The following is a 115343-nucleotide window of genomic DNA, read 5'->3' as shown; positions in this document are numbered from 1 at the left end:
TACGGACTTTGGAGTGGTCCAACCACCGTAACCATCACGCTCAGAAAAATAGACATCACAGTTTATATAGCCCTTCAAATCCTGGCAAACGGTAAAATATATTTCTGAATTATCAGCTGAAATACTTGGCCCACCTTCGTTAAAGCTCGTGTTAAAGGGAGGTGGCATAGCTGCCCCAATTTCAAAGTCTCCATTGGTACCATTTCGCTCTGCCATGCAAAACTCTTCTACCATGCGCACTTTTGCCGCTGGGCCATCCATGCGGTTTACTTTCTTGGTCTTTCTGGTAAAAAACATCTTTTGCTGATCCGGAGAAATACTTGCCAAATACTCGTCCTCCTGGGTTGAGATTCGCTGCACCACGGTTGGGTTAAAAGCCACCGGATTGCTCAATAGTTCATCCATAAGCTGTGCTTCTTTAAGAGCGCTTTTCACTTCTTTATCATAACCTCTATCTCGCTCAGGATCTGATAAAAATGATTCAAACATTTCAATAGCTTCTGGCCGTTTTCCATTTTCCATTAAGATTACACCCACAAAGTATTTTACTTCAGCCTTATAGTTTGGGCACACTTCCAAAAGCTTTAACCATAAAGGTTCTGCTTTATCAATCTGACGTTGTTTGATATAAAAATCACCAAGTAAATACAATGCATCTGCATATTCAGGATCTAAAGAAACCGCCTTTTTTAAATAGCGCTCGGTCTCTCGGTAATTTTTTGCTTTCCAGTTTTTCAATGCCTTTGGCAATTGACTAGCAGCAATTTCCTCTACCTCTTGATCACACTCCCCCAACTCGGGCTGTGCATAGGTGCTGTAACCTATAAGTATTGAAATTGTAAAAACGAGTAGGTTTTTCATTGTTATGTTTAAATATCTTTTCAGTATTAACGAGAAGAAGATATGCTATTTACAAGTTACTTCAGTTCTATTCAATCATCTAAAGAACAATCAACAACGCCAGGAATTTGACCGTCAAAGTTTGCCTTTATGTAACTGCTATCTTTAATGTTATTAATTTCAAAACCATATTTCTGAATGACGATGTCATTAACTAGAGTTAAAGCATAAGTATCCACAAAACCACGTTCTCTATAAAAAGGCAGTATTGATGTTGACCAAGAACGAAATCTATTTGCGTCAATATCACGCAAGGCTTCTTCACTAATATTGTTTAAAATACGGGAGGCAACTTCTTTGTAATACATCTCTTTCTCCAAATCCCTATCCTCTTTTCCAAGTTTAAAAATCATGTTAACTCCCTCGGAGTTTAACACTTTAGAGTCTGCCTTTGCCACCATATGTCGATTCCCGTATTTCACTCCAACAAGTCTTAGAAAGGCCTCAAGGCAGTTCTGAGATTGATTTATACCATCACTTACTTCCGACTTCAACAAATAATCGAGACCGTTAGAGTCCATCAAATCCCACAACTCCAAGGCCTTATTTGCTGCATCAAAATTTCCTAACTCAACCACATCTCTAATAGTTTCAATGAGATCAAATAAAACGGGATGATGATTTTTTCGGAATTGAGAACTGTCTATGTAATTCACATCAGCGCCTCGTTTAACAAGCAACTTTGCAACCGAAAAATTATAGAATCGAATTGAAAGCATCAGAGAAGAAAATCCATCGATACCTTTTGATAACCCTGACACCACTTCGTTGGCTAATTCAGGGTAATTATCAAGAGAACTTGAAATCTCATTCAAATGGTCAAATTCTTCATTCTTTATCATACCGAAGAATTCCCGCTTTTTTGCGATTGTCAACTTTCCGTTTGGCCTTTCAACTTTTGGTTGTTCAATTGAACCAGAAGATTTTGCTGTTTCAACTTTCTTAAATATAGTTTTCCAAAAATTCATACTTCTCCAAGAATCAATACCACTTCTTCCGAAATCGCTATAACATCAATTACCTCCCTCAATCTTGGCTTCCTCCCTCGCGTTTTTCACTAATTCTTCTTTTTGCTTCTTGGCTTCATTCAGCAATGAATTAGCTTGCTTGTTAGCTTCATCCTCTACTTTTTTAGCAGCTTCATTGGCTTTCTTCTCTATTTCATCGCCAGCCTTATCTGCTGCTAATTTTTTAAGAGGATTACCTTTTCCTTCATCACGGGCTTTTTGAGCGTTCTTCTTTCCTTCAGCTCTTATATTATCAGCTTGCTTCTTAGCTATAGCTTTAAGTTTATCCCCAGCCTCTTGCGCTTTAGCTATTAATTCATCACCTTTTTTCTCAGCCTCGTCAATCAACTTTTGCGCTTCAGCATTAGCTTTATCAATAGCTTCTTTTTTCACTTCTTCTACCTTTTCTTTGGCTTGATCCTTCAGGTTATCAATTACATTCCCGGCAAGGTTGCCCAAATCGGTAGTTACTTTTGGATCTTGCACCGTACCGCCAATTAGCACTTTCAGATCTAGCTTGCCGCCAGAAGTTGCTCCAAATTGCTCAAGTAAAGCATTGGCCTTTATCCCCGAAGTTGGAATTTTCATATCCATGGTATAATCCAGTGTTTGATCCAAACCATTGCTACCACTCACCTTTGCAGTAACGTCACCAGCTTTAATATCAAAAGGATCAACGCTTACACGGCCATCCTGAATCTTGTAGCTGAGGTTTACATTTCCCAAATCCAAAGTAGATAGCTTATCATTCTTTAGCATGTCCGCAAGCTTTTTCATGGCTTCAGGCGAAGTAGTCATATTATTAGCTACCAACTTACCAGCAGCAGTCACAGTTGCTAAATCCGGGCTCATATCAGGGTTTAGCTTTGATGCAAAATTCAGCTCTGTACCATAAGTTCCCGTTGTATTTTCCATAATAGGCGCCATTTTTTGAACGGTAATGAATTTTTCAAAACTTTCCTTAAAGCTGAAGTTTTTGATATTCATTTTAAAGTCTACCTCTGGAGCTGCAGGTTTACTATCGTAAACACCATCCAGCTGCATCCCTCCGCCCAGCATTTCCATATTCACGTTTGTCATCGAAGCTGCGCCTTCCTTCAAGGCAATTGTTCCATTCACACGCTCTATTTCCAGATTGTCATAAATCACCTTTTGCAAGCTTGCCGTAAGCGTAGCATCCACATTTTGCGGCAAGCGAATAACTTCCAAAGCACTTTCAGCATCGGTAGTTTCAGTGGTTGTTTCCTCTGCTCCTTCTTCACTTGGGCCAGAAAGCTCATTCAAATCCAATAGGTTAGAAGTAATATTGAAATTGGCTTTCAAGGTTTGATCTTCCAAAGCGTAGCCCAAAAGGTTGTCAATACGACCATTGGCCGCTATATCAGACTTCCCTATTTTAGAATCAAAGGCTTTGAGATCTACATATTGCGGACTAAAGGCCATTTCCATTTTGCTCAATGCCACATCATAAGGAAGGCTATCACTTCTCAGAGTCATTCCTTCAATCAAAAGATTTCCCTCGGCTTTTACGTTTTCGTAGCGCTCATTATCAATGTCCGACATACGCGTAGCCAAATCCAAATCAGCTTTTACACGGCCACTATAATCAAAACCTGAAGCAGGAACCACTTTGGCAACATTAGCCAGGTCAAAATCCGTTTTTACAAACATGGCAATTTGCGGATCTGACATTGGTGTTTTTAAGTTCAAACTTGCGTTAATAGGACTTCCGGCTACCACAGCACTGGCGGTAGGCACGTCTATCACCATGCCGTCAAGATCAGATGTTTTGTTGAAGATGTGCGCTTTTACATTTATACCATCCACCCCTGCCGGCAAATCAGGATAACGGAAAGTTGCATTGTTGATGTTGAAAACCAAATCAAAAGTTGGGTAGGTTTCAGGGTCATCGCTGTATTTTCCTTTGGCCATTCCTTTTAGGTTAAAATCACCCGTTGTTTTTACACTGGCAAAATCTTCGGCATACACCGCAGGAATTAGCGAAAGCACACTTTTGAAATTATTATCAGGAGCTTCAAACGAAAGATCCATATCAATATCGTCTTCCGGCATCAATACCCAACCGTCAAATTTTAAAGCTAGGTCATTAAGGGCAACCTTGTTTTCCTGAAAAGTAATTTTGAAAGCCTCCTGATCAAACGCCACATTAATGTCAGCATCCACCTTTGTTTTGCTCAAATAAGCAACACCTTCATAATCAAAGGTCAAAGCATCAATAGTGGTTTTGGTAGTAAGATTTACCACTACTTCCGTAAAATCACCAGAGCCTGTATGGTTTAGGTTTTTGATATGAACAGCCATCGCACCAGGGCGATCATCATAAATAAGGTTGAAGTTTTCCAACTCATACCCTTTCAGATTCAGCTTAAAGCTGGAAGACTCTTCAGTAGTTTCTTCTACTTCCTCCTCTTCTTCTTCGCTGGCTTTCACAATATCATAGTTTGCAGCACCACTGGTATCTACCACCACATGCACCGTAGCGTCTTTTATCTGAATACCTTCAATTTCGTACGTGTTTCCAGAAATCACACTGTATAGATTCAGATCTACATTAAAGCTTCCGATCTCTGCCAAACGTGTTCCTTCAAAAATCCCTTTACCATCCACTGTGGTTTCTTCCAGCGTAAGCGCAAAATTGGGGAAGGATCGAAATAGACTGATGTTAATGTCTTTGAAATCTACGGTAGCCGTGAGATTCTTGTTCATCTCCTCCTTGGCCCTCGCTATTATTTCATCTTTAAAAACAATAGGAAGGATAATGGCCGCAGCCACCACCAGTAAAATCAGGGTTCCGAGTACTTGAAATAGTCTTTTCATTTTGTATGGAAAATTTTATTTGTCCTTAATTACGGCTCAAAGGTTCTTTCGGTTTCGCGTGCTTTATCATAATGCAACAATCCTTCACCTTTGGCGATTACGGATGAAACAGTTGCATCACCTGTAACGTTCACAACGGTGCGACACATATCCAAAATTCTATCAACAGGCAAAATAATTCCGATCCAGGCTGGATTTAAACCAACACTTTGGAGCACGATAATCAGCATAACCAATCCAGCACTGGGCACAGCAGCCGAACCGATAGAAGCCAAGCTTGCGGTAAGCACTATGGTAAGTTGCTGCGCAAACGTCAAATCAATCATGTGGAGCTGTGCTAAGAAAACCACGGCCACCGCTTGATACAAGCTCGTTCCGTCCATATTTACTGTAGCTCCAATAGGCAATACAAAACCAGTTACCTTTTTATCCACACCAAGATTATCCTCTACACATTCCATCGTTACCGGCAAAGTAGCCGCGCTCGAAGAAGTAGAAAAAGCCAAAGTTTGCGCAGGACTTATACTTTTAAAGAATCCTGTATAAGAAATCACACGTACAAACAGTTTTAAAATCAAAGGATAAATGGCAAAGATCATTAGCATCAAACCAAGGAATACAGTTAAAGAATACCAGCTTAGTCCTTTAAAAATCTCTAAAACCTTACCTACATCATCACCAGCCATTTTACTCACAACCCCAGCCAATAAAGCAAATACGAAGAATGGTGCAGCTTGCATCACAATGTCAACCATCTTCAGGAATATCTCCATGGTGCCATCTACAAACGCCTTTACAGGATTTGATTTTTCATTGGGAATCAAAAGGAGGCTTATCCCAAAAAATATGGCGAAGAATATTACTTTAAGCATAGAGCCATTGTCTCCCAAACTGCTAAAAATATTTTGAGGAACTAAGTCAACAAGTGGCTGTAAAGGCCCTGCCTCTTTGGCTTGATTGGCGGTAGCCATTTTTTCTTCTACTGTAGCATCTTTCAAGTCAGCTTTTGAAAGTTCCGTTATTTCCAAGGCTCTATCCCTATAAGTTGGGTCTTGCAAGTAATTTACACCATCCTTCACCTCTATTCCTTCCGAAGCCGCCCAAAGCTCATAACTGATTCTATTGTCAATTCGGCTCTGCTCATCAACCAGTTTTCCTGGATTAATCACATTTACCAACAGCAAACCCAATCCCACGGCCAAAAGAGTTGTAGCAAAATAAAAGCCCAAGGTTTTTGCCCCCATGCGCCCCAAACTTTTAGGGTCACCCAAACCGGCAACTCCGCTGATAATGGAGAAAAGCACCAGTGGTACCGCGATTAATTTTAGAAGATTGATAAAAATGGTTCCGAATGGCGCAATCCAATCAATGGTAAATTGACTCCACCCCATCTGGCTTGAAACTATGGCCCAAATCACCCCTAATACCAATCCAATAATAATCTTCCAGTGTAGTGCTAACTTCATCTATACTTTGCTTTGTTCGCGTTTTTATTTGTTCAATTTTGCCAATAGGTAATGATCCGCCAATACCAGTGCAGCCATGGCTTCCACAATGGGTACAGCTCGCGGAACCACGCATGGATCGTGTCTTCCCTTGCCTTTTACGATTACCTCTTCGCCTTTTTCGTTTACAGATTGCTGATCGCGCATGATTGTGGCCACAGGCTTAAAAGCAACCTTAAAATAAATATCCTCGCCATTGCTAATTCCGCCCTGTATACCGCCCGAAAAGTTGCTTGCAGTGCCTCCTTCGGCTTCAAAATTATCGTTGTGCTCGCTGCCCTTCATTCGGCTTCCAGCAAAACCGCTTCCGTACTCAAAACCTTTAACAGCATTGATGCTTAGCATGGCTTTGCCCAAATCAGCATGAAGTCTGTCAAATACAGGCTCACCCCAACCGACCGGAACACCTTTGATAACGCAGCTTACCACGCCACCTATCGTATCTCCCTCCTTGCGCGTTTTATCTATCAACTCTATCATTTCGGCCGCTTTCGCGGAATGTGGACATCGCACGATATTCGAATCCGTCTCCGAAAGATTAAGCTTTGAGTAGTCATCCTCAATTGAAATTTCCCCCACCGCACAAACATAGGCCTGAATAGTCACACCTTTTAACAATTGACGCGCAATAGCTCCACCAACCACGCGGCTAGCCGTTTCACGAGCGGAGGAACGTCCACCACCTCGGTAATCGCGAAGCCCATACTTCTGTTGATAGGTATAATCAGCATGTGAAGGGCGAAACACATCTTTTATGTGATCGTAATCCTTGCTTTTGGCATTGCTGTTTGGAATGGTAAAACCAATTGGAGCACCCGTGGTCTTTCCTTCAAAGATTCCAGAAAGCAACTTCACCTCGTCCGATTCCTTTCTTTGCGTTGTTATTTTAGACTGCCCCGGCTTTCTTCTATCTAGTTGATTTTGAATTTCTTCAATATCCAAATCTAAACCAGAAGGACAACCATCAATAATACCTCCAATGGCCTCTCCATGAGACTCGCCAAAGGTGGTTAATGTGAATACTTTTCCGAAGGTATTTCCTGCCATAAAAGCAAAGAAAGGAAAAGTTTAATGTAAGTGAATACGCCTGTTGAGAAATAAGGAAAATTAGACACGTTTATGCCTTTCGGGAGTTTGTAAGTCTGAAAGATTTGTGTTTTAAAAGATAAAACTTAAAACCTCAAAAATTCCTCCGCCTGCATTTTCAATACGCCTAAGGTTTCAGTATCGACTACTTCTCCATTATTAATTAAAGTGTTCAACTTGGAGATTGGAATTTTTAGTGAAAACACTTCCACTCGTAAATAATGTAATACATCGGTAAGGTGATCCATCCCACGAAGGTTACCAGCCCTGCCACTGGCCACTCCCACCAGAGCTGCTTTCTTACCTTTCCACGTATGTGGAGGAACAGCATCTAAAAACACCTTTAATATACCTGGATAACTACCATTGTACTCTGGGGCAATAAAAACTAACTTATCTGATCCTGCCACAAATTTTTCGACCACATCATCTAATCCATGTGAGGGTTCACCAAAAGTATTGGTCACCATAAAATTTTCTGGAAGGTCATCCATCTTTAATACACAAACCTCCTCCCCTAAATTTTTAAGGATTTCAACGTATTTGTTAACTACTGCCAAAGTTTGGTTTTGCGGACGGTGTGTGCCACAGATTACGCTTATCATATTCTTGTTAAAAAATTAATCTGAAAAGAATTTGTAAGAGCCGCCAAGCCCCTTTATTATTGTAATTTGGAGCGCGAAAGCTAAGGAAAATCCAATAGCCACTTACCCTTTGATAATGATGTTTTTACGGGTAGGCCTTTGAGGTTTTTTGATAGAATTTTAAACAATAACGAAGACGAAAATGGGAAAAACGGTAGCAGTAGCCAATCAAAAAGGTGGTGTTGGAAAAACCACCACAGCTGTAAATCTTGCGGCAAGTTTAGGCGTTTTAGAAAAGAAAGTTCTACTTATTGATGCCGACCCACAAGCTAACTCCACTTCTGGTTTGGGCTTTGACCCAGATAATATTAGCCTTGGAACGTATCAGGTTTTGGAACATGAAAACAAAGTTTCAGAGGTTATTTTAAAAACAAAGTCGCCAAACGTAGATTTGATGCCTGCGCAAATTGACCTTGTTGCGGTAGAAATTGAATTGGTAGACAAAGACAGACGTGAGCAGATGCTTAAGCGTGCCTTGCTTGAAGTAAAAGATCAGTACGATTATATAATTATTGACTGCGCCCCTTCTCTGGGTCTTATCACTTTGAATGCACTTACTGCAGCTGATTCCGTGATTATACCTATCCAATGCGAGTATTTTGCTTTGGAAGGTTTGGGTAAATTGCTGAATACCATTAAGAGCGTTCAAAATATCCACAACCCTGATTTAGATATTGAAGGACTTCTTTTGACCATGTACGATTCTCGCTTGAGACTTTCCAATCAAGTGGTTGAAGAAGTAAAAACACACTTCCAGAAAATGGTATTCAACACAATTATTCAAAGAAATGTGCGCTTAAGTGAAGCCCCTAGTTATGGCGAAAGCATTATCATGTATGATGCTTCCAGTAATGGCGCGGAGAATTACTTAAATTTGGCGCGCGAATTTTTGGAAAAGAACGAAGCAATAGAAGAAACAGCCTAGTTAAATAGGTTTTCACTGGCACTCTGTTTTCTGATTATTTCCACTTTATAAAACATTTTTATCCTAATGATGGCGGCACCTAAGAGAAAAGCAATGGGACGTGGCCTTTCGGCCTTATTGAAAGACACTGGAGAGGTAAACTCTGCGGCAGATGTGAATGCAGACAAGATTGTGGGCGCAATTGCGGAAATTGAAATTGAAAAAATTCACCCTAATCCTGATCAACCACGTACACAGTTTAGCAAAGAAGCCCTTGAAGAACTGGCTATTTCCATTCGCGAATTAGGAATTATTCAGCCTATTACGGTTCGTAAAAATGGCAACGACAGCTTCACCATTATCAGTGGTGAGCGTAGGTACCGTGCTTCTAAAATTGCAGGTTTAGAAACTTTGCCGGCATACATTCGCCTGGCTGATGACCAAACCATGCTGGAAATGGCTTTGGTAGAAAACATTCAGCGCGAGGAGCTTGACAGTATAGAGATTGCCCTGAGCTATCAACGTCTGATTGATGAGTGCAGCCTTACACAAGAAGCCATGAGCGACCGTGTGGGTAAAAAACGAAGTACCGTTACCAACTACCTTCGTCTTTTAAAATTACAGCCCATCGTGCAAGCTGGTCTTCGTGACAAAATGATAAGCATGGGCCATGCTCGTGCAATTGTGAGCGTTGAAAATGAGGAAGATCAGATGAAAATCTATGAAACCATCATTGCCAAAGATCTTAGCGTTCGTCAAGTGGAAGATGCCGTACGTAAATTGCGTCAGGCTGAAAATGAAACTTCTGGCACAAAAACTGCTACTCCCACCCTGCCTGAAAAATATGTAGAAGTTCAGGAAAACTTATCTGAAAAACTAGAATCGGATGTGAGCCTATCGCGCAGCAAGCGTGGTAAAGGCAAGATTGTAATTCCTTTTAAAAATGATAAGGACTTTGAAAGAATTTTGAGTTTGCTCAATAGTTGAAAACATCGGGAAAATCACATACTATCTTAGGCACACTTTGCCTTACATTATTTTTGCTGTCGGCTAATTTTGCTTCAGCACAGGTAGACAGCACCGCCTCGGATAGTCTTTCCCTTGAAGATATTGCCCCCGAATCTTACACACCCCAAGCCGAAAGAATTTACACCGACTCCATAGTAGGTGGCGAAAAATCAGTTGAGCAAGGAGACCACTCCCCTAGTAAGGCGGCTATGCTGTCTTCTACTTTCCCAGGAATGGGACAGGTGTACAATAAAAAGTATTGGAAAGTACCGATAGTATATGCTGCGATGGGAGCCGCTATTTACGCCATCATTTGGAATCAGGATCAGTACAAAATATACGAAGACGCTTTTTATAGCAGATTGGATAATGACTTAAGCAATGATCAATTTGCCGGTGTATATGACGAGCGGCAATTAATTGAACTACAAAATTTTTACCGTCAGCAGCGGGATCTATCCATCATTTTGGGAGCTGTGGCTTATGGGCTAAATGTGCTGGATGCTTATGTAGATGCTCACCTTTTTTATTATGATGTGAGCGATGACCTTAGCCTGCGCTGGGAACCTACCATAATGAATAACCAAAACTATGGCACACTAGGCTTTGGTTTTGGAGTAACCCTCAGTTTTAAATGAAAGTAGCACTTATAGGATACGGAAAGATGGGCAAAACCATCGAAAGAATATTGCTGGAGCGCAATCACGAAGTGGTAGCCACCTTTGGCCGCGAAGGCATTGATGAAGCTAAACTTAAACAAGCTGATGTAGCCATTGAGTTTACACGCCCTGAGGCCGTATTTGATAATCTTGCCGTATGTTTCAAAAACCAGGTTCCGGTAATAACTGGTACTACTGGCTGGCTAGCCAAATATGACGAAGCCGTAAAACTGTGTGAGGAAAATCAATCAGGATTTTTGTTTGCTTCCAACTTTAGTTTGGGCGTTAACATTTTTTTTGAAATAAATAAGCAATTAGCACGTATTATGAATGCCTACGGCAATTATGACGTGCAAATGCAAGAAATTCATCACACTCAAAAACTAGATGCTCCAAGCGGAACAGCAATCACTTTGGCTGAGCAGGTAATAGAAAACCTAAACAGAAAGGAAGGCTGGACTTTGGATGAGTCTCACGGAAAGGAACAAATACATATTGATGCTTTACGTGAAGAACATGTTCCGGGAACCCATAGCATTACTTATACTTCTGATATTGATGATATCGAAATAACCCACACTGCCAAAAGCCGCGATGGCTTTGCTTTGGGTGCCGTACTTGCTGCCGAATTTATGAGTGGCAAAACCGGTGTATACCAAATGAAAGACGTACTAAACTTATAAAACCTCACTTCGGATATGAACTTGCTTATCCTCTTCCTTGCCATTGAAATCTTTAGTGGCATTGTTACATTTAACTTTTACAAACAAGCTGGCCGCCAATCGTGGGAAGCTTTTGTGCCGATTTATCGCACCGTAATAATGCTCAAAATAATTGAGCGCCCTTGGTGGTGGACTATCCTCTGCTACCTACCTGTGGTGGGAAATGTGATGGCCGTTGTGGTTATTTTTGAAATCCTTCATGTTTTCAATTTCCGTAAGCTATACCACACCATTCTGGCAGTTATCACTTTCGGACTTTATTTAGGATACCTAAATTTTACACAAAAACTGGAATATGTAGGTCGCGATATTCAGGATATGCGCAGGTATGTAAGTGAGCTTGTAGCCTCTTTGATTTTTGCCATAGTTGCCGCCACCGTTATCCGTGCCTATACTTTTGAAGCTTTCACCATCCCCACTCCTTCTATGGAGAAATCACTGATGGTGGGTGATTTTCTTTTTGTGAGTAAGATTCATTACGGGTCACGCCCTCCTCTTACTCCGCTTTCATTGCCTTTGGTACACAATAAGGTTCCCTTTACCACCTTAGATTCTTACTTTGACTGGCCTCAACTTCCTTACTGGAGATTTCCAAAGCTTACGGAGGTAGAGCGTTACGATCCTGTGGTTTTTAATTACCCTGCTGAAGACATTCGCCCTATTAATATGGAAGGCAAGGTTCGCCCTATTGATAAACGTGAGCACTATGTAAAGCGCTGCGTTGCCATTCCTGGTGATACTTTAAGAATTATAGATGGATTTGTAAATACCAATGGTGAATCTGAATCAATGCCTGATCGTGCCAATCCACAGTTCAGCTATTTTGTGCAAACCAATGGTGTAGATTTTAATCCTAAGATTTTAAAGGAGCGTTTTGATATCAATTATGTTACTCCTCGTCAGCAGCAAGCTACTGGCGAATATGGTGCTGTAACACGAATTGATAACAACAGTCTGTACATCATCAATATTCCTAACGAAGCACTGGAAGGATTCAAGCAATTACCAAATATTGTTAGCGTTACGCAAATTGTGGGAAAACAAAGCATGAATGAATACCCTGCTGACACCCCGCCAATGCTGACAAGGTTGTACGAACAGTACAACACCTTTGGTCCTAATCAAGATATTTTCCCAAATCCTAAAAACGGAGATAGCTTGGTGTATAATTGGTCGCGTGACAATTATGGACCGCTATATATGCCCAAAGAAGGTGATAAGATTGAGCTGAATTATGACACCTACTTGAAATATTCAAGAGCCATTACAGCGTATGAAGGAAATACTTTGGAGCGCAAGGGTGATCAGTTTATCCTTAATGGAGAAGTGGCCACCGAGTACACCTTTAAGCAGGGTTATTATTGGATGATGGGTGATAACCGTCATGCTTCTGATGATAGCCGCTACTGGGGATTTGTACCTGAAGACCACATTGTAGGTAAGCCTGTATTCATTTGGATGAGCTACGACAAGTTTGCCGAAGGAATCAAGAAGATTCGTTTTGACCGTGTGTTTACTACAGTAAATGGAGAAGGCAAAAGATTTTCGTACTTCATACCATTCTTAATAGTGGTGGCGGGTATTTATGGTTTTAACACGTATCGCAAACGCAAAAAAGCCAAAGCCTAATGACCGCGCATTTTAGCACGGCCTACCTCCCTCCCATATCGTATTTCAAAGCGCTGTTGCAATTTGATAGCATAGAGCTGGAAGCCTATGAAAGTTGGCAAAAGCAGAGCTACCGTAACAGGACTTACATTTATGGTCCACATGGCGCCATGATGCTCAATATTCCTATTAAGAATAATGAGCACAAGGCTTTGATGGGAACGGTGGAGATTAGCTATGAAACGGCTTGGCAAAACACACATTGGCAAGCCATTAAAACCGCTTACGGCTCTGCTCCCTTTTTTGAAGTTCTTGGGCCTGACCTGGAAGCGTTTTATAAAAGGCCAACCAACCGATTGATGGATTGGAATACTCAGCTCCTGAATCTCATCCTGGATTGGCTTCAAATTTCACCAAAAATTACATTCAGCGAAAGCTGGCAAACTGAAGTACAGAAAGACTTTAGGGAAGCTTTTCATCCCAAAAGAAAAGATGATAATATCTTTGCTCCTTACTCTCAGGTTTTTAGTGATGAACATGGGTTTATCGAAAACCTTTCGGTGCTGGATTTATTATTTAACGAAGGCCCAGCCGCCTTTGACTACTTACAAACCTGAATTTGTATTTTCGCCATACTCTAAGCAGATCTATGAAAAAATCGTTCGCCTTTTTGCTCCTCGCACTACTCACTTTTACTACTCAAGCACAATTGGATTGTAGCCGTCAATTAGACTGCCGCATTATCGCAAAATCAGGTATGCGCCTGCGTGCAACGCCTTCGCTTAAAGCAAAAGTAGTAACCAGCGTCCCTTATGACAGCATGGTGGTAGCTTGCCAGGAAACTTTTGGTGAGATGACCTATGAGGAAATGACAGGCTTTTGGCGTAAGGTGGAATTCCGCGGAAAATCGGGGTTTATGTTTGACGGCTTTTTGGAAATAATTGCTGTAAGAAACCCTACCTGGAATGCAGAACCTGACACCACTGTGATGGAAGAACCTAAGGAAGAAGAAAAACCTTTGGCTACCACCACTAAGTCTTCCAAGTACAGTTTGATGACCGAAACCTACAATTACTGTGGTGATGCCAATAAAATTGATGCTGGCCTGATTTGGTACGGCTTTTACCCTCCTGATGCAAGCAAGGGGCAAAACTACGTGAGCGTAAAAGAAGTGGAAGTAAATGTGGTGCTTAGCAAAACCAAGGTGGGCAAAGGTTTGGAGTTTGACGTAGAAACAAATGATGAAAACCGCAGCATCTTTTTGATAGGTTTAAATAGAAAGCTTGAGGCAGAAGGGATGCACATAAAAGATAACAGCGAACAGCTGAGATATGGCGGTCGTAAAGTTTTCCCCGGGCAAGAATTAGTGCTTGGCCAAAATGAAAAACCTATTAAACTATCGGCTACTGGAAATGTAGAAAGTAGCGGCCCCTGCCCTGAATTGACCAATTACAAACTTAGCCTTAAAGGCGAAAAATACTTTTTGCCCGTAGAGCAAAATATTACAGAAGAACTAGTACACAACGGACAATGCGGAATGCCCGAAATATACTGGTATGGCGATTTTACAGGAGATGGCGTTCCAGAGATCATTTTTGTTTCTGTGTATAAAGAGAAAAATCATTTTACCCTTTTCATCAGCGATCCTCATCAGGATAATGCGATAGTGCGCAAAGAAGCGGAATGGGTAATTGATAAATGTTATTGAAGAGGTTAAATGTTGAAAGTTATAGGTTATATGTTTGGTGCACGGAAACGGCACACTTTACACTTAGTCCTTTTAACTTTTAACCTATAACCTACAACAACCTATTTATAAAACTTACAATGGCACAAGACCTGGAATTCAACAAGAACGAAGACAAACTGAAACTAATGGTTTCAGATATAAAGCAAAAACTTGAGAAAATTCACCTTGGTGGTGGCGAAAAGCGAATCGAGAAGCACAAGGCAAAAGGTAAAATGACCGCGCGTGAGCGCGTGGCTTATTTGCTGGATAAAAACCGTCCACAGATTGAGATTGGTGCTTTTGCCGGATATGATATGTATGCCGAGCATGGCGGCTGCCCCGGTGGTGGCGTAGTGGTAGTGATGGGTTATGTAAAAGGACGCATTTGCCTGGTGGTAGCCAATGATGCCACAGTAAAAGCGGGAGCCTGGTTCCCCATTACAGGTAAGAAAAACCTACGTGCTCAGGAGATCGCGATGGAAAACAAAATTCCTATTATTTATCTGGTAGATAGCGCTGGTGTGTATTTGCCAATGCAGGATGAAATCTTCCCGGATAAGGAACATTTCGGACGTATTTTCCGCAATAATGCCATTATGAGCTCTATGGGTATTACCCAGATTTCGGCCATTATGGGAAGCTGCGTGGCCGGTGGTGCCTACCTCCCTATTATGAGTGATGAAGCACTTATCGTAAATAAAACAGGAAGCATTTTCCTTGCTGGTTCGTACCTGGTAAAAGCCGCTATTGGCGAAAATATTGACAATGAAACTTTGGGTGGAGCTACTACCCATTGTGAAATTTCGGGTGTGACGGATTATAAAAGCGAGGATGACCCTGATGCTTTGAGAACCATCCAAACTATAATGGATAAGATTGGTGAATCTAACAAAGCAGGATTTAGCCGTACTGAGCCTGCCAAACCCGCCAAAGACGAAAAAGAAATTTACGGACTGCTACCGGTAGACCGCACCAAGCAGTATGATATGAAAGCAATCATAGAGCGCTTGGTAGACAATAGCGAATTTGAAGAATACAAGGAAGGTTACGGAAAAACCATAGTTACCGGATACGCCCGCATTGACGGCTGGGCTGTAGGTATAGTGGCCAACAACCGCGAAATGATAAAAACCAAAACTGGCGAAATGCAGTTTGGCGGTGTGATTTACTCTGACAGTGCCGACAAGGCTTCACGCTTTATTGCCAACTGTAACCAAAAGAAAATCCCACTGGTATTCCTTCAGGATGTATCAGGATTTATGGTAGGATCGCGCAGCGAGCATGGTGGTATCATTAAAGATGGCGCCAAGATGGTGAGTACCATGGCAAACTCGGTGGTACCTAAGTTTACCATCATTATTGGAAACAGCTACGGTGCCGGAAACTACGCCATGTGTGGAAAAGCCTATGACCCACGCCTTATTGTGGCCTGGCCTACTGCTAACCTTGCAGTAATGGGTGGAGCGCAAGCCGCCAAAGTATTGCTACAAATAGAAACCGCCAGCCTAAAAGCCAAAGGCGAAGAAATTACTCCTGAGGTAGAAAAGGAACTTTTAGACCGCATTACGGCTAGCTACGAAAAGCAAACTAAGCCGGAGTACGCTGCTGCACGACTTTGGACCGATGCCATTATCGATCCACTGCAAACCCGCACCTGGATTAGTATGGGAATTGAAGCCGCGAATCAGGCTCCTATTGAAAAGGCTTATAACCCTGGGGTGATACAGGCGTAATGACGATGTATTTCAACTTTTAACAAAAAAACTTGGGCAAAATGGATAATCAACTAAAGTCACTTTCTAAGTTATTCACTGAACGATTACTAAGAATCCCGGACTATCAGAGGGGATATGCTTGGACAAATAAACAACTAAAAGATTTTTGGGCCGATATTGTTCAACTAGAAAACGGTCAAAACCATTACGTTGGTGTTCTCACTTTTGAAGATGTGCCACCCATCGATTATAAGACATGGGATGATGACGAATGGATTATTTCATCCAAAAACTTTGAACCTTTTTATGTTGTCGATGGCCAACAGCGATTAACTACCTCATTAATACTAATTCAGTCCATTCTTGAAAGTATCGACCAAAATGCAACTTTAGGATATTTGACATTATCAGAAATTAAGAAAAGATACATATTCGATAGCCAGCCAGATGGCATATCAGGATCCTACATTTTTGGTTACCATAAGGATAATCCAAGCTATGAGTTTCTAAAAACAAAAATCTTCAACAATAATTAAGAGAGAGCATATCATAGAGAAGAAACCATTTACACACATAATCTAGAAAATGCAAAAGAATATTTTAAAGAACAGCTGGCTAAGCTCACTCATGATCAAATAGAAGAGATCTTTACTAAGATAACTCAGCATTTTCTGTTTAACATCTATGCAATATCAAGTGATATAGATGTGCACGTAGCTTTTGAAGTGATGAATAACAGAGGAAAAGTCCTCTCCATTCTGGAATTACTAAAAAATAGGCTAATTTTCCTAACAACCAAGTACAATATTGAAGAATACGAAAGAGTCGACCTAAGAAGAAAGATAAATGATTGCTGGAAATCTGTTTACCATCATCTTGGCAAAAACAAGCAAAAACCACTTGATGATGATAAATTTTTATATAATCATTTCTTAATCAGCTTTTCATCTGAAATTATTTCAAATGACGAGGCTATACCTACAGAATATAATTCACACTTTAGAAAAATTCATCGCGCTTACAGAAATGATTTCAGTAGCTATTTGCTTGATGAGAAGTTTACCCTAAAGAACATTGATAAACCAAATTTCAATCAGCACATTTCCAATGAATCCTCGTCTGGGAATGGAGCAAAGTCACTTTCAGTAAAGGATATTTATAATTATGCTAATAGTTTGCAGCGATCAGTTGAATCTTGGTATTACCTTTTCAACCCTATCGAGAATAAATATATTCTTGAGGAAGAGCGAATGTGGTTAGATAGACTCGAAAGAATAGGTTTTTCTGATTATGCTCCTCTACTAATGCTAATTTATCAAAAGGAATCTGATGCGAAAAAAAGACTTGGCCTTCTTAGGGTGATTGAGCGCGAAAAGTTTGTTTTGTCATTATTAGGCTTCTACTTCAGATACGCCATTTTTGGCCCTCAAGAATCAAGTGCATTAATTTTGGCTACCGAATATTCAAATGAAACCAAATCCGTTGAAGAGGTAACGGAAATACTTAACCATCGTATTCAAAAACTACTTCAAAATGAGATCTCATTTGAAAACTTGGTTAGCGAATTTAAGAATGGTTTTTACAGTTGGTCTGGGATACGTTATTTTCTTTTTGAGTATGAGCAACATTTGAAAAGTGGATCTAAAACAAATACGTCAAAAATAAACTGGGTAGAATTTACACAAGAAAAGACTGACTACATTAGTGTCGAACACATCTATCCACAGAATAGCAGAAAAAAATGTTGGCAGACAGATTACAGTACATACACTAGTGCCCAAAAAAATAAACTTAAAAATTCCCTGGGTAATCTACTACCCCTATCTAAACCGAAAAATTCAAGTCTTCAAGATAAATGCTTTATTGACAAGAGAGATAACGCTGAAACGACTGTTAGTTATAGATTTGGTTCATACTCAGAAATAGAAGTTTCAAAAGAAGATTCTTGGACACCTATCCATATTCTTGAAAGAGGTCTGTCTCTTTTAGAATTCATGGAAAAAAGATGGAGAATAAAGCTTGGCGATCGCGCAGGTAAAGTTCGACTTCTTAACCTTGGATTTCTGGAAAATAATGAATGATAAACATCCCAGTTTGCGCGAGTGTCCCGCTCGTGCCCTTACTTACCTTCTCAACCTAAGTTCGAAACTATTCAACACTTTCCTCCCTATATAATTCCGGCATGCGTATATCGTATTGATGTGTGATTATGCGAACGAAGATTATAAATAGCACTGCTGCAAAAGCTGTGATTTGATTTGAAATTCCAAGGGCTGCTAATCCAAAATAAACAAAGCCTCCAGCTATACTGGCACTCGCATATATTTCCTTTCGCGTAAGGAGCATCGGCTTTTCTCCGCTCAATATATCACGAAGCACACCTCCAAAAGTTGCCGATATGGCTCCCAGTGCTATGCACATAAACATGTTGAGCTCCAGAATCTGTCCTTTTTCTATTCCGGCAATTGTAAAAAGCCCAAGGCCAATAGCGTCAAAAATATAAACGAACAAATTGAGCCGATGGATAATCTTAAAGAGAATAATAGCTGCTATGGCACCTGCTGTAACGGTATAAATAAGTTGATTATCCCTAATCCAGGAAACTGCATTGGTTCCTATTAGCAAATCTCGAAGAGTGCCTCCACCAACAGCTGTTACAAAGGCTAAAACGAAAATTCCGAAAACGTCAAATCGTTTTTTAATGGCCAGAGTGGCGCCACTCATAGCAAAGGCAAAGATTCCGATAGTATCAAGAATTTCAAATAAGGTAGACTCCATTAAAACATACTTTAGAGAGGCTTAATGGCATGAGCTACATTTTGTTTATAGATTGAAAAATTTGGTAATGACCGTTAACGAAAAATGGCACAAGCTGATTTCTGGTACCTCAGGTTGACAGATGACCGTATAAAACTTCATAAGTCTCCTCTTTTACATGTGAAATACTCAAATAATTAATAACTTGATTTTTCTTAACCAATCAAACCAATTCTTATGAAATCTCATATTTTAAGAGCCGACTGGAAGTTCATTGCATTTGTTTTAATAGTTTCCCTCTTATTCTTTTCATCATGTGTTTCGAAAAAAGAATTCCGTGCTTATCAAACCGATATTGATGACCGACTTGCAGTTTTAAACCGCGACACTGATAACGATGGTGTACCTGATTTTTATGATAAAGATTCTGAGACCCCAGAAGGTGTAGCAGTCGATGGAAGCGGGAAAGCTCTAGATGTTGATGGTGATGGCATACCGGACTTTATGGACGAGGATCCTTTTACTTCTCGAAGCGCAACAGTAGATGCAAATGGTAGAGCAATAGACTCTGACGCTGACGGTGTTCCTGATTACATGGATCATGAGCCAAATACTCCTAAAGGAACCAAAGTAAACTTTAAAGGAGTTTCAATTCCATCAAAAACAGGTGGAGAATCGCAAAATACTCAGCTAGAGAAAAATAAAATTATTTATAAAACTATTTATACTAGTGATACTGGCACTGTGCTAGCCATAAAACCAGAGGTAACAACACTCATCCATTTAGATGAGAAACTTAAAGTAGGGCATCCTTCTATATTAACCATTTCACTCAATCAACTTATGAATGATTCAGAAATTAGAAATGAATTGGTAAGGGAAATAAACAAACAAAGAGTAAAAAAGAACTTAGATTCTTTATCAGCAAAGCAAATTACTGAAGGAAATATACCGTTGGGCGATTATTTTACCACAGAGCTTCATTTAGAAGACTCAAGTTTCACAAAATCATTAATTATTGGAACTAATTTTCAATCATTTAATGAATTAGGTAACAATGAACTGAAATGGTCTTGGAAATTAATTCCTCAGGAAAAATCTTCAGGAACCAGTCAAGAGATTTTAGTTATAGTGAAAAGTTTGGATTCTAATAAAGAATTAATCAAGGCTTATCAAGAACCTCTTTCTTTTGAGATAGTACCACGTAAAACATGGTTTGAAGACTTAGTTTCACTTACTCGCAACCCTCAATGGCAAATTACAGCTGTTTTATTTCCCGTTATTGGTTTTTTTGCAGGAATCTGGAAAGAAAAACGCACAACAGGTTAAAGATTAGAATATACTATGTTCAATTTTATCAAACTTTTCTAACAAATACCTTACTCCTATACTACATCTGAGTATAAGTGGTTCTTCCATTTACTTTACTGGCTTTCAACACCTGATTACGATTTCCTGTTTTCTTATAGCTAATGTGTACCCAGCCCGGATTTTGGTCATCGCCAAATTCATAAATAAGTTGGTCGAATTGGAGGTTGGCACGCACGTAATCAAACACCTGACGGTTGGTAATGGTACCGCGTCCATCCATGTCAATATCCAGAGCTTCACCCTTGCAATGGCTACTCGTGCGTGAGCCACCAATGCGCGTATTGAGATCTTCACACCTAAAGCCTGAGCTTATAAAAATTGGGGTATTAAAATGCTCACGAATGGGCTGAAAAATGTTTTCCGCTACACGCTTCAGATTTTCTAATTGCTGGGCGTTTGGTGTATTGTCTATACTGTGGCGAACTGCTGTTTGGCTTTTGGTTACTTCAAGCAAGCTCAAGTTGGTACTTAGGTTCATAAGATTTGGTTTTTATTAATGATACAACTAGTTAAGATGCTATGAAGATAGCTATTTTCCCAACTCGTTTTTAAGCATTTACAGCATCACACCCCTTTTATAAGAGATCGGTAGTTTTTCTAATTTTGTAAAAAACTAACAGTGCTAAAAAAACTACTCTCATTTTGTTTAATAGTCGTACTTGGTTCATACTCTATAGGACAAACCTCATTTTCTAACGCTATTACAATTGACACAATAGGATCTTCACCTGAAGTCACTCGAATTGGTGATTTGAATAATGACGGGCTAAATGATATTGTGGTTGGTACCCAGTCCTATTTTGATCCACAAAATGACTATCGAGTTTTTATCTACTATCAGGATAGTTCTGCATGGTTTCAACAATCACCAATTAAGTTTAAGTACAGCCCTAAAAAGCGCATAATGGCTTTACGAATAGGTGATGTAAATAACGATAAGCTAAATGACCTGATTATAGGTTTTGGAGACTCTATTGGCATTTTTTATCAAAATTCATCTGGATCATTAAATTCTATGATAAGATATTATAGCGGAAAAACTGTTGATGGTTTAGGCCTAGGAGATTTCAATGATGATGGAAGAACCGATATTGCTGTTGGTCATTGGGGTGAAAACTTTATAAGATTATTTATCCGCACCGCTACCGGATATAATACTCATACTTATCCAAGCCCAAACAGCGGGAGGGATGACCTGGAGATTGGGGACGTAAATAATGACGGTTTGGACGATGTGGTATTTATGACTGGCCAAGGACAAACGGGAGTGCATGTCTTTACTCAAAAAAAATCTGGCCTACTTAATGCATATTCGTCCTACAATCTGTCGGGGAAATTTCCAAGGGGCGTTGCTATTGGAGATTTTAATGGCGATGGCAGAAAAGATGTTGCAGCCTCTCTTTCAGGAAACAGACCACACGCTGAAATGGCTATATGGTTACAAAATGCAAGCGGCACCTTGCCTCAAACGCCCCAATTTATTGATGCCTATGACTTACCTCATTCTACAGAAATGGCAGATTTTAACTGTGATGGTACTGATGAATTACTGGTGCTTAACCATGCTTGGGGAAAACTATCACTGTATGACTATGATAGTATAAACAATTCAATTCCTTACCACTTAATTGTCTCACCTTATGTACAAGTTACCAATCCATATGCTTTAAGTCTCGGGGATATTAATGATGATGGATTGATTGATATCGCTTTGCCTGGTGAGGCTTCCGGAAAGTTAATGGTTCACCTTAATGAATCTAAACCCATTCCTTCAAAGTCTGACAGTACTTATAGCTACGTGAATAGCTATAATGTATTCTCAAAAACTTATACTAAAACAACCACGCAAATAGTAGTTGACACAGATACACTAATTAATGAATATATAAAGGTAACCACCACCACTTTAGAAATAAATCAGACATATCAATCGGATAGTATAACTACTGATTCGATTAATATTTATTTCTCTCCCTGGTGCGGAGGATATTATTTAGATACGCTTATTAATAGTTGCACAATCAACAATTTGCAACTTCTAAAATCAGATACTTCGGTATTGTCAATTTCGTCAAACACATTCAATCCTATTTCTGATATACAACTTTTCCCTAATCCAAGCTCTGGCAACCTCACTCTAAAGCTACCCTCCCCTTTAGATACTGCAAACGTGCAACTCATCGCACATAGCTCTGATGGCTCTTTAATGAGAGACGAATTTATTATTGAGTTGGGAGTCACTCGAAATTTGGACATCAGTGAATTCGCCAGTGGTGTTTATTTAGTAAAGTTGAAAATAGGCTCCTATAATTACTTCACAAGGATTGTAAAGGAGTAATCACCACTCAAGCGAGTCATAGTTTATTATTTAGCATTCCTATTTCTTATCTTCCAATCAAATTCTAAACTCATGACAAGAGAAGAAATCAGTGAAAAGCTAGTTCAAACCAATAAGGATTTTACAACCTACATTACCTCTCTAAGCGAAGAAGATTACAACTACTCTTACAATGACAAATGGACTGCTGGACAGCAAATGGAGCACATCTATAAAAGCATTGTACCACTAAATAAGGCGTTGATGCTGCCCAAAGCAATTATGAAGTTAAACTTTGGCAAAGCCAATCGCCCCAGCCGATCGTATGATGATTTGATAATTCGGTATAAAGAAAAACTAGGGCTTGGTGGCAAGGCGCCATCTCAATTTGCGCCCGAAGGAATTTCCTTTGACAAAAGACAGAAGCTTGCAGATAATCTTATGAAGGCTACAGGAACGCTAATCAAACGACTAAAAAAATTCACGGAAGAAGATTTGGATGTGCTCATTCTACCTCACCCATTGCTGGGCAAGCTTACCTTACGGGAAATGACTTATTTTACTGATTATCACACGCGGCATCATCATTTACATACAATAGAAAACCTGAAACACACTCTCCAAAAAAAATTAACGTTTATCATTAATTTTTTAATGTTATCTGAAAATTTTGATTTATTTTCGTTTCAACAAATCAAGCTTGAAAATGAAATACATCAAGAACATAATATGGATTGTGGTAATCCTTGGTTTTTCAATTATTTACTCACGCTATGTTCCAGCCGATTCTAAGCCAGCTTTTATAGTAACGGCTGTAATTGCGAGCTTCTTCATCTTTCATTTTGTAATTCGAAAAAACCCTAGGTTTAAATCCTATTTTCTAAGCCCTTTCAATTTCCTTTCTGCAAAGTATGCTTCCAAAACTTCTTATGACATCCCTATAGATCTGATGTTTGAAAAAACTTTGGAGGTACTTGATACCACCAAATTCAAACTGGTTCATGCTGATAAAGAACGATTCGAAATTTTTGCCATCAGCCCTATCAGCTGGAAATCCTGGGGAGAAAATTTATACATCGACTTTACAGAAGAAAATGGCGAAACCATTATGAACTTCCATTCAGTAGCTGTAATGCAGGTGCAAACCTGGGATAAGAATCAAAAAAATTCCGAACACTTGATTAACTCCATTGAAGACTCACTTACCATATAAGCTGGATGGCAATCATTGTAAATTTGGACGTGGTGCTGGCTCAGCGGAAGATGAAGGTAAAAGACCTTGCTGAAGAGATCGGCCTGTCTGTGGTAAACCTTTCAATACTTAAGCAAAGTAAGGCTAAAGCTGTACGCTTTACCACGCTCGAAGCCATTTGCAAAGCTTTGGATTGCCAACCTGGCGATATACTAGAATATGTACCTGATCAAATTGAAGAATAAATAACCCCAAAATTCCCTTTAAAAAATGCAAACACTAAAACTTAAAATGAAACACCTTTTACTTTGTTTCCTTATAGCTACTACTTGCCCGCTATTTTCACAAGGATTAATCAAACAGGCTTTGAGCAAACCACATCATGCTTCTGCTAATGATACATTGGTAGGCTGTGGTAGCTTTGAACTAATGAAACATGCTGACAGAGTTAAGCCTGGTTTTCTAAAAGCAGCAAACCAATATTTGGCCAACATTACAAATGAAAATGCCAATCGTAAAAAAACGAGCAGTGGCGTAATGCAAATTCCAGTAGTGTTTCATATTCTATATAATGATACATCAGCAAACCTTGCAGACTCTGTAATTCAAGATCAACTAAGAGTGCTGAATGAAAGCTTTAGACGCCAAAATACGGACACTGTAAATACCAGAGCTGACTTTAAACCGCTCGTAGCCGATAGTGAAATAGAGTTTGTTTTAGCCACTAATGATCCTGCCGGTAATCCTACAAATGGCATTACCAGAACTTATTCCCCAACAAAATACTTTGGTGGTGTTTTGCCTTATGATCAAACGCAAATGCAGGAAATTCAAGATTGGCTAAATGATAGTTTGTACTATAATTATTTCAGAATAACGCAAGATAGCCTCGGTGGAAGAAGTGCCTGGAACTCCCTTAACTATGTAAATATTTGGGTGGGAGATTTAAGAATATTCGAACCAAAGTTCAATGATTTCGAGGAACTTGTATTTTTCGGACTCGCTACCCCTCCTGCCAATCATCCCAATTGGCCAACTGAAATTTATACGGAGTTAGGTGGGTTTCAGGAAGGCATCCTTTTGCACTATCCGGTTATTGGATCTAATAATCCAAATTTATTTCCTACACCCTACCAGAGTTATGATGCCTTGGTAAGAAGTGGAAAAATACTGGTTCATGAAATGGGTCATTATTTAGGCTTGCGCCACATTTGGGGAGATGGCGATTGCACTATGGACGACTTTATACATGACACTCCAAGAAGTGATAGATCAAGTTCTTTTAATTGTAACCATGTAGCCAATAATTGTGTGGATACCATATTAGGAATGGATCTGCCTGATATGGTTGAAAATTATATGGACTATTCAAGTGGTAATTGTCAAAACTCATTTACCCAAGGACAGATAGATGTAATGCGCACCGTAATTGAAACCAATCGCCCTTATCTTATTAGTACCAGATCCTTTGTAGTTGATGCCAACCCCGCAATTAGCTACTATCCAAACCCTACCTCGGGCCAGATAACGATACACTTTAATGAGACCAACAGCGATGCTACAATACGGGTATTTAGTATTGATGGGAGTTTGATTAAAACTCATGAAGTAACAAACAGTACTGAAACCAAAATAGCCCTTGGACAACAAAATGGACTCTATGTAATTCAAGTACACAGCGGGAATGGAATTTCTACTTTTAGAGTATTGAAACAATAGAAATCTAACTAGGTAAAAACATTAGAATAGCGCAGATAAACGGTCTGCGCTATTTTTTTTGCACAAAAGTTCCATTTATATACTAAACCGCTTACATTTATCCCTACTCCACTCACACATACATGAAACAACTTTTTGCATTCCTTACATTTTTATCAATTGTTACGTCACCTTTTTTTGCTCTGGCTCAATACTCCAATCTAAGCCTACAGCAAATATTGGATAGTGCAAGTGAAATGAATGAAGTGGACCACCGACAAGAAGTAGAAGAACTCCTCAATGAAGCTGAAGATCGCTTATCGGAAAGCACTCCCAATAGACAGTTATTATCATTTTATATTACTTCCGGTATCTATTTTTTTGATGGTAGCTTCATTCCTAAGTCCAGAGAATATTTTGATAAAGCTTTAGAGATTGCGGAAGAAATACAGGACTCCAGTAAAATAGGCCTTGTTTACAGTCATATTGCCAATACAGAAGTAAAAAGTGGCGTTGCAGCTGAAGCAATTAAGTATTATGAAAAAGCTCTCAGTTATTATATCAATAGGGATGACAAAATTTACTATTCCATTTTGCTTAACATGGCTAATGCATATAGCAGAGTTAATTTGCATCAAAAAGCACTTTCTAACTTACTTACTGCAAAGAAATACTTCACTGAAAATAAAGACTATACCAAACTCGCTATCGTAGAAAACAATATTGGGGAGATATATAGGATTAACATTAATGATTACGATGAGGCGCGAACCCACTACAAACGTGCCCTTGTAGCGAATAAAAAGGTGAATAACAGTTTTGGATTGGCTCAAAACTACCACAACCTTTCGATTGCGTTTTCTGCGGAAAACATTCGTGATAGCGCTCTCTTCTATGCAAAAAAATCGGTTGCCCTAAAACAACAATTTGGAACTAATGGGGAAATGGCCTCTGCAAATTATTTACTTGCCACTACCTACAAGCAATCTGAAGTATATGATGAAGCCATCAAGTACCATAACATCTCTTTAAAACAATGCAGAGAGAATCAGTTAACGCAAGGTATTTTTCACAACTTAATGGATTTAGGTGAAATCTATTTCAAAATTGGTAGTTTCAAAAAAAGCGAAGAAATGTTGATAGAATGCTTAGAAATGGCTGAAGAGTCTGGGCAACTATCTATGTTTGAAAGTGTTTATACAGGCCTATATGAGGTAAACAAGGCCCAAGGAAATTTTGAAAATGCATTGAAGTATTTTGAAAAAATGCAAGCCATTTTAGACAGTATAAAAATAAACCAAGAAGAACAACACTTTGCAGAACTGCGAACACAATATGAAGCTGATTTGGCTGAAGCGGAAAACATGGTTCTAAAAGAAAAGGAGGTTGCACAATCGCAAAAATTGAAGTCACAACAAATCCTTCTATACATTTCATCTATCTCTATTATTCTATTACTTCTGGCCGGGGCATGGCTTATTAAAACTTTAGGGCAACGAAATAGAGCCTTTGTCCGAGAGAAAGAATCCAGCGATGCTTTATCTCAACAATACATAAAATTAAAAGAGCGAGAGAGCGAACTAGCAGAATCTAATGACCTTAAAAATAAGATTCTATCAGTATTGGGTCATGATTTACGCACTCCATTAGCCGGAATATCTAGTTTATTAAGTACCATGTCCGCGGTAGAAATAACTCGGGAAGAGCTACAGGATTTATTCGGGCATTTAAAAAAGGAAGTAGATATTAGTCTCACTACCCTTCATGAAATCTTGGCATGGGCCAGGCTCCAAATGAATGAGATCAGTAAGCTTATTCAAAAGCTCGATACAAAAGAATTGCTCAATGAAGTGGTTAACATTTATGAGCCAAACATCAGAGCCAAACAGCTAAAGTTAGAATTGAATGTTTCTCCCAATACAGAACTTTGGGCCGATTACAATCAGATGCGAAGCATTTGTGGAAACCTACTTTCAAATGCTATAAAATTCACACCTGAAAAAGGCTTTCTGAAAATTGATGTAAGGGACAATTCTGAATTTACCGAAATTACCTTTTGTGATAGCGGATTGGGTATTCCTGAAAATGTACTGCACAACTTAAACAATAGAGACGGGCTAATCTCAAATCAAGGTACTTCAGGGGAAAGCGGTACCGGTATAGGTCTTCGAATTGTTACCGATTTTGTGGATGCTCATAATGGAGTTCTCCATTTTAAAAACAATCCAGAAATGGGAACTTCCGTGTCCGTTCAAATTCCAAAGCCAGACAAAAGAATAAAGTAAGACAGATTCGGATAAACTTTAACAGGCCATCTGCTAAACTAACTGCATAGTAACCACAAAAAGGAAAAAGCGATAAACCACAACTGATAGAGCGAAAAACACAATCAGTAAAGCTGCTTTTATCAGATTAACAAAAAATCCTTGCTGATATAATCTTTTTTGCATTGCATAGCTATAAACTGCCAAAATCAGCAATATGGTAAGAGTAATTGGTCCCATATTAGGATTCAGATTCCAAGAACTTTGTGGAGAAATTATAAGGTAAATCCAAATTAAAAGACTCCCCACTAAGGGTAAAATGATGAGCATAGATAGGATAGCGAAGCTTACAAAGTGAGTAGCCGTAATCAGGTGAACGTAAAAAAGCTCACCGCGTCTAAAATTTACTAAGGCCACTCCTACGGCAAATATTAAGATAAAAATGACCAGAAAGAGCTTACTAACTTGACCTGCCATTTGGTTATAAGTACTGACAAAATTTTCTGGAGCAATACTTTCTTTAGACAGATAATCGTCTACAACTCCACTTGCCCATTCGCTATAGAACTGGCCTTCAGTTTGAGATCTCAATGAGCTATTAAGCGCATCTACCGGCTGATAAATAAAGTACACCAAGTTGATAAAGAAAAACAAAGCTATAGGAGCTGTATAAAGCTTTCTCCTTCCGGCAAAAAATTCAACGGTAAGCTTACCTGGCCTAAAGAGTAGTGCCAAAACCGAACGTAAGAATTTGATATCGGTAAATGTTACTGCATTCCAAACGGAGCCAAAGAAATGACGGAGTGTCATTTCATCACGTTCCAACTTCTTTTCGCCACAGTTAGCGCAGTATCTACCACGAAGAGGTTCTTTGCAGCTTGGGCAAACTGTATCTCCTAATGTATTTATGGTTTTTGCTTTCAGTAAAAAGGATTTACATCAATATTACGGAATTTGAGAACAGATACCTCAATGCCCTATTCATCCCGTATAAATAACGCGGCCTAAATAAGTAACTTTGCAAAAAATTGAAAAATATGGGAAATACGCGCATTTCGGAAATGGCAGAAAACCTACAAGGTTCTGAAATAATAAAACTTGCCGGTGAGATAAAAGAGAAAATGGCTCAGGGCGAAAAAATTTACAACTTTACCATTGGTGATTTTGATCCAAAAGTATTTCCCATACCTACAGAATTGACCGAGGCTATTATAAATGCATACGAAAATGGAGAAACCAATTACCCTGCTGCAAATGGTATAGCAGAACTCCGTGCAGCTGTTGCTAAGTTTGTAAAGGATCGTTTAAACCTAGACTATTCCGCTGATGAATTTCTCATTGCTGGAGGTGCTCGCCCGCTAATTTATGCAGCATACCAAGCTTTGGTAAATCCAGGAGAAAAAGTAGTTTTCCCAGTGCCTTCTTGGAATAACAATCACTACAGTCACCTTTCTGCTGCTGAAAAAGTAATGATAGAAACTGCAGCCGAAAACAACTTTATGCCCACTGCTGAGGAGCTTATACCCCACCTTTCTGAAGCAGGGTTGGTTGCATTATGCTCCCCACTTAATCCTACCGGAACTGTATTTACAGCTGGCGGACTAAAGGCAATTTGTGAGGCCATTGTGGCTGAAAATAATAGACGTGGACCAAATGAAAAACCTGTATACCTTCTTTACGACCAAATATATTGGGTACTTACTCATGGAGATACTACACATGTAAACCCGGTAGAAGTTTGCCCGGAAGTAAAACCATACACTCTTTTTATTGATGGCCTTTCTAAAGCATTTGCAGCCACCGGAGTTCGTGTAGGTTGGGCTTTTGGTCCTAAAAAAATAATCAATGCCATGAAATCTATTTTAGGCCATATAGGTGCTTGGTCTCCAAAAGCGGAGCAGGTTGCAACCGCTACATACCTTAACCTGAATGGAGAGGTGGAAAATTACCTTACAGGTTTCAAGTCTGACTTGAATGACCGCTTGCTTGCCTTTTATGATGGTATTCAAAATCTTAAAGACAAGGGGTATAATGTAGATGCTATTCACCCGCAAGCCGCTATTTACCTTACGGTGAAATTTGACATACAAGGCCAAACTACTACTGATGGTCACGTATTGGAAACTGTAGAAGATGTTTGCGCTTATTTACTTAATGAAGCCAAACTTGCTGTAGTGCCATTTTATGCTTTTGGTGCAAGCCAAACTTCTCCATGGTTTAGGCTCTCTGTTGGTACATCTACTTTAGATTCAATTGCTGCCTGCTTTACCCAACTAGAGCACGCACTTGAAAAGTTAACTTAAACACACCAATTATTACCGCTAAGGCAGGTTTTGTTTTATTATTTATAAAACGAAGCTAGCTATACCTATTAGCACTACCTTCGCGCCCGCTAAAAATCATGCTTTCAGCAAATGAAAAATCCTGATTTTTAAATAATAACAGAAATCAAAGTTGCCATGAAACGTATCAAAGAATACAAGAAGTTGTTCAATGTGGAGGGAGAACCAACCCTTAAAGAACTAAAGACTAGCTACAGAAATTTGGTAAAAGAATGGCACCCTGACAAATTTCAGGAAGGGGATGAAAAAGCAGCTGAAGCTGAACTTATAAGCCGCAAAATAATTGATGGCTATCATTTTTTGGTAAGCATGGCTCAAGAAACCATTGAGGCTAATCTACCGGAATATACTGCTACCATCAACGAATCAGGTATTGCAGACTATGACCACAAAGGCCTTTTATTGACCGTAACATTTATGGATGGCAACACCTATGAGTACTTTGGTGTAAACAGAGGTTTGTTCCTCAAATTCAATAACTCTGACAAACAGATGCGCTTTGGTAAGAGAAATATTTTTCAATCATTCCCTTACCGCAAGGCAAAGAAAGAAGCACAGGAAGCTCAAGCCTAGTCACCGATAAATTGCTGGGACTATTTTTTAGAATAGCTCTCAGCAATAAACTACCTTTCAAGCTGTAAAAATATTACCATGGAAATTAAGCCACACGTAGGATTTAAGGATATCAAATTTGGTCTATCAAAATCTCAGATTATTGATGTTTTGGGGGAACCTGATAGTGAAGATACTTCCAACTTTGAAGATGGCTCAAGCGATATTGCCATGGTGTACAACGAGCTTGGGGTTACCCTCGTATTTTCTTCTGAAGATGACTTTAAGCTGAGCTCCGTTACTTTTTATACTTCTGACGCAACCCTTATGGGAGAGCCATTTATTGGAAAAAGTGAAGAGTTCCTTTTGGAAACTGCTAAAGAAAAAGGAATTGACGATTTGTTTTTAGATGATGACTTTGAGGAGCTAGAAGCCAAAGATTACGCCTCCGAAAAGTTGGGCTTGGCATTTTGGGTTCAGCAAGGAGTTTTGGACTCAATCACCATTTTTCCAGAATATGACGCGCAAGGAGAAGAAATCATTTGGCCTTCCTAAGTAGCTTTAATCAATTCTGCTAAAAAAAGGCTTGTTGCAATTATTTACAACTATAGATCTATAGCACTTATTTAAGAGTGTATTAGAATCTTCTAAATTCTTCAAAGCGCAAACAGTTGGTTTTTAGCAAGAATGGCCTTTATCAACCCAAGCTTGTTTTTTTCCGTACTTAGCCATTGATATCTTGGTTCAATCCATATCCATCAAACAGACTATAATATTATATTTCTGTTGAGGATGAATATTGGATTTGAGTCAATTTGGCTTTATAAAACCAGCTATGACAAAACCCGAAATGCATCCCAGAGAAAGGGAAAGACTTGCAGAACTCTACTCATATTCAATACTCGACACAGCTCCTGAAAAGGAATATGATAACCTAACTGCGCTTGCATCTCAAATATGCAATGCTCCGGTTTCCATGATTGCCCTTATTGATAAGGATAGACAATGGTATAAGTCAAACAATAATGATGACTCTACGGGCTCCCCACGAGAAATAGCATTTTGTGCTCACACAATAAATGCTGTGGATGATGTGCTTATAGTAGAAGATATGCGCCTTGACTCCCGTTTTGCCCAAAACCCATTTGTGGCAAACAATCCTCATGCGGTATTTTATGCCGGTGCAAAGCTTATTGGTAGAAATGGACTTCCTGTGGGCTCTATTTGTGTAATTGACTTAGAACCTCGCAAACTCACCATAGCCCAAATAGATGCACTAAAGGTGCTCGCCAATCAAACAATGCAATTATTGGAGCTAAAAAGAAGGAACCAGGAACTGGAAGAGCTACAACAAGAACTACGCAATAAAAACGAGGAAATTCAAAGCTTTGCAAGCTTGGCCGCACATGACCTTAAAACGCCCCTTAGTCAAATTTCAGGAGTAGCTGATCTGTTTTCAGATCTCTATTCGGCTAAACTGGATGATGAGGGATTATCGCTTTTAAAAATCATGCAAGACTCGGCTTCTTCTCTTAATAATCTAGTAGACGGGCTTTTAGAATACAGCTTAAGTGATAAGTTAGCTCAAGAAGAAAAAGAGATATTTGATTTACCCTCATTTATTGAGACCATTCGCAAGCCCTTTTGCTACAATAAAAAATGCGAAATCAGCATAAATACAAGCCTTCAGGATGTTTCTATAAATAAATCGGCTTTGCAGCGAATATTCGTAAATCTCATTTCTAACGCACACAAGTACAATGACAAGGCCGTTGCAAAGATTGATATCACCGCCAGCGAAAATGAAACCCATTATTTATTTTCAGTTTCTGATAATGGCCCCGGCATAGGTAAGGAAGACCATAAACGTCTTTTTAAAATGTTTGAAGTACTTAACCAGGAAGATGCAAATAGCCAAAAAGGACACGGAATAGGATTATCTGTAATAAAGCGCTTAATCGAAAAAATGGAAGGCACTATAGAAGTTGAATCTGAAATAAATCAGGGAGCAACTTTCAAGTTTTCTATTATGAAGCAACATATTTATGCAGAATGCTAAATTTGCCGCCTTTCTATTTTATCACATAATTTTCTACTACTCATGAACATCGACTTAGGAAAACTATTACTCAGGCTGGGATTTGGAGGGCTTATGATTCCTCATGGCGTTTCTAAACTTCAAAACCTATTAAGTGGCAGCCCGCAGTTTGCCAACGTTTTTGGAATAGGTGAAATCCCGAGCCTAATTTTGGCTATCCTATCCGAACTCGTTTGTCCTATCCTCGTTATTTTAGGAATCAAAACCAGGTTGGTTTCAATACCTGTAGTAATTACAATGGCGGTTGCTGCTTTTGTAATCCACGGTGGAGACCCTTGGGGTAAAAAGGAGATGGCTCTACTTTATTTAATTGGCTATACTGCAATTGCCTTAGTTGGCTCCGGAAGTTTTGCCGTAAATAAAAACTCATAAAATGAAGTGGCCAGTTCTCTTATACTCGGTGCTGGCCGTCTTTATACTTTCTTGCGCTTCACCTAAAACTGAAAACTGGTGGAATAAACCACAAAACGAGTGGCCACAAATTTTACTTTCGAATTCTATTGAATTTAAAAACCGACCATCAGTTTCTGGGGCAAGCGCATTCTTACTTTATCATAATAATGATACCGTAGTTTGCACTGCACGTCACGTGGTAGAAAAACCAATAGGCATCGTACCATCGGTTCCTCAAGATTCTGTGAATATTCTATTAAAGGATTGGAAACTGTTTCCACGAGCCACTCCTGATTTTGACTCAATTAAAATCACCAAACTCAGAAACACTTCGCCCTCACCTCTCGACTTTTTAGTGCTTGAAGCAAAAACAAAGAGCGCTAGTATTACCGCCCTTAAGCCTGCATTGGACAGTGTCCATGAAAGTGATGTCATCTATATATTGGGGTGTGAGCGCAGCGATACTACTTGTAAGCAAAATGTATACAAGTCCAAAGTACGATGGATTGTAGATAGTCAAATTATAGTGGAACCAGAATCTAAATTCAAGGCAGCCGGGTTTAGCGGAACTCCTGCGATAAATGAAAATGGAGAAGCTATTGGTATTGCCACTGCCGTATATAATGAGGAAGGCGAGTTTTATCTATATCTAGAATCTATTCATCAAATCCTACCCTACCTTAAGTAATATTGGCTCTACTTAAGTCATCTAAATTCGATGATTTCTTAAGAAAAATAAACCCATTCAAACAAGGCACAGTTAGCTACTTGTGGGAGATTTCTTATCAGTTAAGCTGAAAAGTTTAAACGCTAATTCCTGTAATGTGTTCACCTTCATACAGTAGGCATTTTTTATAGGGTAAATAAGGCTTTGAGCGGTTTTAGGCTTGCAAAACAAAATTGGCTATTCTACCTTTAATCATGCAATATTAGGTATGAGTACAGAAACACAAGAGCAATTAGAAAACCGGGAAATCACCAATCGATACAGAGCCCTTTTGCGGGCAATGCAAGATAGAGCTGATAATGACGATCGTAAACTTATTCGCAAAGCATTTAAGCTGGCGCAAGATGCGCATGCTGATGTAAGACGTAAGTCTGGTGAACCCTATATCTTTCATCCACTTGAAGTGGCCCAGATTGTGGCCAAAGAAATTGGGCTTGGTCCGGTATCAGTTGCAGCCGCACTTATTCATGATGTAGTAGAAGATAGCGACTATACACTAGAAGATATTGACTGCCTTTTTGGAGAGGAAATAGCCCGCATCATTGATGGCCTCACTAAAATTTCAGGAGTGTTTGACCAAGACATTTCTATGCAAGCGGAAAACTTCCGCAAAATGCTCCTTACCATTTCTGATGACATTCGTGTAATTATTATCAAGCTTGCTGACAGGCTTCATAATATGCGAACCATGGAATCTATGCCTGCACACAAGCAAGTAAAGATTGCCTCAGAAACGCTTTACCTATATGCTCCCCTTGCCCACCGTTTAGGTCTTTATAACATAAAGACTGAGCTTGAAGATTTGAGTCTTCGCTACACAGAACCTGAAGTTTATCGCGACATTGTTCTAAAACTAAAAAGTAGCAAGGCCGATGAAATAAAATACCTTAAACGCTTTACCACCAAAATTAGGGAAGAGCTTAAAAAGGAAAATTTCAACTTTACTATAAAAGAAAGAACAAAGTCAATTTATAGTATTCGCAAAAAGATGATTAATCAAGGGATTAGCTTTGATGAAATCTACGACAAGTTTGCAATAAGAATAATATTGGACTCACCTCCAGAGACCGAAAAGGCTGATGCATGGAGGGTTTATTCAGTAGTAACGGACTTTTATCGCCCCAATCCTGAGCGACTGCGCGACTGGATTTCAGCACCAAAATCCAATGGCTATGAATCACTGCACACCACCGTAATGGGACCTGAAGGTCACTGGGTAGAAGTACAAATTCGTAGTGAACGAATGGATGAAGTTGCGGAAAAAGGATATGCTGCCCACTGGAAATATAAGGAAGATGCAAGTGGTGCTAACAAGCTCGACATTTGGATCAACCAAATCCGTGAAATGCTGGAAAACAATGACGGCTCTGCATTAGAGTTTGTTAATGATTTTAAGCTCAATCTTTTTGGTGAAGAGATTTACGTGTTTACGCCAAAAGGTGATCTTCGAATTTTGCCAGCCGGTGCCTCTCCCCTTGATTTTTCATTTGGTATACACACCGATGTTGGCCTAAAAACACTTGGGGCAAAAGTGAATGGACGCTTGGTACCTCTTAATTATAAGCTTCGAAGTGGTGATCAAATTGAAATATTGACTTCACTAAAGCAAAAACCGAAAGAAGATTGGCTGAATTATGTTGTTTCGGCAAAAGCCAAGTCAAACATAAAATCGGCACTGAAAAGTGAGAAGAAAGAACAAGCTGATGAAGGGAAAGCGATACTTCAGCGAAAGCTAAATTATGTAAAGGTAAAGCCGAGTGAAAACCTCATAAATGAGATGGTAAAGTACTTTGGGCTAAAAAATCCATCCGAACTATACTATCGTGTAAGCATTGGTATTATTGGCAATGCTCAAATTAAAGAGTTTATGCGAGATCAATCGCAGGGCTTTTATTCTTACCTTAAAAATCGCATACTTGGTAAGGCTAAAAAGGACACCTCAAAAGCGGTTCAAAAAGAAAAGACTGAGAAGAAAATTCTTGTTTTTGGAAATGAAGAAACTGAACTCGACTATAAGTTAGGTAAGTGCTGTAGTCCCATTCCTGGTGATGATGTGTTTGGCTACATAACTTCTAATGAAGGAATTAAAGTTCACCGCCATACATGTCCAAATGCTATTTACTTGCAATCCAATCATGCTGGGAGATTAATCAAAGCCAAATGGATTAGCACAGAGCAGTCTGAATATACCACTGTTTTAGTAATCCGAGGAATTGATACTGTAGGTTTGGTAAATAAGGTTACTCAGATTATTTCCAATGATTTGAATGTAAATATCCGAAGTATAAACATTGCTGGAGATGAGGGTGTGTTTGAAGGATTAATCACTGTGGTGGTGAAAGATAAAATCCACCTGAGCAAGGTTATTGAAAAGCTAAAATTAATAGAAGGAGTAAGCTCAGTTGACAGGAGGTAAACAGTACAAATATTTGTACCTTCGCCACTTTTCGTAAATACAGCATGAACGATAACGGATTTGAAATAGTAAAGCAGACTTTTACCGAGTATCTGGAGCATAATAAGCAGCGTAAAACGCCTGAGCGTTACGCTATTCTGCAAGAGATATACGAGCATGACGAGCACTTCGACATTGAGTCTCTTTACATATTGATGAAGAATAAAAACTACCGTGTAAGTCGCGCTACATTGTACAACACAATAGAGCTTTTGCTAGATTGTAAATTGGTGCGCAGACATCAGTTTGGGCAAAACCAGTCGTACTACGAAAAATCATTTTACAATAAACAGCACGACCACATCATTCTTACCGATACCGGTGAAGTTTTAGAGTTTTGTGATCCGCGCATTCAACAGATAAAAGATACAGTAGCCGAAGTTTTTGGAATAGATATAAATACGCATTCGCTGTATTTGTACGGTACACGCTCTAAAAAAGCTGAGGACAAGTCTTAAAAATATTATAATCAACATTTTTTAAAAAACCGCTATACAAATGGCAGTAGATGTATTATTGGGTTTACAATGGGGAGATGAAGGCAAGGGTAAGATTGTAGACGTTCTTACTCGCAATTACGATATAATTGCTCGCTTTCAGGGAGGACCCAATGCAGGACACACCCTAGAATTTGAAGGTCACAAGCACGTATTGCACACTATTCCTTCAGGTGTTTTTCACCCTGAAAGTTCAAATGTAATTGGAAACGGTGTTGTGATTGACCCTGTGATTTTCAAAAAAGAAATTGACAATCTGAAGGTTCACAATGTTGATGTAAATAAAGTATTGAAGATTTCGCGCAAAGCGCACCTTATTCTTCCTTCGCACCGCCTTTTGGATGCCGCTTCTGAAGCTGCAAAAGGAAAAAACAAGATTGGCTCTACCCTAAAAGGTATCGGTCCAACTTACATGGACAAAACCGGAAGAAACGGTCTTCGTGTAGGCGATATCGAGCAAGATGATTTTAAGGAAAGGTATGATGCTCTTGTCGCTAAGCATGAGCAAATCCTTATGCATTATACCGATTTTGAGTATGACTTAAAATCTATAGAAGACGAGTGGTTTGCAGCGATAGATTTCCTTCGTAGCCTTACACTTATCGATTCTGAGCATTTTATGCACAAGTCACTTAGAGAAGGTAAAACCATCTTGGCCGAAGGTGCACAAGGTTCACTTTTGGACATTGACTTTGGAAGCTATCCATTTGTAACTTCTTCTACCACTACTTGCGCAGGGAGCTGCACAGGCCTCGGTATTGCCCCAAATAAGATTAGAAAGGTATTCGGTATTTTCAAAGCTTACTGCACCCGTGTAGGTAGTGGCCCCTTCCCTACTGAGCTATTTGATGAAACAGGCAAAGAGCTTAGAGCAAAAGGAAACGAGTTTGGTGCAACTACTGGTCGTGAAAGAAGATGCGGCTGGCTTGACCTTCCTGCATTGAAATACGCAATTGATGTAAACGGGGTGACTAATCTGATTATGATGAAATCAGATGTGTTGAGCGGTTTCCCAACCATCAAGGTATGTACTGCTTACCGTTACAAGGGCACAGAAATTGATTACTTGCCGTACCGCACTGATGAAAACCTCGTTGAACCCATTTATACAGAACTACCTGGCTGGAATGAAGACATCACCAAGTTGGAGAATTTTGATGATGCTCCACAAAACCTTAAAGATTATGTGGCATACCTTCAGGAAGAACTTGGCGTTCCTATTACCATTGTTTCAGTGGGACCAGATAGAAAACAAACCATCGTATTGGAAGAAACTGCAGCCAGCGTTTAACGCACTGGTTGTAGTTTTCTTTATTCTTGGATTAAGCTCCCCTGCCCTCGCTCAAGAGAAAAAAGGTAAACGCATTAACATCAAAAATGCGGATAAGGGTATTTACCAAAAAGGCTTAGGAAAAAACCGCCTGCTCGGAAATGTAATTTTTGAGCATGAAGGTGCATTGATGTATTGCGATAGTGCTTGGTTGTTTTCAGAAAGCAATGAGATAAAGTCTTTTGAAAATGTATACATCAACCAAGGTGATACGATAGAACTGTGGGGTGATTATCTTGAATATTCTGGTAACACCAAAGTAGCTACCGTTACCGGTGAAGAAGTTCGTCTTAAAGACAAAAAGATGAAGCTCATCACTGATAGGCTAAAGTATGACCGTGCTAATAATCAAGCATATTACTACACTGGTGGCGAGATTACCAGTGATGAAAATATCCTTACCAGTACACAAGGTTATTACAATTCCAAGAGCAAGCTTTTTCAATTTAAAGACAGCGTAGTACTCAATAATCCTGATTATGTGATTGAGTCGGACACTATGCATTACAACAGTAATTCGCGCAAAGCATTCTTTATTGGTCCCACCACCATCACCAGTGATAGCAGCTTTATTTATTGCGAAAATGGACGTTATAACACAGTAACCGACATCGCTCAGTTTGAGAAAAACGCCTATCTGTACAATGACAATAAATACCTTACGGGTGATAGCCTTTACTACGAAAAGCAAAATGAGTTTGGTGAAGCATTCGAAAATGTATTGGTGCACGACACCATTGATGACTACACGATCACAGGAGGTTATGCACAGTATTTAGGACGCACCGATAGCACCTTTGTAACCTATGAGCCAATCTACAGCGTAAAGCAGGAAAAGGACACTTTGCATATTCATGGTGATACACTCTTTTCCACTAAAGTGATTGGCGACAGCCTGGAAGAATTTCGCCTTATAAAGGCTTACCATAAGGTAAAGTTTTTCAAATCCGATATTCAAGGAAAGTGCGACTCCCTAACTTACGCCACGCTAGATTCTACAATTAGGATGTATGTGGATCCTCTAATATGGAGTGATAGCAGCCAAATTTCAGGTGACACTATTTATCTCACTTTAAAAAACGACAAGCTTGACAGTCTCAAAGTCTACTCCAATGCTTTTATCATTAATCAAATTGATGATGTAAAGTATAATCAAATTAAGGGTAGAAAGATGTTTGGGAAATTTTCCAACAACAAAATACACCGCGTATTTGTTAATGGAAACGGGCAAACCTTGTATTTCCCCAAGGATAAAAACGAAGGGTTTATTGGTATGAATAAGGCCGTCTGTAGCAATATCATTATCAAGTTTAAAGATAATGATGTGAGCGCCATTACGTTTCTTACTAAGCCCGAGGCTAAGTTACACCCCATGCGGGAAGCCACCGGAGCAGAAAGTAAACTTGAGGGCTTTAGGCCGCGCTATGATGAGCGCCCAAATAGCAAAGCTGAAATTTTAATATGGTAAACATTCTTCTATTAGCATTTTCAACCCTATTTCTACCCCAGGTAGAAACACCTGCTAATGAGAAGTATTATGACTTGACTGCTGAAGAGTTTTTTGCTTTGGCAGAAACTCAACAAACCATAGATCCCCAAAAATTAGACAAGGAATTACTGGAAGCTGCAGTGTTTTTTGCTTCAAATGAAGCAAGAGATGATAAACGAAAATCTATATTCTCTCACTCTCCTATACTCCAGCAAAGCTCAAGATTTCATTCAGATTATCTTTTGAATTTAGGCACGCTGAACCATCTCAACAACAAAGACAAAAAGTATAAAACGCCCATGATGCGTATTGATGCTTTTGGTGGAAATTTTAACGCTTCTGCTGAAAACCTCGCAAGGTTGGCTGTAATTGATTTTGGTAAAGATCAATCCTATCTTATTGATAAAGGAGGCGTATTTCTGGATAAAAACAACAAGCCCATTCCCATGCACACTTATGCTTCGTTGGCACGAAAAGTGGTAGATGGATGGATGCATAGCAAAGGGCATCGACAAAACCTGATGGGCGATTACAACTATTTGGGTTGTGGTGTGTCATCCATTGTAAAAATAACTGACGGTGTACCTGAGATATACTTTACACAAAATTTTGGCAAAAAATAAGCTTATGAAAAAGCTCCTACTTCTCTTCATTTTCACCTTCTCGCTTTTCGCGAAAGCACAGGACGTAAAGGTTCGTTTTTATGATGTCCGCACTTTGGACGATTATCAAAAAGTGTTGCTTCAAACCATTCAGGATGAAAAAATGATGTTCATCGTGTTTTATCAGGATGGTGATGCCTTTTATCAAATGCAGAAAGACAACATTTATGCCAATGCAGAATTAGCCGCAGCTTACGCCAAAACTAACCCTATGGCGGTTTCTATTACCAGCGAAATGGGCTCCAGATTGGCTGAGTCCATTGGTGTAGATAGCTTCCCGTCTTTTTATTATTTCAATAATGAAGAAGTGCTGCTTGTAGTAAAGGAAGGATATCAATCGGTTTCAAATCTTATTGAAGCTCTTAAAAAAGCACAAAGCATTAATACAAACTACAGCAAGCTTACTGATAAATATGGTGATGGAACCTTAACTCAAGCTGAGTGGCGTACACTTTTAGAGACCTATGCTCTCAATAATGATTTTATACAAACACAAAGTTTGGCATTGGAGTTTTTTAATAGCCAATCCAAAGCAGAACTACTAAAGCCTGAAAATGCGGAACTACTTGTAAAATATGGCATTGATCTGGAAAGCGCGTATCCAGAACTTATTATTAAAAACAAAGCAAGCCTTCCTTCCAGCTTTGATTACAAAGCTTTTTACAGCAGCACCTATGACTATAATTTTGACCGTGCTGAAGTAAATAAAGACACTGTTTTACTCGAAAAAATAGTCTCTGTTTTAATTCCAAACCGTCCTAAGGATGAGGCCGATACCAAGGAACTGGTATTTGAAACCAGAAAGGTATTTTCATCTGAGACACGCCTTTTTAATGTTTGGGAAAAAGCGGCAATAGAACGAGCGGCTTCTCTTGGTGATGATAGCACAAAAGCTGAGTTCATATTTGAAGAAGCTTTTGAAATTGCTGACAACTTTAACACTGAGGATGCCCAAGAAACTGCTCGTAAACTTGCCAAAGAATCTTACACCTTGCGCGAAGACTACCGCTACAAAATGCTGGAAGGCTACATGGCTTACCTGATGAAAGATTACGCGGAAGCCTTGGAACTGGTGAAATTGGCAGAAACGAAAACAGACAATGCCAATAATATTCGCAAAGCGAACAGCTTGCAAAAAATGATTACCAAAGAGTTGGAGAAGGAAAACAAGTCTGAGTAAATCTACTCACCCAAAAAAACAAAAGCCGCGAAGCTTCCTTTTTGTTGAGTATCATTTTGGCGTGGCAATGATTTGCTATTTCTCAAAAGTCCTATCCACCACTTGCCCCCGCTTTATCACCAAATTTATCTTTTGAGTATTCTCAATATCTTCCAAAGGATTGGCATCCAATAAAACCACATTGGCCAAATTCCCTTCTTTGATAATTCCAAAGTCAGGTTTATCCAAAAACATAAGAGCAGCATCTGATGTAGCTGCTCGTAAAACTTCAGCTTCGGTGTAGCCGTATTTTACCAAAGTTTGCATTTCCTGATGTAAACTACTTCCTGGGTAAGCCCCATAGTTTGGACTATCCGTTCCCACCAAAAAGGGGATTTTATACTTCTGTAGCAAATCAAAATTTTGCTCATAATCACCAATATAATGATGAATAGCTTTGGCCAAACCAAACATCACAGGTGCTTCTTTCATCTCAGAGGCATTGTCTCCAGTTACAGGGCCAAGAATTGGCTCTGGGGTAGTCAATGTATCAAAAGGTTTTGGCTTGTATTTTTGAGTATACATAGCGTCAATATTTTCAAAACCAGAAATAGTAAAAATCATTTTCACTCCTTTCTCCTTTAAAAACTTCACATCTGCATCACTAAGTTTATCGCGATACACCGCGTGGGCTAGGACGTCTGCCCCAGCTCTGGCAGCAGCCAAGGCATTTTCTACCGAACCTATATGAACCAGTACTTTTAGCCCTTGATTATGAGCCTCCTCCATTAAAGGTTTCATAAGCTCTTCAGCCATAAAGGGCGAACCAGGAGGAAGTTCATCACAAATCAATTTTATGTAATCTACGTTCTGTTCCACCAAACCTTCAATGATTTTCTTAGCATCTTCCGGTTTCTTAATAATATTGAGATTGCTTGTAATAAAACTTCTTGCCGGCCAAGGGTTCAACTCTTTAAGCGCTGGTATGGGATGGCTACCTTTTACGGTAACGGGAGCTGCGGTAAAGTAAATGTCTGGGCCATAAATGGTGTTATCCCTTACTCCTTCCTGTAGTGGTTTGGTAATTTCGGCTGCGCCTCCCAAATCATAAATTGTAGTAATACCTGAAAAAAGCCAAGCGTGCAAATTGTGAACCGGACTGGGGCCAATTTTTGCCCAAGGCGAACTTCCACCAGACATTACATGTACATGTGTATCAATAAAGCCCGGAAGCAAAGTTTTTCCCGTGCCGTCTATCACTTTATAATTTCCGGTCTCTAAACTTGAGCTAGGCTGCATTTTAGCAATGCGCTCACCGTCTATAAAAACATCATAACCTCGTAGGAGCTCCTCTCCCTCGCCTGTAAATACATCTACATTTCTAATTACCAACAAAGTGTCCTCCCGGATATCATCAATTAATTCAGGATAGTCAATAGTGATTGTGGTTCGGCAGCTGAGCATAAAAACCAATGCCAAGCACCATAGGAGCATCTTGGAACAGAGAAGAGCAAAAGGAGTTTTCATAAGGGTATTAACCAATGAGTTGCTAATTGTTCAAAATTAGCAATTCCAATATAGGCTTTGCCTTCCTTTAGTACTTCAAAAATTGAGAGATTTGCAAACTTATAAATCGAAAGTCTTGCCTGAAAAGCTCCCAAACAAAAAAGCCGAAAAAACTGCTTATCTCAGTATTGCAGGAAATGCAGCTTTAGCTTTGGTAAAGGGTATTACCGGTTATTTTGGCAATTCTTATGCGCTTATTGCGGATGCAATTGAATCCTCTGCCGATGTGTTTTCATCCATCATGGTTTTGTTTGGAATAAAGTATGCTAACCGCCCACCGGATGAAAACCACCCTTATGGACATGGCCGTGCTGAACCGCTTATTACATTTTTAGTAGTCGGATTTTTGGTAGCATCTGCAACCATCATTGCTTATGAAAGTATCGAAAACATAAGAACACCACATTTGGCACCAGAGCCATACACGCTGATTGTGCTTGCTGTGGTTATTATTCTCAAAGAAGTCTTTTATAGAATTGTAAATAATCAAAGTAAAAAGTCGCACAGCTCTTCTCTCAAAGCTGATGCCTGGCACCACCGTAGCGATGCCATCACTTCTCTTATGGCTTTTATAGGAATTAGCATTGCGCTTATTTTTGGCCCCGGCTATGAAACTGCTGATGATTGGGCTGCTTTGCTGGCTTCCGGAATTATTCTATTCAATGCCTACCTCATTCTTCGTCCCGCTTTGGGCGAAATAATGGACGAACAACTTTATGATGATTTGGTAGAAAAAATCAGGACTTTATCTGCTACTGTGGAGGGAGTGCGAAATACTGAAAAATGTTTTGTTCGCAAAACCGGAATGACCTACCATGTAGATCTTCACGCCATTGTAGATGCTCAAATTACGGTTGCTGAAGGGCATCACATATCTCATCTCTTAAAAGATAAATTGATGCATGAGTTGCCGGAACTTGCCGATGTACTAGTGCACATTGAGCCTGATGATTACAATTTAGAAGTCTGAGCCAAACCCTACCACATTATTTTCGTATTACTAATACGACCTTGCATTTCATTGCTTGGCCTTAAATGATACTTTTGAATAATCTAATTTCCTGTAATGCGCCTGTACTGGTTTATAATCTTACAACTCACATTTCTATTAGGCTTCGCCAATAATAGCTCCAAGCCCACCCTACTCATATTTTCAGGCAGTGATTGGTGCATTCCCTGCATTAATTTTGAAAAAAATGTGCTTAGCAAAGAGGCTTTTATAGTTTATGGAAAGGAAAATCTAGAAATCGTAAAAGCGGATTTCCCTCAACATAAAAAACAAGACAAGGAGCTGGTTTCTAAAAATGAAGAGCTGGCGGATAAATACAATCCTAACGGAGTTTTCCCTTTAGCTCTGCTCCTTGATGAAAATGGAAAAATCATTTCTCACATTAAAACCCATATTACTTCCCCTCAAGAATTGATAAAGCAAATTGAAGCAGCTTTGCCAAAAGTTACCCTTAAAGAATACAGCAAGAAAGTATTGTTAATGGGTAGTAGCTTTGAATTTACGATAGTGTGTGAAGATGAAAACAGAGCAGAGTACTTGCTGAATGCATCCATTGATGAAGTAAAGAGAATTGAAGCCCTTATTTCGGAATGGGACTCTACGTCTGTTGTTTCTGAAATAAACAGACAAAGCGGTATTTCGCCAGTAGCCGTAAGCGAAGAAGTGTACCAGCTTTTTGACCGAAGTCGCACTCTGAGTGAACTTACGCATGGCGCCTTTGACATTTCCTTTAGAGGAATCCATCTTTATGATTTTGACAAAAAAGAGCATTCTACTTTCCCCGATAGCGTTTCCATTGCTGAAGCGATAAAAAGTGTAAACTATAAAAATATTAGCCTCAGACCTCAAGGCAAAATTATGCTTACGCAAAAGGGAATGGCTGTTGGTTTTGGTGCTTCCGGAAAAGGCTATGCAGCTGACAAAGTGAAGCAAATGCTGCAACAAGAAGGCATAAGTGCTGGTGTGATAAATGCCAGCGGAGACCTTTGTACTTGGGGAAGCCGTCCAAATGGAGAGCCCTGGCGTGTTGGCATCACCGACCCAGATAATTCTACAAAAGTGCTTTACTGGTTACCTATTGAAAATTCAGCTGTAGCCACATCCGGGAGCTATGAAAAGTACTTTACCTACAAAGGAAAAAGATACGCACACATCATTAATCCACACACGGGTTTTCCGGTAACGGATAAAAAAAGTGTATCCGTTTTTAGCCAAAGTGCAGAACTTTCAGATGCCATGGCTACTGCGCTTTTTGTAATGCCTATAAATAAAGGCCTTCAACTTTTAGAAAGCCTTCCTCAAGTGACGGCCATTATTATTGATTCCGAAGGGAAAGTACATCACTCCAAAAAGCTTGAACTCATTGAATAAACTTGCACCTATACTGCTTATCATCCTTACGCTTCTAAGTGCAGCTTGCACAAGCGTAAAGCCCTACCAGCGCTCCTATCTAAATGATGCGAGTATGCAATCAGGAAATTTAGAAATAGAGACTTTTGAGCAAGGTGTTTTCAATTATAGAGAGGGCGCAATGGGCAGTGGCACCAAAAAAGGAAAAGGCGGCTGTGGGTGTAACTAGACAAATAATCTTTTTGGCAATTTTGGTTATAAGCACTTTGGGGGCTTCAGCCCAAATGGATGCCGACACAGCAAAAACTCCGCGACAATCTAAGTTAGACGCTTTGTTTTCATTTTATGGACAAGATGGAAAACATTCGGCAGTGACCGGTGGCAAAGGCAACGAAAACCTACAGGTGTATAGTGTAAAAATTAGCGGCACCCATAAAATCGATTCGGTAAATACTTTTTATCTAAGTGCTGGAGTGGACATTATCAGCTCAGCATCAACGGATAGTATTGACTTTATAGTTTCATCAGCTTCGCGGGTTGATCAGCATACAAGTTTAAATATCGGCTATTCTCGGCAGCTGAATAAGCAATTGAGCGTAGGTGCTATTTTTTCGCTTTCGCTGGAATCTGATTATTTTTCAAGAGGTGGTGAAGTTTGGTTTGATTATCTCCGAAAAGACCAGAGAGCAGCAGCTAGCCTAAACCTTAGCGCCTATTTTGACGACCTACGTTGGGGGCGTTTGCAGCCTCCCTATATTATCGAAGCTCGAAACCTTATTTACCCGGGTGAGCTTAGAGATAGCGCGTGGTTCGACATTCACCACCGGAATTCTTATAATATATCAGGAAGCTACCGCTACGATTTGAATAAGAGAATGAGTCTGAGTATTTTCCCTTCGTACAGTTATCAAGAGGGGCTTTTATCTACTCCTTTTCATAGAATGTACTTTGCAGACAAAGTGTTACCAGAAGTGGAAAACCTACCAAGGACAAAGCACATGGGTGTTTTAGGTATTCAACTCAATTCCTTTATTGGTGGGAAATTCATTCTTCGCTCCTATGCTCAGTATTACATGGATGATTTTGGCTTGACCAGCACCTCAATAAAACTAGAAACACCCTTAAAACTGAAACCAAAGCTTTCTATTGCTCCTTCTATCAGGTATGCAAATCAAACCGCAAGTGATTATTTTAAACCTTATCGTGAACACCAATCTAGCGAAGAATACTACACTTCTGATCATGACCTTTCCTCTTTTTGGTCCATCAATCCAGGGCTTAGTTTTAACTTTTGGTTTGGAAAACCCGAAACAAACAAATGGCAGGTTCAAAAACTATCGCTTCGATACTCTTACTATCAAAGAGAAGACGGATTGAAGGCCCATATCATTTCCACTTACTTTGGGCTTGATAGGGTAAAATCCAGAAAGTAAGAATTGTAGTATTTAACTACAAACCACTTATCAGAAAAAATCATATCTTTATCTACTCATTTTCAGTAAAGTCAATAGAACAGTTGTTTTTTTTGAGATAATTTTTAAAAGGGAGCCCAGCAATGGGTTAGCAGCTAAATTCCTTCCACGAGGGAAAATACAAATGGGTTCCCTTTTTCTCCCCATCCCCCTCCATATTTATAAAAATCCTACATTGGCCTTTATTAGCTCAAGCCTCACAGTATGGATACTTCAATAGATAACGCGCAGTTAAATTTTAATAACGACAATCTCTGGGTGTTGAACATTATTCTTGCAGTAGTAATGTTTGGAGTTGCTCTCGGTCTTAAAATATCTGATTTTCAGAATGTCCTAAAAGCCCCCAAACCTGTCATCCTAGGTCTCATTTCTCAGTTCATCTTATTACCCGTGCTTACGTTTGCACTCATCTACATCATGAAACCGCATGCAAGCATAGCTTTAGGCATGATCATGATCGCTGCTTGTCCAGGAGGAAACATCAGCAACTTTATGACACAAATTGCTGGCGGCAACTCAGCTCTATCGGTAACGCTTACATCCTTTGCCACAGTTCTATCCATTTTTTTCACTCCTTTTAATCTTCAGTTATGGGGTAGTTTGTACCCTCCTACCAATGAAATCCTTAAAGAAGTGAGTATTAGTCCGATTGATGTATTTCAAACTATAGTTCTTATTCTTGGGTTTCCTTTAGTTATCGGAATGTTGGTAAGGGCTCTGATTCCTAGAATATCTGAGATTCTGAGTAAAATACTGAAGCCTTTGTCTATTCTTATTTTTATAGCTCTTGTTGCCGTGGCTTTTTTGAATAATATGGATTTATTCAATAAGTACATTGATCAGGTTATTTTCTTGGTATTTCTTCATAATGCTATCGCCATTTTAAGCGGATATCACCTTGGAAAGATCTTTGGACTGAGTCGGGAAGACAGAAGGACTTTAGGGGTAGAAACCGGAATTCAAAACTCTGGACTTGGTTTATTACTGATTTTCAGCTTTTTCAATGGCTTGGGTGGAATGGCCATTGTTGCTGGCTGGTGGGGAATCTGGCATATCGTTTCAGGACTAAGTCTTGCCTATATTTGGAACCGCAAAAAAGTAAAAGTTCCGATCAAGGCATGAGGAGAAAGATTTGGTATTTCTATATGTGGTTTTATTTAAAAATCACAGCTCAATTTTTTTATCGAAAATTTACGGTAGTTGGAAAGGAAAATGTTCCGCGTAAGCGGGCTGTTATTTTTGTTCCAAATCATGTAAACACCTTTATGGATGCAGTGATTGTGGCTACCGCACAAACAAGAATGTCACATCACATGGCGCGGGCTGATGTCTTTAAAAACCCGAAGCTCATTTGGCTAATGGCCACGGTAAACCTCCGTCCGATTTACCGTATTAGGGATGGAAAAGATGCCGTTGGGAAAAATGAGCAGGTATTTACCCAGTTACAAGATTTCATGAAACAGGGCGAGTGTGTAACCATCCATCCCGAAGGAACACACAGCCTCGATTTTAGACTTCGTAATTTTAAAAAAGGGTTTACACGTTTGGCTTTTGGCTACCTCGACCGCTTCCCTGATAAAGAAATAGATATTGTACCAGTGGGGATTAACTATGATAACCCAACAGAGTTTGGTAGCAAAGTTAGTATACACTACGGAAAACCTATAGATGTACGCCCATATTATAAAATGGCCGATCAAAACAAGGCTGCACAGGAGCTCACAAAAGATTCACATCAAGCCCTACTTCCATTAGTAACCAACATCGATGATGAAGAAAATTATGATGAAATCCTAAAAAAGCTAATTGCTACAGGTGCAGATTTAAGCAATCCTGAAGAATGTAATCCAATTATTCAAGAAATTGAAAACGGAGAAAACCCTAAACTTATTCGTAAGATTAAGGGCCCTGGTATTATCAATAAAATCATCTTCCCTTTTGCATTAATCAACAATTGGGCAGCGGTTCTCATTTGGAAAAAGATAAAACCCACATTCAAAGACCCTGCTTGGCATGGGCCTATTAAGTATGCATTAGGCCTTACCGTGGCTCCCCTTATGTATATTCTTCAAACCATACTTGTAACCCTATTTGCTGGCTGGATATGGGGACTTATCTACCTCTTTTTATCCATGGTCACCGTTCATTCTTTGAGAATCGGGCAAAGTGCTACTCGGCTTTCTTTTCATTCCTAAACTTTTCCTTGAATTCAGGGTCTGTGGACGTTTTATAAGCAATATAGGCGGCTACAATACTAAAGGATAATATTCCGAAGAAAACTGCATAAAGTAGATAAACACCAAGGGACTTAAAAAATACCGCAACACGCCCTCCCTTAAATAAAGAGAGGTATACGTAGGTGAAGTAGATTATGGTAATTAAAAGACTCGAAGAACTAAGCCATGCATAAGCTTCTTTATTGATAAAGTAAATTGGCATTATAAGTAACCCTAAAAACACGGTTACCCCAAATGCATAGCTAACTATAATAAGATGCTCAGCATAGTTATAGTCCTTACTTTTGAAAAACAACCATGATGCTAAAGCCAATACAGGCATACTTGAAGCAATCATCAAGTGATTATAACTATTAATAATAGTCATCATTTCTTTCACGGGATCAGAAAGAGGATGGCCAGATATTTTGGTGGCATATTCACCTTGCAGGTAATCATTGATGCCTAGAGCAGCCATCAACAATACTGATATAGTGAGCATCAAAAAGAGAAAACGAAACGGATGAAAATATTTAACTGTAATACCTGAAGTGTACTCTCTAAGCACCTCGCCAGGACACACCAACAAGCCATATATAGTTGGCCAAAGTCCTCTGTCAAAATTAAAAACCACCCCCATTACATTCGAAATTCCTTCCTTTATTGTAAAACGCTCGGTAATTAACTTTTGCCCGCATGCCGGACAAAACACACCAGCGTATTCAGTAGTACAATTTTTACAGGATTGGGTGGTAGCAAGTTCTTGAGACATAGCAGCGGCCTTGGTTCGCTACTAATTTATACTATTGAGCCATACGGTTCAAAGTTTCTTTGCGATTCAGCTTTCCACTTTCGGTAATTACAAATTTAGGCACGGTAAAGATTTGCTTTGGAATTTCATATTTTCCTAAAGCTTGAAAGTGGTTTTTGAATGTTTCAAATTCCATTGACTCATCACTTTCTACCACCATTACCAGGCTTTCGCCAAATTTGGTATCCTGGATTCCCGTCAAAAAGTAAGGGTAACCGATGTCCCCAATTTTCCTTTCGATACTCTCAGGGTGCAGCTTCACTCCTGCTGAGTTTACCACATTATCGTGGCGGCCAAGCCAAACAAAAGTGTCAGCGTTTTTTAATTCTACCAGGTCATTAGTTGCCAAATCTTTCACACCAAGTGCCGGAGCATTTATCACCAAACAACCGCGCTCATCAAAGTGAATTTCAATTCCCGGAAGAGTTTTAAAAGTCTCATTATCGCTACCGTTCACCCTTCGCATGGCAATGTGAGAAATGGTTTCCGTCATTCCATACGTATGGTAAATCTCGTTCGGTAAATTTCTCAGCTGGTCTTCTAAGTCTGAACTTATTGGCCCTCCACCAATAATGAGTTTTTTTATTCGATGTAAATCGTCAATAGAAGCTGCTACTTGATAAGGTACCATAGCAACAAAATCAAAATTACCCACAAGATTTTCCAATGGTTTCGCTGATGGCTCTACTATGGTAAGATTCAAATCACCAAGCTCCGCGCGTACCATCATCATGATTCCCCCTATATGAGCTGGAGACATACAGAGCAAGGCTTTGTTACCTTTTTGCAATCCTAAAAAATCCAAAGTCATTTGGGCGGAAGCCCGCATGTGGCTCTTCTCTATTTTTATGATTTTAGGCACACCTGTAGAGCCGGAAGTTTGCACTTCCATAAAATTATTTTGGTCTTTAAACTCTCTTAAAATCCGCTCTACGCCTATTGACTTCATATTATTTCAAAAATATTTTCATCTGTACCCAACCCTTTTCAATGTCTCAACGTTAATATAGTACAGTTCCCAATTTTTTTTAGTTGAATAAGCCTCGATGGCTAATTCTATTTCCCGGAAAGGTTTCGCGCAAGTGGAACCTTTCTTTATTTAGCCAAAGCCGAGATATCCCAGGACTGTTCAGGATTATAACCTATACCTCCACCTTTCACGTAAAGTGGACTTTCAAAATTATTGGTGTACAAACTTCCTGTACCCAAACCAGAAGGAACTTTATTTTCTTGAGTAAAATTCCACTGGGCAATGGCACTCAAGCCGATGTTACTTTCCAGCGCGCTTGTTGCCCACCAGCCCATGTACATTTCTTTTGCCAGCGCTATCCATTCTTCGCTTCCGCGAAAACCGCCAACAAAACTGGGCTTTAAAATAATATGTTGTGGACGGATGGTTCGCAAAAGTTCGCGCTTCTTAGCCTGAGTAAAAACCCCTATAAGTTCTTCATCCAAAGCGATAGCAATTGGTGGAACTTCGCATAGTGCGGCCAACTCCTGCCACTGTCCTTTTTTTATAGGTTGCTCAATGGAGTGAATTTTCAAATCCGCCAATCGGTTTAGCACATCCATAGCTTCGCTTGGGAAAAATGCACCATTGGCATCCACACGAAGCTCGAGCTCATCCGCACCAAATTCCGAACGGATAGACTTTAAAATGGCCAACTCATCCTCAAAGTTGATGGCGCCAATTTTCATCTTCAAAACTGCAAAACCGTCCTTTAGCTTTTGCGCAACTTGCTCTTTCATAAAATCCACATCGCCCATCCAAATCAGTCCATTAATGGGCTGCATGGCTTTTCCTTGAGTAAAATCTGAAGGAAAAAGAATGTGATTTTCACTTTTCAAATCCAGCAAAGCCATCTCTAAACCTGCCTGTATGGAAGGATATTCTATCACCTCAGCATACAATTCTGCCTCAGCTAAATGTATATTTTCCATCAACCAATTAAGCTTAGGCTCATAATCTGGCCGGTCATCTGCGCTCAGCCCTTTCAAAATTCCACACTCACCAATTCCTTGTTTTCCATCTTTCTCCAAAAAGATGAAGTATGAATCTTTAGTTCGCAATATTCCACGGCTAGTGCCGCTGGCTTGCTTAAAGTTGAGTGTATATTTCTTCCAGGTGGCTTTCATGACTTCTTAAATATATAGCAGCAAAACTAAGGCTTTGATTCATTCCATCTCCAAGGTTTTACTACCTTCGACCCTACCCGATTAGCCCTATCTGCGTTTATTAAAAAATATACGTCATGATAGGTGATTTCTTTATTTGGTGTGCCGGAAGCGATACTTCAATCCTCAAGCGCTGCCCTCGTTCCGAACGCATAAAACACATGGGATTTGGCACTTTAGTACTCATTCCTGCCATACTAGCATTCGTAAGTATGACTTACGCCCTCAGCACTGTGGGGCAGTTGCAAGAGCATTTTTGGTTAGCGCTCCTTGGCGGAATAGTGTGGGCGCTCATCATTTTTAGCTTTGACCGATACATTGTTTCTACTCATCGTAGAAAGCTTGAAAACAAAGATGAGTTCAAAAGTCCAGCTTTTTACCTCCGCTTTTTCTTCGCCCTTATTTTGGGGATTGTAATCTCCCACCCTATTGTTCTCCTCTACTTTGATGGAAGCATTACTGACACTATAAAACAGAATAAAGTAGAACACCAAAAGACGATTCAGACTGAATATGACAGACGAATTCAAAAAATTGAAAACCAGCTTGCCGTGCTAGACAGTAATTATTCCGCTAAGGAAAAAGCCCGCGACATACAGGCACGTCTTGTTGCTCGCGAAATTGATGGTGAAGTTTTAAAAAATGCCAAGGGCGAAATTGTGACTACTGGCATTTACGGCAAAGGTCCCTCAGCCGAAAATAAGATTCTACACCTTAAACAGCTGGATGCTGAATTAGCTTTGCTTCGTGCTAATGATAGTGTAGTTAAAAGTTCACTTTACGCTGAAATCACACAACTAAAAGATGAAGCTGACAGCAGTATTTCGGCTTACAATGTGTCTTTTGATTACTTAAGACGGGAGCTTGCACTTGAGCAAATGAAGGAGGAACACGCTATCGTTGGTATGACACAAGCCTTTTTAATGCTCTTATTTATACTTGTAGATACACTGCCCGTAAACTTCAAAACCTTCTCTCCTTTTGGAATGTATGACAAAATTCTTTTGGAAGACAGTAAGATAGTTCGTGAACTAAATAGTTATGATAGAGCAACTCTTTTGCAGAAAGCTTATCAGAAGCTCAATGCTGATTTTGCAGGAGAGAATCAGATTTGAGCTTTTGATAAGCTATGTAAATCCATCCAACTCTAATGATAATCACTATATTTTATGGAAGTAATAATAATTAACCTTTCCTCAAGCCGCATGGCTCTTCCTTTTTCATTGATAAAAAGGAAGCAAAAATCTAGAGCATTTTAAGGAACTTTTGCTTGCTCCGCTGCACAAACCGCTGTTACATCTTCGCTTCATGCTTATTCCTCATTCTTCGGAATGCAATTACGCTTGCTGTTCAGCTAGTTCTGAAAAATGCTCGGACAATTCAGCAGGTTTGTATTTGAGATCGGCCTATTATCAATTTCCCACAAAAGCAAGGTGAAACTTGCCCCAGAGAAGTGCCGAAGTGAAGCAAAGTGAAACGGCCAGGGCTTCGAAGGGTAAGTAAGCCATAGCTTTTCAGAAATTTATAAGAAGCCTTGACTTTTTTGGTTCTTTTTGGGTCAAGCCAAAAATGAACAATAAACACATTGATAATCTAATCGCACATTTGAAACTACATAACAAAAGCACTTACCCCCTCCTTGTCACGTCATCTTGTCTTAATCAATGTTTAAACATTGTTTTGGCATTACTATTGTTTATACGCTCTCATCAAAATAAAAACACGCTATGAACGTAATAGAAGCACTAAACTGGCGCTATGCTGCCAAACAAATGAATGGTAATAAAGTACCGCAGGATAAACTAGATAATATACTTGAAGCAATTCGCCTTTCTGCCTCTTCGATAGGTCTGCAACCATACACCATTTTGAACATTGAAAACCCTGAACTCCGTGAGAAGCTACAAGTAGCGGCCAATAATCAGCCACAGATTACCCAAAGCTCAAACCTATTGGTATTTGCCGCCTGGACAGAAGTTACAGAAGAAAAAGTGGATAAGTACATGAGTGATATTGCGGTAACTCGAGGTATTAAAGTGAATGACCTGGCAGGTTTTAAACAAATGGCCATGGGTGTAGCAAACATGCCTGGTGATCACTCCGTATGGACCGCCAAACAAGCCTACATAGCTCTGGGTACCGCCCTAATAGCAGCCGCTGAACAAGAAGTAGACGCTACCCCAATGGAAGGCTTTAATGGAGAAATGATAGACGAAATTCTTGGCTTGAAAGCTCAAGGCTTAAAGAGCGTTGTCCTTTTGCCATTAGGCTATAGAGATGAAGAAAAAGATATGCTGAGTAAAGCTAAAAAAGTACGCAGAAGTCGCAAGGAACTTGTACTGGATTTAGTTTAAGCCAAAAAGTTTAAACTCTACTCATAAAGGCTGTCCTTATTTCGGGGCAGTCTTTCCTGTTTATATTTGAAACCTAAAATTTGATTTATGAAGATTTCGCTGGAGCGTAAAAATGACCACCTACTATTTGAAGGAAAAAGTGAAACTGGAAATACAGTAACCATTGACGGTGCACCGGCTAATGGTGGCGATGATGCTGGTATGAGCCCTATGGAATTATTGCTCACCGCTGTGGCGGCTTGCGCTAGTTTTGACATAAGTCTAATTCTAAAAAAACAAAGACAGGAGGTAAAATCACTAAAAGTAGATGCCAGCGGAACACGGCCTGAAGAAGGTCAGGTAAAACCTTTTAAAACTATTCATCTACATTTTAAATTGACAGGAACACCTGATGAAAGTAAAGTTGCGAGGGCTGTGGAACTGGCGGTAGAAAAGTATTGCTCAGTAGCTTCTTCGCTCGACCCACAAATAAAAGTGACCCACAACTTCAGTATTGAAAATTAAAGCACCTGCCCTATCCCAAAAGTCAAGGCGAAGAGAAGTGTTGTAATGGCCAGCCTTTTCAAAAGTGGGTCAAAGTCTTCCGCATCAAATGAGCGCATCACACTAAACAAATTGGCTACCAAAAACGGAATACTTATAAAGTAAAGATTGCTCCAAAAGCTATTGTCCATAAGGGCATTGTATAGAAATACACAATCGAAAGCCAAAATGATTAAAACTCCATGATAAATTTTGGCACCTTTCAAACCCATCATCACCACCAAAGTGCGCTTTCCAGCAGCTCTGTCGTTCTCAATGTCGCGCATGTTGTTCAGGTTAAGAACCCCTACTGCTAATAAACCCACAGAAGTTGCCGGAAGAAAAACTTCCCAGTTTAGCATATTGGTTTGAAGAAAATAAGAACCTACCACCCCTACAATTCCAAAAAAGATAAGTACTGAAATATCTCCTAAACCGCTGTAGCCATAAGCTCTTCGACCAACGGTATATGTAATAGCAGCCACAATTGCCAATAATCCAAGAACCACAAATCCTATGGTGACAATCATTGGTAAACCTTGTGTAGCAACAATGCTCAACCAAGTGCCAAAAACAAAAGAAAGAATGGAAAATAACCAGACAGCTTTTTTCATAGAAGCCGCTGAAATCTCGCCACTTGCTACTGCTCTTTTTTCGCCCACTCTATCGGCATCTGTTCCTTTTACTCCATCGCCATAATCATTGGCATAATTACTAAGTACCTGATAGCAAAGTGTGGTAAGCAAGCAAAGCACAAATACAGTAATACTGTACGATCCCATAGAAGCTGCCAGGCAAGTGCCCAAAATAATACTCGAAAAAGCAAGTGGTAAAGTACGCAGGCGCGCTGCTGCAATCCAGGGTTTGATATCCATCAAAAAAAGTTCAAATAAATAATATATTTGGTGGCAAAACTAGCATATAAATGCACTCCAAGGCCACCCTCGACAAGACCGCGAAGATAGTAACCGTATTTGTACTTCTACTCATGGTGGTAATACTATACCCTATCCTAAAAGGCAACAAGGAAATAGCAAGCATCATTTCGGGATTCTTTGATTTACTCTTGTTTTTTGTGATTGCCTTTTGCTATTTATACTCCACCAAAGGATACAATATCTACAACGGAAATCTTATCGTAGAGCGCCCCATTGGTAAAAAAATTCTTCCGCTGGAAAATCTACTCGGTATTTATGATTACAAGAAAATTGAAAACGGTTTCACCATCCGCACCTTTGGCAATGGTGGGATATTTGGGTATTTCGGATATTTCAACAACGACAAGATTGGACGTTTCAAAATGTACTCTACCAAAGGAAAAGACTTTTATATCCTCGACTTTGGGAAAGAAAAAATAGGTATCAGCCCCGACCAACCAGAATTTATTGAAGCCTTGAAAGGATACGTCTCAAAACCAGATGCTCCACAATCCTAGGATTGTCTCTACTTTTGCGGAAGCATGAACAAAACAATTGAACTTAGAACCGTAGCCGTAACGCGCTACATCACTCCTTTGCGAGAAGGTGGTTCGCTGCCAGCACTTGCTGAGGCGGATGATGATTTTAAGTATGTCTTAAAATTTCGTGGAGCGGGTCATGGTGTGAAAGCTCTTATTGCCGAACTCCTTGGTGGAGAAATTGCTCGAACCCTCGGCTTGAGAGTTCCTGAACTGGTGTTTGCCACTTTAGATGAAGCCTTTGGCCGTAGTGAAGGTGACGAAGAAATTCAGGATTTGCTAAAATTCAGCCAAGGCTTAAACCTTGCTCTACACTTCCTTTCCGGAGCCATTACCTATGACCCCGTTGTCACGGAAATTGATGCTGAGTTGGCTTCAAAAATTGTGTGGTTAGATGCCTTTACCACCAATATTGATCGCACTTTTAAAAATACTAACATGCTGATGTGGCACAAAGAACTTTGGTTGATTGACCATGGTGCCACCTTCTATTTTCACCATTCATGGGATAATTGGGAAAAGCATGCGCTGAGCCCCTTTTCCCTAATTAAAAGTCATGTATTACTACCCCAAGCCAGTAAACTTGCTGAAGTGGATGAAAAGCTAAAAGCTTTACTGCCGGACGAAAAACTACGTGAAATTGTAAACTTGATTCCAGAAGATTGGCTCCATTGGGATGATGTTGATCTAAACCCTGAAGAAATCAAAGAAGTATATTTCCAATTTTTGAGCCGCAGAAAAGCCCATTCACAAACCTTTATAAAAGAAGCTGAAGATGTCCGAAAGTTACTTTTATGAATATGCGGTAATCCGCTTGGTACCACGCGTAGAGCGTGAGGAGTTTTTGAATGTAGGCATAATTATGTTTTGCAAACGCCCATGTTTTTTAAAAGCTAAACACCATATAAACACAGCCAAGCTTTCACAATTTGAGCATGAGCTAGAATTGGCTGATATAGAAAGGAACCTCGAAGCTTTTCACAAAATATGCATTGGTGGCAAACCAGGTGGGCCAATGGCTCAGGAAGATCATGTTTCGCGATTTCGCTGGCTTACTGCTGAGCGCAGTTCTTCTATTCAAACTTCAAGGCCACATCATGGTTTTTCTACTGATTTGGAAAAAACTTTGGAAAGGCTGTTTGAAGAGTTGGTGATGTAATAGACTAGAGTCTGGCATGAAAATATCACGAACCTATATTCTGATCTATTCGATTTTAATTTTTTCAACATTAGCATTTGCTGTCTTTGTTCTGATGCTTCAGTTATCAGATTCTAACTTCCCTTATTGGATGTCCGCAGTTAGTCTCTCCTTTGTAGTGGTTTCGATTGGGTCATTTGTTAGGAATTTTAGAACTATAAAAATTGAGCAGGATAATATTATCTTAAAGCGACTTTATAGAGCTGACAGAAAGTTTCACTTCTCTGAAATTGAAAATATAAAAGAAGGAACCTTTAGATATAGAGGATCAAGTCCAACATCAAATTTATATGAGGGTTATTTTCTTACGATAAAAACAAAGAGTCAAAAAATCCGAACAACATCCCTCAACGAACCAGAATACAAGCAACTAAGGAAAAACTTAAAAGCACGTTTGCAGAAAAAAGTAAAGCTTGATGAAAAATATCGAGGTGATAACTTGAACCAGTTCCTCCTAATAATTATTTGTCTTCCTGGAATTTATCTCTTATTTAAGATATTAGGATACCTGTCTGGCTTGTAAATATGCAATGGACACTTAGCTAAAGTCCATAAATGTCGCTTCCATTACAAACTGAATCTTTCTATATCCTAATCTTTGAGTCTTGATTGAAGAGGTTTAACCCAGTAGAAACTTCTATCGAGAACATTGGTGAGCCGATAGAGGTTAGCTGATTACAAAAACCAATAAATTATGGCGTTAAGTAATTTTCAGCGAAAGCTAAACGATGAAAGCACTTATGACTTTTCGGGTCTAAAAGCTTTATTCATCAATTGTACACTTAAGAAATCACCAGAAATATCACATACAGATGGGCTGATGCAAATGAGCAAAACCATTATGGAAGCCAATGGCATCAAAACTGAATTAATCAGAGCAGCAGATCAGGACATCGCTTTTGGGGTATACCCCGATATGACTGAGCACGGATATGACACCGATGCATGGCCCTCCATTCAAAAAAAGGTGATGGATGCGGATATTTTAGTTATTGGAACTCCCATTTGGCTTGGTGAAAAATCGTCTATCGCTTCTATGGTAATCGAGCGTTTGTATGGATATTCCTCGGAATTAAATGATGATGGTCAGTATGCCTACTATGGCAAAATTGGAGGTTGCCTTATTACCGGGAATGAAGACGGCATAAAACATTGCTCAATGAATTTGCTGTACTCGCTTCAGCACTTGGGCTACACTATACCCCCACAAGCTGATGCCGGCTGGATTGGCGAAGCTGGGCCTGGCCCCTCTTACCTTGATAAAAATTCGGGCGGTCCTGAAAATGATTTTACAAATCGAAACACCACCTTTATGACTTGGAATTTGATGCACCTTGCTAAAATGATGGAACGTTCAAAAGGAATTCCGGCTTACGGAAATCAAAGGTCTAAATGGGAGGCTGGTACCGATACAGATCACCCCAATCCTGAGTATAGAACCTAAAACAGTAATTAATAATTCACTATAAATAAATGATGAAGTACATGAATTCTACAAAAAAAGTATTCGCCCTTTTAGCGTTTACATTCCTATTTTCTGCCAGTAGCCTGCTAGCTCAAAATGATTATAAAACAGTAGACGAAGTAGAGGGTTTGGCCGTAGGCACTAAAGTGAAAAACTTTAAAGCCGTAGATCAAAATGGAAAAACCTTCGACCTCAATAAGAGCTTAAAAAAAGGACCTGTGGTAGTGGTATTCTATCGCGGTCAATGGTGTCCTATTTGTAATAGAAACTTGAGCAACCTACAGGATAGCCTTCAACTAATAAGTGATGCGGGAGCTACAATGGTAGCTATCTCACCAGAAAAACCAGAAGACCTAAAAGTAACTGCAGAAAAGAGCGGAGCTAAATTTGAATTGCTACACGATGAAGGCGAAAAGATAAGCACCGATTTTGATGTGTTATACATGCCAAGTAAACCTGATGCAAAACCAATACCCGTGCCGGCAACCTACGTGATTGACACTGACGGCACCATTATTTGGAGGCATTTTGATCGCAATTATAAAAACAGAGCTACTTCAAAACAAATTTTAGAAGCCCTGAAATAGCCTTAAAATCATCAGTCCTTAAAGGGTAAATCTGTTGATTGATATTAAAATACTGGAATTGGAGTTTCAAAAAAAAGTCTACTCTGATTCCAGTATTCCTTTTACCATTCCTATCCACGCGGCCTGTTCCACTACATTTCGTAGTTCCAGCACTTCATTGGCCGAAAGCCACAAACGTGAATAATGATCTTTAATGGGAACGCTGAATTTCTTTTGAGAAGGGCTTAGCGAGAGCCGTGCATTTTTAGATTCTTCGGCTAGTTTTTCACGAAGTTGAGCAAACTCCTTTTCATCAAAAATATGATGACCAGTGCCAAACGCCAATTGTGTGATGCCACAATCCGGGCAGCGCATTACCACTGCATTCGACTCTCGATATAAAACTATGGGTTCACACATACACTTCTTTTTGTGGTGCCTCCAGCTGACTTAGGATAAACCTAAATCAGCAGAGGACTTATAGCAATTTTATAATGTCTCAAAAATTGCTTTATCACAATGGTAAATACTCAAAGCTAACACCACCTTTCCTGCCTTGTTCATCATAAAAACCGGTAAAGTGAAGGCGATAGTTTTGCTCTTCTGCATCTTTAATAAAGTAGTGCTTGGAAGGGATTGCTGAATATGCCCCAGCATCCAAATCATAATATTTCCAATCGTGACCTACCACATCAGATCGAGTAGAATAACGTGATTCTTCAATGTCTTCGTATGATAAATCTGAATAATTCCAGGTACTGTCCAAATAGCTTTCCTCGTGAAAATACCCAACCGACTTATAGGGATTGAGCAACGCTCCGGTAACCGAATAATCCAGCGTATCAACTCCATCAAATAGTCGCTCCATATATTTGGTAAAAAGGATGTCCCATTCCTCTTTTGGTGGCTCTAACTCTAAAATATCACTAGGATTTGAAAAGGAAATATACACATGTGTATAATCAGAATTTACGGGTATTAGCAACTCCTGAAGATCGGAATGATCCAGATTGGAAATCTTAACAGTGTAGGCTTGCCCATTAAAACTAACAGCCTGAAATAACTTATAACCACGAGATTGATTAGTCATAGTTTTACCCATATCCACAATATAAACCTGCTCATCTGAGGTAGTTCCGTTCCAGTCCTTCATCATTCTACCCTTACGGTAAAAGGTCTTTGCCCGCTCGTAGTCAAAAGCAAAATTTGCTGGGTCATAGCTTGCGCTAAAATCTGTACTACCAGTAGCTGCCACCCGTTGCAACATAGATGGATTGATAAATAGATTTGGGTTTGAAGCATCACAACCCAAAGCCAAATCCCAAACATCACGCTTATTTTCACCTTTATTCTCACCAGAGCTTAAGTCAAAATAAATTTGCATTTGATAATCTACTCCCCCCTCAGAAACCATGTTTACCTGCCCAGGAACATCTGATCGGTACTCACCTGGTAAGAGATCTTCTTCCTTTTCACATGAAGAAAATACGAGTATAGCCAAAAAGGCAAAAGCTAAATTTCTAATTAAAAGCTCCATTGTAATCTTGTAAAATATGTTCTACCATAACTCAAGGGAATAGATCCGCCCCCAGTAGTGTGTGCACCGCCTGACACTGTATTATTGGCATTGATTTGAGTTACATCAAAAAGATTTTTTGAACCTACAGTCAATATTAGTTTTTCTTTCAAAAAGCTTTTTTGAATGGTAAACTCAGCCATGGTGTAATTATCATAAGTGGTAGTAATCAAATCACCATCAATGTTCAATGCCAGATCGCTGCGCTTGCCGGTATAGTTCATAAACAAAGCTGGGCGCAGGCCTATCTTCTTAAAGTTGTAGTTAATATTGAACCTTAGCTGCGGGTAAAAATTAAAACCTTCATTTCCTGTGGCCGTGGCTACATCATTAAAAGCCAGGTAGTTTTTCATACCAATAAAGGTAGCTCCTGTTTCAATTTGGAAATTATACAACGTGGTTTTGATTGTAACTGTCCCTCCTGTTGTTTGTGTGCGTGCAATATTTTCATTTCGGTATAAACCACGATTATCAGTGCTATCTGGTGTGATAACCGAAACCAAGCGAATTTCATTTCTGATATCATTAAAAAACCCGCTCACACTTGCCTCCACATTGGCATTAGAATAAGACCTTGAATAATTAAGACTCAATTGATAGTTATTGGAAGTTTCAGCTTGTAGACCTTCATTCCCAAGTATATTGTGATTTTCATCTACAAACAAGAAATACATTTCCTTCAAAGAAGGTGCTCTAAAACCCTGTCCAAAAGAAGCGCGTAAAATGTACTTTTCACTAATTTGATAGCGCAATGCTAACGATGAAATAAGTGGAGCATCAAAACGGCTGTTATAGGCATATCGCAAACCAGGCTGTATGTTTATCGACTTTATCGGTTTGTATTCCGCTGTAGCAAAAAGGGCCAAATCGGTAATATCCTTAAAGTCTCCTTCTATTCGCTGACCAATATTTTCTTCATAGCTAAAATCATAACCCAACTGATAATTTAGCTTGTTTGGAATCCAATCATGCTGATAAAACATTCTTGAACTGAGCATCGCAAATGTAGTTGTGTCCTGTGCATCCGTTCCTGGGAAAATGGACTCATCTCCTGTATTTAGATTTTTTATTGTGGTTTCCTTTTGACGCTGGTAATAATTATATGCCACAAAAGCCTTCACTTTCATGTCTTCACGCGGGTAATAATCAGCATACAAGGCATTGTTTACACGGATGGTTCTGTAAGTATCATCCAAAGCCTGAGGATAGTACCATGCCCCGCCCGTATCTACAGGTACTACATTATCACTCATACTTCCCACTGCGCCACGGTTTACAATATTTTCATCAAAAAAATCAAACCTGTAACGTGCCATTACTTTGTTGAAACGTCTTTGGAGTGAGGCATTAGCAAAATATTGCTCTTTGGGGTTCCACTGAAAATCACGGCTTTCTTCGTTTGGCGAATAGCCGTCAAAGTAATTTCTTCCTAAACCAATGTTTCCCTGAAACTTCCCCAATGGAATACCAACTGATCCATCAAAGTTATACCGCCCAACGGTTTCATAATATCCGTTTAGGTTTACATCAACTTCGTTGGTAGCTTTTCTTTTAGTGATAAGATTGATGGTTCCAGCAACCGCATCAGTTCCGTATTGCACGGCCATTGGCCCCTCTACCACTTCTACCCTTTCTATATCATTCAGGTTGATTTGGTTGAGATCAATATTTCCGTCAAGGCGGCCAATGATCGGCACACCATCTACAAGTATTTTTATTTTGCTTCCGCTAAGGCCTTGCAAGCTAAGCTGCGAACCAAGCACGGCATCTTCGCTCACGCGAAAGTTAAGATCATTTGAAAGTAATTCGCCCAAGTTTACAGCTCCTTGCTGATCTATTCGCTGAGCATCAATAACCCTGATATTTCTAACCGATTGACTTGCCATTACCGGGCGGGCGTGCCCCGTTACCACTACCTCATCCAGGCCAGTTTGCAATGGCGACAAATAGATGGTGTTGGATTTTCCAGCACTAATATTTTTTGAAATGGGCAGGTATGAAATGTGAGTGATTCTCACTTCACCGGAACCGGCTGCTTTGAAAGTAATCTTACCCTTGGCATCTGTTACTGCATAAGTAGAATCTGATGCACTTATAAAACTTACATGAGCACCTTCTACAGGGTTGTCGGTGTGCTCATCATTCACCTGAAGTGAAAGCTGTGCAAAAGACACAGCTGAGAAAAGAAATAGGTATAGTAGTGAAAAGTACTTCATAATGTAGTGAAAGCTAAGCGGAATTAAATCCGCTTAGCTTCAGTTTCCCTATGATTATTAAACCTCAATAATGAAAAAACTATGGCCTTACAGCCACACGTGAGCTAGCTACAAAGCCTTCTCCTGATAATTGTACTGTGTAGATACCAGCGCTTAAGTAAGCAGTAGAAATTCTGCTTTCGCTAATACCTTGAGTTGTATTTATATTTTGTGACTGAACCACACGACCTGCAGCATCAATAATGTTTACCATCACGCTATTTGGCATGTCAGCCTGAAGAGCAACATTTATAAAGTCACTTGCTGGATTTGGATAAACTGAAAGTACATTTACAGTACGCTCTTCTTCCAAACCTACTGTATTCCAGAATGTAATATCACTAGATGGATAAACGTAAAGTTCAACACCACGGCTATCGTTAATTCTTACCGGAATATTGCTAAAGCTAGACTGTGCATAAAGAGCGATATCCCAATCGTGATCAGTATTTGTCTTTACTTCTGCCATGTTTTCTAAAGAATAGTAAACCTGAGCATCGTTTCCAGAACCAAGGATTACAGAATCTGCAACACCATTTACCTCAAATACCATTTTACCAGTAGCCGAACCACCGTATCCAGTAAATTGTAGGTCATTGATGTTCCCCATTTGATCTTTCACAACATACCCTAGGGTGTCATAAACGATGCCTGCAAAAGCATCTTTCCATTCATACCCAATGGTAGAAATGTTTTCGCTAAGCGGGAAAGCAACGGTATCGGCTGCTGAGAATGAACCGTTAGTCATAAATTCTACTTCCGAAACCTTTACACCATCATTGTGTAAAACACCCGCAACAGGATAAGCTCCAAAGCCAGGGAAGAATGTAAGAAACTTAGTAAATACAATATCCCAATCTGCTGTAGCTGGCTCCAAATCCTTCTCTACTTCATTGTCTAAACTATAAAAGAAATAGTTTTTGGTAGAGTAACTGCTTCGATCCAAAGTCTTGGTTACTTTATTTGAAAAATCAAGATTACTATATGTGATTGTATAAACACCACCAGAAATCTGATCAATAGAAATGGCTTTAAAATCACCAGCCATTGTTTTGATGATATAGATACTATCACCTCCAATAATGTGAGTACTCATATCATAGTTTCCCCAACCAAAATCAGTAGCATCGTTAGGATCACGATTTGCATCAAATGCACCTTGCAACCAAGTTTCGTAAGAGTTGTTTAGACTATTCCAACTACCTATTCCAGTAGTATCAAATTGTGATTTGGCTCCAAAAGCCGTTGCCAATAAGGCACAGAGTATAGTTATTTTTTTCATTTGTATAAAAAATTATTAGGTTAAAAAAGATTAAGGTTTGGTGAATTGACTGGTTTTAATTATTCAGCTGTTGCCGTATCCCAAGGGGTAGCAACACTAGAAAGATGTATGTCTATTTGCTCACGGATTTGCTTTTGTGCTTTCTTAGAGTTGTATTTCTTCTCAGCTATAAGCTCATCACCCAATCTGAACAAACGCTCATAAAGAACTTTGTTATCTGCTTTTTGAGCAATATTGATATAGTCGTTTTCTTCCATCACATCATCCCAAACGGCACGCACATCAACCCAGTACTCGCGGTTTGTTTCCCACCAGCTTACAGCTGCGGCACAGCGACTATCATCTACTTTGGTATACTTGTTTCTACCTTTCTCCCATACTAATATGCTGTCCTTAGCTTCTGTGCGAATGATCTTTGCATCATCCAAATCATGAAGGTGACCATAGTCGGTAATTTGATGACGGTTGGTGCGCATCAATACATTGTAGTCAGAACGGGTTGTATATTCTCTTCTTGGAAGTGGAGCAAAAGTTTCTGACTCCCAGTAGCTTTTTCCATCTACATCAATCCAAGTAGCGTAGCCTTGGTAACGCGGGCTATCATCCACCTGATATACTTTTTGAGTCCAGGTTCCTTTTGCTTTATCAGCAGAAATTTCCTCCTTCTTCCACTCTAGATTTCTGTTATATACAAAAAGCTCAGTGTTTTCATAATACCAATCCTGGCGCCAGTGCTTAATGATCATCGAATCATTTATCACCAAAAGATGCTGAAGCATTACCATATCTTCAGTTTCCTCATCTGCTAAAACCCACTCCAAAGCATGTGCAGTGTAGCGATCGCGAAACTCATAATCCTTTGCATCAGAAAACGTTTCGGCATAGTCAAACTCTACCTCGTAGCAGCCGCACATTTCTTTGATATTGTTCTTATCGTTCTCCTTTTTGTTTTGACCAAATGCCATTCCTAAGGAAAGCGCCAACGAAAGTGTAAGTAATTTTTTCACCTTATTCTTATTTAGATTGGTTTAAAATAGATTCTAAGAATGGCGCAAATGTATATGTCAGAATTTACTCAAACAAGCTTATTTAGATTAATTTAAAATAAAGTTTATTTGTGATTGGTTTACAAAGCCTTAACATGGAATTTGTAATGAGAAGTGCTGATAGAAAACAGCTGAAAATGGAGTATTCTAAGAATAAAAAGAATACTTAAGACTTGCTAGAAGATCGAGAATTTCGCCTCTGTTTTTTTCGGACATACACCAATTTAAAGCGTCCCTTTGGGCTTTCGCGTTCTTCAATTTCAAATTCTTTAATAGACTTGATGAGCGGAGTTAGTTTTTGAAAACCATAGTTTCGGGAGTCAAAGTTTGGTTGCTTTTTTTGAAGAAGATTACCTACGTCTCCCAAAAATGCCCAACCATCATCATCTCCCAAATCTGAAATAGTGCTGGCAATTAGTTTAATATCCTTAGCGGTAATTTTATCTACCTCGGTTTTCTGCTCTGGCTTACTCTCCTCTGATTCTGAAGATGTGTTTTTCAAAATCTCTATATAAATAAACCTATCGCAGGCCACAATAAAAGGATTCGGAGTTTTCTTCTCCCCTATCCCAAATACCGTCATTCCCGCTTCACGCAAACGTGTTGCTAATCGCGTAAAGTCGCTGTCGCTAGAAACTAAGCAAAACCCATCTACCTTCTGAGAATAAAGGATATCCATGGCATCAATTATCATGGCAGAGTCAGTTGCATTTTTACCTTGAGTATAGCCGTATTGCTGAATAGGCGTTATGGCATTTTCCAGCAACACATTTTTCCATTTGCTCAAATGTGGCTTTGTCCAATCGCCATAGATACGCTTGATGGTGGGGTTGCCATATTTTGCAATCTCTTCCATCATCTCTCGCACATAAGCGGATGGGATATTGTCACCATCAATAAGTACTGCCAGCTTCAAGTCCATAGGTTTGTTTTGATAAATACAGGAAATTTTACCTGAAATTATTGACCAAGGTAGGCATAGAAATGCGGTTTTTTTTCGTTCACCTATAAGTTTGTCAACTTATCTTTTCTCTGTGCTTTACGATACTTTATAAAAAACACAACGTTGAACAGTAAACTAAGAAAGAGAACCGAATACATGATGATTTTTGGCACTTCTATTATTTGTTTGCCAGTTATGTTGCTTTCGGAAGCAATCGCGTCATTTTCTTTACCCATTTCAGCTTGGGCAACTTCCCCCTTAGGCTCCAAGCTAAGGTCTAGTTTAGTAGGCACAAATATATAAGCAAAATCGCCTTGCCCCTGCTGTCCGCTGGCATTACCGCCAAAGGTGTAAAAATCACCCTTCTTGTCAATTGCTAATGATTGGAAACACCCACCACCTATTTCCTCTATTCCTTTAAAACCTGGAATCTTTTTGGGGTAAGTGTAGCTGATTGTGTCCTTCGTTCCGAGCATTCCATAACGATTGTTCCCCCACCCCCACACTTGGCCAGTTTCATCAATTGCTAAGGAATGCCAGCTTCCACAAGCAATTTTCACCATTGGTGGCAATGAGTCAATTTTCACTATTGAATTAAAATGATCGGATGTTGATTCTCGTACTTGTGTGGAAGGATCAGACCCCCACATGAACAACTCACCATTTTCATTTATAGCTACAGAGTGATGCCAACCAACGGCTATGGATTTTATGTTTTGCAAACCTTCTACTTTCTCCGCATAATGTTGAATAACATTGTGAAAGTGTCCCAACTCGCCAAAGTCATTTGAACCCCATGAATATACCTCTCCATTTTTATCTAAAGCCAAAGTGTGATATCCAACACTAACAATTTTAACTATCCCTTGCAAGGTGGTTTTATCTTTCTTTACAACACTTCTCGGGTATTGGCTATGTTCACGGGTACCATCTCCTAATTCTCCATAAAAATTGTGCCCCCAAGTCCATACTGTCCCATCCTCTTTCAAGGCAACTGTATGCCAATGACCACCCTCGACACTTATAAAATCTCTATGATTCACTACCAACTGTGGAGTGTTAAAATCGATGGGAATTGCTGAGCCCAGCTGACCATAATTATTTCGCCCCCAAGCCCACACTCTACCTTGCTCATCAATAGCCAAAGAATGATCATATCCTCTGGCAATAATTTTGATTTTTGGCAAACGCTCTACGTGATAAGGGGTATTGTGATCTTCATAGGTACTATCTCCAATTTGACCATAATTGTTTCTTCCCATGGTAAACACCTTCCCGTCTTTGTCAAGTACAATAGCATGGCCGTTTCCGGCATCAACCATTTGAGCAGCGGTACAAAATGAAAGAGAAGTGAGTAGTATAAAGAGAAGTTTTCTGATCAGCATAGTTTAGTAGTTTTCGCCTAGCATAATTACTAAAAAGTATCTATTTCATCAATACGGCAACTCCAAACTGCCTTCTTACCTTCTCTCCTGTTTTCGAAATAGCATTATCTTCCTTATGCTGAATTTCTTCAATCTTAAAACTTGATTGAGCAACGAGAACCTTAATGTCTTCATCAGAATAAAGCTGAAAACCATGTTTCACAAAAGGAAGGTTTTTCATGAAATCCTTTTGGCCATAAGCTATCGCAAAGCGTCCTCCCGGCTTTAGCACTCTATATACTTCATTAAGTAATTCTGCTGGTTTCTCCCAAAAGTAGATGGTATTTACCGTAAGAGTAGCATCAAAAGTTTTATCCTTAAAGGGAAGATTTGTTCCGTCATACAGGGTAAAGAAGGCTATTCTAAGCTCTATAAACTTGGCGTTAATGCGCTCGGCTTCCGCCTTCATGGTTTCGGAAATGTCTACACCAAAATAGTTGAGATATTCCGCTTGATCTAAGATGGTTTTTAAATGATCTGCATTGCCCGGACCGAGTTCCAACACACTTTGCCCAAACTTAAGCTGCAAAGCCTCAATGGCAGCTTTGATCATTTCAATGTTGCCCTCACTCATCAACTGCCCTACTTTAATCCCATCTTCTCCAGTAGGGTTGCTCAATTGCTTTGCTAGTGATTTAAGGTCTTCTTCCGAAAATTTATCAGACATAAAGTATTTTGAATATGATCTGCTTCAAAAATAAAAAACGGGTAAGTATGACCTTACAAACCTACCCGTTTTTTTACTCTCCTAATTTTAATCTTCCAAATACCCGAATTTACCCATGTTAAAGTCATTGATGGCTTGCATCAATTCTTCACGTGTGTTCATTACAAATGGCCCTTGGGCAGCAATCGGCTCATTGATGGGCTCTCCACCAAGTATTAGCACCACGGCATCTTCAAGCGCTTCAATGGTGAAATCTTCGCCTTCATTTTCAAATAACACAAAATGATCCGTAGGTACTTGCTCCTCGCCATTTACAGTAATACTGCCTTCAATTACCAGCAATCCTGTGTTATAGCTTGCAGGGAATGAAAAGTCTGCTTTACCGCCCTTTTTAATTCTGGCATTGAGCATATTTAGTGGCGTAAAAGTGGAGGCTGCACCGCGCTCATCTTTATATTCTCCGGCAATTAGCTCTACTACTCCACCGCCATTGGGCAAGTTGTATTTAGCTATTTCTGCATTTGTAATTCCCTGGTATTTTGGTGTGCTCATTTTGTCCTTAGCGGGAAGGTTTACCCAAAGCTGCACCATCTGAAAATCGCCACCTTTTTTGGCAAACTCCTTTTCGTGATACTCTTTGTGCAAAACACCAGAAGCGGCAGTCATCCACTGCACATCTCCTTCGCCAATTACACCGCCACCACCAGCACTATCGTGATGCGCTACTTTTCCCTTATAGGCAATAGTTACGGTTTCAAAACCACGGTGGGGATGTACGCCCACACCTCTTGGTGTATCTGTAGCGGGGAAATGAAATCTGGAATTATAATCCATCATTATAAATGGATCCATACGCTTCATGTCCAAATGATAAGCGCTCGGGATAAAATTATGTACTCTGAATCCATCGCCCACGTAGTGAGGCTCTCTTGGTGGAATTACCACCTCTATCTTTTTTGTATTCATCATCTTATCTTTTAATACTTCAAATGTAGCTCAGGTATAAACGCTGTGCATTGATGTATGATAAGAAAGACGACTAGCCTTTAAAATTCCTTTTGGCAAGATCGCGCCTTACACGGCTTAAGCTTTCTGGGGTTATCCCCAAATAGGAAGCTACCATCCATTGGGGTACCCGGAGCATCAGGTCAGGATATAGTTTTATGAAATCAAGATAACGGGTTTCAGCATTTGCACCAATCAGCAAGCTTATTCTGTTTTGCAAATGGCGCACATGGTTTTGAAGTATTCGTTCATTATTTACTCTAAACTCAGCGCTGATCGCTGATATTTTTTGAATAAAATCGGAGTCTATTAAAACTGCCTTGGTGTCTTCTATTGCGTCAATAAAATAGGCTGATGGCTCATTAAAATACACACTACCACGATCACTCATCATCCAATTTTCGGGTGCGAACTGTACAATGCTTTCTTTTCCATCTTCATTAACAGAATACATACGAAGTAAACCTTTATCAACAAAAAAGGTATGCTGACAGATTTCTCCACTTTTTAGTACATAATCACCCTTCTTCACTTCTCGACTTGGCAAATCAGCCGTCAGTTTTTCTAATTCAGAAGCAGGTAACTCGGTGAGTGATTGGAAGTATTTGTAAAAATTTGAATTCAAGTGATCGCCTATTTCTTTTGAAGTTCGCCAATTTCCTTGAAAATTCGCCACACGCGAAATTTGAGTATAGTAATTGCGACAAGCATACCCGAAAGCATGGCCCCTGCTACACCCACCAAAGTAATATCCTGCCCTGTGAGTCGAAGACCTTTTATTTTGGTTTCAGGTCTTAAAAAAGAAAGGTCAAAACGATCAGGGGTATGATCCAAACCATAAATCTCTCCTTTTTTATAATTGGAAAAATGTTTGGTAGAAAGAGGTGATGAAACCTCAGTAACAGCTACATGTCCTTTGATTTGTGGATATAGGTTGTATAGCCTCTCCAGCATTCCGTCCTTGAATTCCTCCTTCAACTTTTTGTACTCATCATCCCTTTTCATCCAAGGTTGATCCTCATATTTTGCAAACCATTCATAATTGGCTTTAGAAATTGCCTGAATAGTGGCTGTTCCCGCATTCGTTTCTTCCCATTTAGGATCTTTGGCTGACGGAAAAGATATGTAAGCAAACTTATCCGGTGCATCTTTCAAAGTCATATTGTCAAAAGTCGCATCAATATTTTCATTTGCATACCACCACAAGTTATGCTTTGGCAGATTAAGCTCTTCGCTGGATTTGTCCAAGCCTACATACAAGCAAATATGTCCGGTAGCCGGTTTTACAGTCTCAAGGTTAAAATCACAGGTTTTGCTTGCTCCATTTTTCAAAAGGTGATTGAAAGTATTATTTACTCCCACTCCGCTTATCACACTTTTACAGGGAATAAAAGTTTCCCCCACCATTACACCTTTCACACGGCTTCCCTTAGTCACAATTTCTGAAACATCAGCATTTATATATACTTCGCTTCCTAGCTCGTGTAAGGTGTCAATAGTTTTCAATGCGATTTGCTCCGATCCGCCTTTTGGGTAATAACCGCCCTCCATAAAGTGACCGATTACCAAAGCATGCGCACCAAAGCTGCTGTGCCTTGGTGATAAACCATAATTACCACATTGGCCACAAAGCACTGCTATCAGCCTCTTGTTCGTAGTGATTTTACTCAGTACTTCCAGGGTAGTTTGCTGAGAATACTTTTTATAAAACTTGCGAATAAACCAACCCAAAGACTTGCTCAAAAATGGTTTGAAGCTCTTTTCAAAAAAGAAAGCACTTCCCCATTTATTTGATTTTTTGAGTAACTCCAAATAGTCGTCAATTGCCTTTTCCTCATTTGGAAAATAGCCAATCATTTGCTTCCTAAAATTCTCTTTACCGGCTTTAAACTCATACACGTCATCGCCAATCTGAACCACATCATACACTTCACCCATGGGTTCCCATTCCAGCTTTTTGTTGCTTAGCAAGTCAAACATGCCGCGCATAGAACCGCCTTCTTCCAAATTGCCAACATAGTGAACGCCTACATCCCAATTAAAACCTTGCTTTCTTTTGAAACTATGAGTGAAACCACCAGGAACATAATGGCGCTCGAGAACCACTACTTTCTGTCCACATTTGGCTAACCAGGTAGCAGCGGTAAGACCGCCAATGCCAGAGCCTATAACAATGTGGTCAACGTCTGAAAAATCAATATCTGGAGAAAACCGCTGAAAGCGTTTGTGCTGCATAGCTAAGTGTGGTTGTGCCCAAATATAGAATTATATGAGGTACGCTTGGATTTAAAACCTAGTCTTACGTCAAGGTAATTTGTTGTGTAGAGTATATACTGGAACAAAACCTTCTATAATTTTAATTTTCGGTCCTACACCAAATCTATACTTAGCATATATTTTCACAAAATTAGAATCAGCAGAATACTCCATTACTTTTACTTTCACGAAGCTCTTAATATAGGATAAATTGTCTCCACCAATTATCTGTGAAGATCTTCCTAAATAGAAGTCGGTAACTTCTTTTGCGCGTGCCAGATTATCAGAAACCATGACGGTTACATATTCATGACTCCGCACAGTGTCAAAATGATAAATGTATTTTTCATCCAAAGATTCTACTTCCAAAGCACCCGAATCCTTTAAAATTACTGTTACCAACAAACCAACACCTGTTCCTGCAATCACGAACAGAATGAAAAATCTCCAAAATTTAAAACTCCTCCAAATGGTCATTCTAGTAAAGAATTTTCTTTTTTTAATATCCTTGATGAAGAACAATATTGACTTCATCTACAAACATTTTCTCCTTTCAAGAGAAACATCAAACTACAAACCTTGTCCCTACATCCACCCTCTATCTTCCACTTCAATCTTATAAAGCAGAAAATCGTAAAGCTCCACAGCTTCCTCAAAAGGCAGGTGTTTAAAACCTTCCACTCCGGCTGCTGTGTAAAAAGTTACCGAAGCCAGATTTCTTTGTTTTTGAAAAATGCTTTGGGTGAGCTTCACATTTTGCAATTTGTAAAGTGGCAGGGCTACTCTTGAGGGAAACACCCATCCTTTCTTCAGAATCAACATTTCGGAACTAACCAACATAGATACGCTGAAGAAATACTTCTTGATAAAAAACAAAGAAATAGGTAAGTACAGCAAAGCTCCCAAACTAAAAATCCAACCAAACCATCCCAAGCCTGTGATTAATATGGAAGGGATTATTCCAAAATAAATAGTGTGCTGCAAACGCAATAACTGATTGGGCAAATAGTGAGTATAAGTACCTGTAAGAGCTTGAGGGTAAAAAGTATCGAGCACCACTTCCAACTGTTCATCTCGGCAACCAGGCACACGTACTACACCTTTTGTGCCTCTAGCATCCTCAGGGCTGGCTTGCTTTACAGCTAAAGTTCTTAAGCCAATAAGCTTACGCAAAGGGTTGCTCTTCCACTTTAGGTATTGAATTTTATTGTTTGGAATTTGATACTCTGCCCGTTTTAGCAAACCCGAAACCAACTGCACTCCTTTAGCATCTACAAAAAACTCAAGATTGAAGTATTTCAGCAAGCTTTGAATCATTGACATCAAAACCGAAATAAATAGAAAAGCCAGAACGGCAATAGGCAATAAAATAAGCCACGAAGCCATAAAAGTATTGGCTTGCTCTTCTAAAAATGGCTCAAAAGGTTTGAGTAAATATTCTTCAAATTGCCATACATAACCGTTGATTACCGCAAAAACCAATAACCCTGTTCGCAAATGATTCTCCGTAAGACCTACCAGCAAAAGATCTTTGATGGGTAGTGTAACCAAAGGGCGTTTTGTACTAAGGTCTAAGGTTTTGTTTGTTTCACGTTCGTCCTCACTAGTTTCCGTTTCAAGCTCTCCTTTCTCCTGCTTAGTTTCCTCTTTCTTTTCTATTAAAAAGTTCTGCAGTTCGCGAGCATAGCTTTTGGGTAAAGCCGAAATTTCTAGCTCTTTTTCAGTACTTCCTGCCGTGTCCACTTTTACGGCCATCACGCCAAGCACCTGCTGAATAATATTTTGATTGAGGTTTACGGTTTGGATTCTGTCAAAGGGAATAGTAATGCGGTCGCGGCTCAGCAAGCCCTTTTCCATGATGAATTTATCATCCACCACATAAAAATAAAACCTGCGGTACTGTAGATAAGAAATGATGAGAAACAGCCCGGCAATGATGAACCCAACTTCTTTGAGACCTAATCCCCAAAAGGAAATTTCGGTACCAAATTGCACCAAAATCACAGAGATGAAGATGTTGGCAGCAACTCTAAGATTTTTAAAAAAAATAACCGCCACACCAACAAGGGATTGTCTTTGCGGCTCATTCAGGTTTAGGTTATTCATACTCCGCGCTCAGCTTGGTAATAAAATCACGAAGTCGCTGTGCACGCTCTTTGGTAAGTCCGCTAATGCTAAGGTCGCTACCGCTACCCCCTGCCGTGTATACTTTTACCGATGCCAAATTGAATAACCTACCCAATGGCCCCTGGCTAATCTCGCAATGCTGAATTCTGTTGAAAGGAACGCTGGTCATGTGAAACCAAATAAGGCCACTTTTATAACTCACATCTTTTTGGCGAATGGCATATCCCTTTATTTTGAAGCCTATTATTTCGAAGATAAACACCAGCGCAAATAAAGCCGCCCAAGGTGTATAGTACATCCAAGCTGCTACATCGGTAGTAAAAAGTAAAACGGTGAGCACACCAGCTGCCATAAGAAAGAACAAAGCCCAAGCGGTAAGGCGCATGTATAGGTAATCCGATTCTAGTGATTCAAAATCCACCGCTTCCATTTGCGGAAGCTCATCGGGGTTTATGTCAAGATTTTCGAGTAGCATATTTTTACTTAAATCCATTTCTTAAAAATGCCCAGTAGTTTTTCAGCACCTCGGGACTTTCAATGCGTGGCGTTTGTATTTCCAGAACCTTTATGCCTCCTTCCGGGGCAAAAAAGCTTGACAGAACTTGTTGCAGTTTTCCTTCATCAGATACACTTGTAAAGCTTAGCCCGAATGTGGTAGCCACGCCCTGCAACTTCACATTGTGAATAGTCTCCTGAAAACGCTCAAAGTCTTCATTTTTATCCGGCCCTTCAATAATACGGAAGATATTTCCACCATTATTGTTCAGAACAATCACTCGTAAATTATCCGGTAACTCATCATTCCAAAAAGCATTGGAATCATAAAGAAAGGCAACATCACCGGTAATCAGAGTAACCATTTTATCGGTAGTTATGGCATGGCCAATAGCTGTAGACGTGCAACCGTCAATTCCACTAGTACCACGATTGGCATAATGCAAGATGGACTCTTCATGGTCAAAAAGCTGTGAATAGCGAATAGAGGTACTATTGGCACAGTGCAAAATAGAATCTTTAGGTAAGTGCTTCAATATTTCGCGAAAAGCAGCCATGTCCGAAAACTGCGCTTTATTCACAAACTCGGCATGCTTGGCCATTCTCTTCTGGTCTTTTGCCAAAAAATCATCCCGATAATCACTCGATTTTGGCTTTGTAAAACCCATCAAATCTTTAAAAAACAAAGCAGGATGTACCTGAACGTGATCCGTCAAGGCTCCATAAGTATCTTGAAATTCCGTGGCTTCATTCACATACCAATGATGTTTTGGCTTGAAAGTGCGTAAGAATTTCTTCACCATTTTGCTCACTACCTCTCCACCTATGCTTATCAGAAGGTCAGGGCAAAGCGCTTCTTTTTCTTCCTCACTAATTGTATTAATCAACCTGTCAATAGAGTGAATATTACACGCACAGTGCAGGTTGCTCAGCGATTCAGAAAATATAAGGAAAGGACTTTTTTGGTTTAGGGAAGTTAGAATTTCTTCCAGCTCACTATCAGGAAGCATTTGTCCTGCTAGCACCCAAATTTTAGGAGCTTCATTCCAAATGGAGGAAAGCTGCTCGACCTTGGTGTTGGAAAGCGTTCTATTCCCCAAAGTTTCATCAATATACTGAGCTTCCACCTGCTCCTCAGTTGTTCCATAAAGGGGTTCGTCAAAAGGAACATTGATATGAACGGGGCCATGCTTAGTAGCCAGCAAAGCTTCATTTATACTTCTTTGATTGAAGTTTTTGGCCAGCTCATCAGCCGGCTCACGGATAAGATCAAAGTCTTTAACAATATGGGTTGTAAACACATTGGGCTGACGAATCGCCTGGCCAATTCCTTGGTCTATCAACTCAATCGGTCTATCTGCAGTGATTACAACTAATGGGAGCTTTTGATAAAAAGCCTCTACCACTGCTGGATAAAAATTAACCGCTGCTGAGCCTGAACTACAAATCACGGCAACAGGTTCGCGTTTTTCTAATGTAAGTCCCATGGCCGTGAATGCCGCCACGCGCTCATCGGGCACCGAAATACAGCGATAATCGGAATCGTTTGTAAAAGTGATAATCAAAGGAGCATTACGGCTACCTGGCGCTATCACCACCGTTTTACAATTATGCTGCTTTAAAAGTTGCCCTAGATACTGGGCATTGAGCTTATCTGAAGTTTTAATATCTTCTGGAGTTTAGTTCTTCAATAAGTAGCAAAAGTAAGCGGATAAATGGATTTTCATCAAAAGAGGAAATTCACCGCTGTGCTTCTCTTTTAAAACAAAAATAACGCTGAGTGACCTTTGATAAAAAACACCCCTGAATGCTCAACGTTTGCCTGAGTATAGTGCAGCACCTCTGTGAAACTCTCTGAACTCTGTGGTTCATAACTATACGCAATACCCAAATTACCACTGAGTGAAATGAGTCACACTGAGAAAGACACAAAATCAGCATTCCTCCTCTGTGGAACTCTCTATACTCAGTGGTTCATAACCCCGCGCTGTTATTAATTACCTCTGGGTACACTGAGTCACACCGAGCAAAGCACAATATTTCAACATCACACCTCTGTGAAACTCTTTATACTCAGTGGTTCATAACTATCCGTAATACACTCTAAACCTTGGAGCGCAGAGCTCCGATAAAAAACACTTGAGATTAGTTTTATAACTTTTCAACAACCAAAACTCAACAATAATGCACTATATACACTCAAACCTTACTGGTGAAATAATTAGATGCGCAATGGAAGTGCACACCAATTTGGGACCTGGTTTACTTGAAAATGCTTACGAAGAATGCCTTTATTATGAATTACTTCAAACCGGACTGTTGGTTGACAAGCAGTTTGCCCTTCCTTTAGATTATAAAGATGTGAGACTTGACTGTGGATATAGAATCGACCTATATGTAGAAAAGAAGGTGATTGTTGAAGTAAAATCTATAAGTGCACTTCAAAACATACATATGGCTCAAATAATGACTTATCTGAAATTGACTGAATGTAAAGTAGGCTTACTTCTAAATTTCAATGTGAAATCTATGAAAGCTGGGATAAGGAGAATTGTTCTCTAGAATAGGCGCAAAGGATTCGGATTTATTGCTCTGTACTTCACGAAACTCTGAGTACTCTGTGAGGCATAATATTACCACTGAAGCACACTGGGCAAGGTGCATTATCAGGATTTTTCCTCTGTCTAACTCTGTATACTCCGTGGTTCATAAATTCATACTGTGATTAATTACCACTGAATACAATGAGTCACACTGAGCAAAACGCCATATTTCAGCATCACTACTCTGTGGAACTCTCTACTCCGTGTTTCATAACTCCGCGCTGTAATTAATTACCTCTGGGTACACTGAGCCACACTGTGCAAAACACAATATTTCAGCATCGCTACTCTGTGGAACTCTCTATACTCCGTAGTTCATAAGTTCATATTGTGATTAGTAACTCTGGGGCCCTATTGGATAATAGTTCTACTTCAAAACCTGCAATAAGGTCTGCATCTTATTCTCCGTCTCCTCCCACTCCGCCTCAGGGTTTGAATCTCTGGTAATACCACCTCCAGCATATAAAACTACAGAATCATGAAAGACTTGCATGCAGCGGAGGTTTACAAAATAATGCGCGTCAGTTCTTTGGTTTAGTCCAAAGTAACCAGCGTAAAAACTACGCTTGTACGGCTCATTTTTCTTTATAAATTCTAATGCTTCCTTTTTAGGGAAACCAGCAACGGCCGGAGTTGGATGAAGCTTTTTAATCAAAGAAGAAAGATTGAAGCTTCCCTGCACTGTGGCTTCGATTGCTGTTTTTAGATGGACTACGTTTCCAGCTTCCGCTATAATTGGGCCTTCGGCCTTCACTCCTTCCACTCCCTTTTCAGAATTCAGAATTTCAGTGATATAATCTGTGACCAGCTCCTGCTCTATTTTTTCCTTTCCAGTAAATTTATCCTCTTCACCTTTTTTTTGTGTTCCGGCAAGGCTCATAGTTTTTAGCACATCCCCTTTTTTACTGAGCAAGGTTTCCGGGGTAGCGCCCATCCACGTTCCTACTTCCGGATGCGTAAAAAGATACACACAGGCTGTGGGATAAGCTTCTACTAATTTTTTAAAAACAAGAACAGGCTCAATTATCTTGTCAAATCTTTGAGGACGTGACATCACAATTTTACCCAGATCATTTTTACGAATATGAGCCACTGTATTTTCCACCAGCTTTACATATTCTTCATGAGTGGGAATATTAAAGTGTTGCCCACCAAGGTTTTCAGAAAGAAAGCTTTCGTCATTGGTTTGATTCATTTTTAGGTTCACCTCTTCATGCCCTTCAAAGGATGAAAAGCGAAAGGCAAAACCACCGCCCGAATCTGAAGTGTATACTTTATAATCTGAGTTACCCGGTAAACTGATAAAGAGCTTTTGCATCATTACTTTTTATGCGGCACAATCATGTTGGTAAGTTTACAATGCGAAATAATTCGCTCCTCTTCATCGCGAATTACGATTTCCCAAAGGTGAGTACTTCGCCCTTTATGAATGATATTAGCGGTGCCCGTAATCACACCATCGCGCTTGGAGCGCAAATGATTGCAACTAATTTCGATTCCTAAAACAGCATATTCTTTTGGGTCGGCATAGAGTAAACTAGAAGCACTACCCAAACTTTCGGCTAAAGCCGCAGAAGCACCGCCATGCAAAAGCCCCATCGGCTGATGTACACGCGAGTTTACTGGCATCGTCATCTTTACCATCCCCGCTTCCTTGTCCACATCTACAAACTTCATTTCTAAAGTTTCCATCAGCGTATTTTTGCAAAATTTATTGAACTCGTTTAGTATTTCTTCCTTGGTCATTTTCTAAATTTTGAAGCGGTAAATGTAAGCAGTGTATACTTTCTAAAGCCAAAGTATTAAATCCTTTATCCACCAATAAAACATTTTAACTTAGCCCTATTAATTTAATGTAGAATCTATGTGCCGAATTATTCCACTTTTGGTTTTTGTGATTTTCACATCTTGTAATCAAGCAGAAGAGCAAGCAAGTAGCCCAACTCTAGACTGGAGTAATAGAGAAGTTTCGGTAAATAGTTTGGATAGCCTGATGCCGCATAGCTCCTACCTTTCTGTTTACTCTCAAATTTATAGCTACTCCCCCGAAACTACTTTTCCACTAACCGCCACCGTCAGCATCCACAACACTTCACTTTCGGATTCTATATTCATCACCAAAGCCGATTACTACAACACACACGGTGAACTGATTCGAAATTACATCAACAAACCAATTTTTGTGAAGCCGCTGGAATCACTTCAAATTGTAATAAATGAAACCGATGGATCAGGTGGTACCGGTGCCAATTTTGTTTTTGATTGGCTTACCCAGAATGAGGGCAATGAACCATTTTTTGAAGCTGTAATGATTTCAACTTCCGGGCAGCAAGGCATGAGCTTTACAACCAAAGGGGTTAGAACAAAATAGATCACTAATAGTATCTTGCAGGATATTTCAACCCCAGGATGACCAGCAATATTATGGCCGTCCTGCCTTTTGTAAACATGAAATACGAAGCGGAGGATAAGTACTTCAGTGATGGTAGTACTGATGAAGTCATAAACGCCCTTGTCAAGATTGATGGGCTGAAAGTTCTGTTGTTCTCCAATTTACAAGCTTCTGAATAAGCTGATACAATTGAAGAATTTATTAAATAAGTGGAATATAAGATCGAGATTTTTCTGGATAGTAGTCTTTTTCATTTTTAGCCAATGCTTGTCGTATGAAAATGCCTTAGCTAATGTTCTGAAAGATCCTAACCTGATATACCAGGAAAGGAATGATGCCATAATCATCTCATCAAAGCCTAAACAAGATTCTGAGGAAACCAAACAAAAAATTCTAACGCAAACCATTCGCGGACAGGTAATAGATGAGGAGAGCAAATTACCACTGATTGGAGTGACAGTAATGATTGAAGACTCCTCTCCTCCTATTGGTGCCACCACCAATATTGATGGAAATTTCCGGATTGAAAAAGTGCCGGTTGGACGTGTAAACCTGCAACTTTCATATATCGGTTATGAGCAAAAAATAATTCCAAATATTGTGGTGAATTCGGCCAAGGTAGTGGTACTAAACCTTACCCTGCATGAGTATACTACCAAAATGGACGAGGTGACCGTGGTAGCACAAATGGACAAAGGAAGTCCTATCAATGACATGGCATTGGTTGACGCCAGATCAATCTCTCCTGAGGAATCAAACAGATATGCAGGACCTTTTAACGATCCTACCCGAATCCTATCCAACTATGCGGGTATAGCCACAACTCAAGATGGTAGCAACGATATTATAGTTCGTGGTAATTCACCGAAATACGTGCAATGGAGATTGGAAGGTGTACAAATCACTAACCCAAATCACTTCGCCAATCAAAGTGGGATCGGTACGGGAGGCATCAGTGCACTCAACAACAACATGCTGGCTACTTCAGATTTTTACACCTCCGCATTCCCAGCTGAGTATGGTGATGTATTGTCTGGCGTGTACGATATCAAATTAAGATCTGGAAACAATGAACGCTTTGAAGGGGTATTTGGCGTGGGAATTATGGGGACAGATATTACCCTGGAAGGCCCGCTCAAAAAGGGCTATGCTGGTTCTTACCTAATCAACTACCGTTACTCTACTATCACCTTGTTGAGCACCCTCGGATTGTTGGACCGAAGTGGCGCTACAAATTTTCAAGATGGTGCATTCAAAATCATGCTGCCTTCCGATAAGCTAGGTACCTTCTCAATCTTTGGTTTAGGTGGTTTTAGTGGGTTTGACTTGGAGAATATATCAGGCATAGATGCTGTGTTGTCGCCTGGCTTTAGCGGTCAATTGAGCTCCCTGTCAAAAGACCATTCTACGAGAAGTTATCTTTTTAATACCGGCATCAATCACTCGATTTACTTATCAAAAAAAAGCTATCTCAATACTTCTGTAATATACTCCACTGATGGCATAAATGATAATGTGCAAGCCAGATACAATCCTCCTGCACAAGCTGAGGACTCACCTTACCAATATTTTGAGGGAGACGTGAACAAATCAACCTACCGGGGAGCAATGACCTTTAATTACAAATTCAACAATCGGCATAAGCTACAGGCAGGATTTAAATATGCATATTTCAGCTATGACTACTTTCAGCAGCTGCAGAAAGATACTTTATCCACCCCGAGATTACTCGCTGATTTTGATGAGCAAATGAGCACCCTTCGGAATTTCATCAGCTGGAAATTTCAGGCATTCAGCAACGTCACATTTATTACTGGCATTCATCAGATGAATGACTTCTACAATCAAAACCGAACATTAGAACCACGATTTGCCATGGATTGGAGGCTAACCCCCAACATTGATCTGACTCTGGGATACGGAAAACACAGCACTATGGAAAGTGCTCATAACTATTTTGCCAAAGTACCAAATGACAATGGTACACTCACAGAACCCAACCGCAATCTGGGACTACTAAAAGCCGACCATTATACGCTTGCGATAGAGAAACGATTTAGGCCCGATTTAAAAGCAAAATTGGGAATCTACTACCAGTGGCTGTATGATTTACCGGTAGCCAAAGACTCTAGCTACTATGCCACAATAAATGAAAGAATAGATTATGAATACGTACATCTTGTCAATGAGGGGGAAGGCAAGAATTATGGAGTTGAGCTTACCATCGAGAAATTCTTTAACAACAGCTATTACTTTTTGGTCAATATGTCGCTCTTTCAATCGAAGTACAAAACCCTGGAAAACAAATGGCGAAATACACAATATAACAGCGAGTATATCGCCAACATATTAGCTGGAAAGGAATTTCTTAATCTTGGAAGAAAGGACAATCAAGCGCTCACGATTAATCTAAAAGTTTTTGTGGGCGGAGGAAGAAAAATAATCCCGCTTAGAAGAGATGATCAAGGCCAACTGAATGTAGATCCGGCCAATGATCAATACTGGGACTATGATAAAGCCTATGAATCGTCTCTTGACGACCTGCATCAGATAGATTTTTCTATGAGCTACAAGTGGAATAGACCAAAAACTACGCACGAATTCTACCTCAACATCTACGATATCACTGAGGCAAAAGGAAGAATATCGGAGTATTACGATGACAGCGAACCTGGTAACATCAGCTATATCACACAGGTCGGACTTTTCCCTAATCTCATGTATAAGGTCTATTTCTGAGATTACCCAGCGGTGAAATACCGAAGACCTATTCAAATCATATCAGACTAAATCAACTTTACCCTTGCGCCCCTGGCATATGAGAGCGGCTTTAATTTTAAATCGGTATTCAGTGCCTCCTTCTAATAAAACGAAGGAATGACTCCGCAATCTTGGGTGAAATCTAATCCAAAGTTAGATCTGTTGATCAGAAATTAAATCGTACTCATAAGTCCAGAATTACATTTCAGGACGATTCACCTTCCTTTCCACGTCACCTTTGCACTGTCAATACGATAAAGCAGAGTAAATAATCATTGGGTTATGCTTCCATTCTACTTTACTAAATAATCAAACGATAACAAGGAAGGCTTTGTGCAATCGAAATTCTAAAAAAACAATTATGAAAAAAGCATTATTCATCTTGACGTTGTGCGGACTAACTATGATCGGCAAATCTCAAAACGCAAGTGTAGAAAAGTCAACATTCGGAATTCAAACCGGAGTTTTAGGGCTTTGGGCATACAATGAAGCAAGGTTATCAAATAGCATAGCGCTAAGAACAGAGCTTGGTTTTGATTTAGGTATTTGGGAAACCACTTACTATGATGATTATAATTCTCCGTTTATCCTCACACCGGTTATAGTTATTGAGCCTAGGTTTTATCACAACCTCAAAAAACGTTTACAAAAGTCAAAAAGAATTGATGGCAATAGTGGCAATTTTATTGCCTTAAAAACCAGTTATCATCCAGAATGGGCTCTTTTCAATACTGATGATGCTCCGGTGGTAAGTGATTTCGCCATCATACCTACGTATGGAATTAGAAGAAATATAGGGGAGCATTTCAACTTTGAAGCCGGTATTGGCGCAGGATATAGCTACACATTTGCTGAGCGTGCAGGATATTCAAAAGACGAAAGTGGAATAGAATTAAACATGCACTTGCGAATAGGGTATAAATTTTAGCCTAACCAAAAACGGACCTTGAACCGATCGGTTCCTAAACGTTGAAGCCCGACTTCTATTCATTTTTTGGGTTTGAATATGAAATTCCGAACCTGCACTTAAGATTACGAACCTGTGTGCAGAATCGAGCGCGCACCTTTGCCTCAGTTAGTCCAAACTTGATTTTTATAGCTAAAAATCAACCTAAGAATGGGAAAGCATTAAAATGGAGAAATCAGTGAAATCATTATTCAAATCGGCCCAAGGCAAGCAGGAAGTCTTAAGCCTGTACGACCAAAAACTGGAAGAGCTCAATATTGACTTTGAGTACATACAAGTTGAAACGAGTTTTGGAATAACAAACATCATAGCTACGGGAGATACATCTCTCCCACCCATAATTTTCATTCATGGTTCTAACGGTTGTGCACCTATTGCATTAGAAACGTATCCTAACTTGAGCAAGCGCTTTAGAGTTTACGCGGTGGATGTAATTGCCCAACCCAACAAGAGTGCGGAAACCAGACCGAGTATGAAAGATGACGCCTATGGCAAATGGATGAATGAGGTAATTGATCAACTCAACATTACAGGTGTAACGCTTGCCGGGTTTTCGTTTGGTGGATTGGTTATTTTAAAAACGCTGGAAAATGATGAAAGCAAAATCAAGGAAGTGTTTCTGTCAGCCCCAGCTTACATTGTAAATGGAAATCCGCTAAAGGCCTTATTTAAAATATTCATCCCCATGAGGAGGTATATGAGGTCGGGTAAGCCCAAATTCGTGGAGGCTTTTTTGAGAGAGCTCTTTACCAATAGAGATGAATTTGGCATCAAATACCTTTCAAAAGTATTCATGCACTTTAAGATGGATTTTACGCCTGTTCCCATTATTGATAAAGAAAAAGCAAAGCTCATCAAGACCCCTATAACGTTGATTGCGGCAAAGCACGATGTTATGTTTCCGGGCGAGAAAATGATTAAGCGGGCAACACAGATATTTCCATCCTTAAAAGAAAGTGTGCTGCTCAAAAATTCCAAACACGTGCAATCGTCCCAAGACAATCGATTTATTGAAAACTTGATATTGGAAGCATAGGTGCGCTTCCGTCTTAAGCAAAAGACGATCAAAGGGAGTGAAAGGACAAAGAGCAGATACTTGGTAAATTGAAGGAATAATTAGAACAAAATAAAGTCGGTAAAATGAATACATCAATCAAATTTGGGAGCATACATCTTATTGTTTTGAGTCTGCTCATTCACTTAGGTGCGGTGGCACAAAAAGAAAGCACCTATTTGCAACAACTGGGCTTGAAGGATAGTCTTTATTCAAAAACACTTAGTGAAACACGAACCATCTATGTTCAACTGCCAAGTGGTTACAACCCTGAAAACCAACGAGAATACCCTGTGGTTTATCTATTGGATGGCGAAGTATTGCTGCCTGCACTTAGTTCCGTTTACGAGAACTACTACGGTGGCTTTATGCCCGAGATGATTCTCATTGGTATTTCCAACGACCATGATCGTACCAAGAATCTGACACCAACCACCATCACCACCAAGTATGGAATGCCTTTTAAGGAAGAGAATGGTGAAGCCGCCACGTTTGCCCAATTTTTAAAAGAAGAACTTATTCCTTTTGTGGAGAATAAATATCGGGCTACCTCGTACAGAACATTAGTGGGCCATTCGTATGGCGGTCTCTTTGTTTGTCATGAGCTTATCAATGATCCAAAGCTCTTTGCCAACTATTTGGCCATTGATCCAAGCTTGGATTGGGATGATCAACAACTACTGAAGCAGGCACAGAAGCCCCTTCAAGTTGAGCTCGAAGGTAAGGCGCTTTTTATTTCAATGAGTGGACAATTGCATATGCAAGATCCAACTATTACCATCGACAATCTGATGCAGGACACTTCTGATTTCACCCTTTTCTCGCGCTCCATTGTGCAGTTTTCAAACTTGCTGAAGGAGAAAGGCAAAGGGCTGAAATCCTATTGGAAGTTTTATCCGAACGATATCCATGGTACGGTTCCACTGCCTTCCATGCTAGATGGAATGCTGGCCCTTTTTCACTGGTATCAAATGGAGCAAACAGATAAGTTCAATTCGCCAGCCACGCCCAAAGACGAGTTGTATGCAATTGTAAAATACCGCGCTAAAAAGCTCGAAACGCACTTCGGCTATCCCGTTCCGCCTTATCCAGAAGACCTGATGAATATGAGCGGATATATGAACCTGGACATGGGCCAACCAGATAAGGCCAAGATGTTCTTTGAACTTGCCACTGAGTACTATCCAACCAGTGGCAATGCTTTCGACTCCCTAGCTGATTATTACGAAAGCCAGAAAGATTATACCAATGCTTTAAAGGCCGTTTCTAAGGCGTATGCTTTAAGTGGTAGCAACTATCACAAGGAAAGAATGGAAGCGTTTGGAAAAAAGAAATGAGAACATGGGCTTTGGTAATCCAAGAGGTCAGTGATGACTTGCAAATACACATTGACAGAGGCCACAAAAGAGAAACCTTGAAGCAGAGACAGACTTAATGCATTCAGAAAATATTAGATAAATCAAAACGACCATGAAAGAAAAAAAGGCAAATAAAATAGCCATAGGAATCGCTCTTGGAACAGCCATTGGCGCTGCTATAGGTGTTGCTATGAATAACCCTGCCATCGGTATTTCTCTGGGGATATCCATTGGTGCAGGAATTGGATATGCATTTCAACAGAAAGAATCTAACTAATGTCTGTCTATAAAGTCCGATAGCTGCGTTACGCTCATTTTGAAAAACAGTCATTTACATCAGTAAACTTCTTGATTTTCAAAACTTCGCAAGCCTTGCCCTCAAACTTTATAGCTCAGACACTTGACTCTATAAATAGACACTAAGCCAGACAACTCAATTACAATATTCTAGTCACTAATCTAATAACCGCCAAAAAAAATAATATGAACAAGTGTATCTATGTATTAACAGGGCTTCTCTTTTGCCTAAGCCTAAAAGCTCAAAGCCAAACTGAATTTAGAGTTTATCTAAAAGATAAGGGCTCCAGCCTGGAATTACTCGAATCTCCTGAAAGATTCTTATCAACTGCTGCGCTTAGCCGGAGAGCTTTACAAAATATACCTATAAATAATCGCGATTTACCTATTGCCAAAGAATACAAACAAACTCTGAATGAATTGGGGGCTATACCCATGGCCCATTCCAAATGGTTGAATTATGTCTATGTCAGTCACCCGCAACCAGCATTAATAGCCTCCTTACCTTTTGTGGAGCGAATTGAGTTTTCCAAAAGACATCAAAGTTTCTTGTGTGGTGTGAATTCTGGCGATACCCTTGATTATGGATTTGCGAATGGCCAAATTGAAATGTTGAATGGCGATTTACTTCATCAGGAAGGTTACACAGGAACAGGCATTACCATTGCTGTAATTGATGCCGGGTATGAAGGCTTTATCCAAAGTTCAGCCTTTGATAGCCTGCGAACTTCTCAAAGACTTTTAGGTACTTTCAACTATATTTCTAATGATTCAAATGTTTTTTCTGGCTGGGGCAGCCATGGTACAAGTGTGCTATCTATAATGGCTGCAAATCTGGCTGATACCATGATAGGAACCGCTCCTGATGCGAACTATTGGCTGTTCACCACCGAGAACATCCATCAGGAAACTCCCCTTGAAATGGATCATTGGGTAATGGCAGCTGAATTTGCTGATAGTGTTGGAGCACAGGTTATCAACACTTCACTTTCATACCAATTATTTGATGATCCACAAGATAATTACAGTTACAGCGACATGGATGGCAATACTACCGTAATTACCAGAGCAGCAGATATAGCTGCTTCAAAAGGTATTTTGATAGTTGCTGGCGCAGGAAATGAAGGAGGCACATCTCAGCCACATATTGCAGCTCCTGCCGATGGTGATTCGGTGCTTACCGTTGGTGCTGTGAACTGGCAAGGAGACTATGCTTCGCTCTCAAGCATCGGCCCAAGTTTTGACAATCGTGTAAAACCCGATGTAATGGCACAAGGCTCGCCCACAACTTTAATTGACGGTACCGGGAATTTCAACGCTGATTTTGGCACCTCATATGCGGCTCCCCTAGTAGCCGGCTTAGCAGCTTGTTTAATTGAAGCTTATCCATCAAAGCACAGTGAAGAAATAGCCAATTATATTCGAGAATCGGCACATCTTTATGCCACTCCAAACGATTCCATGGGATACGGTATTCCTGATTTTCAACTGGCGCTTAGTCTTTACGCTCCTGAATATTTAGTAAAAGAAACGGAGTATAAGCTCTACCCAAATCCAGTGCAAGATCACATCATTATAGATGCTACGACTCAGAAAAACTGGGCAGCAGAACTTCGCATACTTGACTTAAGCGGTAGGTGCATAGTTCAAAAGGACATTCAAGCTTATGATGCCTATCGCCTCAATCTAAACCTTAAGAAGGGTAGTTATATCATACAACTTACCGGAGATATCAACGGTATTTATAAATTTCAAAGTCAGTAACAGCGAGAGCTATCTATTTTAAAAACTGACAGCAACAAGACGTTATGGTGCAGGATAAGGCATTGTATTAATCGAATAATTTTCGCCAAGCCCTTTAAAATGAATAAACCAATCAAACGCATGATCAGAATAGCTTTACTGGCAGCAACCGTGGTTTCCCTGTATTTTGTTCCTTGGATTTTGGTAAAAGTCTGGATACTTCCATTGCCTGATACGGTTCAAGAACAAGTGGATGAGGCTATCGATCATGGGTTTGATGGAATTGTTGTTTATATAGATGAAGGTGGTAAACCTCCGGCTTTTTATGCTGGTGGCTGGCATGATCGTGAAAACAAAATACCGGCAAATCCTCATGCTTTATTCAAAATTGCCAGTATCAGTAAGTTGTATGATGCTGTGGCTGTAACCAAATTGGTAAGTGACGGACGACTTTTTCTCGACAAAACCTTAGCCGATTACTTACCTGAACTTAAAGGAAGAATTGAAAACGCAGACAAAATTACCTTACGCATGATGATTCAGCATAGAAGTGGGATTCCTAATTTTACGGATGCTCCAGATTTTTGGTCATCCCCCACCCAGACCTATGAAGAAAGTCTTGCACTGATTTTGGACAAGCCAGCCAACTTTGAACCCGGCAAAAAGTATGAATACTGCAACACAAATTATTTGTTGATCAATAAGATAATGGATAATGAACTAGGGTATGACAACTTCAAATTCATTCAGGAAGAAATTCTTACCCCACTAAACCTTGTACACACATTTGGTTCGCTTAAGGACGTAAATATGGACGATGTGATGAGTGGCTACCATGTTGGGCATCCATATGATTTAAAGGAAGATGATCATGGCATGTTAACCACTGCCGAAGACGTGGGCATTTTTCTACGTGCCTTAAATGACGGATCATTGTTTGAACCAGGAGAACAGGAGATTTACTCCTCCATTTATAAATATGAGCATGCAGGCTGGGTTCCGGGATACCAAAGTTTTGCAAAATACCATGACAACCTTGATGCTGTGATTGTTGAATTCTACAGTACCACCGATCCTAAACTGTACAATTGGAACTTGTCTGAAATCATAAATAAAAGAATTGTCAAGATTCTGAAAAGACAAAAAAGGCAATAACGCGGCACTACGATTAACTAAAATGATGAAACCAAGTCTTTCGTACTATTTTACTCTACTAGTAATTAAATTAAAGGGAGTTAAAAGAAATTTTAGCAGCGACCCTATAGATTATTTGAAAATTAGAAAAGAAGACATTCACCAGCCCAGCGGCAATTTTTTCAAAAAACATGTACTTCGCACTTTTAAAATTTCAGAGACCATAATATCAGAAGTAGGGTTAAACGAAAACTCCGAAAACCTTTTGATTTTTATACACGGGGGAGCCTTCATTTCTGGTCCTACTAACCTGCATTGGGGTTGTGTAAAAGAAATTGCAAAAAACTCAAATTGTAAAATTTGGATGTGTGATTATCCAAAGTCACCAGAGAATCAAATAAACCTAATTTCTGAAAATATTGACTCTATATATTCGTCAGCATTAAAGAGCTACCAAGGAAATCAAATTTCTATAATTGGAGATTCTGTTGGTGGTACCTTGGCAACCGCCCTCATTCAACGATTGATTTTGAAAAATGGAGAATTACCCCAGAAATTGATTCTGATTACTCCTGTAATGGATTCAAGTATGACTAATCCAGAAATTGAAACTTTTGATAAGTTGGACCCAATGCTTTCAAAAAAGGGAGTGCTAAGTGCAAAAAAAATGTGCGCTGGAAATAAGGATTTAAAAGACCCTATGATATCTCCTTTATACGGGAACTTCGAAGGATTTCCAGGTACGCTTTTGTTTATTGCTCAAAACGACATCATGTACCCTGACGGTAAACTAGCTGAAATAAAGATGAAGAAAAGCAATGTAGACATTGAAATAATTGAAGGAGAAAATATGCCTCACATATGGCCATTACTACCTGTGATGAAAGAAGCGAAAACCGCTTTGAACAAAATAATCCGAACAATAAATACAAATCACCTCAATAACTAAACTGCATAAAAAACCAGTTTAGCCAAACCGATGAAAGACTTTCTGAATAAAATACATACAATAGACCAAGCAATTCTTGACAAGTACATTTCGTATTGGACAGAATACACTGCTCCCAAAAAGACTATAATGACGGCTCCAGGCGAAACGGAGCGCTACATGTATTTTGTGCTCGATGGGGTTCAAAAATCCTATTACCTAAACGAAGACAAGCAACACGTCATTGCTTTTACTTATCCCCCATCATTTAGTGGAATTCCAGAATCATTTCTAACTCAAACACCCTCAAAGTATTTTCTGGAAACAATCACCGAAAGTTCATTCCTTCGGCTTCCTTTCAAGAAGCATCAGCAATTGATGCAGGAACATCGGGAACTAGAGACTTTGTTTAGAAAGGCAACTGAACTCTTTCTAATAGGCATTGTAGAACGACACTATGAATTAATGGCTTTTGATATAAATCAGCGCTTTACATCTTTTGCGCAAAGAAGTCCTCACCTGTTCAATTTAGTTGCCCACAAAGATTTAGCTTCCTATTTGCGTATTGATTCCACAAACTTCAGCAAGCTGTTCAACGCGATTAAGATTTAGAATCTTGGTTTATACCAAAAATAAAATGTGATGCCTGCCTGACCTTTGTTTCAAATTAAAAACAATGAAACAGGTACTAAACATTTTAATCTTATTCATCATGAGTTCAACAGCATTTTCCCAATCGTGGGTTGACACTTCGCTTTATCCTTTTGAAAATAAATTTCTGCGATTGGAAGCAGGCAACATGCATTATGTAGATGAAGGCAAGGGTGACCTTATTCTTTTTATTCATGGCACGCCTACATGGTCATTCTTATACCGAGATTTTATAATGGATCTTTCAAAAGATCATCGTTGCATTGCCATAGACCATCTTGGGTTTGGATTGTCTGAAAAACCAGACTCCGTATCGGGAACACCTGAATGGCACGCTCAAAACCTTAGTGAGTTTATCAAAAAATTGGATCTGCAAGATATTACACTGGTGGTACATGATTTTGGCGGCCCCATAGGATTAGCAGCCGGAATTGAAAATTCTGAGAGAATCAAAAGGGTTGTATTATTTAACTCTTGGTTATGGGCAACAAACGAGGGGAAGCAAGCTCAAAAAATAGACAAAGCACTAAACAGTGGTCTAGGTAAATTTCTCTACCTAAATATGAATTTCTCTACCAAGGTATTATTGAAAAAAGGATTTGCCAACAAGAAAAATCTATCGAAAGAAGTACATGAGCAGTATATAAAACCATTTCCGGATAAAGGCTCTAGAATTCCTTTATTGAACCTTGGAAAGGCCTTAGTTGGTTCTTCAGACTGGTATCAAGGTCAATGGGAAAAACTTGACCCATTAGCCGAAAAAGAATGGTTGATACTTTGGGGAACTAAAGACGAATTTATCACTATGGAGAATCTACGTAAATGGCAAGAAAGACTACCAAATCACAAAACCAAGGAATTTGAGTGTGGTCATTTTGTTCAGGAAGAAAAAACTGAAGAGTCAATAAACGCAATTGATACTTTTATAAAAAAGTAAAACCCGAACTCCACGGCAACACCTAATTTTTAATCTACAGTTTTTAGTTTTAAAAATGAGCAAACTATCTTGCAGGTTTAAACTGCCGCCATGCCTGCCACTACCATAGCCGTACTGCCTTTTGTAAATATGAGCTCCAATCCTGAAAATGAATATTTCAGTGATGGTATTACAGAAGAAATCATCAATGCTCTAGCTAAAATCGAAAGCCTACAGGTAACTTCCCGTACCTCATCTTTCTTTTTTAAAGGTAAAGCAGCACCTATAAAAGAAGTTGCAGAAACACTTGATGTGTCCGTGATTCTTGAAGGTAGCGTACGCTCGGCAGGCAAAATGGTTCGCATTACTGCCCAGCTTATTCAGGCTGAAGATGATTTTCATTTTTGGTCAGAAACCTGGGATCGAAAACTGGAAAATATTTTTGAGATACAGGATGAAATAAGCTTACTCATAGCAGAAAAATTAAGGGAACAGTACGGACACTTTGAAATAGCCGAACACCTTGTAGAGAAACAAACGGAGAGCATCGATGCTTATGAATACTCCCTCAAGGCCAAGTTTCTTTTAAATAAATGGAACCCAGACGATGTAAAAAAAGCTATAGAACTATGGAGCAAAGCATTGGCTATAGACCCCAATCATATTCCTTCTTTAACGGGAATTGCAGATGCGTATGGCTTTTTGGGAGTTACTCAAAATATGCCGTATGAAGAGGCTTGGACCAAAACTTCGGAATATACCAACAAAGCTTTAGAGCTTGACCCGGGTAACGCCCCGGCACATTACCAGCTTGCCAATATTTCATTCTTTGTAAAAGCAGACTTTCAGGAAGCCTACAAATACGCTCAACGATCGGTTGCACTACAGCCCAATTATCCTGAGGCGCAGCAGTTTTTGGCCTTTTTATACCTTATTTCAGGAGATAAAAAGCAAGCTTGGGAACACCTTGAACGGGCATTGGAAATTGATCCATTGAATGAGGAAACCATTTTCTACAAGGCCTATTACCATCATACTGCAGGAGAGTTTGAAGAGGCATTAGATATTCTGAACCAGCGCCTTGAGAAAAATCCTCAAAACTTACCTGCACTCATTACTAAGTGTTATAGCCTGCTAAATATTAATCGTCAGGATGAGGCTTTAGCCTTCCTTGATCAAGCCCCCGAAGGACTTGTTCCTCCTGGAGATGCCTTGGGAATTCCCTGTCTTGCGCACATTATCTCTAAGGATAAAACTCAAAGTGACTTATGTTTTGAAGAACTTTTGAAGCAAGCTGAAAACCCAATGGCTTTTCAGCAGCACGCTTACCTGATACAGGCTTACGCCTTAAAAGAAGAATATGACAATGCTTTTGAATGGTTAGAAAAAGCCATCGCCATGAAATCACCCATACTTTTATTAAGTTTTTCAGGCTCCCTCAACAGTAATCTTCGTAAAGATGAGCGCTATCCAGTGTTTCATTCCAAACTGTATGGGCAGTTGCCAAAAGCCAAGCCAGAGAAGGAAAAAACTGCTTTGTTGGATGACAAAACCGCCACCAATTATTCAAATTCACTTCTTACCTACATGGTTGAAGAACAGCCCTATCTTTCCCCAGATCTCTCGCTCCGCTCTTTAGCAGAAAGAATTGAAATTCACCCCAACCAACTTTCATGGCTACTAAATGACAGACTGGGTAAAAATTTCAATCAGTTTATAAATCACTATCGCGTAGAGCATTTCAAGAGTTTAGCAATCGATGAAGCCAATTCTCATATTTCCTTAATTGGCTTAGCTTATGAAAGTGGCTTTAATTCCAAAACGGTTTTTAACACCTATTTTAAAAAGGAAGTGGAAATGACGCCCAAGGAGTGGTTGAAGGCTCAATAGAAGCCGTAGGCTATTTCACAAATAAATAATATCCACCCCCGGTCTGCGACCACCCCCGCCAGCGGGGGACACGCCTATCCAAGGGCATTTTCACATAAAGAAGTAAACTCGTTACCAAAAGCCAAAATTTCTCACTTGCCAAAAAGATAGCGGCTGCCTGTGCCGCGCTGGCGGGGGTGCCTGAAAGGTGGGGGTGGATAACTTCGCGCCTTGGCGACTTTGCGTGCAAACACTTTCCTGTCCACATTTATAATCCCGAACCTCCTCCTGTAGATCCCGAACTCCCACACTACCATATCACGCTTCATTTGCATCGTAATTCAATTGTAAACCAAAAAATCAATTACGATGACAACAAATACAATGAAAGCGATAGTAGCTACGGGATACGGATCTCCATCGGTTTTTCAATTACAAAATGTAAATCAACCTACCTTAAAACCTAATGAGGTATTGGTGAAAATCAAAAACACAACCGTAACACAGGCTGATGCCATGATGCGCACTGGCAAACCCTATATCGGGCGGTTGATGCTTGGCTTATTCAAACCTAAACACCAAATTTGGGGAACTAGCTTCTCAGGGATAGTTGAGGCGGTAGGATCTGAAGTTTCAACCTTTAAACCAAGCCAGAGAGTATTTGGCGAAAACATTGAATCTTTTGGTGCTTATGCCGAATATATTACTGTACCCGCAGATGGAACAGTAATGCCACTGCCTGATAACATCAGTTTTGAAGATGCTGCCGGTATGGGCGATGGTCCGGTTACTTCATTGAACTTTTTACGCAACGTAAGTGGAGGCATCAAGCCTGGTCAAAAAGTGCTTATCAATGGAGCTTCCGGAGCTTTGGGAACTGCTGCTGTGCAGTTGGCCAAACAATTTGGGGCAGAGGTAACAGGTGTTTGCAGTACCCGAAACATAGGTCTGGTTAAATCTCTTGGGGCCGACCATGTGGTTGATTACACCAAACATGATTTTACGCAAAACGGTAAAACCTATGATGTGATTTACGACACCGTGGGCAAAAGAAGTTTTAAAGATTGTAAACGCGTGCTTGCCGAAAATGGCCAATATCTTTCGCCTGTTCTCGATCTTGGGCTTTTGTTTCAAATGATGTGGACCTCAGCTTTCTCTTCCAAAAAAGCAAAATTTGCAGCTACAGGTATGCTCAAATCTCCAGAAATCAAAGAGATGTTGGCTGAACTCATTGACATCATTCGCCAAGGCCGCTTAAAAACTATAATCGACCGTCAGTACCCTTTAGAAAAAGTTTCGGAAGCACATACTTACGTAAGTGCTGGTCACAAAAAAGGCAACGTGGTAATCGCTGTTCGCTAGTGTCTGTCCATAAAGTACGATAGCTTCGTTATGTTTGTTTTGAAAACATCCATTTACGACAGTAAACTCCTTGGTTTTCAAAACTTCACAAGCCTTGCTCTCGCTCTTTCTTGCTCAGCCACTTCATTTTTTAAATACAACTTCTTTTTAAATATCTCAATTATGAAATCACTTAAAACCACTGCCCGACTTACCGGGCTAGGATATCTAATCATTTTTATCTCTGGCTTTTTCGCCAATTTCTACACCCTCGAAAGCATGGTGGTAGATGGACATGCACTATTAACTTCTATAAATATTATTAATCAGTTTTCACAGTTTCAAATGGGCCTGATTGCCTTTTCTATAATGGTTATTGTAGACATCATACTCGCCTTTCCTTTGTATAGATTGCTAAAAAATGAGAGTGAACGACTGGCTACCACATCGTCTATCCTTAGGTTAATCAACGGAGCCATTTTCGCAATAGCACTATTTAGCCTGTTTGAGATAGCAAGCCTTGCTGCAAATTCTCCACAAGATTTAGCAGGAGATGTCGAAAGGTTGCTCGCTCAGTTCAACATGGTATGGAATATTGGACTCTTGTTTTTTGGAGCTCATCTTCTACTGCTTGGATTACTGATCTTCCGTTCCGCTAGTTTTCCTCAGATAATTGGGGTGTTACTGCAAATTGCTGGCATAGCCTATCTAATGGATAGTGGCGCACAGTTATTTCTTTCAAATTATAAGGATTACCAAAGCTTGTTCGAAATGCTAGTTATAAGCGGAGGTGTAATTGGAGAGTTTTCACTGACACTTTTTCTTCTTATCAAGGGACTAAGGTTTAAAAAGTCATCAACTCCTCAATTGGCAATATAATTATGAAAGCAACTAACACATCCTTAAGCAGATTTGCCATCATAGCAGGTGCCTCACTCCTGCTAATGGCGATAACCGCAGGTTTTTCATTCGGGTATGCACATTCAAAAATTGTACTGCTGGATGATGCCAACACCACTTTACAGAATCTCATAATTTCAAAAGGACTTTTCCAGGCAGAGATTCTTGGATGGTGTCTAATCTTAGTTCTTGATGTAATCGTGGCTTGGGCTTTATATTACTTTTTTAAAAGTGTAAACAAATCAATTTCTGCACTCACAGCATGGATAAGAATTATCTACTCCATCATTCTTGGAATGGCCATAGGACAGCTGATGACCATCTGTAAGCTACTTGAAGAAACCAGTGAAGGCACTGCTCAAATAGTGATGGAACATATTCAAAGCTTTGAAAACATCTGGACTCTAGGACTGATTGTATTCGGTTTTCACCTGATCGGCCTTGGCTATCTGGCTCTAAAATCTAAGCTTCGATTTTGGGGAGTTCTTTTAATCGTTGCCGGGTTTAGTTATTCCCTCGTATGCACACTCAAGCAATTCCAAAGCTTAGAGAGCTTGGCTGCCAATTTGGAAATGATTCTAAGCATCCCTATGACGGTTGGCGAATTAGGGTTTGCTGTTTGGCTACTGGTACGCGGTAAAAAACGTACAGCAGCATCTTAAACCAATCAACGGATTGTATTGCCCCTTTAAAACGAACCCTTCTATCTATGTAGAGGGGTTCGTCATTTTTACCATTACCCATCCATTCGCAATGTAGTTTGGCAATAGGTATTAATATGTAATTCCATACCTCCTAAACCGAATCCCGAACCTGTAGGCTTCTGCTTCAAGCTTCTTTTGCTCCAACGATTTAACTGGGGTAAAGCTCATCATGGAATAATCCTTTTCGAACCAATCAAACTGCTTTTGAAACCAGCAGACGGATTTCTCCCAAATGACTTTTGCCTCACCAAAAAACGAATAGCATGAAGAATCAATTCAACCAAACCAAAACATTCAAAAAGTATTTCCCAATGATACTTGGTTTATACTTTGGCGGCCTGCTTTTCACTAGTTGTGGAGTACAAAGTGAAATTTACTGGACAGAAGGAAGCTCTGTTGACACAAGTATCAGCCCACTACAAATACCGCTTTACAAACTCAACAAGCTCATTTTAATAAAAGGAGAAGTGCGTGGAGAAAGTGGCTATTTCATTTTTGATACCGGAGCGCCAGGATTGGTGCTTAATGAAGCTCACTTTGAGGATTATCAACTCGACCCAACTCGGAAAGTAACAGGCGTAAACGGTCAGCTTCATGATGCACATATTCTGTATGTACGCAATTTGAAACTGGGCAAAGTAGCTTTTAAGCAGCAGACTGCTGATGTGATTGACCTCAGTCACATTGAAAAAAAGAGAAACGTGAAAATCCTTGGCCTTTTAGGTGTGGATTTATTCAGAGGGGTTGAGTTGGAAATCGATTTGCACAAGCATATTCTTAAAATCTATAAAACCGATAAAGAGGGAAACAGGCTTTACGCCAATACTCCGAAATACAAATCAAATCAAATCTCCATGCCTTTTAAATACAGCGGAGCATTCATTGAGCTACAGGCTGAAATCAATAATAAATCGTACCGAATAGCTTTTGACACGGGCTCGGAAACGCTGCTGCTAGACAAAAATCTAGTGAATCGTGACAAGATTTATACAAGCCTGATTTCTAGCCAAAGCCTTTTGAGCACGGATGGCTCCAAATCCGGAATCGAAATCCGCCAGTTGGAAAACATCAAAATTGGTTTAAACCTTAAAAAGGTAACCACACTCACCACCGACTTCAAAAAGTTGAGATCGCATGGTATTAATGTAGACGGCCTGATTGGCTACGATTTAATGGCATCTGGTATTGTTACTATCAACTTTAAAAACAGAATCCTTCAAATCCAACCTTACGCTAAAGCATAATTAACAAGCGGGTTTGTCCCTATTTATAATCCCGAACCTATTACGTGAAATGCAGGACTTCTTAGCCTCAACCCACCAATAGCTTTGCCCCAGCAAATGAGACAAAAGCAAAAACTCTCATCATCAACACCAAAAACCAATACAATGAAAAAAGTATTTACTCTTATTCTTAGCCTGCTGATTTCTTTAGCTCAAGCCGAAGAAAAAGCTACACTGAGCGGACACGTTAGAGATGCCGTAACTGGTGAAACCTTGATAGGTGCCACCGTGTATGCACCTGAAGTGAAAATTGGTGCCACCACCGATTTAAACGGGTTTTATTCTTTGAGTTTACCTAAAGGTAAATATCAGCTTCAAGTAAGTTTTATTGGTTACGAAACCAAAACAATAGAGATTCAGACTTCAGGAAACAGCACTCTGGATGTAAAACTAACCTCCTCTTCTACTACGCTTACGGAGGTTACCGTAACTGATCAGGCAAAGGCCGCCAATGTGGAGGACATGAAAATGAGTAGCGAAGTACTTAGCATAAAAACCATTAAGGAAATACCCGCTTTTATGGGTGAGGTGGATGTACTTAAAGCGATTCAAGCGTTGCCGGGTGTGCAATCTGGTGGCGAAGGAACCACTGGTTATTTTGTTCGCGGTGGTTCAGCTGACCAAAATTTGGTGCTGCTGGATGGCGCCACAGTTTACAGCCCAAGTCACTTAATGGGCTTCTTTTCGGTTTTTAATGCCGATGTAATAAAAGAAGCAGAGCTCTATAAGGGAGGCGTTCCTGCACAATACGGTGGAAGATCTGCCTCCCTTCTTGACATAACCCAAAGAAATGGCGACAATGAAAAGTTACATGGAAATGGAGGCTTAGGGCTTATAGCCAGCCGACTTAGTTTGGAAGGCCCTATTCAAAAAGGAAAAAGCTCTTTTCTGGTAGCTGGCCGCAGAACTTACGCAGATGTATTCACTAGAATGAGTAAAAGAGAAGATCTGAAAAACAGCGTAATGTATTTTTATGACCTCAATGGGAGACTGAATTTCAGACTTGGTGAAAAGGACGTTGTTACACTGTCAGGTTATTACGGTGATGATGTTCTTAAAAATAAGGAACAGTTAAGTTGGAATTGGGGAAACCGAACCGCTACTGCAAACTGGAAACACTCCTTTTCTGATAAGTTGATTGCTGATATCTCCGCTCTTTACAGCGATTTCAACTATACTTTGGCAGTAAACTCTACAGGAAGTTCAGATTTGGAATGGAAAGCCAGAATCAATGATGAAACACTAAAAGCTGATTTCACCTATCTGGCCAATTCAAGATACTCCTTCAAAATAGGTGGGGCTTCTATCTATCACACTATTCACCCGGGCAACATCAGCATTACCGGCAGTGATGTAGAAACATCTTTTGACCTGGAAACACAGCGAGCACTTGAATCATCTGCCTACCTGAGCTCTACCATAAAAGTGAATGATGAGTTTACCATTGATGCCGGCCTGCGCTATTCTATGTTTCAAAATATTGGTGGCACGGTAAATCGCTATCAGAATAGTACCAATGAGCCACTATCAAGCACAGAATATGATGCTGGGGAGTTTCACGGAACTCAAGGCGGTTTTGAATCAAGACTGAGCATGCGCCATATGTTGGGCACTTCAAGCTCTATCAAAATGTCGTACAACCGAATGATGCAGTATTTGCAGCTGGCTTCAAATTCTACCACGGGAACACCACTTGACATTTACTTTCCTGCTTCGGAAAACATCAAGCCTCAAATTGCGGATCAGATTGCTCTAGGGTACTTCAAAAACTTTAACGACAACAGCTACGAGTTTTCGGCAGAGGTGTACTATAAATACATGCAAAATCAAATTGATTTTAAAGACAATGCAAATTTGATTCTCAACGAGCACCTTGAAAATGAAGTCCTTTCTGGTGATGGACAAGCCTATGGATTAGAATTGATGCTAAAGAAAACTCAGGGGAAATTTACAGGTTGGATTAGCTACACACTTTCACACACCGAGCGCACTATTGAAGGTATTAACGATGGCAAAGCTTACTTGCCAACTCAGGATCGCCCGCACGCTATCAATATTGTTTCGTCTTATCAGGTAAAACCCAGACTACAATTTGGTGCAGCCTGGACCTATTCCAGTGGAGCGCCAATAAGTCTGCCCACTTCTTCCTATGAATTTGACGGTGTAGTGGTTCCAGTATATGATGAAAAGAATGGATATCGCCTTCCCGACTCTCACCGCCTCGATGTTTCCTTCACACTAGATGGAAAGAAAAAGCCGGGCCGCAAGTGGGAATACAGTTGGAATTTCTCCATCTACAACCTATACGCTCGTCAAAACCCATTCAGCATTCAGGTGCGCCAAAATGCGGACAACCCAAGACAAACCGAAGCAGTACAAACCTCATTGGTAGGAACTATGGTTCCTGCTATCACCCTAAACTTTAAATTTTAACACCATGAAAAATTTATCCATATTATTAATATCCGCCTTTGTTATTCTATTATCATCCTGTACCAAGGTGGTAGATTTAAAACTAAATGAGCCTGAAAGTAAAGTTGCCGTAGATGGCCTGATTTCAAACCGTGCTGGGGAAAGTTTCATAAAACTTGCTTACACTAAAGGCTACTTGTCTTCAGATGAACCTGAAACCATAATTGATGCGCAAGTAAGCGTAAGAGATAACCGTGGTAATCTCATCCTTTTCACTGCTTCAGGTAATGACGGGCTGTACCTGCCTCCTACCGATTTTGTAGGCGAAGTTGGTAAAACCTACACGCTGGATGTGCAATATGAAGGAGGAAGTCTTTCAGCTGAGTCTACCATGAATGATACCGTTTCGGGAAACAATGTGAACGTGATAAAAGCTGATGTAACAGACCCATATCTTGACGCTGGTTATCATTTGTTGGCTACTATTAAAAAATACCAGGAAGAGGACAACTATTACAAAGCTGAGATTTTTATAAATGGTGTAAAACAGATGACCACAGCCTCTGATATTATAGCTTTCGATGATCTTATGTTTGAGGCCGGTGAAGAGCTGGAAGCTCGCCTTTACACCTGGGCGGAAACTTTGGAAGACGATGAAAAACCACAAATGGGTGATGTGGTTACACTACAACTCATCAGCATTAGTGAAGAAACCTATAAGTATTTAATAGCACTTTCGGAAACACCTATGCAGGGTGGTCTTTTTGGAAAAACACCAGCCAATGTTCCATCAAATATTGAAGGTGGCTTGGGATGGTTTCAGGCAAGTTCATACAACATTTCGGGAGAAGTAGTTGTACAGGAGTAACAATAAAGCTTGGTCTTTGAGAATAATGCGAAGTTGACCGGAGGGGTCGGCTTCGCGTCTTTTTTATAGATTGGAGATTTTATAATACCTTGTTTGCAGTAGCTCTCTATACAAAACTTCTAACTTTGCGGCATGTCCTTAAAAAATCCATATAGCCAAAATCAACTACGTGATTATTCCTCCTTGTTTTCCCGAAGTCATGTGGAGTCTTGGTTACGAAACGATTTCAGCTCAATTCATCATAAGGTGGATCGCTATGATAAAGACTGGAGGGGTTCAACGCAGGCAACTTATTTGGATTACCTGAAGTACGTTTACAAAGTAATGGAGACTCATTATCAAAATGAATATATCTTTAAAAATTCGATACTCAATGAATGGCTGATAAAAGAGGTCGGCCAAACAAACTCCAAGGTGTTTAGCGAGTATCGTGTAGGAAATGCAATAGCCGATTTGGTCATGTTCAACGGTTCCTCCCGAGCATTTGAGATTAAAACAGAGTACGATTCTGCCAATCGGCTAAAGTTGCAACTGAAAAATTATCAAAAGGCTTTTAATGAGATTTACTTAATAATTCCTAAATCAAAGTTGAACCTCTATAAAAGTTATTCTGTCGATGTAGGCTTAATTACTTTCAATTCTGGGGGTGAAAATAAATTTGAGAAAATCACTTCTGCTCCCCCTAACCCCGAAGTAGATCCAGCAGTTATCATGCATATCCTTCATACGCATGAGTATAAATCCATCGTGAAAAAGTTTTACGGAATTTTACCTAAAATGACTAGTTTCAATCAATTTAACAAATGTTCCGAGTTGATTCATAAAATCCCAAACGATAAACTTAACCTTCTTTTCATCGGTGAGATGAAAAAAAGACAATTAGAAAACACCCTATCCACTCGCTACTATAAAGAATTCAACCAATTGAGCTTGGCATTAAGAATGAAGAAATCTGAAAAGAAAGAGATGATGCTTAAACTCAAGTCGCCACTAAATACTTAACCAATGTACTATCCGCTGCTGAGAGCAAGACAATTTGAACTCATTGCATTACGAGAACTAGCAATGGAAGGAAGAACTCAAGATACTGTTTTGCCAATTCTTGAACCCGTAAAAAAAAGTCACAACAACTTTGATTTGGCTTATAAGGTCTTTAGGGAAACAAATCAGCGGGTATTCGTAATAGCAAACCCTACTGTAGGTGAGATGAATGGTGATCACTCATATTACGCAGACTATATTTCATCCCTTGATCAGTCGGTCTTCATGCCTGCTTTCCATTTTCGAAATAACTCCACCTACATTTCTGATCTTATTGATAAGTATGCTTTCAATAACTGTTTGCTTTTATGTCAAAATGATGTTAGTTCGGATGACTCTGGACTTGAGCAATTATTGAGCATGGATGCCGTAACCTCCGTTGTTGTTGAAGACCCGGGCCGAAACAGGTCTTTAGACAGATTTATCAGACGTTTTGGAAAAGCTTATATCCGACTAGATGACCTATTTGAGAAACAGGCCAGAAATAAAGATTTTCTTGAAATAGAAAACCATAGATTTTCTGAAGAGCATCTTTATTTTGATGAAGAAAATTTTGATGGATTTTCTGACTTTACAATTTTGCCTAGTGAGTATGCCGAAGGGGGAAGTACGCCACGAGCTGTTGTTATCCATTTGACCTATCTAAATGAAAAGGACCAAATTTGGATAAGACACTTTACTTCGGACACCAATGACTCTATCGCAAACATTCAGGGGAAATTTGCGGAAGCTGCTGAAAAAGCGGTTAGTTATTGTAGATCCCATGGCTTAAACAACTCAGCTATTAAAGAGCTGGAAGAGTTTTATGATGAGCAACATTATCCTGGATTGGGAACGGTGAAAAAGCTTTCCATAAAAAATCATCTTTTAATCGTTAGCCAATATTTAAGAAGAAAGTAGAGATGGAGGTCTGTCCGAATTGCTTTGCTGATAAAGAATTGAAAGGCTTCATTACAGCCTCTTCAAAACTAGGAGACTGTAAAATTTGCGACTCTGAAGGGGTTCACCTCTTGGCTATTGAGGAGCTACTTGATTTCTTTCAGGAACTCCTAAACAACTTCCAGAAAGTTGAGAAAGGGGAACCTTTAAAAACTAAAATTCAGGCTAACTGGAACTTCTTTATTTCTGAAAATGTGACATTCAAAATATTAGATAAGGTCTTGCCGCAAATCTCTACAAGCATTTCTGATGCAGGCGAGCGTGTGGACTACATAGATGAAATAAAAGACAATGTCGATTATTGGAATGCTTTGCAAAAGGAATTGAAGTGGTCTCGTAGATATTTGACGGACATTAAATATCTTACCGAAGAACTTAAGTGGGACAAACTCTTAGATAGCCAGATTGAGTTAAAAACAAATCGTGATTTATATAGAGCGAGGGTTCACCATCAAAGTGGTCTTCCAGCATATCCATTCGAAAAAATGAATTGTCCACAACCTAACTTGGCTAAAGCGGGCAGGGCAAACCCTTTAGGTATTCCGTACCTATATCTTTGTAATAATCCCAAAACCGTGCTTTATGAAGTACGTGCATCGTATTTAGATGAAGTTAGTATAGCTACATTTAATTTAAAAGAGAATTTCTCTCCTGTGAGAATTGTTGATTTTACGGAAACACCATCCCTCTACCAGCCAGATAATGTAGCTGAGATTTTAAAGGCTAGGCTTTTGAAAAAGAAGATTAGTGAAGATCTCTCAAAACCTATGAGAAGATATGACACTGAGATAGAGTACATCCCTACTCAGTTTATCTGTGAATTCATCAGAATATTTACTGGAGCAAGTGGTATCCAATTTACGAGTTCTCTAGATCCCAATGGCATCAATCTGGTAATGTTCGACCAAAATTTAATGGAATGTACACAGGTTAAGCTTCACCAAGTGAGTGAGATTAATTTAGAATCAGTGGAGCTTAAGGATATGTAGAAGGGACAAAAACTCATCTTTCCTCTATATTTACTCCTTCAAAACAAAACCAACCAATTATTTTCACCAATGATTTCCGAAATTCCGGAACGCTCCATTGCAGTACTTCCTTTTTTAAATCTTAGCACCAATCAAGAGGATGAATATTTTAGTGATGGAATCACTGAAGAAATTATCAATGCCTTAAGTCTAATCGATGGGTTGAAAGTAATTGCGCGGACCAGCGTCTTTTCCCTTAAGGGCAAAGACTTAGATGCACGTGAAATAGGAAATAAATTAGGAGTAAACCTTTTACTGGAAGGAAGCCTGAGAAAGGCCGCAAATAAAGTGCGCATCAGTGTACAACTGGTTACAGCCGAAAATGGATTTCGCATTTGGACAGAAAAATACGATCGTGAGCTGGATGACATTTTTGCCATACAGGATGAAATAGCCAACTGCGTACTTGAGCGTTTGCAACTGGAGTTAGAAGTCAACTTTACCAGTACTAATTACACGCAAAATACCGAGGCATACCAATTACTTTTAAAGGGAATCTATTTTTTTAAAAGAGATTTTGACGGCAACATAAAGGCATTGGAATATTTCAAAAAGGCTACAGAGCTGGCGCCAGACTATGGTGAAGCTTATGCCTATATGGGCGAAACTTTAATTCACCATGCTGCCTCTGGAATAATCTCTACTATTGATGCTCACGAACAAGCGCGAGCCTATGCCTACACGGCCTTAGGGCTAAATCAGTACGACCCACGCGCGCATAAAGTCCTGGCTTTTATTCATCTGTTTTACGACTGGAACTGGGATGCCGCTATAGAATCTTACCAAAAGGCAGTGCGATATGGCTTGCCCAATCAAAATGATTTTATCACCTATTACCACATCTTTCTTGAAAATGATGTTGATAAAGCCATAGAAATTGCCCAAAAATTATTAGAAACTGACCCTCTACATTTCGGTAGCTATTGGCAGGTTGGAATCTCCTATTATTTTGCGGCTCGCTTTGAACCGGCCATAGAAGCCTTCAACAAAGCTATTGAACTGGAACCTTCCAATAGTGAAACGTACCACTGGAAGAGCACCGCTCTCGGATTTCTAAAGAAGTTTGACGAAGCCAAGATAGCCTCCCAAAAAGCCATCGCATTAAGTGAAAACAATCCCTGGGCGCACTTTTCTCATCTTATTTTAAAAATACTCTTAGGACAAGAAAAAGAAGTTTTACAAAGTATAAAAAGTCAAGAATTTATAGATCCTATGGACCCTGCGCTGCTTTACGCTATGATGGGCCTAAAAGAAGAAGCCTTCGCAAAACTGGAAGAAGGATATAAGGCGAAATCTGTAATGATGGTTACCCTCAAACATTATTGGATGTGGGATTCTATTCGCGATGATGAACGTTTTGAGGAAATGCTTGAAAGGATGAATTTTCCTAAAAATGTAAGGAAGGACCAGGTTATTAATGCTAGAATTCTTCCAATTTCAAGTAACCAAGAGCAGATCGCTACGGACACGCCAGACCCTGAAACGCTGGCTACGCTTGAGCAATTAAAGCAACTGATGGATGAAGATGAGATTTACCTCAACCCCTCACTTTCGCTGAGAGAGTTGGCGCAATCATTACAGATTCACCCTAACAAACTCTCCTGGCTCATCAATGAAAATCTCGGTAAAAACTTTAATGAATACATTAACAGTTGGCGTTTGACTGCTTTTCAGCAAAAAGCGTTAGACCCTGAAAACAGCAACATTACGCTATTGGGCTTAGCTTATGAAAGTGGCTTTAATTCAAAATCTGTTTTCAACGAATTTTTCAAACGTTCTACAGGTCTCACACCCCGTGCGTGGCTAAAATCCCGTCAGGCATAAGGATTCCAAAATGTGCTCGATTCTTATGATCTCAAAACCTCAAAAAAAGTCCAGAAATGTAATGCGGGACGATGCGCGCCCTTTATTGAGGCAGTTTTGCGGAACATAAAAATTAAAAGATGAAAACAAATTTCAACTATGCTAGACTAATGGGTGTGAGTTTTTTGCTGCTCATTATTTTTGGTTTCTTCGGTATGGCCTATGTTCCTATTTCGCTTTATGACTATGGTAGTGCTGCCCATACGCTTACACAAGTTAAAGCCAACCCTCAGCTATTGAGATACGGCATATTGGCTACCGTATTGATGAATGCCTCCAGTCTTTTTTTGGCCATTTTCACCTACCGCTGGTTAAAGAAATTCTCGTCCACACTAGCTGTTAGCGCTGCCCTTCTTTTAATGACAGGTGCCATTATATCTTTGGTCAATGAGCTCAATAATGTGTCGGTTTTACATTTCTCCCAACACTCCGAAAATCTTGAAATGATTGCTCTCCATCTAAATCTTTACCAAGCAGGAGTTTTTATAGCCACCCTATTTTGGGGCCTTTGGCTGCTGCCGGTGGGTTATGCTTTTTTGCATCAATCGCGATGGGCCAAGCTCATTGGTATTTTGCTGATTATTTCTGGTATAGGTTATATGCTCGACAGCCTGTTTTATTTGCTTTGGTATCAAAAAATACTGGTATCAGACTATACCTTTTTAGGAGAAATCATTTTTACCATTTGGGCTCTTTTTCAGCGTAAGTCAGAATTTGAAACCAATTACAACGCCTTGCCCGAAAAGCGTTTTCCTGCTAACTTTTTACGATAACGGCACCTTTTACAACTCAAATCTAAGCCCATGAAAACCGCCACTACAGAAGTCCAAAAATTCACCTCCTATCAAATACAATTGCTGATATGCATTGCCGGTTTACTGTTTACAATGGTGCTCGATTTTATGCTATTGCCGGCCATTAGCGCGATGGTTATGCCCGCATTAGATCTTAGCACCAGCCAATTTGGGTATGTTGTGTCGGCCTACTCTATTAGTGCTGGAACTTCCGCATTAATCTTCAGCACCTTTGCGGATAGGTTTGAGCGCAAAAAGCTTTTAATGTTTATCTACACTGGCTTTTTGATTGGTATTCTGGGCTCCGCATTGGCACAGGGCTTTTGGATGCTGATAGCCGCGCGGGTATTTACAGGCATTTTTGGTGGTGTAGTTGCGGCCATATGTTATGCTATGGTTAGTGAGATTTTTTCCTTGCAGCAGCGAGGAAGAGCTATGGGCTCACTTCACGTAGCCTTCGCACTGTGCCAGGTTTTAGGCCTTCCTGCCGCGGTTTTTATTGCTTCCCATTATCAATGGCAGATGGCCTATTTCATTATCCTGTCGGTAGGCTTGCTGTTTTATATCCTTTCTCTTTTTATCATGAAGCCCATCACAGGTCATCTTAAAGAACAGAGTAATGTATCGTCCAAACTCAAGGGTATTGTCTCCACACCTTCTTATTGGTTTGTGTTTGCAAATAATGTCACCCTCGTAATAGCGGATGTACTTTTTATGACGTTTGCCTCTGTTTTTTATGTAAAAAATCAATTGATATCTGAAGATGACTTGGCCGTTGTTTTCGGTGCTTCTGGCATTGCTACTATACTGCTGAGTCCATTGATCGGAAAGCTGGCAGACAAAACCAGTCATTTTAAAGTCTTTGCTATTGGGACAGGAATTGCCGCTATTATGGTAGTTACAATTTCTCAGCTAAATGAAGCGGGTATTATTTGGGTTGTGGTATGCAACACCCTTCTTTTTTCTGGTATGGCCGCACGTATGATTTGCTCAGGAGCTCTTGGCTTAGAAATTCCAAAAAGTACCGATCGAGGCTCTTTTATGACGTTCGACTCAGCACTTCAGCTAATATGCGCAGGCGTTGCCGCTACAGCAGCTGGCTGGATTGTTTTTCAAGATGAAGATGGTAAAATGCTCAACTATCCTGTCCTTTCGATTATAGTCGTGTTGTTAATGGGAATCACTTTGTTTTTCACGCTGAAAATTTCGCGCAATGCCACTTCTTCCGCCACCCATCTTCAAAGCAAGGAATCATCCAACAATTTGTCCTAAATCATAATCACGGACGATTGACGAATTGGTGTGTTTCACTTTTGCAGCATAATTTCAAACCAAGTAAAAAATGAAAACATTAATCACTTTTTTAGCATTACTCCTTATGGTAAATGCTGCTTTTGCACAGCCAAGCAAAGAAGGGCAAAAATTTAGAAAAATCTTTGAGAAGGAACTTAAAAGCAAAGACGTTCATAACGCCTTTTTTGCAGTACACTCCGATAAACTCAACTTGGACTGGAACTGGGCCGAAGGTGAGTTTAAAGATGGAACTAAGGTTACAACCGACAATCCGTTTTTTAGCGCCAGCATAGGGAAAACCTTTACGGCCACTACCATCGTTTTACTTCAGGAAGAAAACAAACTTCAATTTAGCGACCCCATTTCAAATTATCTCTCCAAAGAAATTATGGACAGCCTGCACATTTATGAAGGTGTGGACTATTCCAATGAAATTACGGTTTCTCAACTCCTTCAGCATCGCTCGGGTTTACCTGATTACTTTGAAGATGAGCCCGCCAATGGGCCATCTATGCGGGAGCTTTTGGTAACCGATACCGCACACTTTTGGACGCCTATGGAATTGTTGCTTTTTGCTAAAGATCAAATGCAGCCGCATTTTGCTCCTGGCACGGGCTATCATTATTCTGATACGGAGTATATTCTTCTCGGAATGATTATCGAAAACCTAACAGGCAAAGCACTACATGAGGTTTTTGCAGATCGTATTTTCCGACCCTTAGAAATGAAACACACCAGCATGTATATGCGTTCTAAGCCAATGGAAAAAACGGGTAAAATGGCTGAGTTGTATGTTGAAGATTTGGAAATAAGCACATATACCAGCTTAAGCCTGGACTGGGCCGGTGGCGGTTTACTCACCACTTGTGAAGATCTTATGAAGTTTGAACAAGCTTTAATCAATGGTAAAATCATTTCGCCCACCTCATTTGAGAAAATGCAAAACTGGACTCTCGAATCTAAGGGAATGTATTATGGTTTTGGCTTTCGCAAATTTGTTTTGAAAGAGCTGTTCTTCACTTTACCAGACGTGGTACTTCTTGGGCACAGTGGCAGCACAGGATCGTTTATGTATTACTGTCCCGAATGGGATGTGTATCTCATGGGAACTTTCAACCAGACAGAATACTTGAGGGAACATGTGGTGTTTTTAGCAAAAGTGATGACAGCGTTGAAGAAAAGGGCGGAAAGCTAACTGTTAAGACTTCGTTTCCAAATGGTGTTTACCAGTCTTGATTTGGATATAGCAAATCAAAAAAGATAAAGCCAGAGTGATTATTGCAAATGTCTTTTCAAAGCTTGTTTTGGCTAAAACATTCCCAACTGTGTTCAAAGCAAAAAGAGCTCCAAAAGCCCACAAAAGAATATTGACAATCCGCAGAGGCATAAATGCATTCCAGTACTTCCCTTTAATCATCAGCAAGGTGAGCAAAAAGAGATTGACTAGAACAGAAACTGTTTCAAACACGTACATTTCAAAATCATTGGTCAATCTTCCTCCCCAAGTTATTTCATAAGGAACTACTTTAAACAGGATACTTAGGTGAAAAAGAAGTATCGCCACCACTATTCCGAGTGTCAATTTTATTGCAGTTGTTAGATTCATTTCTTTCTGTTTTAAGATAAAGTCCAGTCCGCACATTGCTGCGGACTGGACTTTCATTCTATTTTAGATTACCTGATTTTCCTGGCGATTAATAACTCCAAATTGCCAGTATGTTGCTACAACTGCAACGTATTCCACACCAATAAGCCAAAAGCCCCGGTCTCCAAAAAAGGATATATAGTTTCCACCATTCGGGATGATGACTAAGGGAACGGTGATAAGTGCATCCAGCACCATGGCACCTACAAACATAGATGCCCCCAGTATGAAACCATTTGTATTATGAGCTTTGCGGTAGTAAAGATGCGCTCCTAAATAAGCAGCGGGTATGATAGCAATCATCAAGACCAAATTGGCTTGATAATCTGGATCATCAAGCAGAGGTATGAAATATGAGCTTACAAATGTCAGTATACCTATTGCATAAACTGTTGCAGCACTTATTACCGCATGTTTGAAGTTTAAACTTGTCATGATGAAGTTATTTTAAAAATTAAATGATGTGAAAAACTATCTAAGCCTGATGTGGCATTACCTGATTCCAAACACCTGTTTTGGCTGTTTCCCTTACGAAATCTGAAAAATCGACAGGCTTTCTCCCAAGTACTTTTTCCACGTCACTGGTAACTACATCATTACCCTGGGCGCCAAGAACCTCGGTAAAGAGATAATTGATTAGCCAGATGAAATCTTCGGGAACCTGCAACTCACGCATAATATCGGAATAGGCAGGCAGAGAAATAGGCGTAAACTGGATATCACGACCGGTGGCAATTGAAATTTCCTGTACAACTTCACTAAAGGTAAGTAATCGCGGGCCTGTCAGTTCGTATATCTGGCCATTCTGTTGATCGTCAAGTAGAACTTCAGTAGCAACTTCAGCAATATCATCGGTGCTCACGTAAGGAACCTTAGCATCTGCATTGGGCAAGGCCACATGTCCTGCCACAATGGAATCAAGGAAAAAGCTTTCGCTGAAATTCTGCATAAACCAGCTGGCACGGACAATACTATAATCGATACCCGAATGAATAATCACTTGTTCGCAAAGCTCAGCTTCCTTTTCACCTTTTCCCGAAAGCAGTACCACCTTTTTCACATCGCTATTCTTCATATTATGCGTTAGTGTTTCAATGGCTTTCAATGCACCCGGAACCGCCAGATCCGGCTGAAAAGTGATGTAAACTTTATCTATGCCTTTAAGGACTTCCGCCCAGTTGGTGGGATCTTGCCAATCGAATGATGGATTAGCACTGCGCGATCCGATTCTTATATTTTGTTGAAGGTCCTGAAGACGCTCCACCACTTTACGACCAGTTTTACCTGTGCCTCCAATTACGAGAATGTTACTTTTCATTTATGATAGTTTATAAATTAAAAAATTGAGTGAATACTGTTTCTGCAGCCTTTTGATTGACGAAGAGTGCCAACAATGCCAGGCTGAATGATAGCATGGAAAATAGGGTCCTGATAGTGTGGAGTCTGTTCCACTTACTTTCGTAGGAAAGCCTAGTGTCTTCCAGTTGGGTAGAGTTAAGTTGCTGTAGGTTAATAGCATCCAGTGCGTCATTGAGCGGCACATTCCCAAAAGCAGTTACACCAAAAGTGCCAAAGAGATAAGCTATTGTTGCAAGCAACATAAGCCAAAAGGCGGAGTTGATCGCATCCCGGTAATGCAGGTAGCTACTTAGTACGAGGAAAATCAGGCTACCGAAAAAACTTAGAAAGAATTTCGGATTGAGAATTGCCCGGTTGATTTGCTGCATGGTTTCCAGGTAGCTTAAGTTGGATACCCTACTGGTGCCGGGTATTACTGAAACTTCCCATGAGTAGAAGAAGCCTGCGGACAATCCAACAAGTAGCAATGTGATGAAAAATGAGATGCTTTTAATCATTTCCATAATTGTTGATTTTTTGGGTTAATAACCAAGTCTTAAGAGTTTTACTTTCTTTATCTGTAAGCGATTGACCAGCCTTAGGCATTCTCTTTTTGATAAATACCTGTTCGTGAATTTTAGAAGCAAAGCGCTCCATGTTTTTCTCCTTAAAAACCCTGAAAGGGTTTTGCTTGCGATGGCACACATTACATTTTGTCTCAAGCACCGTCAGTGCCTCCTTTTTCAGATGTACTGGATCACTTTGAGATTTTGATTCTTCGGAAAAAGAATCATCCGAAGACGAGGAAAATGACTGCATCATTAGCGTTAAACAGGTGAATACAAGAAATGAGAGCCATGTTATTTTTACCTTTTTCATCATTTTTTACTTTTTTAATGATGAGGCAAAGCTCTTCGATCCCCGAGTCAGGAGCTTGTTGGGAAAGGAGTAAAATTTGTTTGAAAAGGATTAGCGCTTTATTGCGCTGGGGCGAAAGCCAAATTTTTTTGCGAATGCGTTCGAGAACGAGCTGAGACTATCATAACCCACATGCCATGCCGCTTCTTGAATGGTAGCATCTCCATTCCTAAGAAGGTCATGAGCTTTAGTAAGTCTTTCGTTCTGTAGGTACTTAAAAACAGGCACTCCAAAAAGCTCCTTGAAATTCTTTTTTAGCTTAAAGCTATTGAGCCCAATCTGACGAGAAAGTTCAGTAAGCGAAGGAGGGTTTTCGAGATTGTCTGATAGAATCTGCTTGGCGAGATAGAGTTTTTCACGTTCCTCATCCTTCATCCCTTTTTCTTTCATTGTGGAAAGCTGCCCGAAGAAATGCGCCAGTAGTACCGTCATCTGGCTCCTGAAAAACATCATCTTGGCTTTTCCCTCATACTGCACACTAAAAATCTGATCAACAACCATTTGCATTTCAGGAGTCATATATAGTACGGGGCCTTCCACATAGTGATCGCTTGGGTTTACCAATTGTGAAAGCATTTTCGAAAACAGCTCATCTTCTTGATTGGGGAGCTTTTCGAGGTTGCGCAAAGCCGTGGCAATAACCATACATTTCAGGGGCTTTTCAGGAGACACGGTGTGAATGAACTGCACTTTTTCATCAGCATAAAAAGAAAGCGCGATGCTTTTGGTGTGATCGAATTCCTTTTGCTTCTTCCCGTACTCCACCTCAAGGTGAACATTCCCTGACCCATAGAACGCCACTGCAATAAGTGGTTCGTCAAACCCGCATATATCTACCGTTTGATGCTCTGCTGTAGATTCCTCAATAAGTATAGTGAAGTCGTTAATGTCGATGATATCGCGCGTCACACCTGAAGGATTAATTTTGGAAGGTAAATTTAGAAAAATGAAGTTAAGCTGTTCAACAGTTTTCTTCCCCTTGGTGCCCTAAACAGCATAATTATAAAAATTAGCAAAGAGCACCTGACTGCATACAGGAACAGGTCATGGACGTTTGGAATTGCAACTCGTACAATAATGTCCTGAATCATAATCACGGACGATTGCCCTTTCTCAGCCAAACATCTTTGCGGAGTAATTAAATCAAATTATTAATCACTTTTTATTCCGCAAAAAATTACACCATGAGAAATTTACCAATCATCATTTTAGTCATTTGCACGCTAAGTGCCTCAGCACAATTAAGTCCGAAAAAAGAAACCAAAACCACATTTGATCATAAATACAGGGTAAGCATGCCTCTCATCATCGTTCCGCAATTATTTACAAAATCATGGGACGACAGAACCAACACCCAACATATTGAGCTTCATTTCAAATATGAGTTAGATGCCAAAAATATTGTTGGGGTAAAGTTTGCCTCCTGGCGCTTGTTTCAGCCCATGGGTATCCTTTGGTGGGATGGCCTGCTGGATAAAGTAGAATCGGGAACCGAATACTACCCTGGTTATGTGCGCGAAACAGGTTTAGGAGTTTCCTATCAACGTATGCTATGGAAAGGTCTTTTTACAACCGCAGAAGTATTACCCCAATACAAAACCTACCTGGATTTGGACAACAACAAAATAGATAATGGTTTTAAACTGTACACCTCCCTTCACCTTGGCTACCACTGGGCGTTTGGTAAGAAAAAGCAATTTTTTGTAGAACCTCAAATCCACTGCCAAACCTGGCTCATTGATACAAATACACCTTCAGAATTTAAGGAGTTGGATAATAGATGGGCTAATTATTTCCTTTTTGAACCTAACCTATATTTTGGTATAAAATTCTAAATATCACCTTAAAATGCTTTACTACCAAAGCCCAAAACTGTGACTCAATTCAGGTTTTGGGCTTTGGTGTTTTTAGGATTGATTTTCCCAATATCAAAAAAGTCCTAAATGATAATTGCGGACGACTGGCCTTTACTTTCAGCGCACTTTTGCTCCGTCAATTAATCAGAAATATAGAATTACAATGACTAATAAAAATGAAAACTTAAAGGTGCTGGTAGCCGGATCTACAGGTTACCTCGGTAAACACATTTTGCAGGAATTAAAAAATAGAGACATCAGCTTTAAAGCTATTGCCCGAAACCCCGCCAAATTACCCAACCTTAACAAAGATCAGATTTTGGAAGCTGAAGTAACCGTGCCTTCTTCCCTATCGGGCATCTGTGAAGGCTTTGAGGTAATGATCAGCACCGTGGGTATTACGCGTCAAAAAAATGGCCTTACCTATATGGATGTAGATTATCAGGCCAACAAAAATTTGCTGCGAGAAGCGTATCAAGCAGGTGTCAAAAAATTTATCTACATCTCAGCCATTAATGGTGATAAAATGCGCCAACTAAAAATTTTTGAAGCCAAAGAAGCTTTTGTTGACGAACTGAAAAATTCAGGAATGGACTACACTGTACTGCGTCCCAATGGTTTCTTTTCTGATATGGGCGACTTCTTGGAGATGGCAAAACGAGGAAGGGTTTATCTTTTCGGCAATGGTCAATTTCGTCTCAATCCCATTCATGGAGCTGACCTGGCAGAAGTGGTGGTGGATGCCATTTCGTCAAAAGAAAAGAATATTACCGTAGGTGGCCCGGATGTGCTTTCGCAAAACGAAATTGCCGCATTGGCGCTTGATAGCTGGTACAAGGATGTAAAAATCACGCACCTCCCTGACTGGACACGTAGGCTTACCATTTGTTTATTACGCACCTTCACTTCGTCCAAAACCTACGGCCCTATAGAGTTTTTTATGACTGCTATGGCCATGGATAATGTAGCCCCTCGATATGGCTCACACCGTCTGTACAACTTCTTTCAGAAGGAAGTGGAAAAACAAAAGCCTTAAATCCGCACCATGAAATCCTTAACTCTTAACCCACAAAAGGTTGGCTTACTACCGATGATTGTGATTGGCCTGACCGTGCTACTCCCAGTGTTAAATCATACTCTGGACTTTGTTGAAGTTTGGACTGTGTTTCCTACAGAAGTTTCAACACTGATTACCTATCAGATAACTACCTTAGCTCTGGCAATAGGTCTGATATTACTTTTATGTAAAACCCAACCTTTAGTTTTTACAACCTACTTCAAAAAGGGAAAGATAAATGCAGAGGTCACTCCAGTACCCGCGCTAGGAATTAAACCAAAGAATGGGCAAAATTGGAAACATATCGGTTGGAATTTCACGATTGTAATATCGCTAGTTACAGCAACGGTCGCCTTCTTTTCCACTCCCGAAATTGACTTTGACAAACTAATCAGATTTCTGCCTATTACACTAGCTCTAGCTTTGATCAATTCCTTTGTAGAAGAAACCGTCACGCGCTTGGGAATTATTGTTTCCCTAAAAGATAAAATACCGGACAAATACATCGCCATAATCTCCGGTTCCCT

The 115343-nt window shown here is 39.8% G+C and carries 111 protein-coding genes (2 of these 111 cut by a window edge); 74 read left to right on the top strand and 37 right to left on the bottom strand.

Annotated features, from left to right (window positions below):
* The 6 genes from OWEHO_RS01870 to OWEHO_RS01845 all read right to left on the bottom strand — a co-directional run.
* Positions 1 to 861, bottom strand: the beginning of a protein-coding gene (locus OWEHO_RS01870) for an OmpA family protein (RefSeq protein ID WP_014200759.1). The gene continues 1101 nt to the left of window position 1, outside the view; 861 of the gene's 1962 nt are visible here — the first part of the coding sequence; it begins with the start codon at positions 859 to 861; the stop codon falls past the left edge of the window.
* 71 nt (positions 862 to 932) lie between these two features.
* Positions 933 to 1868 carry an ankyrin repeat domain-containing protein gene (locus OWEHO_RS01865; protein WP_014200758.1) on the bottom strand — a complete coding sequence of 312 codons (936 nt, stop codon included), beginning with the start codon at positions 1866 to 1868 and terminating at the stop codon, positions 933 to 935.
* A 45-nt stretch (positions 1869 to 1913) separates the two neighbouring features.
* The gene (locus OWEHO_RS01860; RefSeq protein WP_014200757.1) at positions 1914 to 4745 is read right to left on the bottom strand and encodes an AsmA family protein; all 2832 of its coding nucleotides are present in this window, start codon (positions 4743 to 4745) and stop codon (positions 1914 to 1916) included.
* A gap of 29 nt (positions 4746 to 4774) precedes the next feature.
* Positions 4775 to 6211 (bottom strand): dicarboxylate/amino acid:cation symporter, encoded by a 1437-nt coding sequence (locus OWEHO_RS01855; RefSeq protein ID WP_014200756.1) that lies wholly within the window; start codon positions 6209 to 6211, stop codon positions 4775 to 4777.
* A gap of 24 nt (positions 6212 to 6235) precedes the next feature.
* The gene (gene aroC / locus OWEHO_RS01850; protein ID WP_014200755.1) at positions 6236 to 7297 is read right to left on the bottom strand and encodes a chorismate synthase; all 1062 of its coding nucleotides are present in this window, start codon (positions 7295 to 7297) and stop codon (positions 6236 to 6238) included.
* 125 nt (positions 7298 to 7422) lie between these two features.
* Complete coding sequence (locus OWEHO_RS01845) at positions 7423 to 7941, bottom strand: NADPH-dependent FMN reductase (protein ID WP_014200754.1); 519 nt, start codon at positions 7939 to 7941, stop codon at positions 7423 to 7425.
* A 181-nt stretch (positions 7942 to 8122) separates the two neighbouring features.
* On the opposite strand from OWEHO_RS01845, the gene OWEHO_RS01840 reads away from it, so the two are divergent.
* The 10 genes from OWEHO_RS01840 (at position 8123) to OWEHO_RS01800 (ending at position 18406) form a co-directional block, all read left to right on the top strand.
* The gene (locus tag OWEHO_RS01840) at positions 8123 to 8905 is read left to right on the top strand and encodes a ParA family protein (RefSeq protein WP_014200753.1); all 783 of its coding nucleotides are present in this window, start codon (positions 8123 to 8125) and stop codon (positions 8903 to 8905) included.
* A 66-nt stretch (positions 8906 to 8971) separates the two neighbouring features.
* Positions 8972 to 9871, top strand: a complete 900-nt coding sequence (locus OWEHO_RS01835) for a ParB/RepB/Spo0J family partition protein (RefSeq protein WP_014200752.1) — start codon at positions 8972 to 8974, stop codon at positions 9869 to 9871.
* Positions 9868 to 10530 (top strand): DUF5683 domain-containing protein, encoded by a 663-nt coding sequence (locus tag OWEHO_RS01830; protein ID WP_014200751.1) that lies wholly within the window; start codon positions 9868 to 9870, stop codon positions 10528 to 10530. The genes OWEHO_RS01835 and OWEHO_RS01830 overlap by 4 nt, the downstream gene beginning before the upstream one ends.
* The gene (dapB, locus tag OWEHO_RS01825) at positions 10527 to 11234 is read left to right on the top strand and encodes a 4-hydroxy-tetrahydrodipicolinate reductase (protein ID WP_014200750.1); all 708 of its coding nucleotides are present in this window, start codon (positions 10527 to 10529) and stop codon (positions 11232 to 11234) included. Before OWEHO_RS01830 ends, dapB begins: the two co-directional genes overlap by 4 nt.
* Before the next feature lie 15 nt (positions 11235 to 11249).
* The gene (lepB, locus tag OWEHO_RS01820; RefSeq protein ID WP_014200749.1) at positions 11250 to 12902 is read left to right on the top strand and encodes a signal peptidase I; all 1653 of its coding nucleotides are present in this window, start codon (positions 11250 to 11252) and stop codon (positions 12900 to 12902) included.
* Positions 12902 to 13498 (top strand): WbqC family protein, encoded by a 597-nt coding sequence (locus OWEHO_RS01815; protein ID WP_014200748.1) that lies wholly within the window; start codon positions 12902 to 12904, stop codon positions 13496 to 13498. Before lepB ends, OWEHO_RS01815 begins: the two co-directional genes overlap by 1 nt.
* 32 nt (positions 13499 to 13530) lie before the next feature.
* A complete protein-coding gene (locus OWEHO_RS01810; RefSeq protein WP_014200747.1) occupies positions 13531 to 14589 on the top strand; it encodes a hypothetical protein in 1059 nt (352 codons plus the stop codon).
* 119 nt (positions 14590 to 14708) lie between these two features.
* Positions 14709 to 16343 (top strand): acyl-CoA carboxylase subunit beta, encoded by a 1635-nt coding sequence (locus tag OWEHO_RS01805; RefSeq protein ID WP_014200746.1) that lies wholly within the window; start codon positions 14709 to 14711, stop codon positions 16341 to 16343.
* A gap of 41 nt (positions 16344 to 16384) precedes the next feature.
* Positions 16385 to 16861, top strand: a complete 477-nt coding sequence (locus tag OWEHO_RS17675) for a DUF262 domain-containing protein (RefSeq protein ID WP_052301068.1) — start codon at positions 16385 to 16387, stop codon at positions 16859 to 16861.
* Between the two features lie 171 nt (positions 16862 to 17032).
* Entirely contained in the window at positions 17033 to 18406 is a 1374-nt protein-coding gene (locus tag OWEHO_RS01800; protein WP_143764458.1) for an HNH endonuclease family protein, read from the top strand.
* A gap of 67 nt (positions 18407 to 18473) precedes the next feature.
* Here the strand turns inward: OWEHO_RS01800 and OWEHO_RS01795 are convergent, their stop codons facing one another.
* Positions 18474 to 19103 carry a trimeric intracellular cation channel family protein gene (locus OWEHO_RS01795; protein ID WP_014200745.1) on the bottom strand — a complete coding sequence of 210 codons (630 nt, stop codon included), beginning with the start codon at positions 19101 to 19103 and terminating at the stop codon, positions 18474 to 18476.
* A 216-nt stretch (positions 19104 to 19319) separates the two neighbouring features.
* On the opposite strand from OWEHO_RS01795, the gene OWEHO_RS17670 reads away from it, so the two are divergent.
* On the top strand, positions 19320 to 20411 hold the full coding sequence (locus OWEHO_RS17670) for a thrombospondin type 3 repeat-containing protein (protein ID WP_014200744.1): 1092 nt from the start codon (positions 19320 to 19322) through the stop codon (positions 20409 to 20411).
* Between the two features lie 61 nt (positions 20412 to 20472).
* On the opposite strand, the gene OWEHO_RS01785 is transcribed toward OWEHO_RS17670, so the two are convergent.
* Positions 20473 to 20931, bottom strand: coding sequence for a D-Ala-D-Ala carboxypeptidase family metallohydrolase (locus OWEHO_RS01785; RefSeq protein ID WP_014200743.1), 459 nt, complete (start codon positions 20929 to 20931; stop codon positions 20473 to 20475).
* Positions 20932 to 21072: 141 nt separating this feature from the next.
* On the opposite strand from OWEHO_RS01785, the gene OWEHO_RS01780 reads away from it, so the two are divergent.
* The 6 genes from OWEHO_RS01780 (at position 21073) to OWEHO_RS01755 (ending at position 27945) form a co-directional block, all read left to right on the top strand.
* Positions 21073 to 22791 (top strand): T9SS type A sorting domain-containing protein, encoded by a 1719-nt coding sequence (locus OWEHO_RS01780; protein ID WP_014200742.1) that lies wholly within the window; start codon positions 21073 to 21075, stop codon positions 22789 to 22791.
* A gap of 72 nt (positions 22792 to 22863) precedes the next feature.
* Complete coding sequence (locus tag OWEHO_RS01775) at positions 22864 to 23562, top strand: DinB family protein (RefSeq protein WP_014200741.1); 699 nt, start codon at positions 22864 to 22866, stop codon at positions 23560 to 23562.
* Complete coding sequence (locus tag OWEHO_RS01770; RefSeq protein WP_041627348.1) at positions 23477 to 23983, top strand: hypothetical protein; 507 nt, start codon at positions 23477 to 23479, stop codon at positions 23981 to 23983. Before OWEHO_RS01775 ends, OWEHO_RS01770 begins: the two co-directional genes overlap by 86 nt.
* Positions 23984 to 23988: 5 nt before the next feature.
* On the top strand, positions 23989 to 24207 hold the full coding sequence (locus tag OWEHO_RS01765; RefSeq protein ID WP_014200739.1) for a helix-turn-helix domain-containing protein: 219 nt from the start codon (positions 23989 to 23991) through the stop codon (positions 24205 to 24207).
* A 46-nt stretch (positions 24208 to 24253) separates the two neighbouring features.
* Positions 24254 to 25681 carry a zinc-dependent metalloprotease gene (locus tag OWEHO_RS01760; protein ID WP_169312750.1) on the top strand — a complete coding sequence of 476 codons (1428 nt, stop codon included), beginning with the start codon at positions 24254 to 24256 and terminating at the stop codon, positions 25679 to 25681.
* 122 nt (positions 25682 to 25803) lie between these two features.
* The gene (locus tag OWEHO_RS01755) at positions 25804 to 27945 is read left to right on the top strand and encodes a tetratricopeptide repeat-containing sensor histidine kinase (RefSeq protein WP_014200737.1); all 2142 of its coding nucleotides are present in this window, start codon (positions 25804 to 25806) and stop codon (positions 27943 to 27945) included.
* A gap of 33 nt (positions 27946 to 27978) precedes the next feature.
* Here the strand turns inward: OWEHO_RS01755 and OWEHO_RS01750 are convergent, their stop codons facing one another.
* Positions 27979 to 28749 (bottom strand): DUF3667 domain-containing protein, encoded by a 771-nt coding sequence (locus OWEHO_RS01750; RefSeq protein ID WP_083827965.1) that lies wholly within the window; start codon positions 28747 to 28749, stop codon positions 27979 to 27981.
* Between the two features lie 212 nt (positions 28750 to 28961).
* Between OWEHO_RS01750 and OWEHO_RS01745 the strand changes: the two genes are divergently transcribed.
* The 12 genes from OWEHO_RS01745 (at position 28962) to OWEHO_RS01690 (ending at position 41649) form a co-directional block, all read left to right on the top strand.
* Positions 28962 to 30227 (top strand): pyridoxal phosphate-dependent aminotransferase, encoded by a 1266-nt coding sequence (locus tag OWEHO_RS01745; protein WP_014200735.1) that lies wholly within the window; start codon positions 28962 to 28964, stop codon positions 30225 to 30227.
* Positions 30228 to 30383: 156 nt separating this feature from the next.
* Positions 30384 to 30839 carry a KTSC domain-containing protein gene (locus OWEHO_RS01740; protein ID WP_014200734.1) on the top strand — a complete coding sequence of 152 codons (456 nt, stop codon included), beginning with the start codon at positions 30384 to 30386 and terminating at the stop codon, positions 30837 to 30839.
* A 78-nt stretch (positions 30840 to 30917) separates the two neighbouring features.
* Positions 30918 to 31373, top strand: coding sequence for a DUF7738 domain-containing protein (locus OWEHO_RS17665; protein WP_014200733.1), 456 nt, complete (start codon positions 30918 to 30920; stop codon positions 31371 to 31373).
* Positions 31374 to 31653: 280 nt separating this feature from the next.
* Positions 31654 to 32877 carry a sensor histidine kinase gene (locus OWEHO_RS01730; RefSeq protein WP_014200732.1) on the top strand — a complete coding sequence of 408 codons (1224 nt, stop codon included), beginning with the start codon at positions 31654 to 31656 and terminating at the stop codon, positions 32875 to 32877.
* Between the two features lie 42 nt (positions 32878 to 32919).
* Positions 32920 to 33288, top strand: coding sequence for a DoxX family protein (locus OWEHO_RS01725; RefSeq protein WP_014200731.1), 369 nt, complete (start codon positions 32920 to 32922; stop codon positions 33286 to 33288).
* 1 nt (position 33289) lies between these two features.
* The gene (locus OWEHO_RS01720; RefSeq protein ID WP_014200730.1) at positions 33290 to 33997 is read left to right on the top strand and encodes a trypsin-like peptidase domain-containing protein; all 708 of its coding nucleotides are present in this window, start codon (positions 33290 to 33292) and stop codon (positions 33995 to 33997) included.
* A gap of 247 nt (positions 33998 to 34244) precedes the next feature.
* Positions 34245 to 36452: a RelA/SpoT family protein gene (locus OWEHO_RS01715; RefSeq protein WP_014200729.1), complete on the top strand. Its 2208-nt coding sequence runs from the start codon at positions 34245 to 34247 to the stop codon at positions 36450 to 36452.
* Between the two features lie 44 nt (positions 36453 to 36496).
* Complete coding sequence (locus OWEHO_RS01710) at positions 36497 to 36949, top strand: Fur family transcriptional regulator (RefSeq protein WP_014200728.1); 453 nt, start codon at positions 36497 to 36499, stop codon at positions 36947 to 36949.
* Between the two features lie 40 nt (positions 36950 to 36989).
* A complete protein-coding gene (locus OWEHO_RS01705) occupies positions 36990 to 38279 on the top strand; it encodes an adenylosuccinate synthase (protein ID WP_014200727.1) in 1290 nt (429 codons plus the stop codon).
* Positions 38173 to 39786, top strand: coding sequence for an OstA-like protein (locus OWEHO_RS01700; protein WP_083827964.1), 1614 nt, complete (start codon positions 38173 to 38175; stop codon positions 39784 to 39786). Before OWEHO_RS01705 ends, OWEHO_RS01700 begins: the two co-directional genes overlap by 107 nt.
* Positions 39780 to 40430 carry a CAP domain-containing protein gene (locus tag OWEHO_RS01695; RefSeq protein ID WP_014200725.1) on the top strand — a complete coding sequence of 217 codons (651 nt, stop codon included), beginning with the start codon at positions 39780 to 39782 and terminating at the stop codon, positions 40428 to 40430. The genes OWEHO_RS01700 and OWEHO_RS01695 overlap by 7 nt, the downstream gene beginning before the upstream one ends.
* Positions 40431 to 40434: 4 nt before the next feature.
* The gene (locus tag OWEHO_RS01690; RefSeq protein WP_014200724.1) at positions 40435 to 41649 is read left to right on the top strand and encodes a hypothetical protein; all 1215 of its coding nucleotides are present in this window, start codon (positions 40435 to 40437) and stop codon (positions 41647 to 41649) included.
* A 75-nt stretch (positions 41650 to 41724) separates the two neighbouring features.
* Here the strand turns inward: OWEHO_RS01690 and OWEHO_RS01685 are convergent, their stop codons facing one another.
* Complete coding sequence (locus OWEHO_RS01685) at positions 41725 to 43155, bottom strand: amidohydrolase family protein (protein ID WP_014200723.1); 1431 nt, start codon at positions 43153 to 43155, stop codon at positions 41725 to 41727.
* 115 nt (positions 43156 to 43270) lie between these two features.
* Here OWEHO_RS01685 and OWEHO_RS01680 point away from each other — a divergent pair, with 115 nt between their 5' ends.
* The 6 genes from OWEHO_RS01680 (at position 43271) to OWEHO_RS01660 (ending at position 49220) form a co-directional block, all read left to right on the top strand.
* Positions 43271 to 44164, top strand: coding sequence for a cation diffusion facilitator family transporter (locus OWEHO_RS01680; protein ID WP_041627342.1), 894 nt, complete (start codon positions 43271 to 43273; stop codon positions 44162 to 44164).
* Between the two features lie 96 nt (positions 44165 to 44260).
* Positions 44261 to 45574, top strand: coding sequence for an FAD:protein FMN transferase (locus OWEHO_RS01675; RefSeq protein WP_014200721.1), 1314 nt, complete (start codon positions 44261 to 44263; stop codon positions 45572 to 45574).
* Complete coding sequence (locus OWEHO_RS18140) at positions 45567 to 45782, top strand: DUF4266 domain-containing protein (protein ID WP_143764454.1); 216 nt, start codon at positions 45567 to 45569, stop codon at positions 45780 to 45782. The genes OWEHO_RS01675 and OWEHO_RS18140 overlap by 8 nt, the downstream gene beginning before the upstream one ends.
* Positions 45769 to 46986, top strand: coding sequence for a DUF3570 domain-containing protein (locus OWEHO_RS01670; RefSeq protein WP_143764452.1), 1218 nt, complete (start codon positions 45769 to 45771; stop codon positions 46984 to 46986). Before OWEHO_RS18140 ends, OWEHO_RS01670 begins: the two co-directional genes overlap by 14 nt.
* A 243-nt stretch (positions 46987 to 47229) precedes the next feature.
* Positions 47230 to 48147, top strand: coding sequence for a bile acid:sodium symporter family protein (locus OWEHO_RS01665; protein ID WP_014200719.1), 918 nt, complete (start codon positions 47230 to 47232; stop codon positions 48145 to 48147).
* Positions 48144 to 49220, top strand: coding sequence for a 1-acyl-sn-glycerol-3-phosphate acyltransferase (locus OWEHO_RS01660; RefSeq protein WP_014200718.1), 1077 nt, complete (start codon positions 48144 to 48146; stop codon positions 49218 to 49220). Before OWEHO_RS01665 ends, OWEHO_RS01660 begins: the two co-directional genes overlap by 4 nt.
* Here the strand turns inward: OWEHO_RS01660 and OWEHO_RS01655 are convergent.
* From OWEHO_RS01655 to OWEHO_RS01645, 3 genes are all read right to left on the bottom strand, one after another.
* A complete protein-coding gene (locus tag OWEHO_RS01655; RefSeq protein WP_014200717.1) occupies positions 49195 to 50013 on the bottom strand; it encodes a DUF3667 domain-containing protein in 819 nt (272 codons plus the stop codon). The genes OWEHO_RS01660 and OWEHO_RS01655 overlap by 26 nt on opposite strands.
* Before the next feature lie 31 nt (positions 50014 to 50044).
* Positions 50045 to 51001: an AMP-binding protein gene (locus OWEHO_RS01650; RefSeq protein ID WP_014200716.1), complete on the bottom strand. Its 957-nt coding sequence runs from the start codon at positions 50999 to 51001 to the stop codon at positions 50045 to 50047.
* A 146-nt stretch (positions 51002 to 51147) separates the two neighbouring features.
* A complete protein-coding gene (locus tag OWEHO_RS01645; protein ID WP_014200715.1) occupies positions 51148 to 52188 on the bottom strand; it encodes an o-succinylbenzoate synthase in 1041 nt (346 codons plus the stop codon).
* Positions 52189 to 52304: 116 nt separating this feature from the next.
* On the opposite strand from OWEHO_RS01645, the gene OWEHO_RS01640 reads away from it, so the two are divergent.
* From OWEHO_RS01640 to OWEHO_RS01630, 3 genes are all read left to right on the top strand, one after another.
* Complete coding sequence (locus OWEHO_RS01640) at positions 52305 to 53342, top strand: DUF4407 domain-containing protein (protein ID WP_014200714.1); 1038 nt, start codon at positions 52305 to 52307, stop codon at positions 53340 to 53342.
* 612 nt (positions 53343 to 53954) lie between these two features.
* Entirely contained in the window at positions 53955 to 54581 is a 627-nt protein-coding gene (locus tag OWEHO_RS01635) for an NAD(P)H-dependent oxidoreductase (RefSeq protein ID WP_014200713.1), read from the top strand.
* An 87-nt stretch (positions 54582 to 54668) separates the two neighbouring features.
* A complete protein-coding gene (locus OWEHO_RS01630) occupies positions 54669 to 55085 on the top strand; it encodes an OsmC family protein (RefSeq protein ID WP_014200712.1) in 417 nt (138 codons plus the stop codon).
* On the opposite strand, the gene OWEHO_RS01625 is transcribed toward OWEHO_RS01630, so the two are convergent.
* Positions 55082 to 55978 carry a 1,4-dihydroxy-2-naphthoate polyprenyltransferase gene (locus OWEHO_RS01625; RefSeq protein WP_014200711.1) on the bottom strand — a complete coding sequence of 299 codons (897 nt, stop codon included), beginning with the start codon at positions 55976 to 55978 and terminating at the stop codon, positions 55082 to 55084. The genes OWEHO_RS01630 and OWEHO_RS01625 overlap by 4 nt on opposite strands.
* A gap of 50 nt (positions 55979 to 56028) precedes the next feature.
* On the opposite strand from OWEHO_RS01625, the gene OWEHO_RS01620 reads away from it, so the two are divergent.
* The 6 genes from OWEHO_RS01620 to OWEHO_RS01595 all read left to right on the top strand — a co-directional run bounded on the left by OWEHO_RS01620 (position 56029) and on the right by OWEHO_RS01595 (position 59809).
* Positions 56029 to 56538 (top strand): PH domain-containing protein, encoded by a 510-nt coding sequence (locus OWEHO_RS01620; RefSeq protein ID WP_014200710.1) that lies wholly within the window; start codon positions 56029 to 56031, stop codon positions 56536 to 56538.
* Between the two features lie 24 nt (positions 56539 to 56562).
* Positions 56563 to 57357 (top strand): HipA family kinase, encoded by a 795-nt coding sequence (locus OWEHO_RS01615; RefSeq protein WP_014200709.1) that lies wholly within the window; start codon positions 56563 to 56565, stop codon positions 57355 to 57357.
* Positions 57335 to 57718: a DUF3037 domain-containing protein gene (locus OWEHO_RS01610; protein WP_014200708.1), complete on the top strand. Its 384-nt coding sequence runs from the start codon at positions 57335 to 57337 to the stop codon at positions 57716 to 57718. The genes OWEHO_RS01615 and OWEHO_RS01610 overlap by 23 nt, the downstream gene beginning before the upstream one ends.
* Positions 57719 to 57734: 16 nt before the next feature.
* A complete protein-coding gene (locus tag OWEHO_RS01605) occupies positions 57735 to 58280 on the top strand; it encodes a hypothetical protein (protein ID WP_014200707.1) in 546 nt (181 codons plus the stop codon).
* Positions 58281 to 58451: 171 nt separating this feature from the next.
* Complete coding sequence (locus OWEHO_RS01600) at positions 58452 to 59201, top strand: flavodoxin family protein (RefSeq protein WP_014200706.1); 750 nt, start codon at positions 58452 to 58454, stop codon at positions 59199 to 59201.
* A gap of 41 nt (positions 59202 to 59242) precedes the next feature.
* Entirely contained in the window at positions 59243 to 59809 is a 567-nt protein-coding gene (locus OWEHO_RS01595) for a peroxiredoxin family protein (RefSeq protein ID WP_014200705.1), read from the top strand.
* A gap of 78 nt (positions 59810 to 59887) precedes the next feature.
* On the opposite strand, the gene OWEHO_RS01590 is transcribed toward OWEHO_RS01595, so the two are convergent.
* From OWEHO_RS01590 to menD, 15 genes are all read right to left on the bottom strand, one after another.
* Positions 59888 to 60208: a DUF6686 family protein gene (locus OWEHO_RS01590; RefSeq protein ID WP_014200704.1), complete on the bottom strand. Its 321-nt coding sequence runs from the start codon at positions 60206 to 60208 to the stop codon at positions 59888 to 59890.
* A gap of 94 nt (positions 60209 to 60302) precedes the next feature.
* The gene (locus OWEHO_RS01585; RefSeq protein WP_014200703.1) at positions 60303 to 61325 is read right to left on the bottom strand and encodes an HmuY family protein; all 1023 of its coding nucleotides are present in this window, start codon (positions 61323 to 61325) and stop codon (positions 60303 to 60305) included.
* Positions 61313 to 63580 carry a TonB-dependent receptor gene (locus tag OWEHO_RS01580; protein WP_014200702.1) on the bottom strand — a complete coding sequence of 756 codons (2268 nt, stop codon included), beginning with the start codon at positions 63578 to 63580 and terminating at the stop codon, positions 61313 to 61315. The genes OWEHO_RS01585 and OWEHO_RS01580 overlap by 13 nt, the downstream gene beginning before the upstream one ends.
* Positions 63581 to 63659: 79 nt before the next feature.
* A complete protein-coding gene (locus OWEHO_RS01575; protein WP_014200701.1) occupies positions 63660 to 64901 on the bottom strand; it encodes a T9SS type A sorting domain-containing protein in 1242 nt (413 codons plus the stop codon).
* A 59-nt stretch (positions 64902 to 64960) separates the two neighbouring features.
* Positions 64961 to 65908 (bottom strand): DUF6607 family protein, encoded by a 948-nt coding sequence (locus OWEHO_RS01570; RefSeq protein ID WP_014200700.1) that lies wholly within the window; start codon positions 65906 to 65908, stop codon positions 64961 to 64963.
* A gap of 205 nt (positions 65909 to 66113) precedes the next feature.
* Positions 66114 to 66869, bottom strand: a complete 756-nt coding sequence (locus OWEHO_RS01565) for an NYN domain-containing protein (RefSeq protein ID WP_014200699.1) — start codon at positions 66867 to 66869, stop codon at positions 66114 to 66116.
* An 83-nt stretch (positions 66870 to 66952) separates the two neighbouring features.
* The gene (locus tag OWEHO_RS01560; protein ID WP_014200698.1) at positions 66953 to 68275 is read right to left on the bottom strand and encodes an RCC1 domain-containing protein; all 1323 of its coding nucleotides are present in this window, start codon (positions 68273 to 68275) and stop codon (positions 66953 to 66955) included.
* A gap of 40 nt (positions 68276 to 68315) precedes the next feature.
* Positions 68316 to 68981, bottom strand: a complete 666-nt coding sequence (locus tag OWEHO_RS01555) for a class I SAM-dependent methyltransferase (RefSeq protein ID WP_014200697.1) — start codon at positions 68979 to 68981, stop codon at positions 68316 to 68318.
* A gap of 87 nt (positions 68982 to 69068) precedes the next feature.
* A complete protein-coding gene (locus OWEHO_RS01550; protein ID WP_014200696.1) occupies positions 69069 to 69947 on the bottom strand; it encodes a pirin family protein in 879 nt (292 codons plus the stop codon).
* 73 nt (positions 69948 to 70020) lie between these two features.
* Positions 70021 to 70611 (bottom strand): Crp/Fnr family transcriptional regulator, encoded by a 591-nt coding sequence (locus tag OWEHO_RS01545; protein WP_052301161.1) that lies wholly within the window; start codon positions 70609 to 70611, stop codon positions 70021 to 70023.
* An 8-nt stretch (positions 70612 to 70619) separates the two neighbouring features.
* Positions 70620 to 72221, bottom strand: a complete 1602-nt coding sequence (locus tag OWEHO_RS01540) for a phytoene desaturase family protein (protein WP_014200694.1) — start codon at positions 72219 to 72221, stop codon at positions 70620 to 70622.
* A 69-nt stretch (positions 72222 to 72290) separates the two neighbouring features.
* Positions 72291 to 72776: a hypothetical protein gene (locus OWEHO_RS01535; protein WP_041627333.1), complete on the bottom strand. Its 486-nt coding sequence runs from the start codon at positions 72774 to 72776 to the stop codon at positions 72291 to 72293.
* 51 nt (positions 72777 to 72827) lie between these two features.
* Positions 72828 to 74348, bottom strand: coding sequence for a PH domain-containing protein (locus OWEHO_RS01530; RefSeq protein ID WP_014200692.1), 1521 nt, complete (start codon positions 74346 to 74348; stop codon positions 72828 to 72830).
* Positions 74341 to 74844 carry a PH domain-containing protein gene (locus tag OWEHO_RS17660; RefSeq protein ID WP_169312749.1) on the bottom strand — a complete coding sequence of 168 codons (504 nt, stop codon included), beginning with the start codon at positions 74842 to 74844 and terminating at the stop codon, positions 74341 to 74343. Before OWEHO_RS17660 ends, OWEHO_RS01530 begins: the two co-directional genes overlap by 8 nt.
* A 4-nt stretch (positions 74845 to 74848) precedes the next feature.
* Complete coding sequence (gene menD / locus OWEHO_RS01520) at positions 74849 to 76531, bottom strand: 2-succinyl-5-enolpyruvyl-6-hydroxy-3-cyclohexene-1-carboxylic-acid synthase (RefSeq protein WP_041627330.1); 1683 nt, start codon at positions 76529 to 76531, stop codon at positions 74849 to 74851.
* 517 nt (positions 76532 to 77048) lie between these two features.
* Here menD and OWEHO_RS01515 point away from each other — a divergent pair.
* Positions 77049 to 77426 carry a GxxExxY protein gene (locus OWEHO_RS01515; RefSeq protein WP_014200689.1) on the top strand — a complete coding sequence of 126 codons (378 nt, stop codon included), beginning with the start codon at positions 77049 to 77051 and terminating at the stop codon, positions 77424 to 77426.
* Positions 77427 to 77834: 408 nt separating this feature from the next.
* Here OWEHO_RS01515 and OWEHO_RS01510 read toward each other — a convergent pair whose 3' ends face one another.
* Both OWEHO_RS01510 and OWEHO_RS01505 read right to left on the bottom strand, forming a co-directional pair.
* Entirely contained in the window at positions 77835 to 78788 is a 954-nt protein-coding gene (locus OWEHO_RS01510) for an isochorismate synthase (RefSeq protein ID WP_052301063.1), read from the bottom strand.
* Complete coding sequence (locus OWEHO_RS01505) at positions 78788 to 79213, bottom strand: PaaI family thioesterase (protein ID WP_014200687.1); 426 nt, start codon at positions 79211 to 79213, stop codon at positions 78788 to 78790. Before OWEHO_RS01505 ends, OWEHO_RS01510 begins: the two co-directional genes overlap by 1 nt.
* Before the next feature lie 118 nt (positions 79214 to 79331).
* Here OWEHO_RS01505 and OWEHO_RS01500 point away from each other — a divergent pair, with 118 nt between their 5' ends.
* The 26 genes from OWEHO_RS01500 (at position 79332) to OWEHO_RS01385 (ending at position 109197) form a co-directional block, all read left to right on the top strand.
* Positions 79332 to 79838, top strand: a complete 507-nt coding sequence (locus tag OWEHO_RS01500) for a DUF3124 domain-containing protein (protein ID WP_014200686.1) — start codon at positions 79332 to 79334, stop codon at positions 79836 to 79838.
* A 38-nt stretch (positions 79839 to 79876) separates the two neighbouring features.
* Positions 79877 to 80038, top strand: a complete 162-nt coding sequence (locus tag OWEHO_RS18440) for a hypothetical protein (protein ID WP_169312748.1) — start codon at positions 79877 to 79879, stop codon at positions 80036 to 80038.
* Between the two features lie 10 nt (positions 80039 to 80048).
* The gene (locus tag OWEHO_RS01495) at positions 80049 to 82598 is read left to right on the top strand and encodes a TonB-dependent receptor (RefSeq protein WP_223252707.1); all 2550 of its coding nucleotides are present in this window, start codon (positions 80049 to 80051) and stop codon (positions 82596 to 82598) included.
* Between the two features lie 382 nt (positions 82599 to 82980).
* Positions 82981 to 83547, top strand: coding sequence for a hypothetical protein (locus OWEHO_RS01490; RefSeq protein WP_014200684.1), 567 nt, complete (start codon positions 82981 to 82983; stop codon positions 83545 to 83547).
* 217 nt (positions 83548 to 83764) lie between these two features.
* Positions 83765 to 84622: an alpha/beta hydrolase gene (locus OWEHO_RS01485; RefSeq protein ID WP_143764450.1), complete on the top strand. Its 858-nt coding sequence runs from the start codon at positions 83765 to 83767 to the stop codon at positions 84620 to 84622.
* Positions 84623 to 84726: 104 nt separating this feature from the next.
* Positions 84727 to 85977, top strand: a complete 1251-nt coding sequence (locus tag OWEHO_RS01480; protein WP_014200682.1) for an alpha/beta hydrolase-fold protein — start codon at positions 84727 to 84729, stop codon at positions 85975 to 85977.
* A gap of 133 nt (positions 85978 to 86110) precedes the next feature.
* Positions 86111 to 86275 carry a hypothetical protein gene (locus tag OWEHO_RS18435; RefSeq protein WP_014200681.1) on the top strand — a complete coding sequence of 55 codons (165 nt, stop codon included), beginning with the start codon at positions 86111 to 86113 and terminating at the stop codon, positions 86273 to 86275.
* A gap of 206 nt (positions 86276 to 86481) precedes the next feature.
* Positions 86482 to 88059, top strand: a complete 1578-nt coding sequence (locus OWEHO_RS01475; RefSeq protein ID WP_014200680.1) for a S8 family serine peptidase — start codon at positions 86482 to 86484, stop codon at positions 88057 to 88059.
* 99 nt (positions 88060 to 88158) lie between these two features.
* On the top strand, positions 88159 to 89193 hold the full coding sequence (locus OWEHO_RS01470; RefSeq protein WP_041627327.1) for a serine hydrolase domain-containing protein: 1035 nt from the start codon (positions 88159 to 88161) through the stop codon (positions 89191 to 89193).
* 22 nt (positions 89194 to 89215) lie between these two features.
* Positions 89216 to 90121, top strand: a complete 906-nt coding sequence (locus OWEHO_RS01465) for an alpha/beta hydrolase fold domain-containing protein (RefSeq protein ID WP_014200678.1) — start codon at positions 89216 to 89218, stop codon at positions 90119 to 90121.
* A gap of 30 nt (positions 90122 to 90151) precedes the next feature.
* Positions 90152 to 90712: a Crp/Fnr family transcriptional regulator gene (locus OWEHO_RS01460; RefSeq protein WP_014200677.1), complete on the top strand. Its 561-nt coding sequence runs from the start codon at positions 90152 to 90154 to the stop codon at positions 90710 to 90712.
* 64 nt (positions 90713 to 90776) lie between these two features.
* Entirely contained in the window at positions 90777 to 91688 is a 912-nt protein-coding gene (locus OWEHO_RS01455) for an alpha/beta fold hydrolase (protein ID WP_014200676.1), read from the top strand.
* A 90-nt stretch (positions 91689 to 91778) separates the two neighbouring features.
* Positions 91779 to 93557, top strand: coding sequence for a tetratricopeptide repeat protein (locus tag OWEHO_RS01450; protein WP_014200675.1), 1779 nt, complete (start codon positions 91779 to 91781; stop codon positions 93555 to 93557).
* Positions 93558 to 93905: 348 nt separating this feature from the next.
* Positions 93906 to 94898 carry an NAD(P)-dependent alcohol dehydrogenase gene (locus tag OWEHO_RS01445; RefSeq protein WP_014200674.1) on the top strand — a complete coding sequence of 331 codons (993 nt, stop codon included), beginning with the start codon at positions 93906 to 93908 and terminating at the stop codon, positions 94896 to 94898.
* A gap of 162 nt (positions 94899 to 95060) precedes the next feature.
* Positions 95061 to 95756: a DUF4386 domain-containing protein gene (locus tag OWEHO_RS01440; RefSeq protein ID WP_014200673.1), complete on the top strand. Its 696-nt coding sequence runs from the start codon at positions 95061 to 95063 to the stop codon at positions 95754 to 95756.
* A 2-nt stretch (positions 95757 to 95758) separates the two neighbouring features.
* Positions 95759 to 96439, top strand: a complete 681-nt coding sequence (locus tag OWEHO_RS01435; RefSeq protein ID WP_014200672.1) for a DUF4386 domain-containing protein — start codon at positions 95759 to 95761, stop codon at positions 96437 to 96439.
* A gap of 305 nt (positions 96440 to 96744) precedes the next feature.
* Positions 96745 to 97725: an aspartyl protease family protein gene (locus OWEHO_RS01430; RefSeq protein ID WP_014200670.1), complete on the top strand. Its 981-nt coding sequence runs from the start codon at positions 96745 to 96747 to the stop codon at positions 97723 to 97725.
* Between the two features lie 144 nt (positions 97726 to 97869).
* Entirely contained in the window at positions 97870 to 100197 is a 2328-nt protein-coding gene (locus OWEHO_RS01425; protein ID WP_014200669.1) for a TonB-dependent receptor, read from the top strand.
* A 4-nt stretch (positions 100198 to 100201) separates the two neighbouring features.
* The gene (locus OWEHO_RS01420; RefSeq protein WP_014200668.1) at positions 100202 to 101044 is read left to right on the top strand and encodes a DUF4249 domain-containing protein; all 843 of its coding nucleotides are present in this window, start codon (positions 100202 to 100204) and stop codon (positions 101042 to 101044) included.
* Between the two features lie 132 nt (positions 101045 to 101176).
* Complete coding sequence (locus tag OWEHO_RS01415; RefSeq protein WP_014200667.1) at positions 101177 to 102046, top strand: sce7726 family protein; 870 nt, start codon at positions 101177 to 101179, stop codon at positions 102044 to 102046.
* 3 nt (positions 102047 to 102049) lie between these two features.
* Entirely contained in the window at positions 102050 to 102985 is a 936-nt protein-coding gene (locus OWEHO_RS01410) for a sce7725 family protein (protein WP_014200666.1), read from the top strand.
* A 38-nt stretch (positions 102986 to 103023) separates the two neighbouring features.
* Positions 103024 to 104013 (top strand): RES family NAD+ phosphorylase, encoded by a 990-nt coding sequence (locus OWEHO_RS01405; RefSeq protein WP_223252706.1) that lies wholly within the window; start codon positions 103024 to 103026, stop codon positions 104011 to 104013.
* A 69-nt stretch (positions 104014 to 104082) separates the two neighbouring features.
* A complete protein-coding gene (locus OWEHO_RS01400; protein WP_014200664.1) occupies positions 104083 to 105876 on the top strand; it encodes a helix-turn-helix domain-containing protein in 1794 nt (597 codons plus the stop codon).
* Between the two features lie 119 nt (positions 105877 to 105995).
* Positions 105996 to 106688, top strand: a complete 693-nt coding sequence (locus tag OWEHO_RS01395; RefSeq protein WP_014200663.1) for a DUF4386 domain-containing protein — start codon at positions 105996 to 105998, stop codon at positions 106686 to 106688.
* 30 nt (positions 106689 to 106718) lie between these two features.
* Complete coding sequence (locus tag OWEHO_RS01390) at positions 106719 to 107981, top strand: MFS transporter (RefSeq protein WP_014200662.1); 1263 nt, start codon at positions 106719 to 106721, stop codon at positions 107979 to 107981.
* 70 nt (positions 107982 to 108051) lie between these two features.
* Positions 108052 to 109197 (top strand): serine hydrolase domain-containing protein, encoded by a 1146-nt coding sequence (locus OWEHO_RS01385; RefSeq protein WP_014200661.1) that lies wholly within the window; start codon positions 108052 to 108054, stop codon positions 109195 to 109197.
* 3 nt (positions 109198 to 109200) lie between these two features.
* On the opposite strand, the gene OWEHO_RS01380 is transcribed toward OWEHO_RS01385, so the two are convergent.
* The 6 genes from OWEHO_RS01380 to OWEHO_RS01355 all read right to left on the bottom strand — a co-directional run bounded on the left by OWEHO_RS01380 (position 109201) and on the right by OWEHO_RS01355 (position 112812).
* Entirely contained in the window at positions 109201 to 109608 is a 408-nt protein-coding gene (locus OWEHO_RS01380) for a hypothetical protein (RefSeq protein WP_052301160.1), read from the bottom strand.
* A gap of 63 nt (positions 109609 to 109671) precedes the next feature.
* A complete protein-coding gene (locus tag OWEHO_RS01375; RefSeq protein WP_014200659.1) occupies positions 109672 to 110082 on the bottom strand; it encodes a DUF5367 family protein in 411 nt (136 codons plus the stop codon).
* A 40-nt stretch (positions 110083 to 110122) separates the two neighbouring features.
* Positions 110123 to 110965, bottom strand: coding sequence for an NmrA family NAD(P)-binding protein (locus tag OWEHO_RS01370; protein WP_014200658.1), 843 nt, complete (start codon positions 110963 to 110965; stop codon positions 110123 to 110125).
* Between the two features lie 10 nt (positions 110966 to 110975).
* Positions 110976 to 111509 carry an anthrone oxygenase family protein gene (locus tag OWEHO_RS01365; RefSeq protein ID WP_014200657.1) on the bottom strand — a complete coding sequence of 178 codons (534 nt, stop codon included), beginning with the start codon at positions 111507 to 111509 and terminating at the stop codon, positions 110976 to 110978.
* Positions 111496 to 111867, bottom strand: a complete 372-nt coding sequence (locus OWEHO_RS01360; RefSeq protein WP_014200656.1) for a hypothetical protein — start codon at positions 111865 to 111867, stop codon at positions 111496 to 111498. Before OWEHO_RS01360 ends, OWEHO_RS01365 begins: the two co-directional genes overlap by 14 nt.
* Before the next feature lie 87 nt (positions 111868 to 111954).
* The gene (locus OWEHO_RS01355) at positions 111955 to 112812 is read right to left on the bottom strand and encodes a helix-turn-helix transcriptional regulator (protein ID WP_014200655.1); all 858 of its coding nucleotides are present in this window, start codon (positions 112810 to 112812) and stop codon (positions 111955 to 111957) included.
* A gap of 275 nt (positions 112813 to 113087) precedes the next feature.
* Here OWEHO_RS01355 and OWEHO_RS01350 point away from each other — a divergent pair, with 275 nt between their 5' ends.
* The 3 genes from OWEHO_RS01350 to OWEHO_RS01340 all read left to right on the top strand — a co-directional run.
* Positions 113088 to 113738, top strand: a complete 651-nt coding sequence (locus OWEHO_RS01350) for a hypothetical protein (protein ID WP_014200654.1) — start codon at positions 113088 to 113090, stop codon at positions 113736 to 113738.
* A gap of 184 nt (positions 113739 to 113922) precedes the next feature.
* Positions 113923 to 114795, top strand: a complete 873-nt coding sequence (locus tag OWEHO_RS01345) for an SDR family oxidoreductase (RefSeq protein ID WP_014200653.1) — start codon at positions 113923 to 113925, stop codon at positions 114793 to 114795.
* Between the two features lie 9 nt (positions 114796 to 114804).
* Positions 114805 to 115343: the 5' portion of a CPBP family intramembrane glutamic endopeptidase gene (locus OWEHO_RS01340; protein WP_014200652.1), read on the top strand. The gene runs 178 nt beyond the window's last position; only the first 539 of its 717 coding nucleotides appear in the window; its start codon is at positions 114805 to 114807; its stop codon lies beyond the right edge, outside the window.

The sequence above is a fragment of the Owenweeksia hongkongensis DSM 17368 genome (assembly GCF_000236705.1).
In the GTDB taxonomy this organism is placed as follows: domain Bacteria; phylum Bacteroidota; class Bacteroidia; order Flavobacteriales; family Schleiferiaceae; genus Owenweeksia; species Owenweeksia hongkongensis.
This window is presented reverse-complemented; position numbering and strand designations above follow the sequence as displayed.

What these genes read in the sequence shown, in the direction of transcription:
- OWEHO_RS01865 (WP_014200758.1), bottom strand. Translation starts at nt 1,868, where the DNA reads ATGAATTTTTGGAAAACTATATTTAAGAAAGTTGAAACAGCAAAATCT.
- OWEHO_RS01860 (WP_014200757.1), bottom strand. Translation starts at nt 4,745, where the DNA reads ATGAAAAGACTATTTCAAGTACTCGGAACCCTGATTTTACTGGTGGTG.
- OWEHO_RS01855 (WP_014200756.1), bottom strand. Translation starts at nt 6,211, where the DNA reads ATGAAGTTAGCACTACACTGGAAGATTATTATTGGATTGGTATTAGGG.
- aroC (WP_014200755.1), bottom strand. Translation starts at nt 7,297, where the DNA reads ATGGCAGGAAATACCTTCGGAAAAGTATTCACATTAACCACCTTTGGC.
- OWEHO_RS01845 (WP_014200754.1), bottom strand. Translation starts at nt 7,941, where the DNA reads ATGATAAGCGTAATCTGTGGCACACACCGTCCGCAAAACCAAACTTTG.
- OWEHO_RS01840 (WP_014200753.1), top strand. Translation starts at nt 8,123, where the DNA reads ATGGGAAAAACGGTAGCAGTAGCCAATCAAAAAGGTGGTGTTGGAAAA.
- OWEHO_RS01835 (WP_014200752.1), top strand. Translation starts at nt 8,972, where the DNA reads ATGATGGCGGCACCTAAGAGAAAAGCAATGGGACGTGGCCTTTCGGCC.
- dapB (WP_014200750.1), top strand. Translation starts at nt 10,527, where the DNA reads ATGAAAGTAGCACTTATAGGATACGGAAAGATGGGCAAAACCATCGAA.
- lepB (WP_014200749.1), top strand. Translation starts at nt 11,250, where the DNA reads ATGAACTTGCTTATCCTCTTCCTTGCCATTGAAATCTTTAGTGGCATT.
- OWEHO_RS01815 (WP_014200748.1), top strand. Translation starts at nt 12,902, where the DNA reads ATGACCGCGCATTTTAGCACGGCCTACCTCCCTCCCATATCGTATTTC.
- OWEHO_RS01810 (WP_014200747.1), top strand. Translation starts at nt 13,531, where the DNA reads ATGAAAAAATCGTTCGCCTTTTTGCTCCTCGCACTACTCACTTTTACT.
- OWEHO_RS01805 (WP_014200746.1), top strand. Translation starts at nt 14,709, where the DNA reads ATGGCACAAGACCTGGAATTCAACAAGAACGAAGACAAACTGAAACTA.
- OWEHO_RS17675 (WP_052301068.1), top strand. Translation starts at nt 16,385, where the DNA reads ATGGATAATCAACTAAAGTCACTTTCTAAGTTATTCACTGAACGATTA.
- OWEHO_RS01795 (WP_014200745.1), bottom strand. Translation starts at nt 19,103, where the DNA reads ATGGAGTCTACCTTATTTGAAATTCTTGATACTATCGGAATCTTTGCC.
- OWEHO_RS17670 (WP_014200744.1), top strand. Translation starts at nt 19,320, where the DNA reads ATGAAATCTCATATTTTAAGAGCCGACTGGAAGTTCATTGCATTTGTT.
- OWEHO_RS01785 (WP_014200743.1), bottom strand. Translation starts at nt 20,931, where the DNA reads ATGAACCTAAGTACCAACTTGAGCTTGCTTGAAGTAACCAAAAGCCAA.
- OWEHO_RS01775 (WP_014200741.1), top strand. Translation starts at nt 22,864, where the DNA reads ATGACAAGAGAAGAAATCAGTGAAAAGCTAGTTCAAACCAATAAGGAT.
- OWEHO_RS01770 (WP_041627348.1), top strand. Translation starts at nt 23,477, where the DNA reads ATGAAATACATCAAGAACATAATATGGATTGTGGTAATCCTTGGTTTT.
- OWEHO_RS01765 (WP_014200739.1), top strand. Translation starts at nt 23,989, where the DNA reads ATGGCAATCATTGTAAATTTGGACGTGGTGCTGGCTCAGCGGAAGATG.
- OWEHO_RS01760 (WP_169312750.1), top strand. Translation starts at nt 24,254, where the DNA reads ATGAAACACCTTTTACTTTGTTTCCTTATAGCTACTACTTGCCCGCTA.
- OWEHO_RS01755 (WP_014200737.1), top strand. Translation starts at nt 25,804, where the DNA reads ATGAAACAACTTTTTGCATTCCTTACATTTTTATCAATTGTTACGTCA.
- OWEHO_RS01745 (WP_014200735.1), top strand. Translation starts at nt 28,962, where the DNA reads ATGGGAAATACGCGCATTTCGGAAATGGCAGAAAACCTACAAGGTTCT.
- OWEHO_RS01740 (WP_014200734.1), top strand. Translation starts at nt 30,384, where the DNA reads ATGAAACGTATCAAAGAATACAAGAAGTTGTTCAATGTGGAGGGAGAA.
- OWEHO_RS17665 (WP_014200733.1), top strand. Translation starts at nt 30,918, where the DNA reads ATGGAAATTAAGCCACACGTAGGATTTAAGGATATCAAATTTGGTCTA.
- OWEHO_RS01730 (WP_014200732.1), top strand. Translation starts at nt 31,654, where the DNA reads ATGACAAAACCCGAAATGCATCCCAGAGAAAGGGAAAGACTTGCAGAA.
- OWEHO_RS01725 (WP_014200731.1), top strand. Translation starts at nt 32,920, where the DNA reads ATGAACATCGACTTAGGAAAACTATTACTCAGGCTGGGATTTGGAGGG.
- OWEHO_RS01720 (WP_014200730.1), top strand. Translation starts at nt 33,290, where the DNA reads ATGAAGTGGCCAGTTCTCTTATACTCGGTGCTGGCCGTCTTTATACTT.
- OWEHO_RS01715 (WP_014200729.1), top strand. Translation starts at nt 34,245, where the DNA reads ATGAGTACAGAAACACAAGAGCAATTAGAAAACCGGGAAATCACCAAT.
- OWEHO_RS01710 (WP_014200728.1), top strand. Translation starts at nt 36,497, where the DNA reads ATGAACGATAACGGATTTGAAATAGTAAAGCAGACTTTTACCGAGTAT.
- OWEHO_RS01705 (WP_014200727.1), top strand. Translation starts at nt 36,990, where the DNA reads ATGGCAGTAGATGTATTATTGGGTTTACAATGGGGAGATGAAGGCAAG.
- OWEHO_RS01700 (WP_083827964.1), top strand. Translation starts at nt 38,173, where the DNA reads ATGTGGCATACCTTCAGGAAGAACTTGGCGTTCCTATTACCATTGTTT.
- OWEHO_RS01695 (WP_014200725.1), top strand. Translation starts at nt 39,780, where the DNA reads ATGGTAAACATTCTTCTATTAGCATTTTCAACCCTATTTCTACCCCAG.
- OWEHO_RS01690 (WP_014200724.1), top strand. Translation starts at nt 40,435, where the DNA reads ATGAAAAAGCTCCTACTTCTCTTCATTTTCACCTTCTCGCTTTTCGCG.
- OWEHO_RS01685 (WP_014200723.1), bottom strand. Translation starts at nt 43,155, where the DNA reads ATGAAAACTCCTTTTGCTCTTCTCTGTTCCAAGATGCTCCTATGGTGC.
- OWEHO_RS01675 (WP_014200721.1), top strand. Translation starts at nt 44,261, where the DNA reads ATGCGCCTGTACTGGTTTATAATCTTACAACTCACATTTCTATTAGGC.
- OWEHO_RS01665 (WP_014200719.1), top strand. Translation starts at nt 47,230, where the DNA reads ATGGATACTTCAATAGATAACGCGCAGTTAAATTTTAATAACGACAAT.
- OWEHO_RS01660 (WP_014200718.1), top strand. Translation starts at nt 48,144, where the DNA reads ATGAGGAGAAAGATTTGGTATTTCTATATGTGGTTTTATTTAAAAATC.
- OWEHO_RS01655 (WP_014200717.1), bottom strand. Translation starts at nt 50,013, where the DNA reads ATGTCTCAAGAACTTGCTACCACCCAATCCTGTAAAAATTGTACTACT.
- OWEHO_RS01650 (WP_014200716.1), bottom strand. Translation starts at nt 51,001, where the DNA reads ATGAAGTCAATAGGCGTAGAGCGGATTTTAAGAGAGTTTAAAGACCAA.
- OWEHO_RS01645 (WP_014200715.1), bottom strand. Translation starts at nt 52,188, where the DNA reads ATGAAAGCCACCTGGAAGAAATATACACTCAACTTTAAGCAAGCCAGC.
- OWEHO_RS01640 (WP_014200714.1), top strand. Translation starts at nt 52,305, where the DNA reads ATGATAGGTGATTTCTTTATTTGGTGTGCCGGAAGCGATACTTCAATC.
- OWEHO_RS01635 (WP_014200713.1), top strand. Translation starts at nt 53,955, where the DNA reads ATGAACGTAATAGAAGCACTAAACTGGCGCTATGCTGCCAAACAAATG.
- OWEHO_RS01630 (WP_014200712.1), top strand. Translation starts at nt 54,669, where the DNA reads ATGAAGATTTCGCTGGAGCGTAAAAATGACCACCTACTATTTGAAGGA.
- OWEHO_RS01625 (WP_014200711.1), bottom strand. Translation starts at nt 55,978, where the DNA reads ATGGATATCAAACCCTGGATTGCAGCAGCGCGCCTGCGTACTTTACCA.
- OWEHO_RS01620 (WP_014200710.1), top strand. Translation starts at nt 56,029, where the DNA reads ATGCACTCCAAGGCCACCCTCGACAAGACCGCGAAGATAGTAACCGTA.
- OWEHO_RS01615 (WP_014200709.1), top strand. Translation starts at nt 56,563, where the DNA reads ATGAACAAAACAATTGAACTTAGAACCGTAGCCGTAACGCGCTACATC.
- OWEHO_RS01610 (WP_014200708.1), top strand. Translation starts at nt 57,335, where the DNA reads ATGTCCGAAAGTTACTTTTATGAATATGCGGTAATCCGCTTGGTACCA.
- OWEHO_RS01605 (WP_014200707.1), top strand. Translation starts at nt 57,735, where the DNA reads ATGAAAATATCACGAACCTATATTCTGATCTATTCGATTTTAATTTTT.
- OWEHO_RS01600 (WP_014200706.1), top strand. Translation starts at nt 58,452, where the DNA reads ATGGCGTTAAGTAATTTTCAGCGAAAGCTAAACGATGAAAGCACTTAT.
- OWEHO_RS01595 (WP_014200705.1), top strand. Translation starts at nt 59,243, where the DNA reads ATGAATTCTACAAAAAAAGTATTCGCCCTTTTAGCGTTTACATTCCTA.
- OWEHO_RS01590 (WP_014200704.1), bottom strand. Translation starts at nt 60,208, where the DNA reads ATGTGTGAACCCATAGTTTTATATCGAGAGTCGAATGCAGTGGTAATG.
- OWEHO_RS01585 (WP_014200703.1), bottom strand. Translation starts at nt 61,325, where the DNA reads ATGGAGCTTTTAATTAGAAATTTAGCTTTTGCCTTTTTGGCTATACTC.
- OWEHO_RS01580 (WP_014200702.1), bottom strand. Translation starts at nt 63,580, where the DNA reads ATGAAGTACTTTTCACTACTATACCTATTTCTTTTCTCAGCTGTGTCT.
- OWEHO_RS01575 (WP_014200701.1), bottom strand. Translation starts at nt 64,901, where the DNA reads ATGAAAAAAATAACTATACTCTGTGCCTTATTGGCAACGGCTTTTGGA.
- OWEHO_RS01565 (WP_014200699.1), bottom strand. Translation starts at nt 66,869, where the DNA reads ATGGACTTGAAGCTGGCAGTACTTATTGATGGTGACAATATCCCATCC.
- OWEHO_RS01560 (WP_014200698.1), bottom strand. Translation starts at nt 68,275, where the DNA reads ATGCTGATCAGAAAACTTCTCTTTATACTACTCACTTCTCTTTCATTT.
- OWEHO_RS01555 (WP_014200697.1), bottom strand. Translation starts at nt 68,981, where the DNA reads ATGTCTGATAAATTTTCGGAAGAAGACCTTAAATCACTAGCAAAGCAA.
- OWEHO_RS01550 (WP_014200696.1), bottom strand. Translation starts at nt 69,947, where the DNA reads ATGAATACAAAAAAGATAGAGGTGGTAATTCCACCAAGAGAGCCTCAC.
- OWEHO_RS01540 (WP_014200694.1), bottom strand. Translation starts at nt 72,221, where the DNA reads ATGCAGCACAAACGCTTTCAGCGGTTTTCTCCAGATATTGATTTTTCA.
- OWEHO_RS01535 (WP_041627333.1), bottom strand. Translation starts at nt 72,776, where the DNA reads ATGAAGTCAATATTGTTCTTCATCAAGGATATTAAAAAAAGAAAATTC.
- OWEHO_RS01530 (WP_014200692.1), bottom strand. Translation starts at nt 74,348, where the DNA reads ATGAATAACCTAAACCTGAATGAGCCGCAAAGACAATCCCTTGTTGGT.
- OWEHO_RS17660 (WP_169312749.1), bottom strand. Translation starts at nt 74,844, where the DNA reads ATGCTACTCGAAAATCTTGACATAAACCCCGATGAGCTTCCGCAAATG.
- OWEHO_RS01515 (WP_014200689.1), top strand. Translation starts at nt 77,049, where the DNA reads ATGCACTATATACACTCAAACCTTACTGGTGAAATAATTAGATGCGCA.
- OWEHO_RS01510 (WP_052301063.1), bottom strand. Translation starts at nt 78,788, where the DNA reads ATGATGCAAAAGCTCTTTATCAGTTTACCGGGTAACTCAGATTATAAA.
- OWEHO_RS01505 (WP_014200687.1), bottom strand. Translation starts at nt 79,213, where the DNA reads ATGACCAAGGAAGAAATACTAAACGAGTTCAATAAATTTTGCAAAAAT.
- OWEHO_RS01500 (WP_014200686.1), top strand. Translation starts at nt 79,332, where the DNA reads ATGTGCCGAATTATTCCACTTTTGGTTTTTGTGATTTTCACATCTTGT.
- OWEHO_RS18440 (WP_169312748.1), top strand. Translation starts at nt 79,877, where the DNA reads ATGACCAGCAATATTATGGCCGTCCTGCCTTTTGTAAACATGAAATAC.
- OWEHO_RS01490 (WP_014200684.1), top strand. Translation starts at nt 82,981, where the DNA reads ATGAAAAAAGCATTATTCATCTTGACGTTGTGCGGACTAACTATGATC.
- OWEHO_RS01480 (WP_014200682.1), top strand. Translation starts at nt 84,727, where the DNA reads ATGAATACATCAATCAAATTTGGGAGCATACATCTTATTGTTTTGAGT.
- OWEHO_RS18435 (WP_014200681.1), top strand. Translation starts at nt 86,111, where the DNA reads ATGAAAGAAAAAAAGGCAAATAAAATAGCCATAGGAATCGCTCTTGGA.
- OWEHO_RS01475 (WP_014200680.1), top strand. Translation starts at nt 86,482, where the DNA reads ATGAACAAGTGTATCTATGTATTAACAGGGCTTCTCTTTTGCCTAAGC.
- OWEHO_RS01470 (WP_041627327.1), top strand. Translation starts at nt 88,159, where the DNA reads ATGAATAAACCAATCAAACGCATGATCAGAATAGCTTTACTGGCAGCA.
- OWEHO_RS01465 (WP_014200678.1), top strand. Translation starts at nt 89,216, where the DNA reads ATGATGAAACCAAGTCTTTCGTACTATTTTACTCTACTAGTAATTAAA.
- OWEHO_RS01460 (WP_014200677.1), top strand. Translation starts at nt 90,152, where the DNA reads ATGAAAGACTTTCTGAATAAAATACATACAATAGACCAAGCAATTCTT.
- OWEHO_RS01455 (WP_014200676.1), top strand. Translation starts at nt 90,777, where the DNA reads ATGAAACAGGTACTAAACATTTTAATCTTATTCATCATGAGTTCAACA.
- OWEHO_RS01450 (WP_014200675.1), top strand. Translation starts at nt 91,779, where the DNA reads ATGCCTGCCACTACCATAGCCGTACTGCCTTTTGTAAATATGAGCTCC.
- OWEHO_RS01445 (WP_014200674.1), top strand. Translation starts at nt 93,906, where the DNA reads ATGACAACAAATACAATGAAAGCGATAGTAGCTACGGGATACGGATCT.
- OWEHO_RS01440 (WP_014200673.1), top strand. Translation starts at nt 95,061, where the DNA reads ATGAAATCACTTAAAACCACTGCCCGACTTACCGGGCTAGGATATCTA.
- OWEHO_RS01435 (WP_014200672.1), top strand. Translation starts at nt 95,759, where the DNA reads ATGAAAGCAACTAACACATCCTTAAGCAGATTTGCCATCATAGCAGGT.
- OWEHO_RS01430 (WP_014200670.1), top strand. Translation starts at nt 96,745, where the DNA reads ATGAAGAATCAATTCAACCAAACCAAAACATTCAAAAAGTATTTCCCA.
- OWEHO_RS01425 (WP_014200669.1), top strand. Translation starts at nt 97,870, where the DNA reads ATGAAAAAAGTATTTACTCTTATTCTTAGCCTGCTGATTTCTTTAGCT.
- OWEHO_RS01420 (WP_014200668.1), top strand. Translation starts at nt 100,202, where the DNA reads ATGAAAAATTTATCCATATTATTAATATCCGCCTTTGTTATTCTATTA.
- OWEHO_RS01415 (WP_014200667.1), top strand. Translation starts at nt 101,177, where the DNA reads ATGTCCTTAAAAAATCCATATAGCCAAAATCAACTACGTGATTATTCC.
- OWEHO_RS01410 (WP_014200666.1), top strand. Translation starts at nt 102,050, where the DNA reads ATGTACTATCCGCTGCTGAGAGCAAGACAATTTGAACTCATTGCATTA.
- OWEHO_RS01400 (WP_014200664.1), top strand. Translation starts at nt 104,083, where the DNA reads ATGATTTCCGAAATTCCGGAACGCTCCATTGCAGTACTTCCTTTTTTA.
- OWEHO_RS01395 (WP_014200663.1), top strand. Translation starts at nt 105,996, where the DNA reads ATGAAAACAAATTTCAACTATGCTAGACTAATGGGTGTGAGTTTTTTG.
- OWEHO_RS01390 (WP_014200662.1), top strand. Translation starts at nt 106,719, where the DNA reads ATGAAAACCGCCACTACAGAAGTCCAAAAATTCACCTCCTATCAAATA.
- OWEHO_RS01385 (WP_014200661.1), top strand. Translation starts at nt 108,052, where the DNA reads ATGAAAACATTAATCACTTTTTTAGCATTACTCCTTATGGTAAATGCT.
- OWEHO_RS01380 (WP_052301160.1), bottom strand. Translation starts at nt 109,608, where the DNA reads ATGAATCTAACAACTGCAATAAAATTGACACTCGGAATAGTGGTGGCG.
- OWEHO_RS01375 (WP_014200659.1), bottom strand. Translation starts at nt 110,082, where the DNA reads ATGACAAGTTTAAACTTCAAACATGCGGTAATAAGTGCTGCAACAGTT.
- OWEHO_RS01370 (WP_014200658.1), bottom strand. Translation starts at nt 110,965, where the DNA reads ATGAAAAGTAACATTCTCGTAATTGGAGGCACAGGTAAAACTGGTCGT.
- OWEHO_RS01365 (WP_014200657.1), bottom strand. Translation starts at nt 111,509, where the DNA reads ATGGAAATGATTAAAAGCATCTCATTTTTCATCACATTGCTACTTGTT.
- OWEHO_RS01360 (WP_014200656.1), bottom strand. Translation starts at nt 111,867, where the DNA reads ATGATGAAAAAGGTAAAAATAACATGGCTCTCATTTCTTGTATTCACC.
- OWEHO_RS01350 (WP_014200654.1), top strand. Translation starts at nt 113,088, where the DNA reads ATGAGAAATTTACCAATCATCATTTTAGTCATTTGCACGCTAAGTGCC.
- OWEHO_RS01345 (WP_014200653.1), top strand. Translation starts at nt 113,923, where the DNA reads ATGACTAATAAAAATGAAAACTTAAAGGTGCTGGTAGCCGGATCTACA.